This is a genomic window from Mesorhizobium sp. M4B.F.Ca.ET.214.01.1.1 (genome assembly GCF_004791545.1).
GTDB lineage: Bacteria > Pseudomonadota > Alphaproteobacteria > Rhizobiales > Rhizobiaceae > Mesorhizobium > Mesorhizobium abyssinicae.
The window spans coordinates 56105-158204 of sequence record NZ_SRUX01000019.1; the positions used below are offsets into that span (position 1 = coordinate 56105).

A 102100-nucleotide genomic window follows, 5' to 3' on the forward strand; every position below is an offset into this window, starting at 1 on the left:
AACCGCACGCCGTAGCCCGCAATGATGCCGCGCTGCTCCAGCCGATCGATCCGGCTCTGCACCGTGGTGCGCGACACGCCGAGCTGGCGGGCGAGCTCGGCGGTCGAGGCGCGCGCGTTGGCGCGCAGCAGCGAAAGCAGGGCCTGTTCGGCATCGCTGATCATTTCGACGATCCTTGTCGGCATATTGTTCAAAATGGCATTTCGCTTCGTACAATTCCACGCTTCCTTTCGACAGGCAAGCTGCGATGATTCCCGCCAGTTTCGAAATGGCAGGGGTATAGATCATGAAAAAGAACATCGTTGTCGTCGGCGCCGGCAAGATCGGCTCGACCATCGCCGAGATGCTCGCCTCCACCGGCGACTATGGCGTGACGCTCGTCGACCGCTCGGCGGCGCAGCTTGCGGCGGCCGAATTGCCCGCCGGTGTCGAGACGCTTGAGATCGACATCGCCGCGCCGGGCGTGCTCGAGGCGGCGCTTGCCGGCAAGTTCGCGGTGCTGAGCGCCGCGCCCTTCCATCTCACCACGCGCATCGCCGAGGCTGCCGCCGCTACCGGCGTGCACTATCTCGACCTCACCGAGGATGTCGTCAGCACCAGGCGGGTTAAGGAGCTGGCGCGCGACGCCGGGAGCGCCTTCATTCCGCAATGCGGGCTGGCGCCGGGCTTCATCTCCATCGTCGCCAACGATCTCGCCAGCCGCTTCGACACGCTGGAGAGCGTGCGCATGCGGGTCGGCGCGCTGCCGCAATATCCGTCCAACGCGCTGAACTACAATTTGACCTGGAGCACCGACGGCGTCATCAACGAATACTGCGAGCCCTGCGAGGCGATCGTCGAGGGCGAGCTGATCGAGGTACCGCCGCTGGAGGAGCGCGAGGAGTTCTCGCTCGACGGCGTCACCTACGAGGCCTTCAACACCTCGGGCGGGCTGGGCACGCTGGCCGAGACGCTGAAGGGCAAGGTGCGCACGCTGAACTACCGCACCATCCGCTATCCCGGCGACGCCGCGATCATGAAGGCGCTGCTCAATGATCTCGGGCTTCGCCATCGCCGCGACGTGCTGAAGGACATTTTCGAGAGCGCGCTGCCGTCGACGCTGCAGGACGTCGTCATCGTCTTCGTCACCGTCTCGGGCCGCAAGAATGGCCGCCTGCTGCAGGAGACCTACGCCAACAAGATCTACTCGAAGCGCGTCGGCACCCTGGTGCGCAGCGCCATCCAGATCACCACCGCCTCCGGCATCTGCGCCGTGCTCGACATGCTGGCCGACGGCTCGCTGCCGGCCAGGGGCTTCGTGCGCCAGGAAGACATCGCGCTCGACGCCTTCCTCGCCAACCGCTTCGGCCGCGCCTACGCTCAGCACGAGATGGAAAGCCGGCTCGCGGGGTGAGCTGTGCAATCTTCCCCGTTGAGGGGGAGATGTCGCCGAAGGCTACAGAGGGGGTCGCTTCGCGTGGAGCGCTAACCTCCATCTGTCGCAAGGGAGGTCGCGTCCGGTCGCACCGGCCCCCTCTGGCCTGCCGGTCATCTCCCCCTCAAGGGGGGAGAAACCTTTTCAAATATGCAGCGCCTGACCCAGCGCCTTGAGCGCCGCTTCCTGGAAACCTTCGCCCTGCGTCGGATGGGCGTGGATCGTTCCCGCGATGTCCTCCAGCCGCGCCCCCATTTCCAGCGCCAGGCCGAACGCGGCTGACAGTTCCGAGACCCCCTGGCCGACCGCCTGGATGCCTAGCACCAGGTGGTTGTCGGCGCGGGCGACGACGCGCACGAAGCCATCCTCGCCGAGCCTGGTCATGGCGCGGCCGTTGGCGGCGAACGGGAACTGGCCGATCTTGATCTCGCCAGCCAGCGCCTTCGCCTCGTCCGGCGACAGACCGGCGGTCACCAGCTCCGGATCGGTGAAACAGATCGCCGGGATCGAGCGCTTGTCCCAGCTTCTTTTGTGGCCGGCGACGATCTCGGCCACCATCTCGCCCTGCGCCATCGCCCGGTGCGCCAGCATCGGCTCGCCGGTGACGTCGCCGATGGCGAAGATGCCGCGCATCGAGGTGCGGCACTGCTCATCGATGCGGATGAATTTGCCGGCCATGTCGAGGTCGATCTGGTCCAGCCCCCAGCCTTCGGTGAGCGGCTTGCGCCCGACGGTGACGAGGATCTTGTCGGCGGCGACCTTGGCGTTCTTGCCGTCTGCCGCCTCGACCAGCAGCGCATCGCCCTTGCCGGCCTGTCCCTGGGTCGACACCCCCTTGGCCTTGGCGCCTGTCATCACCTCGATGCCGAGCTCGCCGAGCCGCTTCACCACCGGTCGGGTCAGTTCGGCGTCATATTGCGCCAGCACGCGGGGCAGCGCCTCAACCACGGTGACCTTGGCGCCCATTTTTGCGAAGGCCATGCCAAGCTCCAGCCCGATATAGCCGCCGCCGACCACGGCGAGCTTCTTCGGCACCTCGCTCAACGCCAGCGCGTCCGTCGACGAGATCACCGGGCCGCGGAACGGCAGGAACGGCAGTTCGACCGGCGCCGATCCGGTCGCGATCACCACCGTCTCGGCGCGGATCACCTGGGTGCCGGTCTCGGTCTCGACCTCGACGGTCTTGCCGTCGCGGAACGTCGCCCAGCCCTGCACGGTCTTCACCCTGGCCTTCTTCAGCAGCCCGGCGACGCCGCTGTTCAGCCGGCTAACGATGCCGTCCTTCCAGGCGATTGCCTTGGCCAGATCGAGCGTCGGCGCAGCGACCGAAATGCCGAGCGGGCTGTTGCCGCCGGCCATATGCGCCACCTTCTCGAACTCCTCCGCGGCATGGATCAGCGCCTTGGAGGGAATGCAGCCGACATTGAGGCATGTGCCGCCCGGCTTTCCCGCCTCGACGATCACCGTATCGACGCCGAGCTGGCCGGCGCGGATCGCGCACACATAGCCGCCGGGCCCGGCGCCGATGACGAGCAGCTTGCAGGAGATTTCTTTCATGATGTGGTCCTTCGATCCGAGGGAACGTTCCGTCGCGATCCTTCGCGCCCCCCTCTGTCCTGCCGGACATCTCCCCCACGAGGGGGGATATCAGCAGCTTCGTCGTTTCGTTCATTCCTGCAACGGCGGAGATTGGCGAAGCCCGGCATGACGTCCAATCTCCCCCCTTGTGGGGGAGATGCCTGGCAAGGCAGAGGGGGGCGCTGTCCCGCCATCATCTCAATCGTCCCGCCCCACTAATCCACGAAAATCAGCGCAGGCGTTTCCAGCAGCGCCTTGATGCGCTGGACGAACACAGCGGCATCCCAGCCGTCGATGACGCGATGGTCGAAGCTGGACGACAGGTTCATCATCTTGCGCGGGATGAACTGGGTGCCGTCCCACACCGGCCGCACCATCATCTTGTTGACGCCGACGATCGCCACCTCCGGATAGTTGATGACCGGCGTCGTCGCCACGCCGCCCATGGCGCCGAGCGAGGTGATGGTGATGGTCGAGCCTGACAGCTCGTCGCGGCTCGCCGTGCCCGACTTCGCCGCCTCGGCCAGCCGGTTGACCTCGGCGCCGCACTCCCACAGGTCGCGCGCCTCGGCATGCTTGACCACCGGCACCACCAGCCCGGACGGCGTCTGCGCGGCGATGCCGATATGGACGCCGCCATGCTGGTGGATGATGCCGGCCTCGTCGTCGAAGATCGCGTTGATGCTCGGCTGGTCGGCGATCGCCTTGACCATCGCCCGCATTAGGAACGGCAGCAGCGTCAGCTTCGGCCGGTCCTGCCGCTTCTCCTTGTTCAGCGTCGCCCGCAGCTCCTCCAGTGAAGTGACGTCGATCTCCTCGACATAGGTGATGTGTGGGATGCGCGATTTGGCGAGCGCCATCTTCTCGGCGATCTTGCGCCGCAGCCCGATGACCTTGATGTCCTCGACATTGTCCTTGCGGGCAAGCCCGGAGGTTTTCGCGACCTGCGGCCCGCGCGCCAGGAACGCCTCGATATCCTCATGGCCGATGCGGCCGGCCGGGCCGGAACCCGCGACCTGCCTGAGGTCGATGCCGGCTTCCCTGGCGCGCAGCCGGACGGCGGGCGAGGCCAAAGGCTTCTCGCCTTCGGGACGCGGCGCGCCGGAAACCAAGGCCCGTGCCGCCCCATTTGCGGGAGCTGGCGCCGGCTTGGCTTTCGGCGCGGCGACCTTTGACTGCGCCTTCGGGCTCGCCGGAGCGGCCTCGGGTTTCGGGGTTGGCAGCTTGGCTGGCGGTTCGGCCTTGATGGCCTCTTCCGCCGCATCGCTCTGCGGCTTCATATTGCCCTCGCCGGCAACCTTCAGCCGCACGATCGGCGAGCCGATCGCCACCGTGTCGCCGATCTCGGCGCCCAGCCACAGGATCTCGCCATCGACCGGCGAGGGAATCTCGACGGTTGCCTTGTCGGTCATGACGGCGGCCAGCACCATGTCCTCGCGCACGAGGTCGCCGACCTTCACATGCCATTCGACCAGCTCGGCCTCGGCGACGCCTTCACCGACATCCGGCAGCTTGATGACGTGCTCGCCCATGGTCAGGCCTCCCCTCTTCAAGCTTCCAGCGTTTCGACGAGCGCGCGGCCGACCCGGGCCGGGCCGGGAAAGTAGTCCCACTCCTGCGCGTGCGGATAGGGCGTGTCCCAGCCGGCGACGCGCACGACCGGTGCTTCCAGATGGTAGAAGCAGTGCTCCTGCACCAGCGCCGAGAGCTCGGCGCCGAAACCGGAGGTCAACGTCGCCTCGTGCACCACCACGCAGCGTCCGGTCTTCGTCACCGAGGCGACGATCGTCTCGAGATCGAGCGGCAGCAGGGTCCTCAGATCGATGATCTCGGCGTCTATGCCGGTCTCCGCGGCCGCCGCCTCGGCGACATAGACCATCGTGCCATAGGCGAGCACCGTAACCGCGGCGCCCTGCCTGCGGATCGCCGCCTTGCCGAGCGGGACAGTGTAGTGGCCGTCGGCGACCTCGCCAAGATCATGTTTCGACCACGGCGTCACCGGGCGGTCGTGATGGCCGTCGAACGGACCGTTGTAGAGCCGCTTCGGCTCGAGGAAGATCACCGGATCGGGATCCTCGATCGCCGCGATCAGCAGCCCCTTGGCGTCGGCAGGGTTGGACGGCACGATCACCTTCAGGCCGGAGACGTGGGTGAACAGCGCCTCCGGGCTCTGGCTGTGCGTCTGGCCGCCGAAGATGCCGCCGCCGGTCGGCATGCGAACCACGATCGGGCAGGTGAAATCGCCGTTGGAGCGATAGCGCAGCCGCGCCGCCTCCGAGACGATCTGGTCGTAGGCCGGATAGACATAGTCGGCAAACTGCACCTCGACGCAGGGCTTAAGCCCATAGGCGGCCATGCCGATGGCGGCGCCGACGATGCCGGCTTCGCTGATCGGCGCATCGAAGCAGCGGCTCTTGCCGTATTTGGCCTGCAGGCCTTGCGTGCAGCGGAAGACGCCGCCGAAGAAGCCGACATCCTCGCCGAACACGACGACGCGCTCGTCGCGCCCCATCGACACGTCCATGGCGTCGCGGATCGCCTCGATCATGGTCCGTCTCGGCATGGTCAGACCCCTGCCTGCTGGCGCTGGCGCCTGAGATGCGGCGGCATCTCGGCATAGACGCCCTCGAACATGTCGCGCGTCGACGGCTTGCCGCCGGCATGCAGCGTGCCGTGGCTCTCGGCCTCCTTCTGCGCCGCGATCACCGTCTCGAGGATTTCGGCTTCCGCCTGGGCATGGCGCTCGTCCGACCAGACGCCGCGCAGGATGAGATGGTTCTTCAGCCGCACGATCGGGTCGCCGAGCGGCCAGGCATCGGACTCCGCCTTCGGCCGGTAGGCGGACGGGTCGTCCGAGCTCGAATGCGCGCCGACGCGGTAGGTGACATATTCGACCAGCGTCGGCCCGAGATTACGGCGCGCCCGCTCGATCGCCCATTTCGCCACCGCATGGACGGCGAGATAGTCGTTGCCGTCGACGCGCAGCGAAGGGATGCCGAAACCGAGGCCGCGCGCCGCGAAAGTGCCGGAGCCACCACGCGCAATGCCCTGGAACGTCGAGATCGCCCACTGATTGTTGACGACATTGAGCACCACCGGCGCCTTGTAGGTCGAGGCGAACACGAGTGCTGCATGAAAATCGGACTCCGCCGTCGAGCCGTCGCCGATCCAGGCGGCGGCGATGCGCGAATCGTTGGAGATCGCCGAAGCCATCGCCCAGCCCACCGCCTGGATGTACTGCGTCGCCAGATTGCCGGAGATCGAGAAGAAGCCGTGCTCCTTTGACGAATACATGATCGGCAGTTGCCGGCCCTTCAGCGGATCGGCCTCGTTGGAATAGATCTGGTTCATCATCGTGACCATCGGATAGCCGTCGGCGATGAGCAGGCCGGCCTGCCGATAGGTCGGGAAGTTCATGTCGCCCTTGGTCAGCGCCTTGCGGAAGGCGCAGCTCACCGCCTCCTCGCCGAGATGCTGCATGTAGAAGGAAGTCTTGCCCTGGCGCTGCGCCATCTGCATGCGCTGGTCGAAGCTGCGCAGCGTCATCATGTGGCGCAGGCCTTCGAGCAATTCCTGGTCGGAAAGCAGCCCGGCCCACGGCCCGACTGCCTCGCCGTCGCGGTTGAGCACGCGGATGATCGAGAACGCCATGTCGCGGATGGTGCGCGGATCGACATCGATCTCCGGGCGCGGCGCCGATCCGGCCTTGGGGATGGTCACATTGGAGAAATCGGGCGTGCCACCCGGCCGCACCTCGGGCTCGGGAACATGGAACCGCAACATTCCAGCATCGGCCATGACCTACGTCCTCCAATGTTGCCGGTGCGATAGTTGCACATCCGCGCCACTAATTCATCGGCCAGATGACGGGCCGTGCCCCGGCTTCTCGGCTGATCAAGGCCGATACGGCGCGCTGGCGACAAGATGCAGATATGACGGCGAAATTTCTTGTCGATGTTTTCCTGCGTCACGCAATTTGGCGAATGGCTGTGACCGGTCTGGCGCAAGAGCCTGAAATGCCCGGACCACGTAGGCGTTCGGGTAACTGTCGAGGCCAGTGCTGCCCCTCACCTGCCTGCCGGCATCCTCTCCCGGTATGGTGACGGGGAGAGGGGCGCTGTGTCCCCCGTTTCGCCAATCATCAACGTCGCAAGAAGGGCGCCAACGTCGCGGCCATCCCACTTCTCCCCGTCACTATGTGGGGAGAAGGTGCCGGCAGGCGGATGGGGGGCGGCGCCGGCGGTCAGCTATGAATCATCATCCGACATCGAAACAATCGCCCGCGCGAGCCAGATAGGCCTCTGCAAGTTGCCGAAACTCTGGTTCACCCGCCCCGCCTCATGCTAACTCACCCCGCATGGCACAGAAGAAGGGATACGAGGTCGATTCGTGGCTGGCGCGGCCTGACGCGGCCATGTCCATCGTCCTGCTTTACGGCCCGGACCGCGGGCTCGTCGCCGAACGGGCCAGGGCTTTTGCCGGCAAGACCGGCCTGCCGCTCGACGATCCGTTCTCGGTCGTCAGGCTGGACGGCGCGGAAGTCGACCGCGACCAGGGCCGCCTGCTCGACGAGGCGCGCACCGTGCCGATGTTCTCCGACCGGCGGCTCTTGTGGGTGCGCAACGCCAGCGGCCAGAAAGCGCTGGCCGACGACGTCAAGGCGCTGACATCGGAGCCGGCGCGGGACGCCATCATCCTCATCGAGGCCGGCGACCTGAAGAAGGGCACCGGCCTGCGCGCCATCGTCGAGGCCGCCGGCAACGCCATCGCCCTGCCCTGCTATGCCGACGAGGCAAGGGATATCGAGACCGTCATCGACGACGAACTGCGCAAGGCCGGCATGTCGATGACGCTGGAGGCGCGCCAGGCGCTGCGCCGCAATCTCGGCGGCGACCGGCTGGCGTCGCGCGGCGAGATCGAGAAGCTGGTGCTCTACGCCCACGGCCAGAAGGAGATCAACCTCGACGATGTCCGGGCGACGTCCGGCGACGTGTCAGGCGCCTCCTTCGACGATGCCGTCGATGCGCTGCTGGACGGCAAGATCGCCGATTTCGACACCGCTTTCACCCGACACTGCCAGGGCGGCGGCCACCCCTTCCTGGTGCTGTCGGCGGCGATGCGCCAATTGCAGGCGATCCAGGCGATGCGCGGCCAGATGGAAGGCGGCGGCCGCAACGCCGCCTCCGTCGTCGCGGCCGCGCGCCCGCCGGTCTTCTTCTCGCGGCGCAAGCTGGTGGAAAAGACGCTGGAGCGCTGGAACGTCGAGGCGCTCGGCCGGGCGCTCAACCGGCTGCAGACCGCCGTGCTGCAGACCCGCAAGCGGCCGGACCTGTCGGAAGCCCTGGCGCGCCAGGCGCTGCTTGGCATTGCGGTCGAAAGCGCGCGGTTGGCGCAGAGGGGCTGAGCCGTCTTCGCCTGAATGCAGTCCCGGTCGCCTATTAGAGCAATTCCAGGAAAAGTGGCCGGCGGTTTTCCATACGGGATTGCGCAATAACAAACACTTAGGGGCAGACCCGGATTCCATGAAGCGCTGTGCCGCACTACAGACTTCAACCTCAAATTGGGATTGGCTGGCTGGCGCCAGGTGTTTCAGGGGCGATTCGGGGGGGGGTGAAATGACCAAGAAAGTCGTTATCGGGTTCTTTTTCAGCGTGTTCTTGACGGTTGTCCTCTGGCAGGTCACCGCTCGCCTGTCCTTCGGCCGCGCGTTGGACGACATCGTGTTCATGGCAAGCCCAATCGTGGCGATCGTCATTTCCGTACTGCTTGTCCGGTCGAAGCTGATGCACAGCAACCGGACAAACGAAGATACGGACGACGCCTAGCGACCGGGACGAGCGCGTTTCGTCGTTTCATAGGAAGGGCGCCCTTCCTCTCCCCCGTCGATCGGGGGAGAGGTGTCGAGCGAAGCTCGACGGAGTGGGGGTCGACCCGCGCCGGCGTCGTTGTTTCTGGCGGGGTGATGCCTGATTGATGAATTGTCGGCGGCGGGGCATTTAAGGACCGCCTTCCCCCACTCCGTCGCTGCTTCGCAGCGCCACCTCTCCCCCCTCCGGAGGGAGAGGAAAGGAGCCGGGCGGAGGGGTCACAAAACGAAGGGCCGGCGGATGCCAGCCCTTCCTCGCTTTTCATCTTAAGCCGAAACGTTATTAGCCGGCTAAATGTCCTGAAATCTCGACACTTTACCGCTCGTCCTTCAGCCGCCGGCAGAGCTCGTCGAGCTGGTCCAGCGTCCGGTAGTTGACGCGAATTGTGCCGCCGCGCTCCTTGTGCTCGATCGACACGATCATGCCGATCGTGTCGGTGAGCAGCTTTTCCAGCGCCAGCGTGTCGGGGTCCTTTTCCACCGGCTCGGCCTTTTTCGCCTTGGCCGGCGTCGGACCGGCCGGCATCTGCGCCAGCGCTTCGGCCTGGCGCACCGAAAGTCCCTCCTCGACGATGCGCTTGGCGAGGCCCGCCGGATCCTCGGCCGTCACCAGTGTGCGGGCGTGGCCCGCCGACAGCGCGCCGTCGACCAGCATGTCGTGGATGACATTGGGCAGCTTCAGGAGCCGCAGTGTGTTGGCGACATGGCTTCGGCTCTTGCCGATCACCTGGCCGAGGTCGGCCTGGGTGTAGCCGTGCTCGTCGATCAATTGCTGATAGCCTTGCGCTTCCTCGACCGGGTTGAGGTCGGCGCGCTGCACGTTCTCGATGATCGCCAGCTCCAGCGCCGTGCGGTCGTTGACCTCGCGCAGGATGATCGGCAGCTCGGTCAGGCCGGCGCGCTGCGCCGCCCGCCAGCGCCGCTCGCCGGCGATGATCTCGTAGCGGCCGGGCTGCGTTGGCGACGGCCGCGCCACCACCGGCTGCACGACGCCGTGCTCGCGGATCGACTGCGCCAGATCGGTCAGCTCGGCATCGCCGAAATGCCGGCGCGGGTTCTTCGGATTGGGGCTGACGAATTCGATCGGCACCTTGCCGTCGGCCGCCGGGCTCAGCTTTTCCGGGATCGCCGGGCGGTCGATCTCGCCGATCAGCGCCGCCAGGCCGCGGCCAAGTCTTTTTCTCGAAAGGTCTTCACTCATAATCTGTCCAGATCGTTTCGGTATCGAATCGGCGTTTGGCCGGCATCAGGCGGCGCGCAATTTGCGCTCGCGGCGGATCACTTCGGAAGCGAGCTGCAGATAGGCCTGGCTGCCCGAGCATTTGAGGTCATAGAGGATCGCCGGCTTGCCGTAGGAGGGCGCTTCGGAAACGCGGACATTGCGCGGGATGATCGTCTCGTAGACTTTGTCGCCCATATGCGTGCGCACGTCCTGCACCACCTGGTTGGCCAGGTTGTTGCGGCCGTCGTACATGGTAAGCACGATGCCCTGGATGGTGAGATCCGGGTTGATCGTGCGACGCACCTGCTCGACCGTCTCGAGCAGCTGGCTGAGACCTTCAAGCGCGAAGAACTCGCACTGCAGCGGCACCAGAACGGAATCGGCTGCCGCCATTGAATTCAAGGTCAAAAGGTTGAGCGACGGCGGGCAGTCGATCAGCACATAGCCGAAAGGCGCCGAACGCTCGGCCGCCGCGCGCAACGCGTTGCGCAGCCGCAGCACCCGGTCCGGCGCCGAGGCGATCTCCATCTCGATGCCGAGCAAATCGAGCGTCGATGGCACGATCGAGAGGCCCGGCACCGCCGTCGGCACCGCCGCCGCTTCGAGATCGAGCTCGCCGATCAGCACGTCGTAGGAGGAGACGGTGCGGTCCTTGCGGTCGATGCCGAGCCCGGTGCTGGCATTGCCTTGCGGATCGAGGTCGACGATCAGCACCTGTTCGCCGATCGCCGCCAGCGCCGTCGCCAGATTGATGGCGGTCGTCGTCTTGCCGACGCCGCCCTTCTGGTTGGCTACGGTGATGATTCGAGGTCCAGTTTTCATGGGTCTATGCCAGTGATTCATTGCGGGGTCGCCGGGCGCAGATGGGTGACTTCGAGGATGACGCCATGAGGGTCGGTCATGCTTGGATGTTCTACCAGATCGAATGCCCAGCGGTGAGTGCTTTCTTCCACCTCGGCCCGGTAATCCCGGCCTTTGTGGAAAAGCGCGCGCGCCCCTTTGGTCAGCCACGGCGCCGCCAGGTCGAGCAGCGCCGGCAAAGCCGCAAGCGCTCGCGCCGTGACGATTTCCGGTGCCGCAACAAGCGGATAGCTGTCGTCGATGCGCCGTGCGACGACTCGCGCCGGCAGCCCGAACTGGCCGACGACCGCCTGCAGGAACGACGCCTTCTTGCGGTTGCTTTCGACCAGGTCGATCGACGCGCCGTCGCGCTCGGCTAGCAGGAAGCCCAGCACCAGTCCGGGAAAGCCGCCGCCCGAACCGAGGTCGACCCAGCGTCTGGCCTCGGGTTCGATTCGGGCGAGCTGCGCGCTATCCAGTATGTGCCTGCGCCAGACATCGTCCAAGGTCGACGGCGCGGCGAGGTTGATGCTGCGGTTCCATTTCAGGAACAGCTGTTCGAAGGCAACCAGACGCTCGAATGTTTCACGTGAAACCGGGCCCGTCGCTTCCTGCAGGCTCTCCCATGACGCAGCACTCACGCGACATGCCTCTGCGCGGCGGCTTCGGCGTTGCGGACGTGGGCGACGATGATCGCCAGCGCCGCCGGCGTCATGCCCTCCATGCGCTGCGCATCGGCGATGGAGCGCGGCTGCCGCGTCTTCATCTTCTGCTTCAGTTCATTGGACAGGCCGGGAACGTCGGCGAAATCCAGCGATGCGGGGATCAATCGGCTTTCCTCGTGCCTGATCTGCGCGACATCAGCCTGCTGGCGGTCCAGATAGACCGAATATTTCGCTTCCGTTTCGAGGCGCTCCGCCGTCTTCGCATCGATTGAGCCGAAGCGCGGCTCGATGCGCGCCAGCCAGGCAACATCGACACCGGGGTAGGCGAGCAGCTCATAGGCGGAACGGCGCACGCCATCCCTGTTGATCTCCAGCCCATGCCGCGCCGCCTCGTTGGGCGTGAACAGCACGCTCGATGCCAGTTCCCGCGCCTTGGCAAGATCCTCGTTCATCCCGTTGAAGCGCCGCATCCGTTCCATTGACGCGATCCCCAGTCGGTCCGCCATCGGGGTCAGCCGCTCATCGGCATTGTCGGCTCTCAGCGACAGGCGGAACTCGGCGCGCGAGGTGAACATGCGATAGGGCTCGGCAATGCCGCGACTGGTGAGGTCGTCGACCATCACGCCGATATAGGCTTCGGTGCGGCTGAGCACGATCTGCTCGTTGCCGGATGCCTTGCGCGCGGCGTTGAGGCCGGCGAGCAGACCTTGCGCGCCGGCCTCCTCATAGCCGGTCGTGCCGTTGATCTGTCCGGCGAGGAACAGGCCGCCGATCCGCTTCGTCTCCAGCGTCGGCAACAACTCGCGCGGATCGACATGGTCGTATTCGATGGCATAGCCCGGCTGCAGCATGGTTGCCCGCTCCAGCCCCGGGATCGACTTCAATATGTCGAGTTGCACATCCTCCGGCAGCGAGGTCGAGATGCCGTTCGGGTAGACGGTGTCGTCATCGAGACCTTCGGGCTCCAGGAAGATCTGGTGGCCTTCACGGTCGCCGAACTTGACGATCTTGTCCTCGATCGACGGGCAGTAGCGCGGCCCGACGCCTTCGATCGAGCCGGAATACATCGCCGAGCGGCCGAGATTGGCGCGGATCAGCTCATGCGTGGCCGGCGTCGTGCGGGTGATGCCGCAATCGATCTGCGGGTTCTGGATCGCGTCGGTCAGCAGCGAGAACGGCACCGGTTCCTCGTCCGCCGCCTGGCTTTCCAGCGACGCCCAGTCGATGGTGCGGCCGTCGAGGCGAGGGGGCGTCCCGGTCTTGAGGCGCCCAAGCGTGAATCCCGCGCGGCTCATCGTTGCCGACAGGCCAAGGCTCGCCTGCTCGTTCATGCGGCCGGCGACGATCTTCTTCTCGCCGATATGGATCAATCCGCGCAGGAAGGTGCCGGTGGTCAGCACCACCGCGCCGCAAGCCAGGCGGCGATCGCCCGAGATCTGAACGGCCGCGATCCGCCCTTTCGCGATCTCAAAGTCGAGAACTTCGCCCTCGATCACCTCGAGATCGTTCTGCTGCCGAATCGCTTCCTGCATGGCCAACCGATAGAGCTTGCGGTCGGCTTGCGTGCGCGGGCCGCGCACGGCCGGACCCTTGCGGCGGTTGAGCAAGCGGAACTGGATGCCTGCCGCATCGGCGATGCGGCCCATCAGCCCGTCCATGGCGTCGATCTCGCGCACCAGGTGGCCCTTGCCGAGGCCGCCGATCGCCGGATTGCAGGACATGACGCCGATTGTGTCGAAACGCAGGGTCACCAGCGCCGTCCTGGCGCCCGCGCGTGCGGCGGCGCTGGCCGCCTCGCAACCGGCATGGCCGCCGCCCACCACAACCACATCATAGTGATCGTTCATCTTTTTCGAGTCCAAAATCTGAAGTTGCCCGGAGAGATGTCCCCGCGAGGCTTCGCTGTCAAGGATGCAACACCGACTCGTTTCACGTGAAACAATGCGACTGCGGTGCTAGACCTAGTGTTTCACGTGAATCATCTGCGCCAAAGCCAGCCCGGCAATGTTTCACGTGAGTCATTTACCGATGCAGAACTGCGAAAAGATGACGTCGAGCATGTCTTCCACATCGACCGCGCCGGTGATTCGTCCGAGTCGGTCCGAGGCCAGGCGAAGCTCTTCGGCGCGCAACTCCTGGCCTCGCTCGTGCCCGGCCAGCGCCGTTCGCAGGTGATCATTTGCATCCTTGAGCAATTCGACATGGCGCAAGCGCGACGGCAGCACGTCGCCGATCTCGCCAACAGAAGCTGCGGCGCGACGGCCGACCTCCGCCAGCAGATCGGACAGCCCGGTGCCAGTCCTGATCGAGATCACCACGTCATAGAGTTTCGCGCGATCAACAAGCAGTTCACCCGCAACCAGGTCCGCCTTTGCCCCGATCCTCAGCAGCGGCGCATCGGACGGCACCGCGCCAGGATCGACGGGCAACGCCATATCCTCCAGCAGCAGCAGAAGGTCGGCGCCGCCCGCCTTGGCGCGCGCCTTCTCGATGCCGATCGCCTCCACCTTGCCGGGCGCCGCGCGCAGGCCGGCCGTATCGGTGACCCGGACTCGCATCCCTTCGAGGTCCAGCACCACTTCGAGCAGATCGCGCGTCGTGCCCGGCTCGTCCGTCACGATCGCCGCCTCCCGCTTGGCCAACGCATTGAAAAGGCTGGATTTCCCGGCATTCGGCGCGCCGAGGATGACGACCTCAAATCCGTCGCGGATGATCTCGGCGGCTCGGAACCCGTCGACGTGGCGATCGATCTCGCCGATCAAAGCCCGCACATCCGACCAGACCGCGTCCGAAACGGATCCCGGCACGTCATCCTCTTCGGCAAAGTCGATCTCCGCCTCGATCATCGCCCGCGCATGGATCAGCCGCCGCCGCCATTCGGCGTATAGCTCGCTCTGCGCCCCCTCGGCATTGCGCACGGCAAAACGCCGCTGCGCCTCGGTCTCGGCATTGACGAGATCGGCCAGTGCTTCGGTCTCGACCAGGTCGAGCCTGCCGTTGAGAAAGGCGCGGCGCGTGAATTCGCCGGGCTCCGCATGCCTGACACCTTCAAAACCGGCGATGGTCTCCAGCATCTTCGCCGCCACGGCGCGGCCGCCATGCACCTGGAACTCGGCGACGTCCTCTCCGGTGAAGCTGCCCGGTCCGGGGAAGAAGAGAACGACGCCGTGGTCAATCACCGATCCGTCCGTCGCGATGAGCTTGCGATAGGCGGCGGCGCGCTCCTTGACCATGCCGCCGGCGATCGTTTCGACCACGAATCGAGTCTTGGGGCCGGAAATGCGGATGACCGCGATGCCGGCCGGCAAGCGGCCGCTGGACAAGGCAACAATCGAATCGCTCAAAATCATTTGCCCGCTCTACCGAACCGCCCTAGCTTCCCGCGCAACTCTGTTAACCGAGCTTGCCGTCGTGACCTTGCCCGCGCAAAACCTGCTGGCCGAAGAAGCCAGCCCCTATCTCCAGCAGCACAGCGACAATCCGGTGCATTGGCGCGGCTGGTCGCCGGCGGCGCTCGCCGAAGCCAGGGAGCGCGGACGCCCGATCCTGCTCTCGATCGGCTACGCCGCTTGCCACTGGTGCCATGTCATGGCGCATGAAAGCTTCGAGAACGACGCCGTGGCCGCCGTCATGAACCGGCTGTTCGTCAATATCAAGGTCGATCGCGAGGAGCGGCCCGACATCGACCAGATCTATATGGCGGCGCTGCATGCGATGGGCGAGCAGGGCGGCTGGCCGCTGACCATGTTCCTGACGCCGGACGGCAAGCCATTCTGGGGCGGCACCTATTTTCCGCGCGAGGCCCGCTACGGCCGGCCAGGCTTCATCCAGGTGATGGAGGCGGTCGACAAGGCATGGCGGGAGAAGCAGGAAAGCCTCGGCCAGAGCGCCGACGGCCTGACCAGCCATGTCGAGGCGCGGCTGGCGGGAAGCCATGGCAAGGCCGTGCTCGACCGCGACACGCTCGGCGATCTGGCCGGCCGTATCGACGGCATGATCGACCGCGATCTCGGCGGCCTGCGCGGCGCGCCGAAATTCCCCAACGCGCCGTTCATGCATTCGCTCTGGCTGTCCTGGTTGCGCGACCGCGCCGCTTCGCACCGCGATGCCGTGCTGCTCAGCCTCGAGAAGATGCTGGCCGGCGGCATTTATGATCATGTCGGCGGGGGATTGAGCCGCTATTCCACCGACGCCGAATGGCTGGTGCCGCATTTCGAGAAGATGCTCTACGACAACGCCCAGCTCCTGCGCATGTGCAATTGGGCCTTTGCCGCCACCGGCAATGATTTGTTCCGGATACGAATCGAAGACACGGTCGCCTGGCTACTGCGCGAGATGCTGGTCGACGGCGGCGGCTTCGCCGCCAGCCTCGATGCCGACAGCGACGGCGAGGAGGGGCTGTTCTACACCTGGAACCGAGCCGAGGTCGAAGCCGTGCTTGGCGAGGATTCCGCCTCGTTTTTCGAATACTTCGACCTAGTCGCCCCACATGGTTGGGAAGGCAAGCCGATCATCCGCCAAACCGCCGACCAGCAAAAGCAAAGCATCGTCGACCATGCCTTGCTGGTGCCGTTGAAGCAGAAGCTCCTGGCCGCCAGGGAACGGCGCGTCAGGCCCGGCCGCGACGGCAAGGCGCTGACCGACTGGAACGGCCTGATGATCGCCGCGCTTGCCGAAGCCGGCCGTGCCCTGCAGCGGCCCGACTGGATCGAGGCCGCAGCGCGGGCCTTCGCCCACATCGTCGAAGCGAGCCATGACGGCCGCCTGCCGCACTCAATGCTCGGCGCCAGGAAACTGTTCCCGGCGCTGTCGAGCGACTATGCCGCCATGACGAACGCCGCCGTCGCACTGTTCGAGGCCACCGGCGAAACGGCCTATGTCGATCGCGCCAGGCATTTCATCGGGCAACTCGACCATTGGCACCAGGATGCCGACCAGACCGGCTACTATCTGACGGCCTCCGACAGCGCCGATGTCCCGATCCGCATCCGCGGCGACGTCGACGAAGCGATCCCGTCCGCCACCGCCCAGATCATCGAGGCGCTGGTGCGGCTGGCGTCGGTCACCGGCGGTCTCGATCTTCAGGAAAAAGCCTGGACGACCGCCGAGCACGCCATGGGCCGCGCCGCCCAACAGGCCTATGGCCAGGCCGGCATCGTCAATGCCTGCGCGCTGGCTCTCGAGCCCCTGAAACTTGTGCTGATCGACCATCCAGAGAGGCCAAGCCTCGTTCCGGTTGCGAATCGGAATCCCGACCCGCGCCGGGTGGATATTGTCGTGCCGGTCGGTACGGAAGCGAATCGACCGACCTTGCCGGGTGGGGTGGTGCCACCCACCGAAAAGCCGGGCGCCTGGCTGTGCACCGGGCAGGCTTGCCTGCCGGTGGTGACGGATGCGGGAGAGTTGGAGAGGCTGCTGCGGCGAGGGTAGTCGGAAGCGGCCTACGAAGCGTTTTTCAGCTGGCTCACAGTTTCAAGCGCTGGCGCTGCCCCTCATCTGGCTGCCGCCATCTTCTCCCCGCGAACGGGGAGAAGGGGCTGTCGACACTGGCTTCGCTAACCACCGACCTTGCAAGAAAAGCGCCGGCGTCGCGGCCAGCCTCTTTCTCCCCGTTTACGGGGAGAAATGCCCGGCAGGGCAATGAGGGGCCGCGCCAACTCCTGCGATTGGCTGCCAGCGATCGAGACAGATTTCCTGACGAAGGCGAAGGGAGTTCCCCCCGCTATGCGGACCGACCCTCCCCACAAGGGGGAGGATAGCCCAATCACGTATTCATCGAATCGAAGAAGTCGGCGTTGGTCTTGGTCTGCTTGAGCTTGTCGATGAGGAACTCGATCGCGTCGGTCGTTCCCATCGGCGCCAGGATGCGGCGCAGCACAAAGATCTTCTGCAGGTCCGCGCGCGGCACCAGCAGGTCTTCCTTGCGGGTGCCGGACTTGAGGATGTCCATGGCCGGGTAGATGCGCTTGTCGGCCACCTTGCGGTCGAGCTGGATTTCGCAGTTGCCGGTGCCCTTGAACTCTTCGAAGATGACTTCGTCCATGCGGCTGCCGGTATCGATCAGCGCGGTGGCGATGATGGTCAGCGAGCCGCCTTCCTCGATGTTGCGGGCGGCGCCGAAGAAGCGCTTCGGGCGCTGCAGCGCGTTGGCGTCGACACCGCCGGTCAGCACCTTGCCGGATGACGGCACGACGGTGTTGTAGGCGCGGCCGAGGCGGGTGATCGAATCGAGCAGGATGACGACGTCGCGGCCATGCTCGACCAGGCGCTTCGCCTTCTCGATCACCATTTCGGCGACCTGGACGTGGCGGGCGGCCGGCTCGTCGAAGGTCGAGGAGATCACCTCGCCCTTCACCGAGCGCTGCATGTCGGTCACTTCTTCCGGCCGCTCGTCGATCAGAAGCACGATCAGATAGCATTCCGGATGGTTGGCGGTGATCGAGTGGGCGATGTTCTGCATCAGCACCGTCTTACCGGTGCGCGGCTGCGCGTTGATCAGCGCGCGCTGGCCTTTGCCGATCGGCGCCACCAGGTCGATGACGCGCGGCGAGATGTCCTTCGAGGTCGAATTGTCGACCTCCATCTTCAGCCGCTTGGTTGGATAGAGCGGCGTCAGATTGTCGAAGTGGATCTTGTGCCGGATCTTTTCGGGATCGTCGAAATTGATGGTGTTGACCTTGAGCAGCGCGAAATAGCGCTCGCCCTCTTTCGGGCTGCGGATCGGTCCTTCGACGGTGTCGCCGGTCTTCAGCGAAAAGCGGCGAATCTGCGAGGGCGAGATGTAGATATCGTCGGGACCTGGCAGGTAGTTGGCATTGGCCGAGCGCAGGAAGCCGAAGCCGTCCTGCAGCACCTCGACGACGCCGTCGCCGATGATCTCGATGTCCTGGGCGGCGAGCTTCTTCAGGATCGCGAACATCAGCTCCTGCTTGCGCATGACGCTGGCGTTCTCCACCTCGAGCGATTCGGCATAAGCGATCAGCTCTGGCGGCTTCTTGTTCTTGAACTCAGTAAGTTTCATTTCTTGCATTAGATGGACTCTGGGTAGGCTTTGGGGAGAAAAATCGGCTGGATGCGACAAATGCCGGGCGCGGCCGAAAGCGAAAAAATGGGGCGGCGCATGACGGGAAGGAAGACCCGTCTTTTATCGTCGCTCGTCTGAAAGAGCAAGCCGCCTTTTGCGCCGTCGCGGGAAGCTTCAGAACGGCTTCACGACGACCAGGATGACGATGACGATCAGCAGCAATGTGGGGATCTCATTGACGATCCGCCAGTGGCGCGCCGGCTTTTCATTCTTGTCCTCGGCGAATTTGCGCACCGCCCCGGCGAGATAGCCATGCAGCCCCGACAAAACGAGGACCAGCGCTATCTTGGCGTGCAGCCAGCCGCCATGGAAAGCAAAGCCCTTCCATGCCAGCCAGAGCCCGAACACCCAGGTCGCGATCATCGCCGGATTGATGATGGCTCTGAGCAGCCGGCGCTCCATAACCTTGAAGGTTTCCGACTGCGCCGATCCCTTCTCGGCATCGGCATGATAGACGAAGAGCCGGGGCAGATAGAGCATGCCGGCCATCCACGAGATGACGGCGATGACATGGATGGCCTTGGCCCACAGGTAGAAGCCGTCGGACGCCACGAAGTAAAGCAGCGCGGTCGCGACGACCAGAGCGGCGATGCCAATCACCATGCGCTTCATCGCCTGGCCGGTGCTGTTGGTATTGTCAGCCATCAGCGCGTCGCGCTCCGCACCTGTTTCACCATCGCCTCGACATGCGCGATCGGCGTCTCCGGCGTGATGCCGTGTCCGAGGTTGAAGATCAGCGGCCCGCCGCCCAGCCTCCTCAGGATCGCGTCCACGCCGTCGGCCAGCGCCTTGCCGCCGGCCACCAACCGAAGCGGATCGAGATTGCCCTGCACGGCGCCGCCAAGCTGCAATTCCTTCGCCATCGAGAGCGGCACCGTCCAGTCGAGGCCAAGCCCGGTGATGCCGGTCTTGGAGCGATAGTCGCGATAGCGCTCGCCGGCGCCTTTCGGAAAACCGATGACCGGAACATCAGGGTGGACCGCCTTCACTTGCCTCGCGATCTCGGCCACCGGCTCGACGCAGAAAGCCTGGAAGGAAGGCTCGTCCAAAACACCGGACCAGGAATCGAAGATCTGCACCACATCGGCGCCGGCTTCGATCTGGCGGATGAGATAAGCGGCCGAATGATCGGCCAGCACTTTCAACAGCCGTGCGAAGGCCTCCGGCTCGCGATAGGCGAAAAGCCGCGCCGGCGCCTGGTCCGGCGTGCCCTGGCCGGCAATCATATAGGTCGCCACCGTCCACGGCGCGCCGCAGAAGCCGATCAGCGTCGTCTCGTCAGGCAGTTTGGCGCGCAGCCGGCGGACGGTCTCGTAGACCGGTTCGAGATTCACGTGAAACAAATCGCCAGTGAGGCCCGCAATCTCCGAAGCCGAGATCGGCGTCAGCATCGGCCCGCGGCCCTCCTCGAAGCGGACGTCTCGGCCGAGCGCGTTGGGCACCACAAGGATATCTGAGAACAGGATCGAGGCATCGAAGCCGAAGCGCGCGATCGGCTGCAGCGTCACTTCCACCGCAAGGTCCGGATCGTAGCAGAGATCGAGGAAGGAGCCGGCGCGCTTCCGGGTCTCTCTATACTCCGGCAGATAGCGGCCGGCCTGGCGCATCATCCAGATGGGCGGGGGAAAGACAGGCTCGCCCCTCAAAACGTCCAGCATGATCCGTTTTCCAGGCATTCAGCGTCGCCTCTCGAGGGTCCTCTTAAATCAAATATCTATTTTAAAAGAGTCTTCTGATTCTAAGAGTCTGTTGGTTGTGGTGGTTGCGACCTGTCCAGCCTGCCGCCCGAAAAGGCCAGTCAGCATATTGTCGCGCGGTCCCGATCGCGATTTGGAGGGTTCTGGGGAAGAACCGGAATTCCCCTTACGAGTCAACAGCTTGGCCTTTCGCTTCCAAACTTCGGGCTGTGGATGAAATCGGCCAAGAAAAGTTGATCCCCAGTTTTGTCCCCAGCGCCCCGACAAAGCCTACAGCAGGGCGAATTGTGGACAACCCACCATCTGATACAGTCGCTCTCGCCGCCATCGCGTCTTTGTCCGATCTTGTCCACAACTACCCACAGCCTGGAACCCGCGCCTGTGAACAAACCCCAGAGCTTCTTTCACCTGCACCTGATTTCCGACGCCACCGGCGAGACGCTGCTGGCGGCCGGCCGCGCCGCCTCCGCGCAATACAAGGATGCGCGCGCCATCGAGCACATCTACCCGCTGATCCGCACCGAAAAGCAGGTGGCCAAGGTGTTCGAGGATATCGAGGAAGAACCCGGCATCATCCTCTACACCGTCGTCGACCAGAAGCTCGCCCGCGGCATCGACGAGCGTTGCGCGGCGATGGGCCTGCCTTGCGTCTCGGTGCTCGAGCCGGTGCTTGCCGTCTTCCAGTCCTATCTCGGCACCCCGGCCGGCCGCCGTGTCGGCGCCCAGCACGTCCTCGACGCCGAATATTTCCGCCGCATCGATGCGCTGAACTTCACCATGGAGCACGATGACGGACAGCTACCCGCCAACATGGACGATGCCGACATCGTGCTGATCGGCATCTCGCGCACCTCCAAGACGCCGACCAGCATCTATCTCGCCAACCGCGGCATCAAGACCGCCAACATCCCGATCGTGCTCGGCGTGCCGGTGCCGGAAAGCCTGGTCAACGCCAGGACGCCATTGATCGTCGGCCTGGTCGCCACCGCCGAGCGCATCTCGCATGTTCGCCAGAACCGCATCCTCGGCAACACCAGCACCTATGTGCCGTCCGACTATGTCGACCGCGCCGCGATCAACGAGGAGCTCGCCTACGCCCGCCAGATCTGCACAAGGCATGGCTGGCCGATGATCGATGTCTCCCGCCGTTCGATCGAGGAAACGGCGGCGGCGATCGTTGCCCTGCGAGGGAAGTCGAGATAGAGGAGCAAAGAAACTAGTTTTGCGAGTCACCTTGGCGGAGGTCGGCGCCGCCCCTCACCTGCCTGCCGGCATCCTCTCCCCGTATAGGGACGGGGAGAGGGGCGCTGGTGTCTATGGTTTCGCCAATCGCCAGCGCTGCTGGAAAGAGCGCCTGCGCTGAAGCTGGCCCTTTCTCCCCGTCTCTATACGGGGAGAAATGTCCGGCAGGACAATGAGGGGCGGCGCCAACTCTACGATAGCAAGGCTTTGCATACACCAACCGTCCCCTGTCCGCGTCCGAGCACAAAATGACCGAGAAAATCATCCTTGCCTCCGGCAGTCCGTTCCGCAAGGCGATGCTGGTCAATGCCGGCGTCGAGATCGAGGCGGTGCCGGCCGAGGTCGACGAGCGCGCGCTCGAGGCGCCGCTCAAGGATAGCGGCGTGTCGCCGGAGGACGTCGCGCTGGTGCTTGCCGAGGCCAAGGCCACCGACGTCAGCGAACGCCGGCCGGGCGCGCTGGTGCTCGGCTGCGACCAGACGCTGTCGCTCGGCGACGAGGTGTTCCACAAGCCGGCCGACATGGAAGGCGCGCGCCGCCATCTGCTCGCGCTATCCGGCAAGACCCATCAGCTCAACAGCGCCGCCGTGCTTGCCCGCGACGGCGAGGTGCTGTGGCGGCATGTCGGTGTCGCCAGCCTCACCATGCGCAAGCTCGACCCTGCCTTCATCGGCCGGCATCTGGCGCGCGTCGGCGCCAGGGCATTGTCGAGCGTCGGCGCCTACCAGATCGAGGGCGAAGGCATCCAGCTCTTCGAAAGAATCGAAGGCGATTATTTCACCATCGTCGGCCTGCCGCTGTTGTCGGTGCTGAACGAATTGCGCGCGCTGGGGGCGATCGATGGCTGAGAAGAGGGCCTTCGTCACCGGCCACCCGATCGCGCATTCGCGCTCGCCGAAAATCCATGGCCACTGGCTGGCCAGATACGGCATCGACGGCAGCTACCGGGCCATCGATGTCGCCCCCGACGATTTCGCCGCCTTCCTCAACGGGCTGCGGGACAACGGTTTCCAGGGCGGCAATGTCACCATCCCGCACAAGGAGGCGGCCTTCGCGCTGGTCGAGCGCCGCGACGAGGCGGCGGAAGCGATCGGCGCCGTCAACACGCTTTGGTTCGAGGACGGGAAATTGTGGGGCGGCAACACCGACGCCCACGGCTTTGCCGCCAATCTCGACGACTACGCGCCGGGCTGGGCAGCGAATGGCCCGGCCGTGGTGCTTGGCGCCGGCGGCGCGTCGCGCGCCGTCATCCATGCGCTGAAAGAGCGCGGCGTCGGCGACATCCGCATCGTTAACCGCACGCTGGCGCGGGCCGAGGAGCTCAGCCATCGCTTCGGCGCCGGCGTTTCCGCGCATCGCGCCGACGCTGTCGGCGACCTGCTCGCCGATGCCGGCCTGCTCGTCAACACGACGGCACTTGGTATGCATGGCAATGAAGGACTGTCCGCCGATCCGGCCGGCCTGCCGGACCATGCCATCGTCACCGACATCGTCTATGTGCCGCTGGAGACGCCGCTGCTCGCCGCCGCCCGTGGGCGCGGCCTGTGGACGGTCGATGGGCTCGGCATGCTGCTGCATCAGGCGGTGCCCGGTTTCGAACGCTGGTTCGGCACGCGGCCCGAGGTCACCGCCGAGCTCAGGCGGATGATCATTGCCGACATCGAAGCCCATTGATGAGGCGCCGGATATGATCGTGCTTGGCCTCACCGGATCGATCGGCATGGGCAAGTCGACGACGGCGAAGATGTTTGCCGAGGCCGGCGTGCCGGTGCACGATTCCGACGAGACGGTGCATCGCCTCTATGCCGGCAAGGCCGCGCCGCTGGTCGAGGCCGCCTTTCCCGGCACCACAGATGCGGGTGTCGTCGACCGCGCCAGGCTCGGCGCCCGGGTGCTCGGCGACGCCGTCGCGCTGAAGCGACTGGAAGCGATCATCCATCCGCTGGTCCGCGCCGATGCCGACGCTTTCCTTGCCAGGCACCGCGCCGCTGGCGCGCCGCTCGCCGTGCTCGACATTCCCTTGCTGTTCGAGACCGGCGGCCGCGACCGCGTCGACAAGGTCGTGGTCGTCACCGCCCCGGCCGAGGTGCAGCGCGCGCGCGTGCTGGCGCGTCCCGGCATGAGCGAGGCGAAGCTGGCGGCGATCCTCGCCAAGCAGGTGCCCGACGCCGACAAGCGGCGCCAGGCCGATTTCATCGTCGACACCGGCCAGGGCTTTGACGCCGCGCGCGCCGCGGTCGCGGCCATCATCGCCGAATTGGCGGGGGATAAGTCGGGCAAGGACGCTTCCTGACGCCTGCTGTCAGCAGTCCCCATTGCCATTTTGTTCCGTTGGATGATTCTGCTCGTTCAGAGTGGACTGATTCGATGCGCGAGATCATTTTCGATACGGAAACCACCGGCCTCGACATGCGCGAAGACCGCATCATCGAGCTCGGCGGCGTCGAGCTGGTCAACCGCTTCCCGACCGGCCGCACCTTCCACAGATTCATCAACCCGCAGGGACGGGCGGTTCATGCCGAGGCGCAGGCCGTGCATGGCATCAGCGCCGCCGACCTGGTCGGGAAGCCGATCTTTTCGGAAATCGCCGAGGAGTGGCTGGCCTTCACCGACGGCGCCAAGCTGATCGCCCACAACGCCAATTTCGACATCGGCTTCCTCAATCTGGAATTCGGCCGGCTCGGCCATCCCGCCATCGATGTCGGCCGCGTCGTCGACACGCTGGCGCTGGCGCGCCGCAAGCACCCGATGGGCCCAAACTCGCTGGACGCGCTCTGCCGCCGCTACGGCATCGACAATGGTCACCGCACCAAGCACGGCGCGCTGCTCGATTCCGAATTGCTGGCCGAGGTCTATATCGAGCTCATCGGCGGCAAGCAGGCGGCGCTGATCCTCGATGCGGTGGCGGTGCAGATGAACGGCGCCGGCGAGGTGGCCGACATCGACATCTCCATCGGCGCCCGGCCGATCGCCTTGCCGCCGCGTCTCACCGAGGCCGAGCGCGCCGCGCATGCCGGCCTGGTGCGCACGCTCGGCGAAAAGGCGCTATGGCTGAAGGTGGAAGCCGAACCCGGGGCGGCACAGAACTAACACCGTCCCGCCGGCATCTCATGCAAAAAGCCCGGCGCGAGGCCGGGCTTTTCGATACCAAATAAAGAGCGGATCAGCTCACCTGGACCTTGGCCGCCGCCTGGTCCTCGGCCAGCTTCTGCTGGAACATCTGCGCGAAGTCGATCGGGTCGAGCATCAGCGGCGGGAAGCCGCCATTGCGGGTGGCTTCGGCGATGATCTGGCGGGCGAACGGGAACAGCAGCCGCGGGCATTCGATGAACAGGATCGGCAGCATGTGTTCCTGCGGGAAGCCGCTGATAGCGAAGACACCGCCATAGACCAGCTCGACGTTGAACAGCACTTCCTGGTCGAAGGAGGCCTTGGCGTTCAGCGTCAGGTTGACGTCGAACTGCTTGTCCGAGAGCGGATTGGCGTTGACGTTGACATTGATGGCGATGCCGGGAGCCTTGTCGCGGCCGCGCAGCGAATTCGGCGCGCCGGGGCTCTCGAAGGACAGGTCCTTCACATATTGGGCGAGTACGTTGAGTGTCGGCTGCGCGTTGCCGTTGCCGTTGGCGGCGCCGGTCGGCGCGTCGTCTTTGCTGGCCATGAGCCTTTGTCCTTTTGCCTGGGCAGCCTTGCTGACCGGATTGAAACCGGGGGTTCGCTACCATGGTCGGCATGACAAGACAAGGTTTGCCGCCTCCGCGCGGGATCACAGTTGCGACCGATCTCCGCCGCAGATTCCTGACGGCCAACCTTGAGACACTTGACCGGAAATTGCCTAGTCGTCCTTGAGGCGGCGCCAGGGCGAATTGTGGTCGGGGCCGCGCGTGTAATCGTCGCCGCGCGTATAGTCGCTGTCGTCGAGATCGATCGTCTTGCCGCGCGGCCGCGCCTGGAAGCCGGCGCTGAAGCTGGTCGCCAGCACGATGCGGCTTTTCAGCATCCGCCAGGCGAGGTCCCGCACCGGCGGCAACAGCAGCAGGATGGCGAGGATGTCGGTGATGAAGCCGGGGATGATCAAGAGGATCGCCGCCAGCACGATCATCGCGCCATGCGCGAGCTGGCTGCTCGGATCGCGCCCGGCATCCATTTCCGCCCGCACCCGCGCCATCACGCCGAAACCCTGGTGTCGCAGCAACAGGCTGCCGGCAATCGAGGAGGCCAGCACCAGGCCGACTGTCGCCAGCGCGCCGACCTGGCGGCCGACGACGACGAAGCCGGCGATTTCCAGAAGCGGCAGCGCCAGGACGAACAAGGGGAGCAGTGAAATACGCAATTCTTGGCCGATCGTTTCCATGTTTTCCCGGCCAGCGTGCAATCGCCGCTGGCACCGGACCCGTTAGATAGGTATGCCTGCCTTTGATTTGAATGATTGCGCCTAGCGTTCTATATGCTTTGAGTGTTGAACGCTATGCGACCGCGGCCCGATGCTGGCCGGCGGTCCGGCCAGGACAGGGATCGAATTGGCGGAAGATATGGGATTCTTCGACTTCGGCACGATTTTCTTTCTGATTGCGGCGGTTGTGATCTTTTTCCAGCTGCGCAACGTGCTGGGCCGTCGCACGGGCAGCGAGCGCCCGCCCTTCGACCCCTATTCGGCAAGCCGCACCCGCGAGCAGGATGCCGGCCAGAAGGCCGAGAATGTCGTGTCGCTGCCGCGCAAGCGGGCGCCTGGGGAGCCGGCCGTCGACGCCTATGCCGAGATCGACGCCTTCGCCAAGCCCGACACCGATCTCAACAAGGGTCTGAGGACGATCAAGGACAACGATCCGTCCTTCGACCCCAAGGGCTTCGTCGATGGCGCCAAGATGGCTTACGAGATGATCGTCATGGCCTACGCCGATGGCGACCGCAAGACGCTCAAGAACCTTCTCTCGCGCGAGGTCTTTGACGGCTTCGTCGCCGCGATCGGCGAGCGCGAGGCGAAGGCGGAGAAGATCCAGTCCTCCTTCGTCGGCATCGACAAGGCCGATATCGTCGCCGCCGAGATGAAGGGCGGCGAGGCGCACATCACGCTGCGCATCGTCAGCGAACTGATTTCGGCGACCCGCGACAAGGCCGGCGCCGTCATCGACGGTGACCCCGAAACCGTCGCCGAGGTCAAGGATGTCTGGACCTTCGCCCGCGACACGCGCTCGCGCGATCCGAACTGGAAGCTCGTCGCCACCGAAGAAGAAGATTGAGCCCGGGCGGCGGCGGTGTCGCTCTCTTCCCTTTTCAGCGAAAAATCCTTTGGCGCACTGCCCGGCTGGGGTGAGGACGATCACCGCGCCGCCTTTGCCGCCTTTCGCCGCTCGGCCTTCCATGTCCTGACTAAGCCCTACCGCAGCGGCTCGCTGGGCGTCGGCTTCGAGGCCTTTGCCGGGGCTTATCAGGAGGCGCGGGCTGTTTCGCTGCCGAATCGAGCGGAAGCCCGGGCCTTCTTCGAACGCCATTTCGTTCCCGCCCATGTCGCCGCCGAACACGGCGGCGCCGGCCTCGTCACCGGCTTCTACGAGCCGGAGGTCGAGGCCTCGCCGGTGCGGACGGCCGGCTTCACGGTGCCGCTGCTGTCACGCCCGGCCGATCTGATCGACGTCCAGGACGCCAACCGGCCGGATGGCATGGATCCCTATCTCGCCTTCGCCCGCGAGACAGGGGATGGGCTGGCCGAATATTTCGACCGCGGCGCCATCGAGCGCGGCGCGCTTGCCGGTAAGGGGCTGGAGATTGCCTGGCTCGCCGACAAGGTCGACGCATTCTTCATCCATGTGCAGGGCGCTGCGCGGCTGAAGATGACCGACGGTCGGCTCTGCCGCGTCACCTACGCCGCCAAGTCCGGCCAGCGTTTCACCGGGCCTGGCAAGATCCTGAGCGATCTCGGCGAAATCCCGCTGGCCAAGGTGACGATGCAGTCGATCCGCGCCTGGTTCAGGGCGCACCCGGATCGCGTCGACGAGATCCTCTGGCAGAACCGCTCCTATATCTTCTTCCGCGAGGCGGCGGTCGACGATGCGGCGCTCGGTCCGATCGCCGCCGCCAAGGTGCCGCTGACGCCGGGCCGTTCCGTCGCCGTCGACCGGCTGCTGCACACATTCGGCACGCCCTTCTACATCGACGCGCCGACGCTCGCCGCTTTCGACGACGGGCCGTTCCGGCGGCTCATGATCGCGCAGGACACTGGCTCGGCCATCACCGGCCCGGCGCGCGGCGACCTCTTCGCCGGCTCGGGCGACGCCGCCGGCGAGATCGCCGGCGTCGTCCGCAACGCCGCCGATTTTTATGCGCTGATCCCGCGCCAGCTCGTTTCGGGGGTGGCGTGATGACCCGCCGTATCGACAGGCTGAGCGAAGACGACCGCGTCCTGTGGAACCTGGTGGCGCGCACGGCCAAGCCGCTCAAGGGCAAGGCCGCCGTCGACGTCGCCGATTTCAGCGTCGAGCCGAAACCGGCGCCGGCGCCTGCTCCCGTCAACGGCGCTCCACCCGTCGCGGCAAAGCCCAGGACCCAGCATGTCTCGCATGCGCTGGACGACCAGACCCTGAACAAGCTGTCGAAGGGCCGCTTGCCGATCGAAGGCCGCGTCGACCTGCACGGCATGACCCAGGACGAGGCCTATGCGCTGCTGTTTTCATTCCTGCACCGCGCCCATGCCGGCGGCATCCGCTATGTGCTGGTCATCACCGGCAAGGGTTCCTCGTCCGGCGGCGACGGCGTGCTGCGGCGTTCGGTTCCGGCCTGGCTGTCGACGCCCGCCTTCCGGCCGCTGGTCTCCAGCCACGACCATGCCGCGCGCAACCATGGCGGCTCCGGCGCGCTCTATGTCCGCTTGCGCCGGACCCGCACATGAAGACCCGCACATGAGAGCGCTGGCATGACCCCGTTCGGCGAGAAGCTGCGCGCGCTGCGCGCCGAGCGCGGCCTCAGCCAGAAGGCGATGGCCGAGGCGATCGGCGTCAGCGCCGCCTACCTGTCGGCGCTTGAACATGGCCGCCGCGGCGCGCCGACCTGGACGCTGATCCAGAAGATCATCGGCTATTTCAACGTCATCTGGGACGATGCCGAGGAACTCGCCCGCCTCGCCGAGGCTTCGCATCCGCGGGTGCGGATCGACACGTCGGGCCTGACGCCCGCCGCCACCGAGCTTGCCAATCTCCTGGCTGAAAACATCGAGAAGCTGGACGAGGCCGAGCTTCGCCGGATCACGGCGTCGGTCCGCGCGGCCCTTGGACGGCGGACGTGATGCGCGGCGCGAATTGCTCCGGCGCCGGCATTCGCCTCACTGAAACGATGCCCGCTGGCCGGTAGCCAGCGGGCATGTTGCGAGATCACTTCGCGCCGGTCTGGCCGCCGCGACCGCCATGGTTGCCATGGTCGCCATGCTCGTGTCCTCCGCCCAGGCAGCTCGAGTCGCTGGTGCCGCAACAACGGCCGCTCCACAGGGCGTTGGTCTTGGTCTCGGCGCAGCTGACGGTCTGGTCCGCCAGCGCGGATCCGGCCATCGACGATGCCGCAACAGCGGCGAGAAGGGCATTCCGCAGAAAAGCAGTCATTTGAAATCTCCAGGGTTGGTTTCTGTACGCGGCCGTGTGTCGCCGGCAGAGACCGTCTGGTTCACGGATGACTGTGAAAAATTCTGGGAGGGTGGCGCGGGACGCGGCCAGCAAGTCTCATTTGACGTTGGCGCCGCCCCTCATCCGCCTGCCGGCACCTTCTCCCCGTATAGTGACGGGGAGAAGGGAGGGAGCTGGCCGCTACGTTGGGGCAATTTTGCAATGCGGTGCGCGCAGCGTCTTTCTCCCGTCACTATACGGGGAGAAATGCCCGGCAGGGCATGAGGGCGGCGCCAACCTATGATGTAAAAGCAGCCAAGGGCGGTACCAGCCGCCTCAAGGCTTGGAATGCAGACTCGATCGTCGGTTACTGCACCGCGCCGACCAGCACCTGCTGGCCGCCGCGGATCGACACCCAGCGTCCGGTGTTGTCGATCGCCTGCCGCTTGAGGAAGCGGTAGCCGGTCTCGTCCCAGGCCTTGACCTTGTCGTTCAGGTTATCGAGGACGTAGTCGCCCTCGTCGGTGCGCACCGTCAGCACCGCATGGCCTTCGCCATCAGGCTTGCGCACGACGGTGATCAGCAGGTCCGCCAGCGACACGCCCATGCGGTAGAGCTGGCGGCGCTTTTCGAGCACATAGTCCTCGCAGTCGCCGACGCCCTTGTCGGGATAGGCCCAGACCTCGTCCTTGCCGTAGATGTCGTAGTCGCTCATCGGCTTGACGGCGGCGTTGACCTTGGCGGTGATGCTGACGAGCTTGCGCAGGAACGCATCGGTCATCTTGGCCGGCGCCAGATTGCTCGGGCGGATCGAGCATTCGCCCGGATTGGCCTTGCAGAAATCGTAATGTCCGATCGGCTGCGACGTCAGCCCTCCGGTCATCATCGCTCCCGCCGCGAATGCGGGCGCCGCCCACAATCCCGAAATCGCCAGCCCTGCGACCGCACACAAGCGCAGCGTCCGTGCCATCGGTGAGGAAATCATAGTCCCCGTTCGCCCTTGTTGTTAACGAAACGTTAAGGGCGATTTACAGTCCGTGTCAATTACGAGTCTGGCCTGATTGGCGGCATGGTTACTTCCGCGATCCTGACAGCGGCACTTGTGCAACAGCACGATCCGGATATGCCGAAAGCCGCCGTCGCGGCGGCCCGGCCTTGCGGTCTTCTTCAGCCCTTGGCCGAGCGCACCAGCTTCGGCTTTGCCGCGACGCGGGTCTGGCGGCCGTAGCTGGTGATGAAGTCGACGATGCGCGGCACGATTTCGGAGCGGAAGCGCGAGCCGTTGAAAACACCGTAATGGCCGACCGCCGGCTGCATGTAGTGGGCCTGCCGGTCGGCCGGGATGTTGACGCACAGATCGTGCGCGGCCTGGGTCTGGCCGAGGCCGGAAATGTCGTCGTTCTCGCCCTCGACCGTGAACAGCGCGACGTTGCGGATCGCCGAGGTGTCGACGGCCTCGCCGCGATGCATCATCTCCCCCTTGGGCAGGGCATGGCGCACGAACACGGTGTCGACCGTCTGCAGGTAGAATTCCGCCGTCAGGTCCATCACCGCCAGATATTCGTCGTAGAAATCGCGGTGCTTCTCGGCATTGTCGCCGTCATGCTTCACCAGGTGCATGAAGAAGTCCTTGTGGGCGATGATGTGGCGGTCGAGGTTCATGCTCATGAAGCCCGACAGCTGCAGGAAGCCGGGATAGACCTCGCGGCCGAAGCCGGGCACCGGCCACGGCGCCTGCATGATGACGTTGTCGCGGAACCAGCCGCTGCCCTTTTCCTCGGCCAGCAAATTGACCGCCGTCGGATTGCGGCGGGTGTCGATCGGCCCGCCCATCAGCGTCATCGTCGAGGGCACGAACGGGTCGCCGCGCTTTTCCATCAGCGCAACCGCAGCCAGCACCGGCACCGAGGGCTGGCACACCGCCATCACATGGGTGTCGGGACCGAGCGCATGGAACATCTCGATGATGTAGTCGATATAGTCGTCGAGATCGAAGCGGCCGTCGGCCAGCGGCACCATGCGGGCATCGACCCAGTCGGTGATGTGCACGTCGGCATAGGGCAGCATCGCCTCCACCGTGCCGCGCAGCAGCGTCGCGTAGTGTCCCGACATCGGCGCCACGATCAAAAGCTTCGGATCGGGCTTGCGGCCGGCGGGAACGGCCCGCTCGAAACGGATCAGGTTGCAGAAAGGCTTCGACCACACGGTCTTTTCGCTGACGTCGACGCTCTTCCAGTCGACGACAGTCTTGTCGAGGCCGAATTGCGGCTTGCCGTAGCGGCGCGTGGTGCGCTCGAACAGTTCGGCGGTTGCCGCCACCGAGCGGCCCCAGGGCGTGTGCGCGATCGGATTGAGCGGGTTGGTGTAGAACATCTTCACCGCGTCGGCATAGACGCGGGCCGGCTGCAGCGCGGCGTGGTTCAATTCGTAGAGCTGGTAGTACATCGAGAAGACCCCGCTGCTGCTGCGACCCAAGGACGACGTGCAGCGCCGAGCCTCAAATGTCTCGCGGCGAGGTTAACAAGATATTGTTGCGATGCAATACGTCATGTCGAGTGATCAATGGTTCTTTCGGCCAAAGCGTTGAGAATCCGCCTTGGCGGGCGGCAGCCGGCTCACTGTGCGCTGCGGAAGTGTGTAGGAAATACGTCCGGCCCTCTGGCCGGACATGTCAGACATATCACACGCGCGCCATGCACACGGCGGTGTGGCCCGAACCGATGAAGCCGAGCTGGCTGGCTGCGCCCTTCGAGAGGTCGAGCACGCGCCCCTTGATGAACGGGCCGCGGTCGTTGATGCGCACCACGACGCTGCGGCCGTTGTTCTTGTTGGTCACCTTGAGCTTGGTGCCGAAGGGCAAGGTGCGGTGCGCGGCGGTCAGCGCCGACGGGTTCATGCGTTCGCCGGAAGCGGTGCGCGAGTGCAGCGCGTACCAGGAGGCGCGGCCGCATTGCGCGGCGGCGGAGGAGGCGGAGGCGCCGACCATCAGGCCAGCCGCTACCGTTACCGCGACAAGCGCGGTTTGCTTTGTCTTCATCATCTTTGGGGAATGGCTCCGTTTGGACAGACCCCAGCCGTTAGGAAGCAATTAAGGCAGGAAATGCGGCCGCCATCTGGCGGTTCCATGGCAACGGCACACGTTTGGAGTCGCCGGGAAACAGTTTGTCATGAGTCTTCCCGGCTTGCGCGGCGTATTCTCGATGATCATTCGCACCGGTTTTCTGGTTGTGTCTGGCTGGATCGGGCATCAATACGCAAGTACAGACGGGCGCGATTGGATCGCTTCCTTCCGCTCTTTCATTGCCGCCGTGACTGAGTCGACGATCGACTTGCGAAGGGAATCCCACCGATGCGATTGATGCGGTTTGTGCTGGCGCTGATCGTGCTCGCGATCGGCCTGCTCTGGTCCCTTCAGGGCCTCGGTCTTGTCCGCGGCAGCTTCATGACCGGCCAGACGCATTGGCTCTATATCGGAATACTGACGATGCTGGTGGGATTGCTCGGGCTCGGCTGGGCCAGCCGCTCGCGCATCTGAGGCGCTTCCCGCGGGGTGCCATCTGCCCTCTCCCGGTTCGGCGGCCGCATCATGGAATTTCATTCCTCCACTCGCCCTGCGATTGGGACGATCTATCTTCTTTCCGGCAGCGATCGGCTGGAAAAGACGCTAGGTCGTCACCATGGAGCTTTTTGCATGAGCGAGCCCGGAAAAGCCGACAGTGCCGTTTCCCGCCTGCGTCCGCCCTATGCGTCGGTGCTCGACCTGATCGGCCAGACCCCCATCGTCGAGCTGACCAAGTTCGACACCGGCAAGTGCCGCCTGTTCATCAAGCTCGAAAGCCAGAATCCCGGCGGCTCGATCAAGGACCGCATCGCGCTGTCGATGATCGCCGCCGCCGAGCGGCAGGGCAAGCTCAGGCCCGGCGGCACCATCGTCGAGGCGACCGCCGGCAATACCGGCCTCGGCCTTGCCCAGGTCGGTATCCCCAAGGGCTACCGCATCATCCTCGTCGTCCCCGACAAGATGTCGCGCGAGAAGATCCAGCATCTGCGCGCGCTCGGCGCCGAGGTGCGCATGACGCGCTCCGACGTCGGCAAGGGCCATCCCGAATATTACCAGGACATGGCCGAGAAGATCGCCGCCGAAACGCCCGGCGCCTTTTATGCTAACCAGTTCGCCAACCCGGCCAACCCGCTGGCGCACGAGACCACCACCGGCCCGGAAATCCTCGCCCAGCTCGACGGCGATGTCGACGCGGCGGTGGTCGGCGTCGGCTCCGGCGGCACGCTGACCGGGCTCGGCCGCTATTTCGCGAAACATTCGCCGAAGACAGAGATGGTGCTGGCCGACCCGGTCGGCTCGGTGCTGGCGCCGCTGATCAAGACCGGCAAGATGGAAGAGGCCGGCAGCTGGACCGTCGAAGGCATCGGCGAGGATTTCGTGCCGCCCAATGCCGACCTGTCGCTGGTCAAGAAGGCCTATTCCATCCCCGACAAGCAGAGCATGCTGGCGGTGCGCGATCTGCTCTCCCGCGAAGGCATTTTGGCCGGCTCCTCTTCCGGCACGCTGTTGTCGGCCGCGCTCCGCTATTGCCGCGAGCAGACGGTGCCGAAGCGCGTCGTCACCTTCGTCTGCGACAGCGGCAACAAGTATCTGTCGAAGGTCTTCGACGATTTCTGGCTGGCCGAGCAGGGCCTGGCCGAGCAGGAGCAGCATGGCGATTTGCGCGACCTCGTCATGCGCTCGCACCGCACCGGCGACACGGTTTGGGTCGGGCCGGAGGAAAGCCTGCTCAACGCCTATGGCCGCATGCGCCGCTCCGATGTCTCGCAACTGCCGGTGCTCGACGACGGCAAGCTGGTCGGCATCGTCGACGAAGGCGACATACTCGCCAAGGTCGACGGCCCCTATGACGGCCGCTGGGACCGCTTCAACGGCCCGGTGCGCACGGCCATGACCTCCAATCTGCACACGCTGCAGGCCAGCCAGACGCTCGATGCGCTGTTGCCTGTCTTCGACCGTAACGAGGTCGCCATCGTCTTCGATGGCGAGGAATTCATCGGCCTGATAACCCGTATCGACCTGATCAACCATCTGAGGCGTCGCGCAAGATGACGAGCAATGCAACGGGCAAGAACCGCCTGGCCTTTTCGACCCGCACCATCCATGGCGGCCAGAGCCACGACCCGACGACCGGCGCGGTGATGGTGCCGATCTACGCCACCTCCACCTACGGCCAGCAGTCGCCCGGCGTGCACAAGGGTTTCGAATACGCCCGCAGCCAGAACCCGACCCGCTTCGCCTTCGAGCGCGCCGTGGCCGATCTCGAAAGCGGCACGCGAGCCTTCGCCTTCGCCTCCGGCCTGGCTTCGATCTCGACCGTGCTGGAACTGCTCGATGCCGGCGCCCATATCGTCGCCACCGACGACATCTATGGCGGCACGTTTCGCTTGCTGGAACGGGTGCGCAAGCGCTCGGCCGGCCTGCAGGTCAGCTTCGCCGACTTCACCGACCTCGCCGCCGTCGAAGCCGCGATCCGCCCGGAAACAAAACTGCTCTGGGTCGAGACGCCGACCAACCCGCTGCTGCGCATCGTCGATCTCGAGGCGGTCGCCGCTTTGGCCAAGCGCAAGGGCCTGCTCACCGTCGCCGACAACACTTTTTGCAGCCCCTATATCCAGCGCCCGCTGGAGCTCGGCATCGACATCGTCGTCCATTCGACGACGAAGTACTTGAACGGCCATTCCGACATGGTCGGCGGCGTCGCGGTGGTCGGCGACGACCAGGATCTGGCCGACCGGCTGAAATTCCTGCAGAACGCCATCGGCGCCATCTCCGGCCCGTTCGACTCCTTTCTGGCCCTGCGCGGCATCAAGACCCTGGCGCTGCGGATGGAGCGCCATTCGGCCAACGGCCTGAAGATCGCGCAATGGCTGGAAGCGCGAAGCGACGTGCGCCGCGTCATCTATCCCGGCCTCGCCAGCCACCCGCAATACGAGATCGCCAGGCGCCAGATGCACGCCTTCGGCGGCATGATCTCGGTCGAGCTCGACCGCGATCTGGCGGGCACAAAACGCTTCCTCGAACGCACGCAGCTGTTCACCCTGGCCGAAAGCCTCGGCGGCGTCGAGAGCCTGATCGAGCATCCCGCGCTGATGACGCACGGCTCGATCCCGGCGGAGAAGCGCGGCGCGATCGGGATATCGGATTCGCTGGTCAGGCTCTCGGCCGGCATCGAGGATGGGGATGATCTGATCGCGGATCTGGAGCAGGCGTTGAGGGGCTGACATAGTCATCGCGGTGATCCTTCGCCCCCCTCTCTGTCCTGCCGGACATCTCCCCTACGAGGGGGGAGATTGGCAGCTTCGGCGTTTCGCTCGTCCTACGGCGGAGGCGATTGGCGAAAGGCGGCGCGCCGTCTGATCTCCCCCCAAGTGGGGAGATGGCCGGCAGGCCAGAGGGGGGGCGCTGTCCCGCCGACATCTCGGTATGTGTGCCATTGCAGGCCGCGATCCACGCTCTAAACTGCCTCCCGCTTTGCGATCTCCGGAGGCGTCATGCGCGTGATCGTGCTGGGTGGCGGCGTGGTTGGCGTCACCACCGCCTACCAGCTTCAGAAGGACGGCCATGAGGTGGCGCTCGTCGAGCGCCAGCCTCAGGTCGCCGCCGAGACGAGCTGGGGTAATGCCGGCATGATCGCGCCCGGCCATTCGTTCGTCTGGTCGTCGCCGAAAGCGCCGATGATCCTTTTGAAATCGCTGGTGCTGAAGGACCAGGCGCTGCGCTTCAGGATGTCGGCCGATCCCAGGCTCTACAGCTGGTCGTGGCTCTTCCTGATGGAATGCACGGCGGAAAAGGCCAGGCGCAACACACTGCTCAAGCATCGCCTTGCCGCCTATTCGCAGAGCGTGCTGCGCGAGGTGATTGCCGACGAGGCGATCGACTACGACCGCAACGACCGCGGCATCCTGTATTTCCATCGCAGCCAGCAGGCGCTGGACAAGGGCGTCGAGCACATGAAGCTGCTGGAGGCCGACGGGCAGGAGATCAGGCTGCTGGATCGCGAGGGCGTCGTGGCACTCGATCCGTCGCTGGCCTCGGCGCGGGAAAAGATCGCCGGCGGCATCTATTGCCCGACCGATGAGACCGGCGACCCGGCGAAGTTCACCCGGGCACTGGCGGCGAAGATCGCCGGGCGCGGCGGCGAGATCCGCACCGGCACCACCATCACCGGCATCGAGACCTCGGGCGACGGCGTCGCGCAGGTGATGACCGACAAGGGCGCGTTCAAGGGCGATGCCTATGTGCTGGCGCTCGGCTCCTACAGCCCGCTGCTGGCCAAAACCATCGGCATCAGCCTGCCGATCTACCCGATCAAGGGCTATTCCCTGACCATCCCGGTCGGCAACCGCCCGGCGCCGCCGAGCATCGCTTCAGTCGACGAGCACAATCTGGTCGCCATCTCGCGCTTCGGCGACCGCCTGCGCGTTACCGCAACGGCCGAGTTCGCCGGCTACGACACCAGCCACAGACCGGCCGACTTCGCCTTCATGAAGGGCGTGACCGAGGAGCTCTACCCGGAAGGCGCCGATTTCGACCGCGCAGAGATGTGGGCGGGCTTGCGGCCGATGACGCCGAACAACCTGCCGCAGTTCGGACAGCGGCGTCTGCGCAACCTCTACCTCAACACCGGCCACGGTCATATCGGCTGGACCATGTCGCACGGCTCGGCCCGCATCACCGCCGACCTGATCGGTGGGCGCCGGCCGGCGATTTCGATGGATGGACTTTTGAACTGAGAGCAGGATCGATCCCGCTCTGACAAGAAAGGAAACGCCATGTCCGCCAACCCAGCCGCCGCGCCCCTCGCCGCTTCGGGACCTGTCGATCTCGGCGTCCTGCCCTCGGAGATCGACGGCGGCCTCGCCTCGCGCGCCGCGATCGGGCTGGCGATCCTCGCCACCGACCAGACGCTGGAGCATGAGTTCCGCGCGCTGGTGCGCATTCCCGGTGTCGCCTTCTACGAGGCACGTCTCTTCAACGACAACGACATCACGCCCGAAACGCTGCGCGCCATCGGCCCGCGCATCGCGCCGACCGTCGACCTGATCCTGCCCAGCATCCCGCTCGACGTCGTCGGCTTCGGCTGCACCTCGGCGACGATGACGCTCGGCGAGGAAGCCGTGTTCGCCGAGATCCGCAAGGCGAGGCCGGGAGTGGCCTGCACCACGCCAGTCACCGGCGCGCTCGCCGCCTTCAAGGCGCTCGGCGCCAGGGGCATCGGCCTGCTGACGCCTTACGCGCCCGAGATCAACCGCGGCCTCGTCGCCTATTTCAGCGGGCGCGGCCTGGACATCGCGGCCGTCGCCACCTTCGACCGGCGCGACGACCGCGAGGCCGCCCGCATCTCGCTGGCCTCGATCGAGGCGGCGGCCGAGCGCATGGCCGCCGTGCCCGGCGTCGACGCCATCTTCATCTCCTGCACCAGCCTGCGCGTCGCCGAGGCGGTGGCGGCGCTGGAACAGCGCATCGGCATCCCCGTCACCTCCTCCAACCACGCCATGGCCTGGCACTGCCTGCGGCTCGCAGGCATCGATGACATCGTGCCGGCCGGCGGCCGGCTGTTTGCCTTGCCGATCGGCTGATCCGGTTGCGTGCAGCGGTCTTGTCGACACGAACTTTCGCGCCACGGCAGACCGTTCGAAATTCGCGAGTTAACGGATTCGGAAGGGGTTGTTTAACGCTTCGCTACTATCTCCCGCCTCGGGAGGCAGGACAGAGTGAGCGCGATGAACGACGACCCCGAAAAACGCAGCGAATGGCGCGCCATTTTTTACGTGCAGGCGCGCGTCGCCTTGCTGTTCGTTCCGGTCGTCGCCAGCCTGCTGATCATCGCGGCCCTTGCCGGCAACGAACGCAAATCCGTTCCCGACGCCATTGACCGGACCGTCACGAGCTCGGTGAAATAGCGCAGCCGTCCTAGATGCGTGGCCTCGCGCCGCCTCAAACAAACTTCGGGATCGGCCCGTTCTGCGGCGTCGTGCGGTCGCCGAGGTCGTCGACATAGCACCATGCCCAGCCTTCCGGCGGGTCGTAGCCCTCGATGACCGGATGGCTGGTCGCGTGAAAATGCTTGGTGGCGTGGCGGTTGGGCGAGTCGTCGCAGCAGCCGACATGGCCGCAGGTGCGGCAGAGCCTGAGATGCACCCACCATGATCCGCTCTTCAGGTATTCCTCGCAGCCGAGCGCGCTCGGCGTGACTTGCCTGATGTCGCTCGTGTGCCGGCACTCGTCCATTACGATCTCCTCGCCTGTTCGGATTGAGCGCCGCCGCCGTTCTGAGCAAGATAGGCATGCAGCGCCGCCACCACCTGGGCGCCTTCGCCGACGGCGGCGGCGACGCGCTTGATCGAGCCGCAGCGAACATCGCCGATGGCAAACACGCCGCTGCGGCTCGTCTCCATCAGGCCATGTCCCTGCGCCACCTCTGGTCCGGTGCGGACAAAACCCTTGGCGTCGAGCGCCACGTTGCATTTCGCCAGCCAGTCCGTGTTGGGGTCGGCGCCGATGAACAGGAAGAGATGGCGGATTGTTCGCGTCGTCTCGGTGCCGGTCGCGCGGTTGCGCCATCGCACCCGCTCGAGGTTGCTCTCGCGGCCGTCCAGCGCAACGATCTCGGTCTCGGCCAGCACCTCGATGTTCGGCTGCGCCTCGATGCGCTCGACCAGATAGCGCGACATGGTTTCGTGGAGACTGCCGCGGCGCGCCAGCAGCGTCACCTTGCCCACCTGGCTGGCCAGGAAGACCGCCGCCTGGCCGGCCGAATTGCCGGCGCCGACCAGCGCCACCTCCTGATCCCGGCAAAGCCGCGCCTCGATCGGCGACGCCCAATAGTGCACCGACGTGCCCTCGAACTGCGCCAGATTGGCCAGATCGAGGCGGCGGTAGCGCGCCCCGCTGGCAATCACCACCGTGCGCGTGTGCACCGTCTCGCCATCGCCGACATCGAGCCTGTAGCCGGACAGGTCGCCTCCACCGCTGAGCAGCTTCGCCTCGTCGGGGATTACCATTTCGACGCCGAACTTCTGCGCCTGGTTGTAGGCGCGCGCCATCAGCGCCATGCCGGTGATGCCGGTCGGGAAGCCGAGATAGTTCTCGATGCGCGCCGACGCCCCCGCCTGCCCGCCGAAGGCGCGGCAGTCGAGCACGATCGTCGACAGCCCTTCGGAGGCCGCATAGACCGCCGCGGCCAGCCCGGCGGGTCCGGCGCCGACGATCGCCACGTCGTAGACCTTGCTGGCATCGACGGGCCGCAGCAGGCCGACGCAGCGCGCGAGTTCGTGATCGCCCGGATTGTGCAGCAGCTTGCCGTTCGGACACAGCACGATCGGCAGATGATGCGGATCGACATGGAAACGCTCGGTCAGCGTCCTGGCGCAGGGGTCGGTCTCGGAGTCGAGCGCGCGATGCGGCAGGCCGCTGCGGGTGAGAAAGCCCTGCAGCCTCAGCACGTCGCCATTGTCGGGAGGGCCGATGATGATCGGTCCGCTGATGCCGCTCTCCAGGAGCCCGACGCGGCGCAGGATCAGCGCCCGCATGATCCGCTCGCCGAGATTCGCCTCCTGCACCATCAGATCGCGCAGCCGCTGCGAGGGGATGACGAAGGCCTCGACCGGCTCGCTCGCCTCGGCATTGACCAGCGACGGCCGGCTCGAAAGCTGCGCCAGTTCGCCGATGAAGTTGCCGGCGCCGTAGGAGATGATCGCCTCGCGCGGCCCGAGCCCGCCGGCCTGGCTGATCTCGACCTTGCCGGACAGGATGACGATCAGGCCGGGCGACACCTCGCCGGCCGTAACGATCTGCTCGCCGGCAGCATAAGAGCTCGCCGTACCGAAGCGGCGCATGCGTTCGATGTCCGCTTCCGCCAGGACAGGGAACATCTGGTCACGGCGGGCGGCGATGGTCGGGCTGACGGAGGGGGCCATGGGGCGGACCGTAGCGCCGGGGCCGATGAGTTTGAAGCGGTTTGTTGGGACACTGCCCTCGCCTCTTCGTCACGAAGGTCAGAGGCCAGCGCCTAATCTCGAACGTCGCAATTCGCGCTCAAGTGGCATCCGTTGCGAAGCCGGCGAAAAACGACAACACTGCGGAAGGCGCTAATCCCGTTGGTAGTCGGGAAAAGATGGTGCCCAGAAGAGGACTCGAACCTCCACTCCTTGCGGAACACGGACCTGAACCGTGCGCGTCTACCAATTCCGCCATCTGGGCTGGTGCGGGCTCATGTAAGCGGGCAAGCGGTGTGTGTCAACGCGCTTTTTTGCCGATGTCGGCACTGCCCCTCATCGCCCTGCCGGGCACTTCTCCCCGTATAGTGACGGGGAGAAGGGGCGGCCGCATCGTCGGCGCCCTGTTTGCAACCCTGGTCATTGGCGAAATCGGCGACGACAGCGCCCCTCTCCCCGTCACTATACGGGGAGAGGATGCCGGCAGGCAGGTGAGGGGCAGCACAAGCGCCGGATGGCTAGGCGCGGAAAGGAAGCAGATCTCTGGTGATATCCGGAGGCCGCTGACCGCTCCGACAGCAGCCAGAATGCAAACCCTCAGCCTTCCAGCACTTCCTTCGACGCCACGGTCGAATCGGCGTTGAGCGTGTAGATCACCGGCACGCCGGTGCCGAGCTCGAGCTTGACGATCTCCTCGCCGCTCTTGCCGTCCAGCGCCATGATCAGCGCGCGCAGCGAATTGCCGTGGGCGGCCACCAGCACGGTTTCGCCACGCAGCACATGCGGCTGCAGGTCGTGCAAATAATAGGGCCAGACGCGCGCGCCGGTGTCCTTCAGGCTTTCGCCGCCGGGCGGCGAGACGTCGTAGGAGCGGCGCCAGATATGCACCTGCTCCTCGCCCCACTTCTTGCGCGCGTCGTCCTTGTTGAGGCCGGAGAGGTCGCCATAGTCGCGCTCGTTCAGCGCCTGGTCGCGGATGGTCTTGAGATCGCTCTGGCCGACCGCGTCGAGGATGTGCTGGCAGGTCTTCTGCGCCCGGATCAGCGCCGAGGTGAAGGCGATGTCGAACTTCAGCCCGCGCGCCTTCAGCTTCTGGCCGGCGGCCTTGGCCTCGGCATGGCCCTGCTCGGTCAGGTCGACGTCGCGCCAGCCGGTGAACAGGTTCTTCAGGTTCCAGTCGCTCTGGCCGTGGCGCACGAGCACGAGGGTTCTCGACATGTTTGCTCCTTCGAGTTTGAGCAATTCCAGGAAAAGTGTGTCGCGGTTTTCCGTCCGGAATTGCGTAAGAACAAAATACTGGAAGAGGCCGCCTCAGCTCAGGCCGAGCACGTCCCGCATCGAATAAAGTCCGGGCTTCTTCGCGCGGGCCCAAAGCGCGGCTTTTACGGCTCCGCGCGCGAAGATCGCCCGGTCCTCGGCATGGTGGGACAGCGTGATGCGCTCGCCGGTGCCGGCCAGCACCACCGAGTGGTCGCCGACCACCGAGCCGCCGCGCAGCGTGGCGAAGCCGATCGTGCCCGGCTTGCGCACGCCGGTATGGCCGTCGCGCACGCGCACGTCGTTGCCGGCAAGCGGGATCTCGCGCCCGGCCGCCGCTGCTTCGCCGAGCAGAAGCGCCGTTCCCGAAGGCGCGTCGACCTTGTGGCGGTGGTGCATTTCCAGGATCTCGATGTCGAAATCGTCGCCGTCGAGCGCGCCCGCGGCCTGCTCCACCAGCACCGCCAGCAGGTTGACGCCGAGGCTCATATTGCCTGATTTGACGATCGTCGCGTGCCGCGCCGCGGCCGCGATTTTCGCATTGTCGTCCGCCGAGCAGCCGGTGGTGCCGATGACATGGACGATGCGCGCCTGCGCCGCGTAGCCGGCGAATTCGACGGTCGCCGCCGGCGCGGTGAAATCGAGCACGCCGTCGGCCTCGGCGAAAGCCGGCAGCGGATCGTCCGATATCGGCACGTTGATGATGCCGATGCCGGCAAGCTCGCCGGCATCCTTGCCGAGATAGGGCGATCCCGGCCGCTCGACGGCGCCGGCGACGCGCGCGCCCGGCATCGTATGGATGGCGCGGATCAGCGTCTGGCCCATGCGGCCGGCCGCGCCCACCACCACCAGGCCCATATCGCCCGTTTCGCTCATGCCTCTCTCCCGACCGCCCTCTTCGCGCGGCTGCGCGGCGGCGGAGTTTGGATGGGCTTGGCGTCGTCGACAAGCCCCAGACCCTTCTTGCCCTGCACCCGATGGAAACGGGCGTAGACGCTGTGCGGATCGGCCATCAGCAAGGCATGGGTGCCTTCCTCGACCAGCCGGCCCTCTTCCAGCACGATGATGTGGTCGGCATTCACCACGGTCGACAGCCGGTGCGCGATGACGATGGTCGTGCGCCCTTCCATGACATGGGTCAGCGCTTCCTGGACACGCGCCTCAGCCTCGTTGTCGAGCGCCGAGGTCGCCTCGTCGAGCAAAAGGATCGGCGCCTGGCGCACGATCGCGCGGGCGATCGAGACGCGCTGGCGCTGTCCGCCGGACAGCGTCACGCCGTTCTCGCCGACCGGCGTGTCGTAGCCTTGCGGCTGCTGGCGGATGAACTCGTCCGCCGCCGCCTGCTTTGCCGCCCATTCGATCTCCGCATCCGTGGCCGAAAGCCGGCCATAGCGGATGTTGTCGCGGATCGTGCCCTCGAACAAATAGGGCCCCTGCGAGACATAGGCGATCGAGCTGCGAAGCGAATGCTTCGTCAGCCTGGAAATGTCCTGGCCGTCAACCTCGATGCTGCCGGCCTCGACATCGTAGAAGCGCTGCAGCAGCGCCACCAGCGTCGACTTGCCGGCGCCGGATGCGCCGACGATCGCCGTCACCTTGCCGGCGGCGGCGGTAAAGCTCAATTCCTTGAGCACCGGCGCGTCGGCGGCATAGCGGAACGAGACATTGTTGAAACGCACCTCGCCGGTGGTGATCCTCGCCTCGACCGCGCTTGGCACATCGCCCTGCTGCGGCTGCTGGTCGAGAAGCTCGTAGATCATGCGCGCATTGACCAGCGACCGCTCCATGCCGACCTGCATGCGCGCCAGGCGCCGCGCCGGATCATAGGCCAGGATCAGCGCCGTGATGAAGGAGAACACCGCGCCCGGCGGCTGGCCGAGGACCAGCGCCCGATAGCCGGAATAGGCAATGACGCCGGTGACGGCGAGGCCGGCCAGCATGTCGGAAATCGGCGTCAGCCGCTCCGAGACGCGGGCGATCTTGTTGCCCCGCTGCTCGGCGCTTTCGGCCAGCTGGCCGATGCGGCGCGCCAGTTCGCCCTCCATGGTGAACGCCTTGACGATGGCGATGCCTTGCGTCGCCTCCTGCATGGCGCCGATCAGCCGCGAGTTGATCTGCACGGATTCGCGCGCGATGCGGCGTACGCGGCGCATCAGATAGACGACGGTGTAGATCAGCGGCGGTCCGATCAGCAGCGACGACAGCGACAGCAGCGGATCCTGGTAGATCATGACGCAGATGAGGCCGAGCAGCGTCACGCCGTCGCGCGCGATCGAGGTCAGCGTCATCGACAACAGGTCGCGGATGCCGTTGATGTTCTCGTTGACCTGCGCGGCGAGCTGGCCCGAACGGGTGTCGTTGAAGAAGCCGACGCCGAGCTTCATCAGGTGGTCGAAGATGCGGCGCTGATAGCGCGCCACCAGATTGTTGCCGATCCGCGCCAGCGTCACCGCCTGGCCATAGGTGGCCAGCCCGCGCAGCGTGAAGGAGCCCATGATCCCGGCGCAGATCAGCACGATCAGATCGCCGCGTCGCTCATAGAAGATCTGGTTGACGACCGGGCTCATCACCCAGGCGGTGAAGGCCGTCGTTGCGGACACGGTCAGCAGGCACAGGGTGGCGAAGATGTAGGCTGAGCGGTATTCGCGGCCGTTTTCGGCGATGATGCGGCGCAGCACCGCCCAGGTCTCGCCGGGCCGGGCTATCGCTTGGTGTTGAAGCTGGTTCAAATCGAGGGTCGTTCCGTGGTTCCGTCTGGAAATTCGGCACCCCTCTTAGCGTTCCCGTCGCGGCTTGCCTATGGCGAAACTTCGTCGCGGCGCGATTCGCGATCCGACAACCAGGGCGCGAAGCGCTACACCCGCCAGTGCCGCCCCGCCGTCTGCACGCCGAACAGAGAGGGGTTCCTGGCATAGGCGGCGAGGCCGAGAAGCGCCGCCAGCGGATGCGTGATGACATAGACCGGCATCGCGCGCAGCAAGGCGCTGTGCGGCGCCTTGTCCTCGAAAGCGGCGCGGAAATTGCCCGCTTTCAGCGCCGGCACGATCTTCTGCGCGATGCCGCCGGTGAGAAAGACGCCGCCCCGGCTCATGAACACCAGCGCCAGGTCGCCGGCGGTGCGGCCGAGGCAGGTGACGAACAGCGACAGCGCTTCCTCCGCCACCGGGTCGGACTTCGCCAGCGCCGCGCCGGTGATCTCGGCCGGCGCGCTGAAGGGCGCCGGCTTGCCGTCGGCCTTGGCCACCGCGCGGTAGACATTGACCAGGCCGCGCCCGCACAGGATCTGCTCGCCGGAAACGCGGCCTTCGAGCCGCTCTATATGCGGGAAAACCTGGAAATCGCGCGGCGAGCGCGGGCCGATATCCATGTGTCCGCCTTCGCCGGGCACCGGTATCCAGTGGTTGAGCGCATGGATCAGCCCGGCAACGCCGAGCCCGGTGCCGGGGCCGAGCACGACGCGGCTGGCGTTCGGCTCCGGCGTGCCGCCGCCGATCTTCTCCATATGCTCCTCGCCGAGCGCGACGACGGCCAGCGCCTGCGCCTCGAAGTCGTTGAGCACGACGACCTCGCTCAGGCCCAGATTGGCGAACATCTGCCTCGGCTTGACCACCCAGGGGCAATTGGTGAGCGGGATCTCGTCGCCGTCGACCGGCCCGGCGATCGCCAGCACGGCCGAATTCGGCCGCACCGAGGAACGGTCGAGCACCGCCGCCTGGATCGCCTCGTCGATGGTGTTGAAATTGGCGGTCTGGACGATCTGCGGCTCGGTCGGCTCCGAATTGGCGTCGAGCACGATCGAGAAGCGCGCATTGGTGCCGCCGATGTCGCCGATCAGGACCGGAAACCGCAGCGTTGTCTCGTCTTCACCTGCCATACTCTTCTTTCGTTCTGTTCCGGCCATCTGCCGCTGTCATTCGTTGACTATCGCATGGACTTGTAAAGGGAAAGCGGCTTCGGCGTCAGGCTTGAATTCCGTACCTTTTCAACGTCTGCGCCGCCCCTCACCTGCCTGCCGGCACCCTCTCCCCGTATGGTGACGGGGAGAGGGACGCTGTCATCGCCGATTTCGCCAATCATCAGCGTTGCGGAAAGGGCGCCGGCGCTGCGGCCTGCCCCCTTCTCCCCGTCACTATACGGGGAGAAGTGCCCGGCAGGGCGATGAGGGCGGCGCCTGCTTCGACAATCAGCCTGGAATGCCTGGCGTCAGTTTTCCGGCCTTGGCCGTGGCAGTGGAATGCCGATTTTCGGGGTCGGCGCAAAAGCGCTTGCCGAGGCCGGCAGCGCCGCGGCACCAACCGGCACCATCGGTTCCGCCACGGGCGGCGGCGGCTCGGCGGCCGCGATCGGCAGGTCGTTCCCCGCGATCGGTGGGCCGTCGCCATGATAGGTGACGGCTTCCGCCGAAGCCGGGTTTGGCGCGTCGAGCACCGCCCGGCATTCCTTCGGCAGGTTCGCCATCGTCATGATGTCGCGCGCCTTCGGCGCGTCCGGGTTCTTGTTGGGGCGCCACGGCTCCGCGGTGAACCACCAGGCCAGCGGCTTGCCGCAGCCGTCATCGGTCGGCGTCGCTTCCTGCGCCTTGCAGCCGTGCGAGCCCGGCTGGCAGCCGATGCGCATGTGGAAATGATAGTCGTGGCCCCAGAACGGCCGGATCTTGCGCAGCCAGGAACGGTCGCCCTTCACCGTGTCGCACAGTTTCTTCTTGATGCCCGGATTGACCAGGATACGCTCGACCTCGGGGTAGCTCGCCGCGCGCTTCAACAGTTGCGTGTGCCGCGTCGTCCACAGCGCGTCCTTCACCAGATGCGTCTTCTCGTCGACCATCAGGGTGGCGCTCATCGATTCGCGCTGCGCCATCGACAGCGGCCGGCTGGGCATCGGCGTCAGCCAGATGTCGGCGTCGAGACCGATCTGGTGCGAGGCGTGGCCGGTCAGCATCGGCCCGCCGCGCGGCTGCGAGATGTCGCCGATCAGAAGGCCGGGCCAGCCGTCGGCATGCGCGTCGCGCGCCAGCTTCTCGATCAGCGCGATCATCGCCGGATGGCCCCAGCGGCGGTTGCGCGAGGGGCGCATCACTTCCCAGCTCGGTCCGTCCATCGGAATGGCGACGCCGCCGGCGAAGCAGCCCTTGGAATAGAAGCCGAAGGATTGCGCCGCCGCCACCGCCGGCAGCTTCTCGGCCCCGAACAGGTCTTTTGCCCGCGGCTCTGCCGTTAGCGCGCCCGCCGCCAGCCCGGCCAGCGCCAGGATCGCCAGCGTCGCCGTCAGGAACGGCCGTCTGACGGGCAATGATCGCAACGAGGTCACCATGAAGCCGCATCCCTCTCCTGTCGCGCCGCCCGAGCCTCGAGAGCGGCCGCGACGCGAATCATAGCATGCCCGGCGCCGCGCTTTAATCAGCGCGTTTAATCGGGCTGCGCGGCTCGCCCTCGCGCCAGCTGCCGTCCGCCCACATTTGGTCGAGGGCCGAGCGGTAGTCGGGGAAGGCAAAGCGATAGCCGGCCGCCTTGATCGCGGCGTTGGAGACGCGCTTGTTCTCGCCGTAGAAGGAGCGCGCCATCGGCGAAAGCTGCGCCGTCTCGAAGGCGATTTCCGGCGGCGGCTCGACGCCCATCAGGCCGGCGGCATAGGCGACGACATCCTGCGGCGGCGCCGGCTCGTCGTCGGTGACGTTGAAGATGCCGCCGCTATTTTTCCCGGCCAAATGCCAGAGCGCGCCGGCGATGTCGTCGCAATGGATGCGGTTGAACACCTGGCCGGGCTTGACCAGCCGTCTGGCGGTGCCGTCGGCCAGGTTGACCAGCGCGTTGCGGCCCGGTCCGTAAATGCCGGAGAGGCGCAGGATCGCCACCGGCCGGCCGATCTCCTGGCCGAGCTTCAGCCACTCCTGTTCGGCGGCCACCCGCATCACCGAGCGCTTCGACACCGGTCGGCACTCGGCCCTCTCGTCCACCCAGCCGCCGCCATGGTCGCCATAGACGCCGACGGTGGAGAGATAGGCGATCCATTCCAGGGCCGGCATCGCTGCGATCGCCTCGCGCGCGGCGCCGAGCACCGGGTCGCCGGCCTCTTCCGGCGCCACCGAGACGATCAAATGGGTGGTCGTTTTCAAGGCCTCGCCGATCTCGGCCGTCAGCGCGCCGTCGAAGCGCAGCGGCGCGATGCCGGCCTGGCCGAGCACCGCGAACTTCTCCGGCGAGCGCGTCGTGCCGCGGATTGTCACCCCATCCCGGCTGGCGCGGGCGAAGGCCTTGCCGGAATAGCCGGCGCCAAAGACGAAGAACTGCTTTTCACTCATGCATGGACCTTTGCTGGCTGCGCCGACAGCCATTCGTCGCGCACCGTCATGTCATCTTCGGTTGCCAGGGCGGTGGCGGCGCGCTCGGCGAACTCGGTGTCGGGTAGAAGCCTGGACAGCGCCCAGACGGCCGCACCTCGCACCAGCGGCGAGGCGTCGCCCAGCAAGGCACGGACTGCCCCCGCCAGCGCGGCATCGCCCGAATTGCCGGCGGCGATCAGCACATTACGGATGAAACGGTCGCGACCGATGCGCTTGATCGGCGAACCCGAGAAAAAGCTGCGGAAGGCCGCGTCGCCGAAGCTGAGCAGCTCCGCCAGCGGCGGCTCGCGCAAATCCGCGCGCGCGGCAAGCTTCGCCTCCGAGGCGGTGCGGGCGAACTTGTTCCACGGGCAGGCGGCGAGACAATCGTCGCAGCCATAGATGCGGTTGCCGATCTTGTCGCGGAATTCGCGCGGGATCGGCCCCTTGTTCTCGATGGTGAGGTAGGAGATGCAGCGCCGCGCGTCGAGCCGGTAGGGTGCCGGAAAAGCGTCGGTCGGACAGGCGTCTAGGCAGGCGCGGCAGGAGCCGCAATGGTCCTGCTCCGCCGTGTCGGGCTCCAGCTCCGCCGTGGTGAAGATGGTGCCGAGGAACAGCCACGAGCCGTGCTGGCGGCTGACCAGATTGGTGTGCTTGCCTTGCCAGCCGAGGCCGGCGGCCTCGGCGAGCGGCTTTTCCATCACCGGCGCGGTGTCGACGAAGACTTTGACGTCGCCGCCGGCCTTTGCCACGATCTTGCCGGCGATCTCCTTCAGCCGGCCCTTCATAATATCGTGATAGTCGCGGTTCTGCGCATAGACCGAGATCGCGCCGCGGTCGCGCCTTGCCTGCAGCTTGCGCGGATCGTGGTCCGGCCCGTAGTTCATGGCCAGCACGACGATCGAGCGCACTTCGGGCCACAGCGTCGATGGTTCGGCCCGGCGTTCGATCGTCTCGGCGATCCAGCCCATCGAGCCATGAAAACCGTCGGCGACGAATTCGGCGAGCCTGGCCGGCGCCAGCGGGATGGCATCGGGCCTGGTGACGGCGACGGCGTCGAAACCGGCGCGCCTGGCCTCGCCGTCGATCAACGCGCGCAGGCTGTGCGTCCTAGAAATCGAGGTCCGCATAATGCGACACCGGCGACAGGCCGCGCACCCGGTCGGACAGAAGTGGCCGGAACGAGGGCCGTGACTTCACCCTTGTATACCATTCCCGCGCCGCGGTGTGCTCGCGCCAGTCGATCTCGCCCAGATAGTCGAGCACCGAAAGTGCGGCCGCTGCCGCGAGGTCGGCATAGGTCACCCTGCTGCCGGCCAGCCAGTGGCGGGTGCCGGCCAGCCAGTTGGTGTACTTCATGTGCTGGCGGATATTGGCGCGGGCGGCGCGGATCGCCGCCGAATCGGGCGAGCCGCCGCCGGCCGTCTCCGGCATGATCGGCTTCAGCACGCGCTCGCGCACCAGGTGGCGGGTCACCTCGCTCTCGGCCTTGTTCAGGTACCAGTCGGTCAGCCGGCGGATCTCGGCGCGCTCCATCGGGTCCTCGGCGAACAGCCGCTTGTCGCGCTTCAGCACGCCGCGCGTCTCGTCGAGATACTCGGCGATCACCATGGCGCCGACGATCGGCACGTCGCCCTCGGCAAGCAGGATCGGCAAGGTTCCGGCCGGGTTCAGCGCCAAAAACTCCTTGCGCCGCGTCCACGGCTTTTCCTCGATCAGCGCCAGCTCCTCGCCATATTCGCCGAAGGCGAGGCGCACGAACCGGCAGGAGGCGAACATCGGGTGGTGGAAGAGCGTCAGCATGGTCCCGCGATAATAAGGCGCACTGGCGAATCGCCGGCCGCGCCGGTAAGTCTTGGCCGCCCGCAAAGCGGACCGTCAGGGTGCTGCGACCTATAGGGGGACTTCCGCGCCATGACAAGCAAGCCCTTCTTTGAGTCCCAATCCCGAGGTTGCCATGGATAGCCAGACCATCGTCGAAGCGCTGCTGCTCGGCCTGCTGGAGGGCCTGACCGAGTTCATTCCGGTGTCTTCGACCGGCCACATCCTGCTCGCCGGCCATTTCCTCGGCTTCCATTCGACCGGCAAGGCCTTCGAGATCCTGATCCAGCTCGGCGCCATCCTCGCCATCCTCAGCGTCTATTTCAAACGCCTGTGGCAGATGCTGCTCGAACTGCCGCACGACCGGCTGACCAGGCATTTCGTCATCGGCATCCTCATCGCCTTCCTGCCGGCGGCCATCATCGGCGCGCTTGCGCATGACTTCATCAAGACCATCCTGTTCGAATCGCCGCGGCTGATCTGCATCATGCTGATCATCGGCGGCGTCGTCCTGCTTCTGGTCGATCGGATGAACCTCAAGCCCGTCTATCGCGACGTCGAGCGCTTCCCGACGCGGCTCTATCTGCAGATTGGCCTGTTCCAGTGCCTGTCGCTGATCCCCGGCACCTCGCGCTCCGGCTCGACCATCGTCGGCGCGCTGCTGCTCGGCGTCGACAAGCGCGCGGCGGCGGAATTCTCCTTCTTTCTCGCCATCCCGACCATGGTCGGCGCCTTCGCCTTCGACCTGTTCAAGAACCGCAACGTGCTGACCTCGGCCGACCTGCCGATCATCGCCATCGGCTTCGTCGCCGCCTTCGTCACCGCGCTGTTCGTCGTCCGCTTCCTGCTCGATTACGTCTCGCGCAACGGCTATTCGCTGTTCGGCTGGTGGCGGCTGGTGGTCGGCGGGCTCGGGCTGGTGGCGCTGATGATCTGGGGGTAAGCCCCTCAATTCCTTCCATAAAACGCGTTCTCGACATGCACCGGCCAGCGCCAGGGCAGCACGGCCACCATGTCGAAGCGCGCCGACAGTCTGCCATAGTCGGGCTGGCGCGACAGCCAGAGGTCGGCGGCGGCCTCGATGCGGCGCTCCGATTCGTAGGCGATCGCCTCCATCGCTTCCATCAGCGAACGCCGCGCCTTGACCTCGACGAACAGCACCAGGTCGCCGCGCCTGGCGATCAGGTCGATCTCGCCGAGCCTTGTGCGGTGGCGCCGCGCCAGGATCCGGTAGCCCTTCAGCATCAGCGCCAGCGCCGCCAGCCATTCGCCGCGATGGCCGCGCCGATAGGCTTTCAGGCGGCTGGCGGCCGGGCGCTCAGCCACTGCTGTCCTCTGCCGAGGTGTCCCTGAGCTCCAGCAGCCGCCGATAGAGCGCCTGCTTCTGGCCGCCGGTCATCTTCGCCGCTTCCGCTGCCGCCTTGGAGGCCGGCATTTCGGCGGCGAGCGACAACAGCAGCCGGTCGATGTCTTCAGGTTCGTCGGCCTTCGCCTCTGCGGGACCGACGCAGATGACGATCTCGCCCTTCGGCGTGTCGGCCGCCGCATAGTGGTCGGCAAGGTCCCGCAGCGTGCCGGTCCGCGTCTCCTCGAAGGCCTTGGTCAGCTCGCGGCCGATCGCCGCCCGGCGTGTGCCGCCCAGCGCCTCGGCCATCGCCGCAAGCGTCTCGGCCAGCCGCCTGGGCGACTCGAAGAAGATCAGCGTCGCCGGTACCTGCCTAAAGCTTTCGAGTTTCGTCAGCCGCTGGCCGGTCTTTACCGGCAGAAACCCGGCGAACAGGAAGGCGTCGGAGGGCAGGCCGGACGCGGTCAGCGCCGCCAGCGCCGCCGACGGGCCCGGGATCGGTACGACGCGGATGCCATGGTCGAGCGCCTCGCCGACCAGCCGGTAGCCGGGATCGGAGACCAGCGGCGTCCCGGCGTCCGAGATCAGCGCCACGCTCTGCCCGGCCTCGAGCGCCGCGATCAGCTTCGGTCCGGCCTCGGCGGCATTGTGCTCGTGATAGGCGGTGGTGCGGCGGCGGATGCCGTAGCGCTCCAGCAGCACGCGCGACACGCGCGTGTCCTCGCAGGCGACGATGTCGGCGGCGGCCAGCGTCTCCAGCGCGCGCAGCGTGATGTCGGCGAGGTTGCCGATCGGCGTCGCCACCAGATAGAGCGCCGGCGCGAGCGGCCGAGCCGCGATCTCGGTCTGCCCGATCACATAGCTGCGTTTGTCGCCGGTCACCCTTGGCCCTCCATCCGGCCTGTTTGGCACGGCTGGTGCCCGGTTGCAAAACGTGACGACGAAGTAATGTCGCCCGCCATGCCTTTGCCATAGTGCGGAACGAAACCGTCACCGGCGAATTTTATCCATGAGTCTCGCATGTGTGAGTCTCGTGGAGGCACAGGATGGATAGCCTGAAGATTCAGGACGTTTTCGAGCCCTATTATGCGGGCCGCAAGCGTTTCGCCATGCGAAGGGACAAGTGCCTGCCGGCCAGCGCCGATGACGCCGCCGGTAAAACCGAGGCCGGCAAGCGGCGTTTGCGCCGCCGGCCGAAAACCAGGCTCAAGGCCGCAACCGATAGCACGACGGAGCACTGACCGGACGATGCCCAATCGCTTCGATATTTTCATCACCCGTCTCGAAACCAGGAACACCCGCGAAGGCGCGCCGCTAGCCCCGATAGGCGACCAGCACCGCCCCCGCCGCGATAAGGCCGACGCCAAGCCAGTTCGCTCCAGAGAGGCGCTCGCCGAGAAAGACCGCGCCAAACACCGCCACAAGCACGACGCTTAGTTTGTCGATCGGCGCCACCTGCGCCGCGTTGCCGATTTTCAGCGCGCGGAAATAGCAGAGCCACGAGGCGCCGGTAGCCAATCCGGAAAGACCGAGGAACAGCCACGTTTTTCCGGAGATCGATGCCAACGGCTGGAACTGGCCGCTGGCGGCGAGAATGGCCGCGAGCACGACCAGGATGATGGCGGTGCGGATCAGGGTGGCAAAATCGGAATTGATGGTCTCGATGCCGACCTTGGCGAAAATCGCCGTCAGCGCGGCGAAAGCCGCCGACAGCAGCGCCCAGAATTGCCAGGAAGAAGCGGTCAGGTTCATTCGGGTGGCCTTGTCGGTTTTCTGTCCGCAATTGCGTTAACCGGATACCGCGAAACGCGCACCACCAGAAGCGCAATCGGCAGGGCTTGGAGATTGGCTGCGCCATCAGCGCTGGCACACCGCTTCTTTACAGATATCGCGGCACCTTAGCCTCGAGCAGCCGCACCAGCTCAGGGTCCATGAACTCGTAATTGTCCGGAATGTCGAGGCAGATGACCCTTGCCCGCTTCAGGCTCGTCTTGAATTTCTTCTGCAGCTTGGCGCGGTGCGCCTTTTCCATCACGAAGATGATGTCGGCCCAGGCGACCAGCTCATGCGTCAGCGGATTGTCGGCATCGTGATTGGTGCCGGCCGAAGCGACCTCGATGTCGCGGCGGCCGGAAAACACCTGCTCGGCCGTCGGGCTGCGCAAGCGGTTCTGGCTGCAGACGAAGAGGATGTTCTTCAAGGGCTTTTACTCAAGCATGATCTTGTCCGAAAACCGGCTTCCACTTTTCGGGATCATGCTCAGCGCGCCAGGTCCGCCACCACGGCATCGAGCACGATCATGCCGGCCGTCGTCGCGCGCAGCCGGGAATTGCCGACCGGCGCGACAAGCCCCTCTTCCTGCAGCACCGACAGCCTGGCACTGGAAAGCCCGCGTCCGGAAAACGCCTCGTAGCGCGCAAGATCGATGCCTTCGGCCAGCCGCAGCCCCATCAACAGGAACTCGTCGGCTTCCTCGGAACGCGTCAAAATCTCGCCGCCGGTGACGCCATGGCCCTTGGCCTCGACCAGATTGGCCCAGGTTTCCGGCATCCTCTCGGCGATCGTGACCGTGCGGCGCCCGTTCTCGACGAAACGGCCATGCGCGCCGGGGCCGACGCCGACATATTCGCCGTAGCGCCAGTAGGTCAAATTGTGCCGGCTTTCCGCGCCAGGCCTGGCGTGGTTGGAAATCTCATAGGCCGGCAGCCCATGCGCGGCGGTCACCTCTTGCGTCAGCGCGTAGAGATCGGCGGCATGGTCGTTGTCGGGAATGGTGAACTTCTTCGCCGCGTGCAGCGCGTGGAACGGCGTGCCTTCCTCGATGGTGAGCTGGTAGAGCGACAGATGGTCCGCGGCATGGCCGATCGCCTGCTCGAGCTCCGCTCGCCAAGCCTCCGGCGTCTGGTCGGGCCGCGCATAGATCAGGTCGAAGGAGAGGCGCGGAAAGATCTCGCGCGCGAGCCCGATGGCATGCAGCGCCTCCTCGACATTGTGCAGCCGGCCGAGAAAGCGCAGATCCTTGTCGTTCAGCGCTTGCACGCCGAGCGACACGCGGTTGACGCCGGCGGCGCGATAGCCGCGGAAGCGCTCGGCCTCGACCGAGGACGGGTTGGCCTCCAGCGTCACCTCGATGCCATCAGGCACCGTCCAGTTCCTCGCCACCGCATCCAGCACGGAGGCCACCGTCTCCGGCTTCATCAGCGACGGCGTGCCGCCGCCGAGGAAGATGCTGGTCACCTCGCGCGGTCCAGTGCGGGCGCGCATGGTCGCGAGCTCCGTCGCGAACGCGCGCGCAAAACGTTCCTGGTCGACCGGCTGATGGCGGACATGGCTGTTGAAGTCGCAATAGGGGCACTTGGCCGCGCAGAACGGCCAGTGGATGTAGACGCCGAAGCCGGGGCTGCGGTCGAGCAGCATCTCAGGCCGATCCCAACCTGGCGCGCGCGAATTTCTGGAAGGCGCGGGCGCGGTGCGACAGCGCCGTCGGCTGGCCTGGCTTCCAGCGGTGTTTTTGCTCGGCGCTCATCTCGCCGAAGGTCTTTTCGAACCCATTGGGCAGGAACACCGGATCGTAGCCGAAGCCGAGCGTGCCGCGCGGCGGCCACACCAGCGTGCCTTCGGCCTCGCCGCGATAATATTCGGCCTCGCCGTCGGGAAACGCCAGGCAGATGACGGCGACGAAACGGCCCGTGCGCTGCGCGGCTTCCGCCGCGCCGACCTCCTGCAGCGCCACTTCCGTGCGCTGCATGGCCATGCCGAAGTCGCGGCTGCCGTCGGGCGTCTCGGCCCAGTTGGCGGTGTAGACGCCGGGCGCGCCGTCGAGCGCGTCGACGCAGAGGCCGGAATCGTCGGACAGCGCCGGCAGGCCGGTGGCCTTGGCCGCGGCATATGCCTTGATGTAGGCGTTCTCCTCGAACGTCGTGCCGGTCTCGTCCGGCTCGGGCAGGCCGTACTCCTTGGCCGATTTCGCCTCGAAGCCGAACGGCGCCATCAGGTCGGCGAACTCGCGCAGCTTGCCTTCATTGTGGCTGGCGACGACGATCTTGTGTCCGTTCAAAGAATGCATCACAGGCCCCAGATCCTTGGCTCGGCGAATTCGATCGAATTGCCCGAGGGGTCGCGAAAGTAGATCGAGCGCCCGCCTTGCGGCCATTCGAAGTCGCTTTCGATGGCGATGTTCCGCGCCGCGAGGTGCTTGCGCCAGCCGGCGATCTCGTCGGCGCTGGCTGCAAAGCAGAGATGGCCCTCGCCCACCGTGCCATGCGCCGGCACCTTCAGCCTGGCGTCCGGCGCCGGCGGGATTTTGGTCGCCTCGGCGTTGAACAGCAGCAGCACGCCGGTCCCGCAGCGGAAGAAGACGTGACGGCCTTCGACCCTGGCGATCAGGTCGAGGCCGAGGATGTGGGAATAGAAGGCTTCGGCGGCATGCAAGTCTGTGACGTAGAGCGCCGATTCAAGGATCGCGGAGGGTATCACGAAGCCCCCCTCTCTGCCCTGCCGGGCATCTCCCCCTCAAGGGGGGAGATTGGCTGTATCGATTGCCTTAGCCAATCACCGGCGTAGCCAGATGGGAGCCGGCGTGGCAGCTTCCAATCTCCCCCTTTGAGGGGGAGATGGCCGGCAGGCCAGAGAGGGGGGCCCAGGCTCGGCATTTGACTGCTAAGCCACCGCCATCTGCTGCAAACTCACCAGGCGCGAAATTCCCTTCTTGGCCAAGTTCATCAGCGCCGCGAACTGGTCCTCCGAGAACGGCTCGCCCTCGGCAGTGCCCTGGATTTCGACGATGCCGCCCTTGCCGGTCATGACGAAATTGGCGTCCGTTCCGGCCGAGGAATCCTCGAGATAGTCGAGATCGATGACCGGCTGGCCGTCATGGATGCCGCAGGAGATCGCCGCGACGTGGTCCTTCAGCACCTTGGAAACGCTGGCCATCTGGCGGGCTTCCATCCAGCGCAGGCAGTCATGGAGCGCCACCCAGCCTCCGGTGATCGAGGCGGTACGGGTGCCGCCATCGGCCTGGATCACGTCGCAGTCGACGGTGATCTGCTGCTCGCCCAGCGCCTGCAGGTCGACCACGGCGCGCAAGGAACGGCCAATCAGCCGCTGGATCTCCAGCGTGCGGCCGCCCTGCTTGCCGGCGGAGGCCTCGCGGCGCATGCGTTCGCCGGTCGAGCGCGGCAGCATGCCGTATTCGGCCGTCACCCAGCCCTTGCCGGAATTGCGCATCCAGGCCGGCACCTTTTCCTCCAGGCTGGCCGTGCACAGAACATGCGTGTCGCCGAACTTCACCAGGCACGAGCCTTCGGCGTGCTTGGAGACGCCGCGCTCGAAGGAGATGGCGCGCATTTCGTCGGATTGGCGTTTGGAGGGGCGCATCGAGGCCTCTTGTCTCTGGTTCTTAAGGATTCGTGGCCGGCTTGTAGACGCATGCGGCGCATGGCGCAAAGGAAAATGGACCGGGTTGCGCGGGCACCGGCTAAGTCTATATTTGAACCGGAGGTTTTTGGCTCGAATGACCAAGGCAGTCGATCCGGCATCGCAGTCGCCCGTGCTTCAATCGCTCGATATGCGCTCGCGCGACATCTTCAGGCGCATCGTTGAATCCTATCTCAGGGATGGCGAGCCCGTCGGTTCGCGCAGCCTGTCGCGCATCCTGCCCTCTTCGCTGTCGCCCGCCACCATCCGCAACGTGATGAGCGACCTCGAGCATCTCGGCCTGATCTACGCGCCGCACATCTCGGCCGGCCGCCTGCCGACGCAGACCGGCCTGCGCTTCTTCGTCGACGCCTTCATGGAGCTCGGCGACCTCTCCGACGACGAGCGCCGCATCATCGAGGCGCAGGTGCGCGCCTCCGGCTCCGGCGCGTCGCTGGAACACATGCTGACCGAGGCCAGCCAGATGCTGTCGGGCATGTCGCGCGGCGCCGGCCTGGTGCTCGCCGCCAAGAACGAGGTGGCGCTGAAGCACATCGAATTCATCCAGCTCGAGCCGACCAAGGCGCTGGCCGTGCTGGTGTCGCAGAACGGCGATGTCGAGAACCGCGTCGTCGACCTGCCCGCCGGCACCACCGTCTCGCAGCTGCACGAGGCGTCCAACTTCCTCAATGCCCACATCCGCGGCCGCACGCTGGCCGAGGCGCGCGTCGAGATCGCCCGCATCAAGGACGAGACCAGGGCGGCCCTCGACACGCTGTCGCAGGACCTGGTCGAAAAGGGCCTCGCCGTGTGGGCCGGTGCGGAAAGCGGCCTGCCGGCGCGCCTCATCGTGCGCGGCCGCGCCAATCTGCTCGAAAACGTCACCGCCCAGGCCGACATCGAGTTGCTGCGGCATCTGTTCGAGGATCTGGAGACGCAGGACGGCTTGATCCAGCTGCTCGACCTCGCCGAAGAAGGGCCGGGCGTGCGCATCTTCATCGGCTCGGAAAACAAGCTGTTTTCGCTGTCGGGCTCGTCGCTGGTGGTGGCGCCCTATCGCGACAAGGATGCCCGCGTCGTCGGCGCGCTCGGCGTCATCGGCCCGACGCGGCTGAACTACGCCCGCATCGTGCCGATGGTCGACTATACCGCGCAGCTGATTTCGCGCATGTTGCGGTAAGGTGTGCGATATCCGGGTGAGACCGGCCTGACCTGGATCTCAACACACCCTGGAAGGCACAAGCAGCAAGGGAGCAAAAGAATGGCGCTGGAATCGCTCAAGGCCCAGATCAGCCTGCTGCTCGAGGAAATGGTCAACCAGCCCGAGGACCAGCACGAGATTCAGGAGCAGCTGCGCGAGAAGCTGCAGGAATTGCGCGCCATGGGCCTGCCGCTGCCGGCCGATCTGGTCGAGCTGGAAAAGCGCCTGGACGATGATTTCTACGCCGAAGGCAGCTGAAACCATCCCTCAAATCGGCGTGTGCCTGGTGTCCCAGGCGGAACGACCGCCGCATCCGCCCGTTCACCATTCGCGACGGCGCCGTGTGCGGCGCCGAAACCCCTGGAGGCCAGGATGATCCGATTTGCCGGCCTTGCGGCTGCCGCCTTGCTGCTTGCAACGACGGCCTCTGGCCATCAGGCCGGCGAGCCGGTGCTGACTGGCAAGAGGGCCTTCGGCGACTGGAAGGCCGACAGGCCTGGCGTGCGCCGGCTGATCAGGCCGGATGATCTGCAAAAGCCCTATGTCAGCCGCTCCGCGTCGAACGGCGCCGGCCTGGCGGATCGGCCGGAAGGCGCCAGGCCGTTCGTGCCATCAGGCTTTTCCGTCGAACTCGTCGCGTCGGGCATCGACAATCCGCGGGTCGTGCGCGCGGCGCCCAATGGCGACCTGTTCGTCGCCGACAGCAAGGCCAGCCAGATCCGCGTCTATCGCCTCGCCGAAGGCAGCGCCAGGCCGGCGCAGGAGGCGATCTTTGCCACCGGCCTGACCCGGCCCTACGGCATCGCCTTCTATCCGCCGGGCGACAAGCCGCAATGGGTCTATGTCGCCAACAGCAACAGCGTCGTGCGCTTCGCCTATCGCGACGGCAACCTCAAGGCCGAGGGCAAGCCGGAAACCATTGTCCCGGACATTCCCGCGAACCATCACTGGACGCGCGACATCGCCTTTTCGCTTGATGGCAAGACGCTCTATCTGTCGGTCGGATCGGGCTCCAACGTCGCCGAGGACATGGGCGCCGAGCCTGAAGGCGGGCTCGAGCAATGGGCGACGTCGGCGCCGCTCGGCGCCACCTGGGGCCCGGAGGAAGGCCGCGCCGACGTGCTGGCCTTCGATCCGGACGGCAGCAACCGGCGCAGCTTCGCCACCGGCTTGCGCAACTGCTCCGGCATGACCGTGCAGCCGCAGACGGGCGCGCTCTGGTGCGTCGTCAACGAGCGCGACGAGCTCGGCGACAACGTGCCGTTCGAATACGCGACGGCGGTCAGGCAGGGCGGCTTCTACGGCTGGCCCTGGTACTATATCGGCGCCAACGAGGACCCGCGCCACGCGGGCGCGCGCCCCGATCTTGCCGGCAAGGTCACCGTTCCCGACGTACTGCTGCAGGCGCATTCGGCGCCGCTCAACATCGCCTTCTATGAGGGCGGCAGCTTCCCGGCCGACTACAGGGGCGATGCCTTCGTCGCTTTGCACGGCTCCTGGAACCGCGGCGTGCGCACCGGCTACAAGGTGGTGCGGTTGAAATTCAAGGACGGCAAGCCGACCGGCGAGTATGAGGATTTCGCCACCGGCTTCGTCATCTCCGACGACGACGTCTGGGGCCGGCCGGTCGGCGTCACCGTCGCCAAGGACGGCGCGCTGATCCTCACCGAGGACGGCAACGGCACCATCTGGCGCGTTACCTATGGCGACGGCCGGTCCTGAGAAGCCTTACGCTGGTCGACCCCCACTCCGTCTCGGCTTCGCCGAACCACCTCTCCCCCGATCGACGGGGGAGAGGAAAGGCGCCAAGCTTTTTTGCAGTCAACGCTCGCCAAGTAAGGCCCCCTTCCTTTCCCTCCGGAGGGGGGAAAGGTGGCGCGGCGGAGCCGCGACGGATTGGGGGAACCACGTGGCAATCAAGCCTCGGGCCGTCAGTTAGCCTTGTAAGGCGAAGACCACGATGGTCTGGTGCAATGGATTCCGACCGTGAGGGAATTCAACCCCCGCCTGTTCCATGCGATAAGACCCTCCGATCTGGAACCTTATCCATGACGCTCACCGGATTCCTCGCCTACAGTGCAGCTCTCGGCATCGCCGCCGCCATTCCGGGTCCCGGCGTCACCGCGCTTGTGGCGCGGGCGCTGGGTTCCGGCTTCCGCTCGTCGCTGGCGATGTCGTTCGGCCTGATCCTCGGCGACCTCACCTACCTCACCGCCGTCATGCTCGGCCTCGCCTTCGTCGCGCAGACCTTCGGCATGGTTTTTCTTGCCATCAAATGGGCGGGTGTCACCTATCTCGCTTTCCTCGGCTGGCGCTTCTGGACCAGCGGCATCACGCCGGAGACTGTCGAGGCGCGCAAGGGCAAGGGCGGGCTCGCCGCCTCCTTCCTGGCCGGCCTGACGGTGACGCTCGGCAATCCAAAGACGATGATCTTCTATATCGCCATCACGCCGACCATCGTCGACCTGAAGGCGGTGACGCTCGCCGACTACGGCATCCTGGTCACGCTCACCGTCCTCGTCCTGCTGGTGGTGCTGGTGCCCTATCTGGCGCTGGCCGCCAAGGCGCGCTGGTTCCTCAAGTCGCCGCGCGCGCTGAAGGCGCTGAACCGCACCGCCGCCGGTTTCATGGTTGGCGCGGCGGCCGCCATCGCCGCCCGTCAATAGGCTGCAATCTCAACCGGTCTCCATTTCGGGGAAAGCATTCCGCAAACGGGCCGATCCGGAAAATGCTTTTCCGGGGCGGCAGCGTTTTCAGCACGCGCCCCACTCGGATATTTTCGGCCGGCAGCCTATCTTGCGCGGCTGAAAGCCCTATTCTGTCGCTTGATGCAATTGCCTGCCTGACCTGGGAGCGAAACAATGAACAAGCCCGTCACCTCCGCGCGCGTGCCCGGCCGCGGCCGCGTCTTTAATTCGATCACCGAGACGATCGGCGACACGCCCCTGGTGCGGCTCGACAAGTTCGCCAAGGAGAAGGGCATCGTCGCCAATCTCCTGGCCAAGCTCGAATTCTTCAACCCGATCGCCTCGGTCAAGGACCGTATCGGCGTTGCCATGATCGAGGCGCTGGAAGCCTCCGGCAGGATCGCCCCCGGCAGGACGACGCTGATCGAGCCGACCTCCGGCAACACCGGCATTGCGCTCGCCTTCGCCGCCGCCGCCAAGGGCTACAAGCTGATCCTGACCATGCCGGAGACGATGTCGGTCGAGCGGCGCAAGATGCTGGCGCTGCTCGGCGCCGAGCTGGTGCTGACCGAAGGTCCCAAGGGCATGAAGGGCGCCATCGCCAAGGCCGATGAGCTTGCCGCCACCTTGCCGGACGCCATCATTCCGCAGCAGTTCGAGAATCCGGCCAACCCGGAGATCCACCGCCGCACCACGGCCGAGGAGATCTGGAACGACACCCAGGGCGAGGTCGACATCTTCGTCTCCGGCATCGGCACCGGCGGCACCATCACCGGCGTCGGCCAGGTGCTGAAGAAGCGCAAGCCTTCGCTGCATGTCGTCGCCGTCGAGCCGGAGGCCTCGCCGGTGCTGTCCGGCGGCCAGCCCGGCCCGCACAAGATCCAAGGCATCGGCGCCGGCTTCGCGCCGAAGATCCTCGACACCACGATCTATGACGAGATCGTCAGGGTCTCCAACGAAGATTCCGTCGCCAATGCGCGGCTCGTCGCCCGCCTCGAAGGCGTGCCGGTCGGCATCTCGTCGGGCGCAGCACTCCAGGCGGCGATCGTCGTCGGCTCGCGGCCGGAGAACAAGGGCAAGACCCTCGTCGTCGTCATCCCGTCCTTCGCCGAGCGCTACCTGTCGACGATCCTGTTCGACGGGCTGGGGGCTTAAGCAGCCTCGACCGACCTTCGCGGGACGCTGGACCGCTGAAAAAACCCGTGTGGCGTCAGCGTGGCGCTTGAGCGCCGCGCGTCTTCCGGTGCAAATCTCCCGCGGCCCGCGCGGCCATTGGGAGGATTCATGTACAGACTTTACACGCGCCCCGGCAGCGGCGGCTTCGTCGTCGAGGCGGCCCTTGCCCTGGCGGGCGCGCCGTTCGACCAGGTCGACGTGCCGAAGAAGGACCCGCCCGACCAGGCCTTCCTCGAGATCAGCCCGTTGAACCAGGTGCCGGTGCTGACCTTGCCGGACGGCCGTTCGATCACCGAGTCGGCGGCGATCTGCATCCTGCTCGCCGAGCGCCATCCGGAAGCCGGACTGGCGCCGGCGGCGGGCTCGCCGGCCCGTGCCGACTTCCTGCGCTGGATGGCCTTCATGTCGTCGGTCCTCTACCCGGCGGGGCTGCGCTTCTACTATGCCCATCGCTACACCGCGGCGCCGGACGGCGTGGAGGCGGTGAAGCAGGCCGCGCTGGCCGAGATGGATCGCGGCTTTGCCATCCTCGACAAGGCCCTTGCCGGCCGCGACTGGCTGGTCGGCGAGCGGCTGTCGCTGGCCGACGTCTACCTGGTCATGCTGGCGGCCTGGCATCCCGAGATCGGCAAGGTCGCCGCCGCCTGGCCCGATATCGAGCGCCTGTGGGCCAGGCTGCGCGATCATGACCTGATCCGCAAACTGAATGCCGCCCACGCAATGTGGTGAGCGGGACGTTTATCCTGGCGCGAGGCCGTCGAGCAGGAAACCGAGGCCTTTGCGGAAAGCGCCATCCCAGTCGTCGTCCAACAGCAGCCGGGAGCGTTCGATTGTCGCGTAGCGCTCGCTGAGACGGGTGAGGCGCTGCTGCGCGGCGGCCCTGTCGTCGTCCGACAAGTCGAAGCTCGCCCGGGTGATGGTGGCGCCCATCACATAGTTCCAGAGCGACCATATCGCGGCGTTGATGTCCGCGTCCGCCACGCCGGCCCTGGACAAAGCCTTGCTCAGCAGTTCCAGCCGACTGAGGATGTTCGGGCCAAGCGCCCGGCGCGGCAACAGCGATGCCGACCAGGAATGGCTGAGCATGCTGGCGCGCCAGTCCTCGAGTATGTGAACGATCTCGCCGCGCCAGTCTTCGGACTGAGGTTCTTGCGGCGATCCGCGATATTCGAGCACCGCGTCGAGCGCCAGATCGAAGACATCCTCCTTGCTGTCGACGTGCCAGTACAGGCTCATCACGCCCGAGCCGAGGCGATCGGCCAGCCGACGCATCGTCAATCCGTCGATCCCTTGCGCGTCCAGCAACTCCACCGCGGTGGCCACGATACGTTGCCGGGACAGAGGCGGTTCGCCCGCGGGCCGTGGCGGCTGACCTGGCCGCCGAGACCGTTTGCTTCGGGCGCCGCCGCGTTTGGCTGCCATTCGTCTTCCTCGCGTGTCGAGCCGCGATTCTGGCAGGCAACGTCAGGAATGTCGATGCCGCGCGGTTGACTCGTACATCGTACCATACGATGACTCGAACGCCGTACGAGTCGCGTGCGGCGGTGAACCGAATTGCGATCGTGGGTGCGTTGCCCGCTGCCCGCGGAGCCAAGAGAAACTCATGCCACGCTCAATCAAGCACCTGCTCATCGGAGGGCTAATCATCATGACCATCGGAGTTCCCGTTGCGACGGCAGCGAATGAGGACGATCGCAAGCTGGCCATCGTCAATCCGCGAAACCTCCACGACCCGTCGCCGAATGGCTACAGCACGGCGGTGATCATGCCCCGGGGAGCACGGGTCGCCTACATTTCCGGGCAGGGCGGCCAGGACAGCACGGGCGCCTTGTCACCAGACTTCGCCGTCCAGGTGAAACAGGCCTATGCGAACCTGCGCGCCGCGCTGGAGGGGATTGGCGCGAAACCCGATCAGGTCGCCAAGCTCACGGTCTTCGTGGTCGATCACGACATGTCCAAGCTCGAGGTGCTGACCAGCAACGTCAAGGACATGTTCGGCAAGGCGCTGCCGGCGCAGACGCTGGTTCCCGTTCCCAAGCTGGCGATCGACCCCATGCTGTTCGAGGTGGAGGCCGTGGTCGTGCTTGATTAGAGCATCGTGAGCTTCGCCCGCTTTTCCTGCAGGAAGCGGCGCACGGCCGGGTCGCGTTCGAGGCCGATCGCGCGGTCGTAAGCCTCGGCCGCCAATCCGGTCGTGCCGAGCCTCGCCAGCAGACCGGCGCGGGCAGCCCAATAGGGCTGATAGTCATCCAGCCGCTTGTCGTCACCCAGCACGTAAAGCGCCGCCAACCCGCCCGCGGCGCCCTCATCCTCGGCGATCGCCACGGCGCGGTTGATCGCCACGACAGGCGAGCCGGCGAGGGCCAGCAGCGCGTCGTAAAGCTGGCGGATCGCTGCCCAGTCGGTGCGGCCGCCGCGCCGCCGCGCCGTGTGGGCCGATTGCACGGCCGCCTCCAGCTGGTAGCGGCCGATGATCTCCTTGGCGGCGGCACGTTCGAGCAGGTCTTCCGCCTCGTCGATCAGCGTGTCGTCCCAGAGCGCGGTGTCCTGCTCGGCAAGCGGCACGAAGTCTCCGTCCGGGCTGCGCCGCGCCGCCCGCCGCGCTTCGGCGAACAGCATCAGCGCCAACAGCCCTACCGCCTCCGGCTCGTCCGGCATCAGCGAAGCCACCAGCCGGCCGAGCCAGATGCCCTCGGTGGCGAGGTTGCGGCGCCGCGTCTCGGTGCCGGCGGGATCGGTCCAGCCTTCGGCGAAGGCGGCGTAGATCGCCTCCAGCACCGCGTCCAGCCGCTCGCCGAGCTCGGCCCGCTCCGGGACCCGGAACGGAATGCCGATCTCGCGGATGCGGGTCTTGGCGCGCACCAGGCGCTGGCCCATCGTCGCCGGCGAGACCAGGAAGGCCGAAGCGATGGTCGCCGCGTCGAAGCCAAGGATGGTCTGCAGGATCAGCGGCGCGCGCACGCTCGCCTCGATCGCCGGATGGGCGCAGGCAAACATCAGCCGCAACCGTTCGTCCGGCAGCTCTTCGTCGGTCATGCGGGCCTCCACCTCCTCGGCGATCAGTTTGAGATGATCGCGCGCCGCCTCGCCGGTCTGCCGCCGCCGCACCGCGTCGACGCCCCGTCGGCGCGCCACCGCGAGCAGCCAGGCTTCCGGCTTTTCGGGCACGCCGGTCCGCGGCCAGCGCTCGAGCGCCGCCGCGAAGGCATCCGCCAGCGCGTCCTCGGCGCCGGCGACATCGCGCGTGCGCGCCGCGAGAAAGGCGACCAGCTTGCCGTAGCTTTGCCGGGCGGCCGCTTCCGCCGCCGCCCGCGCGATCTCCGGGCGATTGTCCATCACGGGGTCAATTCGCGGAGGGATAGTCGCTCATTTCCCAGATCGGCCGCACCTCGATCGTGCCGGCGCTGGCGCCCGGGCAGCGCGCCGCCCAGGCGATGGCCGCGTCGGCGTCCTCGGCCTCGATCATGTAGAAGCCGGCGAGCTGCTCCTTGGTGTCGGCATAGGGGCCGTCGAGCACATTGGTCTTGCCGTCGGCCGTGCGCACCGCCGTTGCGGATTGCGTCGGCCGCAGCCGGTCGCCGGCGAGCCAGGCGCCGGATTTCTTCAAAGCCTCGGTATAGGCGCCATAGGCGGCGCTGAATCTGGTAGGTCTTCTCGCTCGGCGCGGTCGCCATCGCGGCTTCGTTTGCGTAGATCAAAAGCATGTATCGCATGGTCTTCTCCCGTTTTCTCGAAGGCCGCGTCATCGCCGGCCTGACCAATGTCGCCTGGGCCAGGCGGATTTCGACAGGTGCTGCGAAAATCTTTCGACCCGCGCGGCGCCTCGCGCAAGCGGGCGGCGATGATCCGTGAATTTGCGAGGATTGTCGGGAGGCCGAATCTCGCCGCCGGCCGGGCCCCCACCAGCCCTGGCGGGATTCTAGCCGATCAGCCGCTCCCGCAGTTCCGCCGACGGGATCTCGCAGCTGTCCGTCCTGCCGAACAGGGCGTAGCGATTCTTAGCGATGCGGTCGTAGAACCAGTCGCGCAGCGGCTGCGGCAGGGAGAGCAAAACCTTCGCCGCGCGCCATGGCCAGCCAAGCTCGGCCATCACGGCGATGAAGCCGTCCAGTTGGGTGAAGGCCTTTCCGTCGATCAGGGTGAGGCTGGTATCGTAGCTGTCGGTCGCCAGTCCGTGGGTGCGAAACAGCGCTTCGCCGAACGGCGACTGCGCCGTGGCGAAGCGGAAGCGCTTCCTGCGGTCGAACCGTACCACCGTTCGCACGAAACCCGAGCAGAACACGCAGACGCCGTCGAAGACGATCAGCGGCTGGGTTGCATCGTAAGCTTGCGGCGGAGGAAGGGGACGCTTCGGTTCGGGCTGGTCAATCATGTCGGCCCCGGCTGCTGGTGTCGTCAAGACACTAAGCCAGCCGGCGGCGGCGTCAAAGCGGTGGCGTTGTCGCACGTCGCCGATCGGCCAGCGCGGGGCGCTCGGCGCGATAGGTGGTTGCGCGATGGCTGTCGGCCGGTTTGCAGATCCGGCTGTCATGACGGCTCTCCAGCGTCATGATCAGTGCGCGCTGATGCCGAGCGAGTTGCCGCGGCGGGCGCAGGCCGGACCGGGGCCGCGCATGTAATAGCGCTCAGGCCGATAGGTCGGCGCGACGAATTCGCGGATGGCGGCGGCATAGCCGGCAATGTGGTTCCAGAACTTCATTTCCCTGTCCCTGTCCCGATTTCGGATGTCCCGTCCGAATTGCGGGCATCATAGCGTCGAGGCGTGAATAGTCGGTGAACGTGATGTTAATTTCTGGTCCGAAATGCCCTGCTTCGTGGCCGGAATGCGGCTGATTCGGGGTCTTTCAGAGCCATTTGCCGGCATTTTGCCCAATGTGACTTTTGCATCACATATGTTTCGTCTCGATGTCGTTCGGACGCGGTTCTGTTTCAGCCGCGCGCGCCTCGGCGAAATTTCCGTGCGCGGCCCAAGTCAGGGCCCTGTCTGGAAGCGGCCTGTCTCCCGGAACCGGAGCGGGCTCTGCCCGTTCTCGGTTGAACCACCCCGCTCACGGAGTTCGTCATGGCGCCGCGCCCGGCCTGGAAAGGCTATCTCAAGCTGTCGCTGGTCACTTGCGCCATCGAGCTGACCAACGTCGTCACCCACGCCGAAAAGGTCTCCTTCCGCATTCTCAACCGCAAGACCGGAAATACGGTGAAGCGCATCTATGTCGATGCCGAGACCGGCAAGCCGCTGGAGGAAGGCGACGAGATCAAGGGCTATGAGCTCGAGGACGGCGAGTTCATCCATATCGAGGAAGACGAGATCGAGGCCGTCCAGATCGAATCCTCGCATACGATGAGCCTCGACGGCTTCGTCGACAAGGCCTCGATCCGTCAGATCTACCTCGACACGCCCTATTATGTCTCGCCGGCGGACAAGGTGTCGGAGGAGGCCTTCGCCGTCATCCGCGACGCCATGGCGGGCAAGAAGAAGGCCGGCCTCGCCCGCATCGTGCTCTACCAGCGGGAACGCCCGGTGGTGATCGAGCCGCTCGGCAAGGGCATGGTGCTGACCACGCTTCGTTACGACAACACGGTGCGCCAGCCCGACAGCGTCTTTGGCGATATCAAGTCGGTCAAGACCGACGACGAGATGATAGACCTTGCCGAGCACATCATCGACCGGAAGGGAGCAAAATTCGATCCGTCGAAGTTCGACGACCGCTACGAGGATGCCCTGCTCGAGCTGATCCGCGCCAGGAAGGCCGGCAGGAAGGCGCCAAAGACCAAGGCACCGCCGAAGCCGTCCAATGTCGTCAACCTCTTCGACGCGCTGAAGAAGAGCCTGAACGCGGAAGGCGCGGGCAAGGCCGCGTCGAAGGCGAAGGCAAAGCCAAAGGCCGGACGCGGCAAGGCCTCCGCTCCGCGGCGCAAATCGGCATAGGAGGCCGCAGCCATGGCCAGCCTCGAGCAGTATCGGGCCAAGCGGGATTTCAGGAAGACCGCCGAGCCGGCCGGCAAGCTGTCGCGGAGCGGCAAGAAAGCCGCCGGCATCTTCGTCATCCACAAACATGCCGCGACAAGGCTGCACTACGACCTGCGCCTCGAGCATGACGGCGTGCTGTGGAGCTGGGCGGTGACGCGCGGCCCGAGCCTCGACCCGCACGAGAAGCGGCTGGCCGTGCATGTCGAGGACCACCCGATCGACTACGCGCCGTTCGAAGGCACCATCCCCAAGGGCGAGTATGGCGGCGGTTCGGTGATCGTCTGGGACGAGGGCAAATGGGTTCCGGAAGGCGATCCGGCCAAGGCGATGAAGAAGGGCCATATCGGCTTCGAGCTGGAAGGCCACAAATTGCATGGCCGCTGGCATCTCGTGCGGCTGAAGCCGCGCTCCGGCGAAAAGCGCGACAACTGGCTGCTGATCAAGTCCGACGATGCCGCCGCGCGTCCCGGCGAGGACATCCTGAAGCAGGAGCCGAAATCGGTGAAATCCGGCCTGACGATCGAGGAGGTCGGCGAGGGCAAGACGGCCAAGGGCGCGAAGCCGAAAGTCTGGCACTCCAACAAACCGGCAGCAGCCGGCAAGGCTAGAGCCGGGCCTGCCAAGCGGCTGGAGTTCATCGAGCCGCAGCTCGCCACGCTGGAGAAGGATGCGCCTTCCGGCGACGACTGGCTGCACGAGGTGAAATTCGACGGCTATCGCATGCAGGCGCAGATCGCCGGCAGCGAGGTGAGGCTGCTGACCCGCGCCGGCCTCGATTGGACCTCAAAATTCGACGGTCCGGTCACCGCAGCGCTTGCCGGCCTCAAATGCCGCGACGCCATCATCGATGGCGAGATCATCGTTTTGGCCGACAGCGGCGTGTCGTCCTTCGCCCTGCTGCAGGCCGATCTCTCCGCCCGCCGCGCCGATCGCTTCGTCTACTACGCCTTCGACCTGATGCGCCTCGACGGCAAGGACCTGCGCCGCGAGCCGCTGGTCGAGCGCAAGCAGGCGCTGGCGGAACTGCTCGGCGAGCAGCCGCCGGATTCGGCGCTGCGCTTCAGCGACCATTTCCACGAGCCGGGCAAGGTCATGCTGCAGCATGTCTGCCGCATGGGTCTCGAAGGCGTGGTTTCCAAACGCGCCGACGCGCCTTACCGCAGCGGCCGCGGTCTTAGCTGGGTGAAGTCGAAATGCACGCTGCGGCAGGAATTCGTCATCGGCGGCTACCTGCCCTCGGACAAGACCGGGCGCGGCCTGCGCTCGCTGCTGGTCGGCTATCATGAGGGCGGCAAGCTGCACTATGCCGGCCGCGTCGGCACCGGCTTTTCCGGCAAGATGGCCGCCGACCTCAAGAAAAGACTCGACGGACTCACCGCAAAAACGTCGCCCTTCTCCGCCGCCGTGCCGAAGGGCAAGGGGCTGGTCTGGGTCGAGCCCGATCTTGTCGGCGAAGTGGAGTTCCGCAGCTGGACCTCGGACCGTATAATACGTCACGCCTCGTTCCAGGGGCTGCGCGAAGACAAGCCGGCGGAGGAAGTCGTGCAGGAGAAGCCCAGTAAAGCCGCCGGCAAGGGCGCGACCGAGGCGAAGGCGGCGCCAAACGCTGCGTCAGCCAAGACCTCGGTGAAGCTCTCCCACCCGGAGAAGCTCTTGTGGCCCGACGAGAAGGTCTCCAAGCAGGATCTGCTCGACCATTACGCGCTGGTCTGGCCGCGCATGGAACAATTCGTCGTCAACCGGCCGCTCAGCCTGGTGCGGGCGCCGGACGGCATCGGCGGCCAGCGCTTCTTCCAGAAACACGCCTCGCCCGGCATGAGCGACAAGATCGCCAGGATGAAGGATCCGACCGATGGCGAGGAGATCCTCTACATCAAGGATTTCGACGGCATCGCCGCGCTGGTCCAGTACGGCGTCGTCGAGGTGCATATCTGGGGCTGCACGATCGACGCGCTGGAAAAGCCCGACCAGATCATTTTCGACCTCGATCCCGATGAGGGCGTCGACGTCAAGGCGGTGCGCGAGGCGGCGCTCGACATCCGGGGCAAGCTGGACGAGCTTTCGCTCGCCAATCTGGTCAAGACCTCCGGCGGCAAGGGCTATCACGTGCTGGTGCCGCTGAAGCCGTCGGCGGATTGGGACGAGGTCAAGGACTTCGCCCATGATTTCGCCCGCGCGCTGGAGCAGGCTTCGCCCGACCGCTACACCGCGACGCTGTCGAAGAAGGCGCGCACGGGCAGGATCTTCGTCGACTATCTGCGCAACGGCCGCGGCTCGACCACGGTCGCGCCTTACTCGTCGCGCGCCAAGAAGGGCGCCACCGTGTCGATGCCGGTGACCTGGCCGGAACTCGAGAAGGGGCTGGCGCCCAACGCCTTCCCGCTCGGCGATTCCACCACGCTGGAGCAGTTGAAGAAGGCCGATCCATGGAAGGATTTCTTCAAGCTCGGCAAGCCGTTGCAGCGCGGCTAGGGAAATCAGGCCAGAAACACCCTCTCGAACGCTTGCCTGCCTGTCGGCGAGAATACCACCGCGCGGCTGCCCTTTTCGCGCCGCGCCCATTTCTCGGCGATGATCTTGTCGAGGATTGCGGCGCCCAGCGTGCCCGCGAGGTGCGAGCGCCTGACGCTCCAGTCGAGGCAGGCACGGCACACCGGCCGCCTAGCCTTGGCCTCGACATCGATGCCGAGCGCGGAAAAATGCGAGGCCGCCGCCGGGCCAAGCCTGATCTCGCTGTCGTCGCGCAGCAACACCTCCCTGTCGATCAGGCGGTCGAGCATCGCCACCGCCTGCTCGCCGGCGAGATGGTCGTAGCACACCCGCGCCACCCGCATCGCGGCGTCGCGCGGGCCGGGCCGCACACGCTTGGGGCCGACCGCTTCGGCGACGCCGATGATCGCCTCGATCATGCCGGCGACTTGCGGCCCGGCGAGCCCGTAATAGCGATGGCGTCCCTGGCTGGCCAAGCTCAGCAGTCCGCCCTCCATCAGCTTCGACAGATGCGAGGAGGCGGTGGGCAGCGACACGCCGGCCTCCAGCGCCAGCTCGGAGGCGGTCAACGCCGTGCCGCCCATCAGCGCGGTGAGCATGTTGGCGCGGGCCGGATCGCCGACCAGGCTGGCGATGCGGGCGATATCTGGTCCTTCACGCATAGTTCGATCCTTGTCGAAGCATTCCTGCGAGGAAATCACTATTGTCGGTTTAGTTCAAGGAGCGGACGACGATGCAAAACACCACTCCTGACATGAGCTGAATAGCACGCTGACGGAAGCGATGTTTCGACCGCGCTCGAACTGTCGTCACTGCAAATCCAACCTGACGAGGAGACCGCCATGACCATCACCTGCTTCATTCGCTACGAGATCGATCCGTTCGGCAAGGCGGCCTTCGAGGACTATGCGCGTGCCTGGGGCCAGGCCATCCCGCGCTGCGGCGCCGACCTCATCGGCTATTTCGCGCCGCACGAGGGTTCGGCGACCACGGCCTATGCCGCCTACAACATCGACAATCTCGCGGCCTATGAGGCCTACCGCGCCCGGCTTGCCGCCGACCCGGCCGGCAAGGCGAACTACGAGTTCGCCCGGCGCGAGAAGTTCATCCTCAAGGAGGACCGCATCTTCCTCAAGCTGGTGTCGGGCCCGCACGGACCGCGGCAATTGTTCCGCACCGACGTCACGGTCAAGGAAGGGATAGAGGCATGATCGCCGTCATCTTCGAGGTCGAGCCGGCGGCGGGCCGGCGCGAGGCCTATCTCGGCATCGCCGCCGAGCTCCGGCCCCTGCTCGACGGCATCGACGGCTTCATCTCGATCGAGCGCTTCCAGAGCCTCGCCGATCCGAACCGCGTGCTGTCGCTGTCCTTCTGGCGCGACGAGGATGCGGTGAAGGCCTGGCGCAACACCGAGGAGCACCGGCAGGCGCAGCAGGCCGGCCGCGGCGGAATCTTTGCCGGCTACCGTCTGCGCATCGCCCACGTCGTGCGCGACTACGGCCTGACGGAGAGGGCCGAGGCGCCGGCGGATAGCAAGGCGGCGAATGGGTAGCGCCTTCCCCCACAAGGGGGGAAGGGAGAGGCTCCGCTCAGGCATTCCCGATCAGCACGCCGGCCGTGAACACCAGCGCGCCGCCCAGCACCACCTGGAAGGCGGCGCGCCAGAACGGTGTCTGCATGTAGCGGTTCTGCACGAAGGCGATCGCCCACAGTTCGAAGAACACCACCACGGCGGCGACCGCCGTCGCCGTCCAGAAGAACGGGATGAGATAGGGCAGCGCGTGGCCGAGACCGCCGAGCGTCGTCATGATGCCGACGGTCAGCCCGCGTTTGATCGGCGAGCCGCGGCCGGACAGCTTGCCGTCGTCGGACGCGACCTCGGTGAAGCCCATCGAGATGCCGGCGCCGATCGAGGCGGCAAGCCCGACCAGGAAGGTCTGGAATGTGTCGTGCGTGGCGAAGGCAGCGGCGAAGATCGGCGCCAGCGTCGACACCGATCCGTCCATCAGCCCGGCCAGTCCCGGCTGCACATAGGTGAGGATGAACTGCCGCTGCTCGGCCGTCGCCTCCTCGATCTTGATCTCACCCGAGACATGCTCCTGTTCCAGTTGATGCGCCGAGCTCTCGTGGCCCTGCTCGGCCACCGCCAGTTCGTCGAGCAGTTTGCGGGTCGAGGCATCGGTGGTGCGCTTGGCGGCCTCGACATAGAAGCGGTAGGCCTGCTGTTCCATCGCCTCGGCCTGCCGGCGCACGGTTTCGATGCCGAGCGGCCTGACCAGCCAGTCGGGCTTGCGCTCGTAATAGCCCCTGACATGCTCGCGCCGGATCAGCGGAATGCGCTCGCCGAAACGCTTGCGGTAGAGCTCGATCAGCGAATCGCGGTGGCCGTCCTCTTCCTCCGCCATCGCCTCGAACACCTTGGCCGATTGCGGAAAATCTTCCGCCAGCCCGTCGGCATAGGCGCGGTAGATGCGCCCGTCATCCTCCTCCGACGATATGGCCAGCGCCAGGATCTCCTGCTCGGAGAGCGAATCGAAGGAACGGCGGCCAAAGCCGAAAACACGTGAAAGCATGAGCATGTCACTCTAGATTAGAATTATTCTAAACTATGGTTTGACCCGTTGCCGGTCAATCGCGCATCGTCCGCCGGAACAAAATTAGTTGATCCGGGACAGGCCTTCATTGTTGCCGAACGTTCACCTATATAACCGAACCTAAGCCGAAAGAAAGGAATTCCCGGATGTCGCCGAAAGAGCATGCGCACGCCTTTGATCCGAAACCCGTCCTCGATCTCATCGCCAGCATCGAGGCCGACCTGCAGCGCCTGAAAGGCCTGGTCGAGCAGCAGGTCGAGAAATTCGATCCCGCCAATCCGCACAACAAGGCTCCCGACGGCAAGCTGACGGAAGAGGGCGTCGAGTGCTGCTACCGCATGTTCGACAATGGCAAGTCGCGCTATTCGGTCGCCCAGCAGATGAAGATCTCATTCGCCGCCGCCACCCACCGCTTCAACGCCTGGCGCAAGCTCGGCGGCAGCAAGAGGCAAAGGACGCTGTTGGGGTGAGAGGCGGCCACTTGCCACCCTCGGCTGGCCGTAGCCTCAGCGCCATTCTTGCAACGTTGGTGATTGGCGAAAGCCGCGATGACAGCGCCCTCTCCCCGTCACTGTACGGGGAGAGGAAGCCGGCAGGCAGGTGAGGGACGGTGCCAACTGGAGCCATAATCCGCCAACCTTGTAACCGTCACATTTTTTCGTTGGCGCGCCGCGGCCTTTTCCGTGCACCATGAGCGATCTGTTTGCTCAAGGCCGCGCCCATGACCGTCCCTCCCGGCATCGCCGATATCCGCAACGCCGCCACGCGCCTCTCCGGCCTGATCGTCGAGACGCCGCTGATCGAATCACCGGAGCTCAACAAGCGCTTCGGCGGCCGCATCCTGTTCAAGCCGGAGACGCTGCAGCGCACCGGCTCGTTCAAATTCCGCGGCGCCTACAACAAACTGTCGTCGCTGAGCGAGGCGGAGCGCGGTCGCGGCGTCGTCGCCTTCTCCTCGGGCAATCACGCGCAGGGCGTCGCCGCTTCCGCCGCGATGTTCGGCGTCAAGGCGGTCATCGCCATGCCGGCCGACGCGCCGGCGATGAAGATCGGCAATGTCCGCAAGATGGGCGCCGAGGTGGTTCCGTTCGACCGCTTTCGCGATGACCGCATGACGGTGGTTCGTCCCTGGCTGGACAAGGGCATGGCGCTGGTTCCGCCCTTCGACGATCCGGCAATCATCGCCGGCCAGGGCACCATCGGTCTCGAGCTGATGGCCCAGGCCAGAGCTCTCGGCGTCAGCCTCGACGCGGTCGTCATTCCCTGTGGCGGCGGCGGCCTGTCGAGCGGCATCTCCGTTGCCGTCAAGGATGCCTCGCCGGACACAGCGGTCTGGGCCGCCGAACCGGAACATTTCGACGACACCCGCCGTTCGCTGGCCAAGGGCGAGAGGGTCGCCAACGAGCCCGGCCACACCTCGATCTGCGACGCCATCCTCACCGCCGAGCCCGGCGCCATCACCTTCGAGATCAACCGCAAAAACCTCGCCGGCGCTGTCGCCGTGTCCGACAAGGCGACGGCGCAGGCAATGCGCGACGCCATGGCGTTCCTGAAGCTGGTGGTCGAGCCCGGCGGCTGCGTGGGCCTCGCCGCGCTCTCGTCCGGCGAGATCGATCTCGCAGGCAAATGCGTCGCTGTCGTGCTCTCCGGCGGCAATGTCGATTTCGGCACCTATGCGGAGATCATGGCGGCAGCTTAGGGGGCTGCCGGCATTGGACGCCAGAGTCGTTGGTTGGAGCCGTCAAAGCAAAAACGTCTTGCCGACCACGGATGGAGCGACCGTCTCGCCATAGGCGGCCGCGAGCGCGCTTACGGCCCGCCAGCCCGTGCAATGCCCGGGCGATATCAGCTGCAGGTCGAACTCGGCCAGCGCTTCGACCGTCTCGGGGATGATCGGCTCGGTCACCCCCGAGAGGTGGAAGCCGCCGAACACGCCGTAGAGCGGAATTTCCGGAAACCGAGCCCGGGCGTGGGTCAGGACGTTGATCAGGCCGGCGTGCGAGCAGGCGGTGAAGACGATTTGCCCCTTGCCGGCCACGTTGATTGTCAAATAGCGCTCGTCCGGCATCACTTCGTCCAGTTCCCAGTTGCCTGCGGCGGTCTGGCGATACTGGCCGGGAAAGCCGCGCTCGAACCGGGTCACGCGTGGGATCTCGCCGCTGACATAGAACGTCTCGTCAAGAAGCAACTGCTCGTCGCGGGTGACGATGACATCGGCCCCGCTCCCGGACAGGACCTCCACGCTCGGCACCAGTTCCATCGGCCGAAACTGCCCATCGGCGGATTTGGTCGCCCGCAAGGCGAACATGGCGGGATGCATGTAGGTCGGGACGGGCTGCCCGCCATTGCCCATCGTGATCATCTGCAGGGCGCGCGGCATTGCGCCCGCGTGATCCCAGTGCCCATGCGACAGCATTACCGCCCCAACCTCCCCGAGATCGACGCCGAGCCTGACCGCGTTGCGCTCGAACACCCATTCCTCGGGCCCGGTGTCGAACAGCAGCGTGCGGCTGGCCGATGCCGTCCGCACGGTGATCAGGCAGGAAAGCCCATGCGCGGCGCAGCACAGGCATTTGCCGGACAGCCATGGCATGCCGCGACGGCGAAGGCGGGCGAACTCGGTCTCGACGAAGCCGGGGCTCGATGACAGGCTGTCCGTCGCGTTGTCGACGAGAAAGATGACCTCTGCCGTATCGACGACCCTCATCGGACCAGCTCTGATGATACAGGGACCACCACTCTATCGCATTCGAGTGTCCGGCACAGCCGCGACAAGCGTGCGGAGCCCATGCCTTGCCGGGCCTAATCCAGCGTCCGCCTGAACCGCACCAGCGCCACGCCGGCGAACAGCGCCACGAACAGCACCAGCCAGCCGATCTCGGTCGCCACCGCCGGCAGCTCGGCGCCCTTCAGCATCACCGCGCGGATGATGCGCAGGAAATGCGTCAGCGGCAGGATCTCGCCGAACAGCTGCGCCCAGCCCGGCATGCCGCGATAGGGGAACATGAAGCCCGACAGCATGATCGAGGGCAGGAAGAAGAAGAAGGTCAGCTGCAGCGCCTGCATCTGCGTGCGGGCAATGGTCGAAATGGTGTAGCCGAGCAGCACCAGCGCCAGCACGAAGATCAGCACGGCGGTCAACAGCAGCGAGATCGAGCCGGTGAACGGGATGGTGAACAAGAGCTTCGCCGCCGCCAGCACCACCACCACCTGCACGGCGCCGACCACCAGATAGGGCAGCACCTTGCCCATCATGATCTCGAGCGGGCTGGAGGGCATGGCGAGCAGATTCTCCATCGTGCCGCGCTCGGTCTCGCGCGTCAGCGCGATCGACGTCATCATCACCATCGTCATCTGCAGGATGACGCCGAGCAGGCCGGGCACGATGTTGTATTGCGAGATGCCCTCGGGATTGTAGCGCCGGTGCACCACCACTTCGAGCTGGCCCTTGGCGGTTTCCGCCGCCGCCTCCTGCATGCCGCGCGCCCGAAGCAGCGCCTGGTTGGCGACCGTGCCCAGCGTCGAGATGGCGCCGCTCGCCACCGCCGGGTCGGTGGCGTCGGCCTCGATCAGGATCTGCGGACTGTCGCCGCGCTCGACGCGGCGGGCGAAGTCGGCGGGAATGGTGACGACGAAGGCGACGTCGCCGCGCGACATCAGGAACTCGGCCTCGGCGGCACTTTGCGCGACATGGTCGAAGCGGTAGTAGCCGGTGGTCTGCAGCGCCGAGACCATGGCCCGCGTGTAGGGATCGCTGCTCGTCGCCACCAGCGCCGCCGGCAGGCTCTTCGGATCGTTGTTGATGGCATAGCCGAACAGCACCAGCTGCATCAGCGGTACGCCCAGCATCATGGCAAAGGTGATGCGGTCGCGCCGCATCTGGATGAACTCCTTGATCAGCAGCGCGCCGAGCCTGGCGAAGGAGAACAGGGCGCTCATCCTGTTTTTCATCCCATATTGTCCTTCGAGCCGGCCATGAACTGGATGAACACGTCCTCGAGGCTGGTTTCGCCCGGCGTCACCGTCACGCCCTTGTGCTGCTTCTCGACATCGGCGAGCGCCGCCTTGAGCGCCTGTTTGTCGGAGCCGACGACATGCAGCGTCGCGCCGAACGGCGCCACCTGGTCGACGCCGGCGCGGCCCTGCAGCGCCTCCGCGACCTGGTCGAGACGCGGACCCTGCACCACGAAGGTGGTGAGCCCGGCATTCTTCACCACCTCTTCCACCGTGCCGGTGGCCAGCATCTTGCCGTAGGAGATGTAGCTGATGCGGTGGCAGCGCTCGGCTTCGTCCATGTAGTGGGTCGAGACCAGCACGGTCAGGCCGCCGCTCGCCAGCCGGTGGATCTCGTCCCAGAATTCGCGCCTCGCCTTGGGATCGACCCCGGCCGTCGGCTCGTCGAGCAGGAGCAGCTTCGGCTTGTGCATGATGCAGGCGGCGAGCGCCAGCCGCTGCTTCCAGCCGCCCGACAGCGTGCCGGCGAGCTGGTTGCGGCGCGTCGTCAGGCCAAGCTCCTCCAGCGTCCGCGCCACATGCTCCTCGACCGGTCTCAGCTGGTAGAGCCGGGCCACGAATTCGAGGTTCTCGCCGATCGTCAGGTCCTCGTAGAACGAGAATTTCTGCGTCATGTAGCCGACTTCGCGCTTGATGCTGAGCGAGTCGGTGCGGATGTCGAAGCCGAGCACCGTGCCCTCGCCCTCGTCTGGCGTCAGCAGCCCGCACATGATGCGGATGGTCGTCGTCTTGCCGGAGCCGTTCGGCCCAAGGAAGCCGACGATCTCGCCTTCGGCCACCGTCATCGTCACATGGTCGACGACGGTCTTGTTGCCGAAGCGCTTGACCAGGCCATGGACGTCGATGACGTTCATTTTCCGGCATCCGCCAGGTCGACGTCGACGATCTGCCCGGGCTGCAGCGGGCCGGCATCGCCCTCGGGTCGCGCCTCGACCAGGAAGACCAGCTTCTGCCGGTTCTCCAGCGAATAGATCACCGGCGGCGTGAACTCCGGGTCCGGCGACACATAGCTGACGCGCGCTTTCAGCTCGGGCCCGCAGCCGTCGCAATGAACGCTGAGCAGCGCGCCGACCTTGACCGACGAGAAGGCGCTTTCCGGCACATAGACGCTGAGCTTCACGGCTCCGTCCGGCAGCAGGGAGACGACCGGAGCGGTCGGGCCGGCGGTGTCGCCCGGATTGCGGATCACGTCGTTGACGCGGCCGGGCGAGGGCGCCGTCAGCACGCGTTTCGACAGCCGCCACTGAGCCTGTTCCAGCGCCGACTGCGCCTGCTTGACCTGGTTGTCGGCGGCCTTGATCGTCTCTGGCCGCGCCGGCAGTCCGCCGACGGCGAGGTTGGCCTCGGCCTGGCCGAGCTGCGCGTTGGCTGTCTCCAGCGCGGCCGACGCCGTGTCATAGTCGGCCTGCGTGCCGGTGCCGCGCTTGTAGAGGTCGCTGGCGCGATCGTAGCGGCGCTTGGCGTCGGCGGCCTGCGCCCTCGCCATGTCGACTTGCGCCTTGAGCACGGCGATCTCTTCCGGGCGCTTGCCGACTTGCAGGTCGGCAAGTTGCGCCTCGGCCTGCGCAAGCGCTGCCTCGGCCTGCGCCACGGCGATTTTGGCGTCGGCGCTTTCCAGCGTCACCACGGTCGCGCCCGGCGCGACGCGGTCGCCGCGCTTGACGGCGACCGTCTCCACCTGCGCCACTTCGATCGGCGCCAAAAGCACATAGTCGCCCTCGACATAGCCGACGGCGAGCGGCGCCGCCGGCGCGCAGGCGCCGAACAGCTGGGCGGCAAGCGGCAGCGAACAAAGCAAGCTCATGGTTTGCCCTCCTTGCGGGCGGCGTTGCTGCGGGCAGCCAGATTGCGGGCGGCCAGAATTGCGCCGAGATTGTCCGAGGCGACCGCCACCACCTTGGCGGCCTCGGCCTCGCCGATCTCGCGCCAGCCCATCCGGCGCATCACCGCCTCGCGGCCGATGCGGAAATAGATGACCTGGCCGATCAGCGTGAACACCGTGAGCCGGGTGCGCTCGCTCTCGGCCGGCTCGCCCGTCGCCTGCTCCCAGATCATGCAAAGCCTGCGGTGCGTCGGCTCGAACACGCCGGCATAGATGCGGTCGAGCGCGGCCGTCGGATGGGAAAGCTCCCTAAGTACGAATTGTACGATCTCGCCGGCTTGCGGGCTGGCAACGATGAAGGCCACCATCCGCTCCAGCGCGGCGAAGAGCTGCGCCCGCGCCGCTTCCGGACCAGCCTGACTTCCAATTCCCTGACTTCCAACGGCTTGGCCGGCAATCGTCTGGATCGTGTCGACGATGTAATCGGCGGCGGCGGTGCGCAGTCCTTCCTTGCCGCCGAAATGATAGGCGATCGAGCCGATATTGGCCTTGGCCTCGGCGGCGATCTCGCGCGTCGAGGTGCCGTCATAGCCTTGCCGCCCGAACAGCTTGAGCGCCGCGTGCACGAGCGCGGCGCGTGTCTGCTCGGCGGGAGAAGCTTCGCGATGGGAAGGTTTGGCGCTCGTTTTCTTGCTCATGATATTCGTTTAATCAATCGATTGATTAAAGTCAAATTGATTCTCGGCATCGGCTTGCCATGTTGGTCCACGCGCGCTTTAGTGCGCGGCCATGGTCAAGGAAGTAGAACGCAAGTTCCTGGTCGCCAGCCCCGCCTGGCGCGATCGGGTCGAGGCGGATATCCGCATTCGGCAGTTCTACCTTGCTGCAACACCCGGCCGCTCGGTGCGTGTGCGCATCAGCGACGGCGTCTCGGCCAAGCTGACGCTGAAGTTCGGCAGCAGGGCGCGCGAGCGCGACGAGTTCGAATATTCGATCCCGCTCGCGGAGGCGCAGGAGATGCAGGCCTTCGCCGTCGGACGTGTCATCGAGAAGACACGTCACCATGTTAGGCACCGCGGCTATCTCTATGAAGTCGATGTCTTCGGCGGGATGCTGGCGGGGCTGGTGGTGGCCGAGCTCGAGACGCCGGAAGACGTGCCTGACGAAATGCTGCCTGATTGGCTCGGCCGTGAAATCACCGGCGAGTCGAGATTCTACAACGCGTCGCTCGCCCTTGGGGGGATTCCGGAGATCGCCGCATGAGTTTTCGCATCGATCCGCGCTTGCCGCTGACCGGCGAGGTCAGGCGCATCCTGGCCGACGAGGTCGGCAAGGCGCTTGCCCATCTCGAGACGGCGCGCGAGAAGCCCGAGCAGGGCCTGCACAAATGCCGCAAGCGGCTGAAGAGCGTGCGCGCCTTGCTGCGCCTGGTTCGTTCCGGGGACGAACCGTTCTGCCAGACCGAAAACGAGTGCTACAAGCAGGTATCGGCGCTGCTTGCCGGACCGCGCGAGGCGACAGCACTGATCGAGACCGTCGACCGCCTGGCTGCCGCCTTTCCGGAGCAGAGCGCCGGCGGCGGCCTCGACGCCGCGCGCGACCGGCTGGTGATGCGCCAGCATGAAATGCATGCTGGCGCCGGTCTCGATGCCGCGATCAGCGCCGCCGCCGCCGCTTGCCGGGAAGGCCTCGGCCACATCGACAGGCTCTCGCTGCCCGACCAGCCCGAACAGGCCGCCGACATTCTCGCCGAAGGCGCCCGCGCCATCTTGCGGCGGGCGCGCAAGGCGTTGGACAAGGCAGGCTCGCGCGGCGAGGCCGACGATTTCCACGATTTGCGCAAGGCGGCCAAGACCCACAGCATGCACCTGTCGCTGCTCGGCCGGCTGTGGCCGACCCCGATCAAGTCCCGCCGCAAGGCGGTCGATTCGCTCGGCGAAAGGCTGGGCGATCTGCATGATGTTTTCGTCATGCGCACGCTGCTCGATGCCGATGGCGAGCCGCTCGGGCCGCCCGAGGACACCAGGCTTCTGGCCAAGCTCCTGAAGCGCTCGGAGAAGAGCCTCAGGAAGTCGTGCCTTGCCGATGCGACCGAGCTGTTCGGCGACAGCCCCAAGCGCTCGACCAGGAAGCTCGCCCGCAAGGCCCGCGACGATCTCGCCGGCGCCCCGGACGATCTCGCCGCGGCCGCCGGCTGACCGCTTTTCCTTCTCCCACCAGGGAGAAGGGGGAGCCAGCCTCCCGCGCTGGCACTTCCCCGCCGGCCCGTGCTAAGCACGCTCTACCATGACCGCGCCGGCCGACACGCTTCTCGACCGCCTTGGCCGCTGGCTTGCCGGCCGGCTGCAGGACGAATCGTCGGGCTATGAGCCCTACACGCCGTCCGATGCCGAGACGCTGCGCCGCGCGCTCGAGCCGGGCGATATCCTGCTCATCGAAGGCAACCAGAAGATCTCGGCGGTCATCAAATACCTGACCCAGTCGACCTGGTCGCATGCCGCCTTCTATGTCGGCGACGCTCTGCCCGCGCCCGCGGACGGTTCGGAGCGGCCGCGCCTGATCGAAGTCACGCTCGGCGAAGGCTGTGTCGCCGTGCCGCTGTCGCGCTACCGCACCTACAACACGCGCATCTGCAGGGCGAGCGGGCTGACGCCGGAAGACCGCGACAAGGTCGTCGCTTTCATGATCGGCAAGCTCGGCCTGCGATACGATCTCAAGAACATCTTCGACATGCTGCGCTTCTTCCTGCCGACGCCGCCGGTGCCGGTGCGCTGGCGTCGCCGCATGCTGGCCTTCGGGTCCGGCGATCCGACGCGGGCGATCTGCTCGACGCTGATCGCCGAGGCCTATGGCCAGATCCGCTATCCGATCCTGCCCGAGATCACCCGCGCCCCCGGCCGCGCCTCGGCGCAGTCGAGCTACATGCGCCGGGAAATCCTGCACATCCGCCACCACTCGCTCTACACGCCGCGCGATTTCGACCTGTCGCCCTTCTTCCGCATCGTCAAGCCGACGCTGGAGTATGGCTTCGACTACCGGGCGGTCGCGTGGGGCGACGCTATGACGGACGCCGAAGCCGCAGAGGCGGGAGCAATCGCTTCAGACAGGTGATGGCTTTCAGCCTGGTCTGAGTCACGCCGAAACCGCAACGGCGCCCTGGTTTTCGGGTCTGTGTCCGACCCAGACATGGACCGGTTCGTCCCGGCCGCGGATGCTCACCGGCCCATGATCGCGCGCGTTCAACTGTGTCGTGGGCGATTCCGCCTTCGCGGCCTCGATCAGTCGCGACCCAAAGCAGATACTCGCCTGAAGCTCACGGCAGAGCGCCTGCAAACGGCTGGCGACGTTGACGGTGTCGCCCACCACCGCGACGGACAGATTGCGCTCGCTGCCGACCGCGCCGAGGACGACCGCGCCGTACTGGACGCCGATCCGGACGTCCAGCGGCGGATATCCCCTGGACACACGCTGGACATTCCAGTCTCCGAGAGTGGCGATCATCGCTCCAGCGCACTGGATGGCCCGGGTCGCGTCGTCATGGCTGGCTTGCGGAACCCCGAATGTCGCCATGATGCAATCGCCGATATAGTTGTCGACGGTGCCGTGGTGGTCGAAAACGACCTGCTCCATGCGACGGTGGAACTGACGCAGAAGTTCGAACACGGCTTCGGCCGGATGATCCTCGGAATAGTGGGTGAAGCCGACGATGTCGGCGAACAGCACCGCGATTTCCTGCCGGCGGACCGGGCCGAAGGGTTCGTCATCGGTGGCGAGCTGGTCGACCACGTTGGGCGAAAAATGCCGGGCGAGATTGGCGCGGGCGCGCTCTGCCTTGACATAGTCTTCCGACAGATGTCGGGAACGCGAGACGACCAGCGCCATGATCGCGCCGATAATCAGCACGACCAGCACGTTGGTCGCCTGCGCGAACGTGTCGACGAAATTGGGGTTGAGATAGAGGTTCAGTCGCTCGGTCAGCGGCAGTGAATAGAGGTTCGTCGCCGGAATGACGGTACCCGGATGAACAATCACCCATCCCACCCCGATCGCCCACGTCAAGGCCGCGAGCGCGCCCAGATAGAGCGCCAGTCGAGTCGAAAGGGTCAGCGCGCCAAGGCATACGAAAATCAGCAGGAATTTGAAGCTGCCTTCGCGCAGCTGCATCGCGGCCGGCGCCACCTCTTGGGCAAACGGGTTGGGCGTTATCAGCAGAACGGTCAACAGAATGATGTCCAGCGTACCGACGACGTAGCCGATCCACCATGGCGCCGTGCGACGGCGCGCAAAGAGAAACTGGATCAGGCCGACGAGCTGGAACAGCACCAGTCCCGCCAGCACGAAGAGCAGCGAGGCATCCCAGCGGCTGATCAATGAAAAGAAGCAGGATATCGCGGCAAGCGATGCCGTACGCGCCCAGAACTGCATTGCAGCCCCCTGGCGTTCTGCGCGCTCCCGCAAGTTTTTCAGGCGCGAAAAGCGGCGAAGTTCAAGTGTTGGTGCGGTCGACATGGGATCACTTCGATGTCACGGGGACGGGGTCGCGCGTTGGGCAAAACCCGGAGTCTGGCAAATCAATCCGCGAATCCTATCATGAATGTGGCTTCATTTTTGAAGCACCGGCTGCGCGGTCGGCATCGCTGTGCGCAACCCTGGTCCAGGGGGCAAGTATCAGGCCGGCAAGGGACGGCGTCCCTTTGCGGGAGCGGCGGCCCCGGCATCCCGCGCATGCGGCCCTATCGGCATGATCGCCGGAAACGGCGTCGCGCCGAAGGCAAAGGTCCATTTGTAGCCGATGAGCTGCTCCTCGGGCGTCGTGTGCTGGTCGTGGTGGGCAAGCAGCTTTGCGCGCTCGGCCAGCTCCTCCGCCTCGCGTCGCACCATCTCTGCCGTCTCCGGCCGCATCCGCCGCGAGAAGCTGACGAAACTCGCCTCGCGCTCCAGATGGGTGATCGCCCAGCCGATGAAATTCTTATTGGTCATCTCGAAAAGCGGCCTCAGCGGTCCGTCGAAATTCCACTGGATCGGCGTCTCGACCAGCAGCCGCGCCGAAAGCCCGCGCCCGATCTCGACAAGGCCGAGCGCCTCGAGGTCGCGCAGGTAAAGGAACATCGAGGCTTCGCTCAGTCCTTGCGAGCGCATGATGCCCTGCGGCGTGAACTTCTCCGACAGCATGATGAAGACGAACAGCAGCGCCGGCCGCGCCGCCAGCTTGCGCTCGATCTCCAGCGCGACGTGGTTGGCCGGCCCCGGCCCTCGGTTCATCGAGCCGAGCACGTTTTCGAGCTCGACATCGGCGGCGGCGCAGATCTCGACCAGGCGATCGAGCTTGCAGTTCTTCTCATGGAAGATACGCTTCACCGTCGGCTCGGAAACGCCCATGCGCTCGGCCAGCATGCGATAGGTCAGGCCTTTCGCCTTCAGCGTCCGTTTCAGGGCCTCGAAGATCGGACCATTCATGGAATGCACCTCGTCAGCGTAATTTCGTATCGATTGTCGATACTAGCTGGAAGAGGCCTTCCGGAAAAGTATCGAAAAACCTAGCTCTCCGTCCGTCATTACAGGAGACCAGTCATGAAAACCCTCATCGTTTCGACCATCCTCGCCTTCGCCGCCATGACGCCAATCGCCGAGGCCGGCGAAATCTGGCGCGCCTCGGGCTTCGAGCAGCCGGAATCGGCGCTCTTCGATGCCGCCAACAAGCGCATCATCGTCTCCAACATCGCCGGCAATCCCGGCGAGGCCGACGGCAACGGCTATCTGTCGGTGCTGTCGCTCGACGGCAAGCTCGTCACCCGGCATTGGACCGACGGCATGGACGCGCCCAAGGGCATGGCGCTCTCGGGCGGCAAGCTCTACGTCGCCGACATCACCAAGGTCCGCGTCGTCGATCTGGCCAGCGGCAAGTTGGTCGCCAGCATCGACGTGCCGAACGCCGTCTTCCTCAACGACATGACGGCGGACAGCGCGGGCAAGGTCTATGTCAGCGACATGCTGGCCGACACCATCTACCGCATCGACGGCGACAGGCCGGAGCTGTTCGTCAAGGACGCGCTGCTTGCCTCGCCCAACGGCATCTTCGCCGACGGCGGCAGGCTGATCGTCGCCTCCTGGGGCAAGGGGATAAAGCCCGATTTCAGCACCGCCGAGCCGGGCGGCCTGCTTTCGGTCGACCTCGCCAGCAAGGCGATCTCGCCGCTGCCCGGCGCGGATAAATTCGCCGACCTCGATGGCGTCGTCGCCATCGGCGACAGCATCTACGCCACCGCCTACATGACCGGCACGCTTTATCGCTACAAGGATGGCGGCAAGCCGGAGGCCTTCGCCACCTTCAATCCGGGCAGCGCCGACATCGGCACCGACGGCAAAACGATCTTCGTGCCGCTGATGAACGAAGGCGAGGTCGCCGCGCTCAGCCTCGATTGAAGCCGTCGGGCGGTCGGCTCGAGTCGAGGCCGCCCGCTCAGCGATCAGCCGTCGGGCGCCTTGAGCTGCGCCCGCGCGTCGCGGATCGAGGCGGCATAGGTGACCAGCGGTCGCTTGACGCCGTGGTTGATCAGCATGCGCCGCGTCTGCGGCGCGGCGCCGGCGATGATGAAGCGCACGCCGGCGCGCCTCGCCTTGTGCGCCGCGCCCTCGATGACGTTGGCCGCGGTGGAATCGAAGAACGGCACCGCCGAGCAGTCGAGGATGAAGTTCCTCCTCTGATCGGCGATGCGGTCGAGCACGGTGCCGACGGTCGAGGCGGCGCCGAAGAAGAAGGCGCCCGAGATGCGGTAGACGACGGTGTCGGCATCGCTCGCCTCGCTCGAATCATAGATGCTGGCGCGGTCGGCGATGTCGTCCGGCACCAGCGGCTGATCGGCCTCGACGGCGATCGACTTGGCCATGCGGTCGATGAACAGGATCGAGCCCAGCGCGAAGCCGACGACGATGCCCTCGGTGAGGTCGCGGAAGACGACGATCAGGAAGGTCGCCATCAGCACCAGCGCATCGCCGCGGGACGTGCGGAGCAGCGTCGCGAAGGCCTGCTTCTCGAACATGTTCCAGCACACCACCGCCAGCACGCCGGCAAGCGCGGCCAGCGGGATGTAGCTGGCCAGCGGCGCCGCCACCAGCATCAGCACCAGCAGGATCGCCGAATGCACCATGCCCGCGACCGGCCCATGCGCGCCGGCCCGCACATTGGTGGCGGTGCGGGCAATCGTGCCGGTGGCGCAGATGCCGCCGAACAGGGCCGACGCGATGTTGGCGAAGCCTTGCGCCACCAGCTCGCAATTGGAGCGGTGCCGCCGCCCGGTCATGCCGTCGGCGACCACGGCGGAGAGCAGCGATTCGATCGCGCCGAGCAGCGCGAAAGCCACCGCATCCGGCAGCACGTCGACCATCCTGTCGATGCCGATGGGCGGAAAGGCTGGCCACTGCAGGCTGCGCGGGATGCCGCCATAGCGCGTGCCGATCGTTTCGGCCGGCAGCGCGAACAGCGCCACGACCAGCGAGGCCAGGCCGATGGCGATCAGCATCGCCGGCCATTTCGGCCGCCAGCGCTTGAGGAAGACAATGGTCGCGATGGTCAGCACCGCCACGAAGGTCGCGGCCGGGTTGATCGTGCCGGCCGCCTCGCTGAGCGCCATCAGCTTCGGCACCAGCGGCCCCGGCTCCTTGCCGGCAAGCGTCAGCCCGAACAGCTCGGTGATCTGGCCGGAGAAGATGATGACGGCAATCCCCGCGGTGAAGCCGACGGTCACCGGATAGGGGATGAACTTGATATAGGTGCCGAGCCTCAGATAGCCGATGGCGAGCAGGAAGACGCCGGCCATCATCGTTGCCAGCAGCAGCCCGTCGACGCCGACGCGCGCCACCGTCGCCGCCACCAGCACGATGAAGGCGCCTGCCGGGCCGCCGATCTGGAAGCGGCTGCCGCCGAGCGCCGAGATGATGAAGCCGCCGACGATCGAGGTGTAGAGGCCGCGCTCGGGCGTCACGCCGGAGGCGATCGCGATCGCCATCGACAGCGGCAGCGCCACGATGGCGACCGTCAGCCCGGCAATCGCGTCGGTCCTGAAGTGTTCTAGCGAGTAGCCCTCACGCAGCACCGTCACCAGCTTTGGGGTGAACAGTTCGGCAAATGTCGGCCGTGCCTGCTGGTGGTTTGCCCGCCGGGCCTGATCCATGGACTGCCTTCCGCGTCTCGAAGGCGGCGGGGATCGTCGGCAGCATGTCGGCGGTCGCCGTCGCGACTATTACGCGACTCAGCCTTGCGGGTTCTGCGATACGACCGGCTTGAGGCGCACGCCCCGGCCGCCGCGCTCGCTGGCCTGGTTCTCGCCGATCAGTTCCACCCCGGCCTCGTCGAGTGCCTGGATGACCTTCATCAGCGTGTCGACCACGCCCCTGACGACGCCGTCGCTCGCCTCCATGCGCTGAATGGTCGGAAGCGAAACCCCGGCGCGCTCGGCCAGCGTCTTCTGATCGATGCCGGCCAGCGCCCTCGCGGCGCGCATCTGCTGGGCGGTGATCATCGGCCAGAACCCTTGTCTGAGTCTGCAGTATCAATGGATAATACAAACATCATGATGTTTCAAGCATCATTGAGTATGGATAAAACATGCTCACTCACTGTCGATCACCGCATGGCGCCGCTGCAGGAACCGCGCCACCAGCCAGCACAGCATGGCCCAGGCGAAGCCGGCGCACCAGCCGCCGAGCACGTCGGACGGCCAATGGACACCGAGATAGACGCGGCTGGTGCCGACCAGCACCGTGATCAGCACGGCGAGGCAGAGCGCGAAGATCTTGGTCGTGCGGTCCGGCAGGAAGCGCGCCGCCAGCGAGCCGAGCGTGAGGTAGGTGACCGCCGACAGCATGGCATGGCCGCTCGGGAAGGAGAGCGACGTCTCGTCGACGAGGTGCGAGACGAGTTCCGGGCGCGGCCGGTCGATGCCAGCCTTGAGCAGGCTGGACAGCACCTGCCCGCCGGCCACCGCGACGAAGATCAGAAGCGCCGATCCCGGCCTGCGGATCAAAAGCAGGTAGACGATCACCGCCGCGGTGATCAGCACCAGCACGCTGGTGCTGCCGAGGCTGGTGATGTCGCGCATCGCCCCCTGCAGCCACAGCGGCCCGATCGGGTGGTCGGGTTGCCCAGCCTGGCGGAAGGCGAGCAGGATCTCGGTGTCGAAGGCGTGCGGCGTGGTGGCGTGCGCCGCCTCCATCAATTCGACGAAGCCCCACAGCCCGAAGGCGACCACCAGCCCGGCCAGAAGGACCGGAAACTCGATCTTGTTGAAGAACGCGACCGCGGCGGATTTCATCGGGCGGGACCTACAGCAATTCCAGGAAAAGTGCGCAGCGGTTTTCCGTCAGGAATTGAGTCAAAACAAAACTCGGGGCGGCTCGGCGATTCCATGAAACGCTGAACCGCCTTAGAGTCGCTGCATATAGGGCCCGAGCGTGATCAGCGCCACGGCGGCGATCGCCAGCACGATGCCGGTCGCCTGCAGGGCATTGACCTTCTCGCCGAAGAAGGCGAGCGCCACGACGTTCACCGACACCAGCTGGATCACCGCCGACAGGCTGAACGACACCGACATGCCGAATTCGCGGATCAGCCTCAGCATGATCAGATTGCCCAGCGAATAGAGCGCCAGCGTCAGCACGATCTTGCCGAGGCTAGGCGCCAGCCCCCATTGCTTGGCCGCGGTCGCCGCGAGCAGGAAGATCACGGTCGAAACGCCAAGCTGCACCAATCCCCAGAAACTCACGGTTCATTTCTCCCAATTGCCGCCATCGCCACACGTGCCGCAGTCCTTGTTTCCGAAGCGCGCGAGGCCGTCAAGCAGACCGCGCCTGACCAGCGCCCCGCTCAGACAGGATCGAAGCCGGATGTCGCAAAATGCGTCCCGGCCGCCATGATCGGTGCCGACCGATGCGATATTTTGAAATCATGCGGGAGCGATGAATGGCCACGGGTGCCGGCCGACGGGACAGGCACCGTTCATGAGCCGGCAAATAACCAGCCGAAAACGCGCCGAGTGTCACGAAAATGTGATCGAGCGGTTATAGGGGTCGACAGGTCACATGCTCCAGCCAAGAAGCCAGAGGAAAGCTCATGTCCGACCACCGCTCCCCTGACACCGGTTTCCGAACCAGCCTGCTCGAGGAGAATGACGGCCCGGCCGTCAATCCCACCGACAACCGCACCATGGGCGAGATCATCGCCGCGCGCTTCTCGCGCCGTGGCTTCCTGAAGGGTTCGCTGGCGGTTTCGGCCATCGCCGCCACGGTCAGCCCGCTGGCGCTGGTCGCCGCCGACGATGCCCGCGCCGCCGAGGCCTCGGCCTTCACCTTCGACGAGCTCGAGGCCGGCATCGACGACAAGCATCATGTCGCGCCGGGCTACGATGCCGACGTGCTGTTGCGCTGGGGCGACCCGCTGTTTGCCGACTCGCCGGAATTTGACCCGGCAAAGCAGTCGGCCGAGGCCCAGGCAAAACAGTTCGGCTACAACAACGACTATGTCGGCTATATCCCGATCGACGGCTCGGCCGAGCATGGCTTGCTGGTGGTCAACCACGAATACACCAACCCGCATCTGATGTTCCCCGGCATCGTCAAGATCGTCGACAAGGACGGCAAGAAGGCAGCCGAGGTGGCGCCGCTCAGCAAGGAGCAGGTCGACGTCGAGATGGCGGCCCATGGCGGCTCCATCGTCGAGATCCGCAAGGACGGCGGCAAGTGGCAGGTGGTGCGCGACGGCAAGCTCAACCGCCGCATCACCTCCAACACCGAGATGCAGCTTGCCGGCCCGGCCGCCGGCCACGACCGCCTCAAGACCAATGCCGATCCTTCCGGCACCAAGGTCATCGGCACCTTCAACAACTGCGCCGGCGGCGTCACCCCCTGGGGCACCTATGTCATGGCCGAGGAGAACATCCATGGCTATTTCTCCGGCGAATTGCCGGAAGGCCACAAGGAAGCCGCCAACTACAAGCGCCTCGGCATTCCGGAAGGCGCCTATGAGTGGGGCGCGCATTACGACCGCTTCAACCTCGCCAAGGAGCCGAACGAGGCCAACCGCTTCGGCTGGATCGTCGAGGTCGACGTCAATGATCCGGCATCGGTGCCGCGCAAGCGCACCGCCATGGGTCGCTTCAAGCATGAGGGCGCGGAATCGATCGTCGCCAAGGACGGCCGCGTTGTCTTCTATCTCGGCGACGACGAGCGTTTCGACTATGCCTACAAGTTCGTGACTACCGGCAAGTTCAACGCCAACGACCTCGCGGCCAACAAGGACCTGCTCGACGACGGCACGCTGCATGTCGCCAAGTTCGGCGAGGACGGCACGGTCGAGTGGATGCCGATCGTCTTCGGCCAGGGCCCGCTGACAGCGGAAAACGGCTTCGCCAGCCAGGCCGACGTACTGATCGAGACGCGCCGCGCCGCCGACCTGCTCGGCGCCACCAAGATGGACCGCCCAGAGGACATCCAGCCCAATGGCGCCAACGGCAAGGTCTATGTCATGCTGACCAACAATTCGAAGCGCAAGGCGGAGCAGGTCGACGCCGCCAATCCGCGCGCGTCGAACGCCTTCGGCCACATCATCGAGATATCGGAGGATGGCGGCGACTTCGCTGCCGCCAAGGGCAAATGGGAAGTGCTGCTGAAATGCGGCGATCCCTCGGTGGCCGAGGTCGGCGCCACCTTCTCGACCGCGACCACCGCCAATGGCTGGTTCGGCATGCCGGACAATTGCGCCGTCGATTCGGCTGGCCGTTTGTGGGTCGCCACCGACGGCCAGGGTCCGAAGGCCACCGGCCGCACCGACGGCCTGTGGGCGGTCGACACCGAAGGCGCGGCGCGGGCGACCTCGAAGCTGTTCTTCCGCGTGCCGATCGGCGCCGAAATGTGCGGCCCGCTGTTCGCGCCGGACGACCAGACCGCCTTCGTCGCCGTCCAGCATCCGGGCGACGGCGGCGAGGACTGGGAGGCCTTCGGCCGTCCGTCCTACTATGAGGACCTGTCGACCCGCTGGCCCGACTTCAAGCCCGACATGCCGACGCGGCCTTCAGTGGTCGCCATCACCAAAAAGGGCGGCGGCAAGATCGCCGTCTGACGCGCGGTCTATCTCGACCCATTGCATGATCAAAGGAGGGATCTCGGCCCCCCCGAGATCCCTCCTTTTCACTCTAGGAACCAGTCAAGCTTCGGGAAAGATTGGCAATTTATGCGTGGCGCCCTAGGTCCTTGTCAGGAGACTGCCATGCCAAAGTCTGTTTATGACCGTGGCCTGCTGAAGCCTGCCGATATCGCCAGGCTGCAGCGCGTCTTTGACGAGGCCTGCCGGCGGCGCCAGGCGCATCCCGATTCGGCCGAAGCCCGGGAAATCGCCCTGAACCTGCTCGCCCTGCACAATGCCGGCATGGTCGAAGAGGACATGCTGATGGAAGCCGTCGGCTTCCGGCGGCTTGAGCCAAAGTCGGCCTAGAGCAATTCCAGGAAAAGTGTGAGCGGTTTTCCGTCAAAAATTGCGTCAAAACAAAGAGATAGGGCTGTTCGCCGGTTCCGTGAAACGGTGAAACGCTCTTGGTCCGCGAGAACGGCCGCTGGTGCGCCCTATCCGGTGCGCTGAACCACGGCCATGTTCATCATGCTTCTCAGCCGGAAGCCGATGGACTCGTACAGTCCGATGGCCGCGACATTGCTGGCATAAGCGTGGAGATAGGGGATTTCGCCGCGCGTCATGATTTGATTTGCAACGAACAGGGACAGCCGCCTGGCGAGGCCACCGCCGCGGAAATCCGGATGCGAGCACACGCCGCTGAGTTCCGTGTAGCCAGGCTGCTTCATGCGCTCGCCGGCCATCGCCGCCAGCCTGCCGTCGATCTTGACGCCCCAGAAATCGCCGAGGCTCAACGCCTCCAGCGTGAACGGGCCGGGCCTGGTGAGCGCCGCCAGAGCGAGCATCTCGGCGGCATCGTGCTGCGTCAACCGCTGGATGCGCTCGTCGGATACGGCCTGCACCGGCTGCTCGGCGATCATCTGAACCAGCGACGCGGTCGAAATCGCCGACAGCGCCGCAGGCAGGACGATTGCGTCCGCCTGGACCACGATGGAGCTTTCGAGCGGCGGAATGAGCCTGCCCAGCGCATCGAGGCTAGCCGTGTCGTCCGCCGCGGTGGCCGCGAACGGAACGATCGACGGCCTGTATCGCCTGGCCAGGCTGTCGCCTTGCGCGAAGGCCTGATGTCGCGAGCTGAGCGCGCTCCAGATGGGACGGTCGAGCAGGTGGTTCATCGCACCGGACTCACGGCCTTTTCCACGCGACGGTCGAGCGGAGACGCGGCCAGGCGGTCCTCGATTTCGGCGAGCTGACCAAGCAGCGGCCCGGACAGGTCGGCGCACAGATCCGCAACGGCCTCCTCGATGCGAGGCCAGACTTCGCGCTTCGCCACATCGACCAGCCGTCGGCCGTTGCGGCTGAGGGAGACGATTCGGCGCCGCTGGTCGTCGTTCGACGGGCTGACCTCGACCAGTCCCAGTTCGGCCAGCAGCGCCACGCTGCGCGTGACGCCCGGCTGGGCGATCCCGAGCGACTGCGCCAGCTCGCCGACCGGCAGCGGCCCCAGCCTGTCGAGCGCGGCGAGCAGCGGATACTGGCTCGACTGGACCCGGACCTCCAGCTCGTCGAGCACGCGCTGCGTATCCGCCTGCAACTGCTCGCCGATGCGCTTGAACCTGCTGCCCAGGCACAGAAAGCCAAGCGACCGTATGATGTCTTCCATGATGCAGCTCGTTCAGTCAAAACGATAACATGATATATAACATCGCATGGAAAGTCAAAACCAGCCACCTCAAGGTCCGAGCCGATCCGGCCGATGATGGCGCATGGCGCGCTGCCCACTCGCCACCCTTTGGCCGAGATTTCCCCTTCTGTCGGTGCCGATTGCATCCTATATGGCGCCTGCGCGGTATGATTGACCGTGCCAAGGCGACTGATTCGGGCCTGCGGGTCGACGGGTCTCCATCTATCGGCACGCGGAACCTCATGCCCTCCCTGCGGATCCACATTGACAGGTTTCTCGAAGGCGCAGCACCCAAGGTTCCGCGGCGCGACCTGACGCATCTCGAGCGCCTGGCGCTGGTGCGCCGGCATGGCGATTTCTCGCTCGCCTATTCCACCGCCGTGCAGCAGAAACTGTCCTATTTCAGCGATGGCGACGGCTACATCGCCTTCGGCACCAAGATGAAGCACCATTTCGCGCTCGGCGATCCGGTGGTCCATCCGGCCGAGCGGCCGGCCTATATCAAGCGCTTCGTCGAGGCCGCAGGCGATCCCTGGTTCGTGCAGATCGGCGCCGATACCGCGCGGGTGCTGGCCGGTCTCGGCTACCGCATCAATCGCCTCGGCATCGACACCAGGCTGCACCTGCCCGCGCACGATTTCTCCGGCAAGCGCAACGAGACGGTGCGCTATTCCGAACGCTGGCTGTCGAAGAACGGTTTTTCCTTCGAGGAGGACAGGCGCAACATCTTCCTCGACGAGATCGCCAGGCTGTCGGAGAACTGGCGCGGCGAGCGCATCGTCAAGCGCTGGGAGATGGGTTTCCTCAACCGGCCCTTCGCCGACCATCTCGGCGCCGACATGCGCCGCTTCGTGCTGCATGGGCCGGAGGGCGAGCTGGTCGCCCTGCTCGATTTCGATCCGCTGTTTCGCGACGGCAAGGTCATCGGCTACACCACCGCCTTCAAGCGCAAGCATATCGACGCCACGCCGCATGCCGAGATCGGCCTGACCAAATTCGCCGTCGACCGCTTTCGCGAGGAGGGCAAGTCCGTCGTCACGCTGGGTCTGTCGCCGCTGGTCGACATCGAGGCCAGCGGCTTTGCCGAATCGAGCTTCTGGCGCAGCACCTTCCAGCGCGCCTATGGCTCCGCCTGGATCAATCGCTCGAAGTTCAATTTGCAGGGCCAGGCGGCCTTCAAGCGCCGTTTCCACGGCCAGGAACAGCCGACCTATGTCGCCTTCCGCAGGGGGACGCTTGTCGAGATGCTGGGGCTGCTGCGGCTGGTGAAAGCCATCTGACCTGCCGGTCAGTTCCGCAACCGATACCCGGTCCTGAATATCCAGGCGACGATCGCGATGCAGACGCCCAGGAACACCACGGTCATGCCGAGGCTGATGCCGACCGAGACGTCCGACTTGCCGTAAAAGCTCCAGCGGAACCCGCTGATCAGGTAGACGACCGGGTTGAACAGCGTCACCGTGCGCCAGATGCCGGGCAGCATGTTGATCGAATAGAAGCTGCCGCCGAGGAAGGTCAGCGGCGTGATGATCAGCAGCGGCACCAGCTGCAATTGCTCGAAGCTCTTCGCCCAGATGCCGATGATGAAGCCGAACAGGCTGAAGGTCACCGCCGTCAGCACCAGGAAGGCGAGCATCCAGAACGGGCGCTCGATATGCAGCGGCACGAACAGCGAGGCGGTGGCCAGGATGATCAGGCCGAGAACGATCGACTTGGTCGCGGCACCCCCGACATAGGCGATGACGATCTCCAGATAGGACACCGGCGCCGAAAGCAGCTCGTAGATCGAGCCGACGAATTTCGGGAAATAGATGGCGAAGGAGGCATTCGAGATCGATTGCGTCAGCAGCGACAGCATGATCAGCCCCGGCACGATGAAGGCGCCGTAGCTGATGCCGTCGATCTCGGTGATGCGCGAGCCGATAGCCGAGCCGAAGACGACGAAATAGAGCGAGGTCGAGATCACCGGCGAGATGATGCTCTGCAGCACGGTGCGCAGCGCGCGCGCCATTTCCACCCGGTAGATGGCCCAGACGGCGCGCAGGTTCATGGCTCTTGCCTCAGCAGGTTGACGAAGATCTCCTCCAGCGAGCTGTTCTCCGTGTCGATGTCGCGGAACTGGATGCCCGCCGCCTCGAGGTCGCGCATCAGCGAGGCGACGCCCGGCCGGTCGCTCTGGTTGTCGTAGGTGTAGGTCAATTGATCGCCATTGGGCGACAGCTCCAGCGCGTAGCGCGAGAAGCTCTCCGGGATGGCCGCGAGCGGACTGCGCAGCTCCAGCATCAGCCGCTTGCGGCCGAGCTTGCGCATCAGCTCGGCCTTGTCGTCGACCAGCACGATCTCGCCGCGGTTGATGACGCCGACGCGGTCGGCCATCGCCTCGGCCTCCTCGATGTAGTGGGTGGTCAGGATGATGGTGACGCCGTCCTCGCGCAGCCGGCGCACCATCGCCCACATGTCCTGGCGCAATTCGACGTCGACGCCGGCCGTCGGCTCGTCGAGGAAGAGCACCCGCGGCTCGTGCGACAGCGCCTTGGCGATCATCAGCCGGCGCTTCATGCCGCCCGACAGCGTGATCGCCTTGGCGTCCTTCTTCTCCCACAGCGAGAGGTCGCGCAGCACCTTCTCGACGAACGCCTTGTTGGGCGGCTTGCCGAACAGGCCGCGGCTGTAGTTGACCGTCGCCCAGACGGTCTCGAAGGCGTCGATGGTCAGCTCCTGCGGCACCAGCCCGATCAGGCTGCGCGCGGCGCGGTAGTTCTTGCCGATGTCGTTTCCGTCGACGGTGACCGAGCCCGACGAACGGTTGACGATGCCGCAGACGATCGAGATCAGCGTCGTCTTGCCGGCGCCGTTCGGCCCGAGCAGCGCGAAGATCTCGCCGCGCTCGATGTCGAGGTTGATTTCCTTCAAGGCCTTGAAACCGGTGGCGTAGGTCTTGGTCACCCCGGCAATCGAGATAATGGATGGCATGGCTGAAAACGGCTGCTTGAAAGGCGGTTGTGGATTTTTATTGCGCTGAATGTCGGTGCCCGCGGCGGGAAGTCAATGCCGCTCCTGACAATTCTGGACAATCATTCCCCGATCGGGCGCTGACGCTTTCGCCCGAACTGCTGCGACAACGCGCCCCGCGTGGCGCCACGCCGCTTTGACCGGACCGCGTCAGCGCCCTATTCTGTGAGGCATAAGCAGCAGCCGGAGTCGCCCATGGACCCGCTCATTCTGTCGCGCATCCAGTTCGGCGCGAATATTTCGTTCCATATCCTGTTTCCGGCGATCACCATTGCACTCGGCTGGGTGCTGCTGTTCTTCAAGCTGCGTTACAACCGCACCGGTGATTCCGCCTGGATGCGCGCCTATTTCACCTGGGTGAAGGTGTTCGCCTTGTCCTTCGCCATGGGCGTGGTCTCGGGCGTCACCATGAGCTTCCAGTTCGGCACCAACTGGCCGGGCTACATGGAGACCGTCGGCAACATCGCCGGGCCGCTGCTCGCCTATGAGATCCTCACCGCCTTCTTCCTGGAGGCGGCCTTCCTCGGCATCATGCTGTTCGGCTTCCGCCGCGTCTCCAACCGCATCCACACTTTGGCCACCGTGCTGGTCGCCGGCGGCACCACGGTCTCCGCCTTCTGGATCATCGCGCTCAATTCCTGGATGCAGACGCCGGCCGGCTTCGAGATGCGCGACGGCAAGGCGCACGCCGTCGACTGGTGGGCGATCGTCTTCAATCCGTCGATGCCCTACCGCCTGGTCCATATGCTGCTTGCCTCGGGGCTGACAGTCTCCTTCCTCATCGCCGGCCTGTCGGCGCTGCGCTACCTCACCGGCGACCGCTCGGAATCGATGTGGAAGGCGCTGCGCACCGGCGTCTTCACCGCCGCCATCCTGATCCCGATCCAGATTTTCGCCGGCGACCAACACGGCCTGAACACGCTGGAGCACCAGCCGCAGAAGATCGCCGCCATGGAAGCCAACTGGAACACCGGCCCCAACGTGCCGCTGGTGCTGTTCGCATGGCCCGACGAGGCGGCCAGGGAGAATAAATTCGAGGTCGCCATCCCTGACGGCGCCAGCCTCGTGCTGAGGCACTCAACCAGCGGCGTCGTGCCGGGGCTGAACGACTATCCAGGCAACCACCCGCCGGTCTTCCCGGTGTTCTGGGGTTTTCGCATCATGGTCGGCACCGGCATCCTGATGCTGATCGTCTCCTGGTCGGCCGCCTTCTTCCTCAAGCGCCGCCACAGCCTGCCGAGGCCGCTGGCGCTGCTGATGGTGCCGATGACGATCTCCGGCTGGGTGGCGACGCTGGCCGGCTGGTACACCACCGAGATCGGTCGCCAGCCCTGGCTGGTCACCGGCGTGCTGAAGACCGCCGATGCCGTCGGCCCGGTCGCCGGCAGCCATGTCGCGCTGACGCTCGCCATCTATCTCGTCCTCTATTTGGCTTTGCTGATCGCCTATCTCGGCGTGCTGGTGCACCTGGCGCTGAAGGCGGCCAAGGATGGCGACGCCTCGCCGCTGCCGGGCGTCATGAACGCCGCCATGTCGCAGCCGGCGGCAGGAGAGTGAGGGCAGTGGTCGAACTGCGAAGAAATCTTGACTCGACGCCGGACGCTGGCGCTGCCCCTCACCTGCCTGCCGGCATCCTCTCCCCGTATAGGGACGGGGAGAGGGGCGCTCCCATCGCTGGTTTCGCCAATCGCCGACGTTGCAGGAAATACGCTGTTGTTGCGGCCAGCCCCCTTCTCCCCGTCACCATACGGGGAGAAGGTCCCGGCAGGGGGATGAGGGGCGGCGCCGACCTCGGAAATCGAGACTGGCGCGTGAGGAGAAGAAAATGACCTATGACTGGCCAACCCTGCTTCCCTTGATCTTCGCCGGCCTGATGGGCCTCGCCATCCTGATCTACGTCATCCTCGACGGCTTCGATCTCGGCATCGGCATCCTGTTCGCCGCCGCCGACGACCACGAGCAGGACACCATGATCGCCGCCATCGGTCCGTTCTGGGACGCCAACGAGACCTGGCTGGTGCTGGCCGTCGGCCTGCTGCTGGTCGCCTTCCCGCTGGCGCATGGCACCATCCTCAGCGCGCTCTACATCCCGGTCTTCGTGCTGCTGGTCGGCCTGATCCTGCGCGGCGTCGCCTTCGACTTCCGCGCCAAGGTGCCGGCCGGCAGCAAGCATCGCTGGAACCGCATCTTCTTCCTCGGCTCGGCCGTCGCCTCGCTGGCGCAGGGCTATATGCTGGGCGTCTATGTGCTCGGCCTCGACGTCGGCCTCGGCGGCATCGCCTTCGGCGCGCTGGTGGCGCTCTGCCTGTCGGCCGCCTATGCGGCGATGGGCTCGGCCTGGCTGATCTACAAGACCGAGGGCGAATTGCAGAAGAAGGCGGTGCGCTGGCTGCGCACGGCGCTGGTGCTGGCCGCGCTCGGCATGGTCGCGGTGTCCCTGGCGACGCCCTTCGCCAGCCCGCGCATCTTCGACAAATGGTTCCTTTTTCCGGAGATCCTCTATCTCTCGCCGCTGCCGATCCTGTCGGCGCTGCTGTTCGTCTGGCTGTGGCGGCAGACCTTCCATCTGCCGAAGCCGAACGACCGCCACGCGCTGACACCGTTCCTGACGCTCGCCGCCATCTTCGCGCTCGGCTTCGCCGGCCTCGCCTGGTCGTTCTACCCGTTCGTCGTGCCCGACAAGCTGACCATCTGGCAGGCCGCCTCAGCGCCGGAAAGCCTGATCGTGATCCTCGTCGGCGTCGTCGTGGTGCTGCCGATCATCATCTTCTATTCGTTCTATGCCTACCGGGTGTTCGGGGGGAAGGCGACGGATCTGACATACGATTGAGAGCGTCTTTCTCCCCCCTCGAGGGGGAGATGGCCGGCAGGCCAGAGGGGGTCGGTCCGACCGGGCTCGGCCTGCTTCCTGGCGCCGATAGGGGTCGGCGCTTCACGCGCGCGGACCCCCTCTGTCGCCTTCGGCGACATCTCCCCCTCGAGGGGGGAGATTGCCGCTCAGCTCTTGCTCGACGCCAGCACCAGCACCGGCTTCTCGCTGTAGAGCTTCGGGAACAGCGTCTTCAAATTCGCCACCTTGGGCAGGTCGTTGTAGACGATGTAGGGATAGGTCGGGTTCAGCGTCAGGAAATCCTGGTGGTAGTCCTCGGCCGGATAGAACGTCTTGCCGGTTTCCAGCGTGGTGACGATCGGCTGGGAAAACACCTTGGCCTTGTCGAGCTGGGCGATGTAGCTCTCGGCCACCTTCTTCTGCTGGTCGTTCCCGGCGAAGATCGTCGAGCGGTACTGCGTGCCGTGGTCCGGCCCCTGGTAGTTGAGCTGCGTCGGATTGTGCGCGACCGAGAAATAGACCTGCAGCAGCTGGCCATAGGTCACCTGCGACGGGTCGTAGGTGATCTCGACCGACTCGGCATGTCCGGTGCTGCCGGTGCCGACGACCTCGTAGACGGCGTTTTCCTTGCTGCCGCCGGTGTAGCCGGACACCGCCTTGCTCACCCCCCTGACGTGCTGGAACACGCCCTGCACGCCCCAGAAGCAGCCGCCGGCGAAGACCGCCGTCTCGCTGCCGCTGGCCGCCTTCTCGTCCATTGCCGGCGGCGGGATCACCACCGCGTCCTCGGCCGAGACCGCCGGTGTCTGCCAGAACGCGGCGGCGGCGATTGTCAGGACGAGCGCGGCGAGCGCGCCTTTGGCGAAGGTCGATGATCGCTTCTGCTGTCGAATTGCGGTCATGTTGGAACTCCCTTGCTGCTGTTCACCATATACGAAACCGGCCGCCGCCGGGTTCTCACTTTGGCGTGCGTCGGCTGCAACTTATTGCGCTGGAGCCATCGCATCGACGGGCTTCATCGCATCGGTCACCGGCTTCATCGCATCCGTGGCCGGCTTCATCGCATCCGTCGCCGGCTTCATGGCATCGGCCGGCTTCATCGCCTGCGTGCTCATCGCATCGGTCGCCATGGCGTTGGCAGGCTTCATGGCGTCGGTCGCCGGCTTCATCGCCTCGGTGGCCATCGCATTGGCCGGCTTCATGGCGTTGGTCGCGTCGTCGGCGCGGGCGCCAGCGGCGAACGCCGTGGTTGCGAGCGCGAAGGCGAGCGCGGTCAGGAATTTGGTCACGGGTATTCTCCTTGAGTTGTGGCGCGCGATGCGGGCCGGATGGTGCGCTGCCGCCTCATGCGGCATCGCGCGAAGAAAGGATGATCAGTTCGCCGCGGCGGCCAGGATCGGCCCGCCGCCGGGTGTCTGTACCAGCACCGCGGTGCTGAGCCCGCCGCCATCGGCCGGCAGCGGCAGCGTCGTCGCCTCGCCGTTCCAGCGGCCGAGCCGCTGCAGCGAATGGACGACATTGGCATGCGGCAGGGTGCGGCCGGTGTTCTCGCCGCGCGCCACCGGCACCTCGACGACACCGCGCCTGTAGCGCACCAGCCAGACATCGGCCGCCCCGTCGGGCGCCGTGCCGGCGCCGATGCTCACCTTGCCGTCACCGAGCGCAAGCGCCGGGCCCTTGGCCTGCGGGCTGGTCGAGATCAGCCGCTCGATCTCGCCGGGCGCGGCGCCGACCGCGTCGGCGCTGCCGTTCACCACCACCTGCGGCGTGAACGGCCCGTCATGGCCAAGCGGCGGCTCGTAACTCACCTGGCGCTGGGTGAACTCCTGCCGGCCGAACGTGTCCTTCCAGCCGAGATAGTCCCAGTAGGTGACGTTGAACGACAGCGCCAGCACGCCCGGCCGATCCTTGACCTTGATCAGATTGGCGTTGGCCGGCGGACAGGACGAGCAGCCCTGGCTGGTGAACAGCTCGACCACGGTAAGCGGCTGGGCCGACGCCGCGCCGGCGCTGGCGGCCAGCGCGATGAAGGCCGCTCCGGCGAGCCATGCCTTGCCGAGCGTTGTCTTTGGTCCGGTCATGAGAAACAGTCTCCATTGCGGCGGGTCATGCTCCCATTTCGCCGTGCCGGAGGACTTCGTTACAGGCATCACCGGTTTGTGATTGAGGGACACGACGTTGGAGATTGGCGAAGCCTGGGGCGACATCCGATCTCCCCCCTTGTGGGGGAGATGTCCGGCAGGACAGAGGGGGGCGCCGTAGAGCGTCGACACTTCAACAATCAAGGGTCTTTTTTCGTAAGGCGTCGGCTCAAGACCAAACAACAGGTCTAGTCGCAGGCCTGCGCAGTTCGCCGCAATGCCGGCGGACAGCACCCCTGCTGTCCTCCCCGCATCTCCCCCCCGCAAGCGGGATTGGCCAGCTCATCCGTCAGCCTGGCTCCTTTCCTCTCCCTCCGGAGGGGGGAGAGGTGTCGCTGCGAAGCAGCGACGGAGTGGGGGAAGGCGGTTCCTAAATACGCCGCCGCCGACAATTCACCAATCAGGGCCAAGCATCACCCCGCCAGAAACAACGACGCCGGCGCTGGTCGACCCCCACTCCGTCGAGCTTCGCTCGACACCTCTCCCCCGATCGACGGGGGAGAGGAAAGGCGCCCTTCATGCTCCCACTGGCTCTTCAATCCGGAAACTGGAGGGTGCCGCCCTTCGAGTGCATGATCTCCCCACTTGGGGAGATCAGCTCGCATCACTGCGTCAGCACAGTGTTCGACGGGCGCTGGTTGAAGTCGCACTTGCCCTGGACGGTGTAGAAGAAGTCGGCGTTGCTGACGTCGGCCGGGACCGGGTTGCCGCCGTCTTCCCAGGCCTGGTAGCCGGTCTGGCCGCAGGGCACGGCGGTGAAGATGTCGACCGTCTGGCCGGTCGCGACCTCGGGCATGGTGGTGTTGCTGGTGCCGATGTAGAGCCGGTTCGAGGTGGCAGGGTCGTTCGACTTCAGCACCTTCGGGCTGCCCGAGGGGACGTCCATCTGCAGGTAGAGACTGTCCATCTGGCTGACGTCGATCACCGCGCCGGTGCCGTTGGCGGGATAAAACGTGTCGGCGCAGGTCGTCACGTATTTCTTGCTGCCGCTGGTCTGCGTGATCGCGCCGCTGGGCAGGCTGTTGAAGTTCTTCACCGTGGCGGTGGTGCAGACCTGCTGCTGGACCTTGGTCGTGGTGCTGCCGCTGATCGTGCTGACGATGGCGGTGCCGTAGCCCTTCGGGTCGCCGAAGCCGTTATAGGTGTAGGTGATCGTCATCAGCGGCTTGGCCACGGTGTCGCCGAACTTGGTGCCGTAGAGCGTCATCGTCTTGTTCCAGTAGCCGGACACTTTCGTCACCCTGAACGTCGTCTGCACCAGCGCCGGCCGCTTGCGCACCGCCGAGGTCACGCCGACCTGCACCGTGTCGACCTTGGCGATCTGCATGAAATTGGTCGGCATCGGGTAGTGCGCCGAAGCCTTGGCGGTGGCGGTGCCGTCGGCGGCCACGACGAAGCTGTCCAGCGTCGCGCTGCCTTGCCCGCCATTGGCGGCGAAGGACTGCTGCAGCGACTTCTCGCGGTCGGCCAGCGTGGTGGTTTTCGGCAGCGTGGTGATCGACAGGATCGCCGCGTCGAGCGCGTTCTGCATGTTGCTCTTCGTCTGCACCGCCGAGGTGTAGTCGACCGAGAGGCCGACGGCGAGCAGCAGCGGCACCAGGATCATGAGGAAAACCGGCACGATCGAGCCGCCTTGCGCGCGGACGAAATCGCTTGCGTATCGCAACATTCTCGAAGTCCCCCAAAACCGTTGCCTGCCCAGCAGCGGCGGATCATGCCCCAAACTGGTGGATTAATGTTTAAGGCACGGCTTATTTAGGCGCGGTGAAGGTTGTGGCCGGGATTTGCCGGCACGAGCGCCTGCCGAACCCTCATCCGCCGGCGCCGCCCCTCATCCGCCCGCCGGCACCTTCTCCCCGTATAGTGACGGGGAGAAGGGGGTGGTGTCCGAACCGGATAGATAGGTAACAGAATGGACCGATTGCATAGGTGACAGTTTTCTCCCTCGCCGGAGGACCCGGCGATGGTTTGGCGAGAGACTGGCATCATGGACGAGCGGCTTCGTTTT

Annotated in this window: 105 protein-coding genes, 1 tRNA gene and 1 pseudogene (1 of these 107 only partly in view); 43 read left to right on the plus strand and 64 right to left on the minus strand. The window is 65.8% G+C overall.

The annotated features are described in order from the left end of the window. Nucleotides 1-164, minus strand: partial view of an Lrp/AsnC family transcriptional regulator gene (locus tag EN857_RS29510; RefSeq protein WP_127392189.1) — the 5' portion only. Its footprint begins 265 nt before the window's first position; 164 of the gene's 429 nt are visible here — the first part of the coding sequence; the start codon lies at nt 162-164; its stop codon lies beyond the left edge, outside the window. Between the two features lie 122 nt (nt 165-286). Here EN857_RS29510 and EN857_RS29515 point away from each other — a divergent pair, with 122 nt between their 5' ends. After that, nucleotides 287-1393, plus strand: coding sequence for a saccharopine dehydrogenase family protein (locus EN857_RS29515; protein WP_135859482.1), 1107 nt, complete (start codon nt 287-289; stop codon nt 1391-1393). 165 nt (nt 1394-1558) lie between these two features. Here EN857_RS29515 and lpdA read toward each other — a convergent pair whose 3' ends face one another. From lpdA to EN857_RS29540, 4 genes are all read right to left on the minus strand, one after another. Next, a complete protein-coding gene (lpdA, locus tag EN857_RS29520; protein ID WP_128273212.1) occupies nt 1559-2971 on the minus strand; it encodes a dihydrolipoyl dehydrogenase in 1413 nt (470 codons plus the stop codon). A 236-nt stretch (nt 2972-3207) separates the two neighbouring features. Beyond that, nucleotides 3208-4524 carry a dihydrolipoamide acetyltransferase family protein gene (locus tag EN857_RS29530; protein ID WP_127284090.1) on the minus strand — a complete coding sequence of 439 codons (1317 nt, stop codon included), beginning with the start codon at nt 4522-4524 and terminating at the stop codon, nt 3208-3210. Between the two features lie 17 nt (nt 4525-4541). Further along, nucleotides 4542-5555 (minus strand): alpha-ketoacid dehydrogenase subunit beta, encoded by a 1014-nt coding sequence (locus EN857_RS29535; protein WP_135859483.1) that lies wholly within the window; start codon nt 5553-5555, stop codon nt 4542-4544. A 2-nt stretch (nt 5556-5557) separates the two neighbouring features. Continuing rightward, nucleotides 5558-6790, minus strand: coding sequence for a 3-methyl-2-oxobutanoate dehydrogenase (2-methylpropanoyl-transferring) subunit alpha (locus EN857_RS29540; protein ID WP_127392193.1), 1233 nt, complete (start codon nt 6788-6790; stop codon nt 5558-5560). Between the two features lie 559 nt (nt 6791-7349). On the opposite strand from EN857_RS29540, the gene holA reads away from it, so the two are divergent. Both holA and EN857_RS29555 read left to right on the plus strand, forming a co-directional pair. Then, entirely contained in the window at nt 7350-8396 is a 1047-nt protein-coding gene (holA, locus tag EN857_RS29550; protein ID WP_135859484.1) for a DNA polymerase III subunit delta, read from the plus strand. Nucleotides 8397-8607: 211 nt separating this feature from the next. Then, entirely contained in the window at nt 8608-8817 is a 210-nt protein-coding gene (locus tag EN857_RS29555) for a hypothetical protein (protein ID WP_127392195.1), read from the plus strand. A gap of 357 nt (nt 8818-9174) precedes the next feature. Here the strand turns inward: EN857_RS29555 and EN857_RS29560 are convergent, their stop codons facing one another. The 5 genes from EN857_RS29560 to mnmE all read right to left on the minus strand — a co-directional run bounded on the left by EN857_RS29560 (nt 9175) and on the right by mnmE (nt 14935). Beyond that, a complete protein-coding gene (locus EN857_RS29560) occupies nt 9175-10059 on the minus strand; it encodes a ParB/RepB/Spo0J family partition protein (protein ID WP_135859485.1) in 885 nt (294 codons plus the stop codon). 45 nt (nt 10060-10104) lie between these two features. After that, entirely contained in the window at nt 10105-10902 is a 798-nt protein-coding gene (locus tag EN857_RS29565) for a ParA family protein (RefSeq protein ID WP_135859486.1), read from the minus strand. 17 nt (nt 10903-10919) lie between these two features. Next, nucleotides 10920-11561: a 16S rRNA (guanine(527)-N(7))-methyltransferase RsmG gene (rsmG, locus tag EN857_RS29570; protein ID WP_135859487.1), complete on the minus strand. Its 642-nt coding sequence runs from the start codon at nt 11559-11561 to the stop codon at nt 10920-10922. Next, nucleotides 11558-13432, minus strand: a complete 1875-nt coding sequence (mnmG, locus tag EN857_RS29575) for a tRNA uridine-5-carboxymethylaminomethyl(34) synthesis enzyme MnmG (protein ID WP_128346769.1) — start codon at nt 13430-13432, stop codon at nt 11558-11560. The genes rsmG and mnmG overlap by 4 nt, the downstream gene beginning before the upstream one ends. Nucleotides 13433-13603: 171 nt before the next feature. Next, a complete protein-coding gene (mnmE, locus tag EN857_RS29580; protein ID WP_135859488.1) occupies nt 13604-14935 on the minus strand; it encodes a tRNA uridine-5-carboxymethylaminomethyl(34) synthesis GTPase MnmE in 1332 nt (443 codons plus the stop codon). Nucleotides 14936-14996: 61 nt separating this feature from the next. Here mnmE and EN857_RS29585 point away from each other — a divergent pair, with 61 nt between their 5' ends. Next, a complete protein-coding gene (locus EN857_RS29585) occupies nt 14997-17015 on the plus strand; it encodes a thioredoxin domain-containing protein (RefSeq protein WP_135859489.1) in 2019 nt (672 codons plus the stop codon). Nucleotides 17016-17349: 334 nt separating this feature from the next. Here the strand turns inward: EN857_RS29585 and rho are convergent, their stop codons facing one another. The 3 genes from rho to hemE form a co-directional block, all read right to left on the minus strand. Then, nucleotides 17350-18615, minus strand: coding sequence for a transcription termination factor Rho (gene rho / locus EN857_RS29590; protein ID WP_127284079.1), 1266 nt, complete (start codon nt 18613-18615; stop codon nt 17350-17352). Between the two features lie 168 nt (nt 18616-18783). Beyond that, complete coding sequence (hemJ, locus tag EN857_RS29595; RefSeq protein WP_126057325.1) at nt 18784-19314, minus strand: protoporphyrinogen oxidase HemJ; 531 nt, start codon at nt 19312-19314, stop codon at nt 18784-18786. Then, the gene (hemE, locus tag EN857_RS29600; RefSeq protein ID WP_127391000.1) at nt 19314-20345 is read right to left on the minus strand and encodes a uroporphyrinogen decarboxylase; all 1032 of its coding nucleotides are present in this window, start codon (nt 20343-20345) and stop codon (nt 19314-19316) included. Before hemE ends, hemJ begins: the two co-directional genes overlap by 1 nt. Nucleotides 20346-20747: 402 nt before the next feature. On the opposite strand from hemE, the gene EN857_RS29605 reads away from it, so the two are divergent. The 5 genes from EN857_RS29605 (at nt 20748) to dnaQ (ending at nt 24698) form a co-directional block, all read left to right on the plus strand. Beyond that, entirely contained in the window at nt 20748-21569 is an 822-nt protein-coding gene (locus EN857_RS29605; protein ID WP_127390999.1) for a pyruvate, water dikinase regulatory protein, read from the plus strand. A gap of 287 nt (nt 21570-21856) precedes the next feature. After that, nucleotides 21857-22456 carry a Maf-like protein gene (locus EN857_RS29615; RefSeq protein ID WP_135859490.1) on the plus strand — a complete coding sequence of 200 codons (600 nt, stop codon included), beginning with the start codon at nt 21857-21859 and terminating at the stop codon, nt 22454-22456. After that, nucleotides 22449-23282, plus strand: a complete 834-nt coding sequence (locus EN857_RS29620) for a shikimate dehydrogenase (protein ID WP_127390997.1) — start codon at nt 22449-22451, stop codon at nt 23280-23282. Before EN857_RS29615 ends, EN857_RS29620 begins: the two co-directional genes overlap by 8 nt. 13 nt (nt 23283-23295) lie before the next feature. Further along, nucleotides 23296-23901, plus strand: coding sequence for a dephospho-CoA kinase (coaE, locus tag EN857_RS29625; RefSeq protein WP_127390996.1), 606 nt, complete (start codon nt 23296-23298; stop codon nt 23899-23901). Between the two features lie 74 nt (nt 23902-23975). After that, nucleotides 23976-24698 (plus strand): DNA polymerase III subunit epsilon, encoded by a 723-nt coding sequence (dnaQ, locus tag EN857_RS29630; RefSeq protein WP_135859491.1) that lies wholly within the window; start codon nt 23976-23978, stop codon nt 24696-24698. Between the two features lie 73 nt (nt 24699-24771). On the opposite strand, the gene secB is transcribed toward dnaQ, so the two are convergent. Both secB and EN857_RS29640 read right to left on the minus strand, forming a co-directional pair. Beyond that, nucleotides 24772-25269 (minus strand): protein-export chaperone SecB, encoded by a 498-nt coding sequence (secB, locus tag EN857_RS29635; RefSeq protein ID WP_126057318.1) that lies wholly within the window; start codon nt 25267-25269, stop codon nt 24772-24774. Between the two features lie 174 nt (nt 25270-25443). Then, nucleotides 25444-25941: an FxsA family protein gene (locus EN857_RS29640; protein WP_135859553.1), complete on the minus strand. Its 498-nt coding sequence runs from the start codon at nt 25939-25941 to the stop codon at nt 25444-25446. A gap of 199 nt (nt 25942-26140) precedes the next feature. On the opposite strand from EN857_RS29640, the gene EN857_RS29645 reads away from it, so the two are divergent. The 4 genes from EN857_RS29645 to EN857_RS29660 are packed head-to-tail and all read left to right on the plus strand — an operon-like array spanning nt 26141 to nt 28887. Continuing rightward, nucleotides 26141-26848 (plus strand): Tim44/TimA family putative adaptor protein, encoded by a 708-nt coding sequence (locus EN857_RS29645; RefSeq protein WP_135859492.1) that lies wholly within the window; start codon nt 26141-26143, stop codon nt 26846-26848. A gap of 15 nt (nt 26849-26863) precedes the next feature. Next, nucleotides 26864-27967 carry a murein transglycosylase A gene (locus EN857_RS29650; protein ID WP_135859493.1) on the plus strand — a complete coding sequence of 368 codons (1104 nt, stop codon included), beginning with the start codon at nt 26864-26866 and terminating at the stop codon, nt 27965-27967. Then, entirely contained in the window at nt 27967-28494 is a 528-nt protein-coding gene (locus tag EN857_RS29655; protein WP_135859494.1) for a Smr/MutS family protein, read from the plus strand. Before EN857_RS29650 ends, EN857_RS29655 begins: the two co-directional genes overlap by 1 nt. A 24-nt stretch (nt 28495-28518) precedes the next feature. Further along, nucleotides 28519-28887, plus strand: a complete 369-nt coding sequence (locus EN857_RS29660; RefSeq protein WP_126057313.1) for a helix-turn-helix transcriptional regulator — start codon at nt 28519-28521, stop codon at nt 28885-28887. An 85-nt stretch (nt 28888-28972) separates the two neighbouring features. Here the strand turns inward: EN857_RS29660 and EN857_RS29665 are convergent, their stop codons facing one another. The 4 genes from EN857_RS29665 to EN857_RS29685 all read right to left on the minus strand — a co-directional run bounded on the left by EN857_RS29665 (nt 28973) and on the right by EN857_RS29685 (nt 32237). Continuing rightward, a complete protein-coding gene (locus EN857_RS29665) occupies nt 28973-29197 on the minus strand; it encodes a hypothetical protein (RefSeq protein WP_135859495.1) in 225 nt (74 codons plus the stop codon). A gap of 367 nt (nt 29198-29564) precedes the next feature. Continuing rightward, the gene (locus EN857_RS29675) at nt 29565-30182 is read right to left on the minus strand and encodes a transglutaminase-like cysteine peptidase (protein WP_127284872.1); all 618 of its coding nucleotides are present in this window, start codon (nt 30180-30182) and stop codon (nt 29565-29567) included. 182 nt (nt 30183-30364) lie between these two features. Further along, nucleotides 30365-31642 carry a polyhydroxyalkanoate depolymerase gene (locus EN857_RS29680; RefSeq protein ID WP_127391007.1) on the minus strand — a complete coding sequence of 426 codons (1278 nt, stop codon included), beginning with the start codon at nt 31640-31642 and terminating at the stop codon, nt 30365-30367. 235 nt (nt 31643-31877) lie between these two features. Further along, nucleotides 31878-32237, minus strand: coding sequence for a septal ring lytic transglycosylase RlpA family protein (locus EN857_RS29685; RefSeq protein ID WP_127284871.1), 360 nt, complete (start codon nt 32235-32237; stop codon nt 31878-31880). Nucleotides 32238-32546: 309 nt separating this feature from the next. Here EN857_RS29685 and EN857_RS29690 point away from each other — a divergent pair, with 309 nt between their 5' ends. The 6 genes from EN857_RS29690 to EN857_RS29720 all read left to right on the plus strand — a co-directional run bounded on the left by EN857_RS29690 (nt 32547) and on the right by EN857_RS29720 (nt 38164). Beyond that, nucleotides 32547-32732, plus strand: a complete 186-nt coding sequence (locus EN857_RS29690) for a hypothetical protein (protein ID WP_127284870.1) — start codon at nt 32547-32549, stop codon at nt 32730-32732. Nucleotides 32733-32888: 156 nt separating this feature from the next. Next, nucleotides 32889-34310, plus strand: coding sequence for a pyridoxal-phosphate dependent enzyme (locus EN857_RS29695; RefSeq protein WP_135859497.1), 1422 nt, complete (start codon nt 32889-32891; stop codon nt 34308-34310). Next, the gene (locus EN857_RS29700; RefSeq protein ID WP_135859498.1) at nt 34307-35482 is read left to right on the plus strand and encodes a cystathionine gamma-synthase; all 1176 of its coding nucleotides are present in this window, start codon (nt 34307-34309) and stop codon (nt 35480-35482) included. The genes EN857_RS29695 and EN857_RS29700 overlap by 4 nt, the downstream gene beginning before the upstream one ends. Nucleotides 35483-35752: 270 nt before the next feature. Beyond that, complete coding sequence (locus EN857_RS29710; protein ID WP_135859500.1) at nt 35753-36994, plus strand: D-amino acid dehydrogenase; 1242 nt, start codon at nt 35753-35755, stop codon at nt 36992-36994. A gap of 39 nt (nt 36995-37033) precedes the next feature. Further along, complete coding sequence (locus EN857_RS29715) at nt 37034-37840, plus strand: aspartate/glutamate racemase family protein (protein ID WP_135859501.1); 807 nt, start codon at nt 37034-37036, stop codon at nt 37838-37840. 144 nt (nt 37841-37984) lie between these two features. Beyond that, nucleotides 37985-38164: a hypothetical protein gene (locus tag EN857_RS29720; RefSeq protein WP_127391006.1), complete on the plus strand. Its 180-nt coding sequence runs from the start codon at nt 37985-37987 to the stop codon at nt 38162-38164. A 34-nt stretch (nt 38165-38198) separates the two neighbouring features. Here the strand turns inward: EN857_RS29720 and EN857_RS29725 are convergent, their stop codons facing one another. The 11 genes from EN857_RS29725 to EN857_RS29785 form a co-directional block, all read right to left on the minus strand. After that, entirely contained in the window at nt 38199-38492 is a 294-nt protein-coding gene (locus tag EN857_RS29725) for a UBP-type zinc finger domain-containing protein (RefSeq protein WP_135859502.1), read from the minus strand. Continuing rightward, complete coding sequence (locus EN857_RS29730) at nt 38492-40180, minus strand: FAD-dependent oxidoreductase (RefSeq protein WP_135859503.1); 1689 nt, start codon at nt 40178-40180, stop codon at nt 38492-38494. The genes EN857_RS29725 and EN857_RS29730 overlap by 1 nt, the downstream gene beginning before the upstream one ends. 198 nt (nt 40181-40378) lie before the next feature. Beyond that, nucleotides 40379-40463 (minus strand) — tRNA-Leu (locus tag EN857_RS29735). A gap of 332 nt (nt 40464-40795) precedes the next feature. Continuing rightward, entirely contained in the window at nt 40796-41416 is a 621-nt protein-coding gene (locus tag EN857_RS29745; RefSeq protein WP_127286529.1) for a 2,3-bisphosphoglycerate-dependent phosphoglycerate mutase, read from the minus strand. A 93-nt stretch (nt 41417-41509) separates the two neighbouring features. Beyond that, nucleotides 41510-42331, minus strand: a complete 822-nt coding sequence (gene dapB, locus EN857_RS29750; RefSeq protein ID WP_135859504.1) for a 4-hydroxy-tetrahydrodipicolinate reductase — start codon at nt 42329-42331, stop codon at nt 41510-41512. Next, a complete protein-coding gene (locus EN857_RS29755; protein ID WP_187331475.1) occupies nt 42328-44184 on the minus strand; it encodes an ABC transporter ATP-binding protein in 1857 nt (618 codons plus the stop codon). Before EN857_RS29755 ends, dapB begins: the two co-directional genes overlap by 4 nt. 125 nt (nt 44185-44309) lie before the next feature. Further along, entirely contained in the window at nt 44310-45329 is a 1020-nt protein-coding gene (locus EN857_RS29760) for a glucokinase (RefSeq protein ID WP_127286527.1), read from the minus strand. Between the two features lie 329 nt (nt 45330-45658). Continuing rightward, nucleotides 45659-46765: a penicillin-insensitive murein endopeptidase gene (gene mepA, locus EN857_RS29770; RefSeq protein WP_135859505.1), complete on the minus strand. Its 1107-nt coding sequence runs from the start codon at nt 46763-46765 to the stop codon at nt 45659-45661. A gap of 82 nt (nt 46766-46847) precedes the next feature. Next, nucleotides 46848-47753, minus strand: coding sequence for an SDR family oxidoreductase (locus EN857_RS29775; protein WP_135859506.1), 906 nt, complete (start codon nt 47751-47753; stop codon nt 46848-46850). Continuing rightward, nucleotides 47750-48904: a tRNA epoxyqueuosine(34) reductase QueG gene (queG, locus tag EN857_RS29780; RefSeq protein WP_135859507.1), complete on the minus strand. Its 1155-nt coding sequence runs from the start codon at nt 48902-48904 to the stop codon at nt 47750-47752. Before queG ends, EN857_RS29775 begins: the two co-directional genes overlap by 4 nt. Beyond that, nucleotides 48885-49577 (minus strand): glutathione S-transferase family protein, encoded by a 693-nt coding sequence (locus tag EN857_RS29785; protein WP_127310994.1) that lies wholly within the window; start codon nt 49575-49577, stop codon nt 48885-48887. The genes queG and EN857_RS29785 overlap by 20 nt, the downstream gene beginning before the upstream one ends. 154 nt (nt 49578-49731) lie before the next feature. Here EN857_RS29785 and EN857_RS29790 point away from each other — a divergent pair, with 154 nt between their 5' ends. Beyond that, nucleotides 49732-50538, plus strand: coding sequence for an undecaprenyl-diphosphate phosphatase (locus EN857_RS29790; RefSeq protein WP_127287370.1), 807 nt, complete (start codon nt 49732-49734; stop codon nt 50536-50538). 5 nt (nt 50539-50543) lie between these two features. Here EN857_RS29790 and EN857_RS29795 read toward each other — a convergent pair whose 3' ends face one another. Further along, nucleotides 50544-50921 (minus strand): YraN family protein, encoded by a 378-nt coding sequence (locus EN857_RS29795; protein ID WP_135859508.1) that lies wholly within the window; start codon nt 50919-50921, stop codon nt 50544-50546. Next, nucleotides 50914-51822 carry a 16S rRNA (cytidine(1402)-2'-O)-methyltransferase gene (gene rsmI, locus EN857_RS29800; protein WP_135859509.1) on the minus strand — a complete coding sequence of 303 codons (909 nt, stop codon included), beginning with the start codon at nt 51820-51822 and terminating at the stop codon, nt 50914-50916. The genes EN857_RS29795 and rsmI overlap by 8 nt, the downstream gene beginning before the upstream one ends. A gap of 164 nt (nt 51823-51986) precedes the next feature. On the opposite strand from rsmI, the gene EN857_RS29805 reads away from it, so the two are divergent. Next, nucleotides 51987-52181 carry a hypothetical protein gene (locus tag EN857_RS29805; protein ID WP_127393228.1) on the plus strand — a complete coding sequence of 65 codons (195 nt, stop codon included), beginning with the start codon at nt 51987-51989 and terminating at the stop codon, nt 52179-52181. A 73-nt stretch (nt 52182-52254) separates the two neighbouring features. Here EN857_RS29805 and EN857_RS29810 read toward each other — a convergent pair whose 3' ends face one another. The 6 genes from EN857_RS29810 to rph all read right to left on the minus strand — a co-directional run bounded on the left by EN857_RS29810 (nt 52255) and on the right by rph (nt 56316). Then, entirely contained in the window at nt 52255-52692 is a 438-nt protein-coding gene (locus tag EN857_RS29810) for an EamA family transporter (RefSeq protein WP_127284849.1), read from the minus strand. A 127-nt stretch (nt 52693-52819) separates the two neighbouring features. Continuing rightward, the gene (locus tag EN857_RS29815; protein WP_135859510.1) at nt 52820-53140 is read right to left on the minus strand and encodes a low molecular weight protein tyrosine phosphatase family protein; all 321 of its coding nucleotides are present in this window, start codon (nt 53138-53140) and stop codon (nt 52820-52822) included. 59 nt (nt 53141-53199) lie between these two features. Further along, nucleotides 53200-54357, minus strand: coding sequence for a radical SAM family heme chaperone HemW (hemW, locus tag EN857_RS29820; protein ID WP_135859511.1), 1158 nt, complete (start codon nt 54355-54357; stop codon nt 53200-53202). 1 nt (nt 54358) lies between these two features. After that, entirely contained in the window at nt 54359-55006 is a 648-nt protein-coding gene (gene rdgB / locus EN857_RS29825) for an RdgB/HAM1 family non-canonical purine NTP pyrophosphatase (protein ID WP_135859512.1), read from the minus strand. Further along, the gene (locus EN857_RS29830) at nt 55006-55416 is read right to left on the minus strand and encodes a VOC family protein (RefSeq protein WP_135859513.1); all 411 of its coding nucleotides are present in this window, start codon (nt 55414-55416) and stop codon (nt 55006-55008) included. Before EN857_RS29830 ends, rdgB begins: the two co-directional genes overlap by 1 nt. A gap of 183 nt (nt 55417-55599) precedes the next feature. After that, nucleotides 55600-56316: a ribonuclease PH gene (rph, locus tag EN857_RS29840; protein ID WP_127284854.1), complete on the minus strand. Its 717-nt coding sequence runs from the start codon at nt 56314-56316 to the stop codon at nt 55600-55602. Nucleotides 56317-56452: 136 nt separating this feature from the next. Here rph and hrcA point away from each other — a divergent pair, with 136 nt between their 5' ends. From hrcA to EN857_RS29870, 6 genes are all read left to right on the plus strand, one after another. Continuing rightward, nucleotides 56453-57535: a heat-inducible transcriptional repressor HrcA gene (gene hrcA, locus EN857_RS29845; RefSeq protein WP_127284855.1), complete on the plus strand. Its 1083-nt coding sequence runs from the start codon at nt 56453-56455 to the stop codon at nt 57533-57535. 81 nt (nt 57536-57616) lie between these two features. Next, nucleotides 57617-57814, plus strand: a complete 198-nt coding sequence (locus EN857_RS29850; protein WP_127284856.1) for a hypothetical protein — start codon at nt 57617-57619, stop codon at nt 57812-57814. Between the two features lie 114 nt (nt 57815-57928). Beyond that, nucleotides 57929-59278, plus strand: a complete 1350-nt coding sequence (locus EN857_RS29855; RefSeq protein ID WP_135859514.1) for a sorbosone dehydrogenase family protein — start codon at nt 57929-57931, stop codon at nt 59276-59278. 326 nt (nt 59279-59604) lie between these two features. Then, entirely contained in the window at nt 59605-60222 is a 618-nt protein-coding gene (locus EN857_RS29860) for a LysE family translocator (protein ID WP_127284858.1), read from the plus strand. A gap of 195 nt (nt 60223-60417) precedes the next feature. Further along, on the plus strand, nt 60418-61398 hold the full coding sequence (gene cysK, locus EN857_RS29865; RefSeq protein WP_135859515.1) for a cysteine synthase A: 981 nt from the start codon (nt 60418-60420) through the stop codon (nt 61396-61398). A 129-nt stretch (nt 61399-61527) separates the two neighbouring features. Next, nucleotides 61528-62148, plus strand: a complete 621-nt coding sequence (locus EN857_RS29870) for a glutathione S-transferase family protein (RefSeq protein WP_135859516.1) — start codon at nt 61528-61530, stop codon at nt 62146-62148. Nucleotides 62149-62157: 9 nt separating this feature from the next. Here EN857_RS29870 and EN857_RS29875 read toward each other — a convergent pair whose 3' ends face one another. After that, nucleotides 62158-62841: a TetR/AcrR family transcriptional regulator C-terminal domain-containing protein gene (locus tag EN857_RS29875; RefSeq protein WP_135859517.1), complete on the minus strand. Its 684-nt coding sequence runs from the start codon at nt 62839-62841 to the stop codon at nt 62158-62160. A gap of 181 nt (nt 62842-63022) precedes the next feature. Here EN857_RS29875 and EN857_RS29880 point away from each other — a divergent pair, with 181 nt between their 5' ends. Then, nucleotides 63023-63511 (plus strand): RidA family protein, encoded by a 489-nt coding sequence (locus tag EN857_RS29880; protein WP_135859518.1) that lies wholly within the window; start codon nt 63023-63025, stop codon nt 63509-63511. On the opposite strand, the gene EN857_RS29885 is transcribed toward EN857_RS29880, so the two are convergent. From EN857_RS29885 to EN857_RS29900, 4 genes and pseudogenes are all read right to left on the minus strand, one after another. Next, nucleotides 63508-64755 (minus strand): RNA polymerase sigma factor, encoded by a 1248-nt coding sequence (locus EN857_RS29885; protein ID WP_135859519.1) that lies wholly within the window; start codon nt 64753-64755, stop codon nt 63508-63510. The two genes, EN857_RS29880 and EN857_RS29885, sit on opposite strands and share 4 nt — an antisense overlap. A gap of 7 nt (nt 64756-64762) precedes the next feature. Then, nucleotides 64763-65132 (minus strand): annotated as a pseudogene (locus EN857_RS29890) (YciI family protein). A 206-nt stretch (nt 65133-65338) separates the two neighbouring features. Beyond that, the gene (locus EN857_RS29895; RefSeq protein ID WP_245511357.1) at nt 65339-65950 is read right to left on the minus strand and encodes a DCC1-like thiol-disulfide oxidoreductase family protein; all 612 of its coding nucleotides are present in this window, start codon (nt 65948-65950) and stop codon (nt 65339-65341) included. A 21-nt stretch (nt 65951-65971) separates the two neighbouring features. After that, on the minus strand, nt 65972-66118 hold the full coding sequence (locus tag EN857_RS29900; RefSeq protein WP_126057275.1) for a hypothetical protein: 147 nt from the start codon (nt 66116-66118) through the stop codon (nt 65972-65974). Nucleotides 66119-66481: 363 nt separating this feature from the next. Between EN857_RS29900 and EN857_RS29905 the strand changes: the two genes are divergently transcribed. Together EN857_RS29905 and ligD are read left to right on the plus strand one after the other, a co-directional pair. Continuing rightward, nucleotides 66482-67345 carry a Ku protein gene (locus tag EN857_RS29905; protein WP_135859521.1) on the plus strand — a complete coding sequence of 288 codons (864 nt, stop codon included), beginning with the start codon at nt 66482-66484 and terminating at the stop codon, nt 67343-67345. Between the two features lie 12 nt (nt 67346-67357). After that, nucleotides 67358-69859, plus strand: coding sequence for a DNA ligase D (gene ligD / locus EN857_RS29910; protein WP_135859522.1), 2502 nt, complete (start codon nt 67358-67360; stop codon nt 69857-69859). Between the two features lie 5 nt (nt 69860-69864). On the opposite strand, the gene EN857_RS29915 is transcribed toward ligD, so the two are convergent. Beyond that, nucleotides 69865-70539 (minus strand): winged helix-turn-helix domain-containing protein, encoded by a 675-nt coding sequence (locus tag EN857_RS29915; protein WP_135859523.1) that lies wholly within the window; start codon nt 70537-70539, stop codon nt 69865-69867. A 180-nt stretch (nt 70540-70719) separates the two neighbouring features. Here EN857_RS29915 and EN857_RS29920 point away from each other — a divergent pair, with 180 nt between their 5' ends. Continuing rightward, complete coding sequence (locus EN857_RS29920) at nt 70720-71088, plus strand: NIPSNAP family protein (protein WP_135859524.1); 369 nt, start codon at nt 70720-70722, stop codon at nt 71086-71088. After that, nucleotides 71085-71429: an antibiotic biosynthesis monooxygenase gene (locus EN857_RS29925; RefSeq protein ID WP_135859525.1), complete on the plus strand. Its 345-nt coding sequence runs from the start codon at nt 71085-71087 to the stop codon at nt 71427-71429. The genes EN857_RS29920 and EN857_RS29925 overlap by 4 nt, the downstream gene beginning before the upstream one ends. Nucleotides 71430-71466: 37 nt before the next feature. On the opposite strand, the gene mbfA is transcribed toward EN857_RS29925, so the two are convergent. Next, nucleotides 71467-72450 carry an iron exporter MbfA gene (gene mbfA / locus EN857_RS29930; RefSeq protein WP_135859526.1) on the minus strand — a complete coding sequence of 328 codons (984 nt, stop codon included), beginning with the start codon at nt 72448-72450 and terminating at the stop codon, nt 71467-71469. 167 nt (nt 72451-72617) lie between these two features. Between mbfA and EN857_RS29935 the strand changes: the two genes are divergently transcribed. Together EN857_RS29935 and EN857_RS29940 are read left to right on the plus strand one after the other, a co-directional pair. After that, a complete protein-coding gene (locus tag EN857_RS29935; RefSeq protein WP_135859527.1) occupies nt 72618-72941 on the plus strand; it encodes a hypothetical protein in 324 nt (107 codons plus the stop codon). 251 nt (nt 72942-73192) lie between these two features. After that, entirely contained in the window at nt 73193-74170 is a 978-nt protein-coding gene (locus EN857_RS29940) for a threonine/serine dehydratase (RefSeq protein ID WP_135859528.1), read from the plus strand. Between the two features lie 42 nt (nt 74171-74212). Here the strand turns inward: EN857_RS29940 and EN857_RS29945 are convergent, their stop codons facing one another. From EN857_RS29945 to EN857_RS29965, 5 genes are all read right to left on the minus strand, one after another. After that, a complete protein-coding gene (locus EN857_RS29945) occupies nt 74213-75178 on the minus strand; it encodes an MBL fold metallo-hydrolase (RefSeq protein ID WP_135859529.1) in 966 nt (321 codons plus the stop codon). A gap of 95 nt (nt 75179-75273) precedes the next feature. Further along, complete coding sequence (locus EN857_RS29950; protein WP_127285449.1) at nt 75274-76410, minus strand: ABC transporter permease; 1137 nt, start codon at nt 76408-76410, stop codon at nt 75274-75276. An 8-nt stretch (nt 76411-76418) separates the two neighbouring features. After that, nucleotides 76419-77339, minus strand: a complete 921-nt coding sequence (locus EN857_RS29955) for an ABC transporter ATP-binding protein (protein WP_135859530.1) — start codon at nt 77337-77339, stop codon at nt 76419-76421. Further along, nucleotides 77336-78289: an HlyD family efflux transporter periplasmic adaptor subunit gene (locus EN857_RS29960; RefSeq protein WP_135859531.1), complete on the minus strand. Its 954-nt coding sequence runs from the start codon at nt 78287-78289 to the stop codon at nt 77336-77338. The genes EN857_RS29955 and EN857_RS29960 overlap by 4 nt, the downstream gene beginning before the upstream one ends. Further along, nucleotides 78286-79005: a CerR family C-terminal domain-containing protein gene (locus tag EN857_RS29965; protein WP_135859532.1), complete on the minus strand. Its 720-nt coding sequence runs from the start codon at nt 79003-79005 to the stop codon at nt 78286-78288. The genes EN857_RS29960 and EN857_RS29965 overlap by 4 nt, the downstream gene beginning before the upstream one ends. Before the next feature lie 91 nt (nt 79006-79096). On the opposite strand from EN857_RS29965, the gene EN857_RS29970 reads away from it, so the two are divergent. The 3 genes from EN857_RS29970 to EN857_RS29980 all read left to right on the plus strand — a co-directional run bounded on the left by EN857_RS29970 (nt 79097) and on the right by EN857_RS29980 (nt 81418). Continuing rightward, nucleotides 79097-79570 carry a CYTH domain-containing protein gene (locus tag EN857_RS29970; protein ID WP_127287123.1) on the plus strand — a complete coding sequence of 158 codons (474 nt, stop codon included), beginning with the start codon at nt 79097-79099 and terminating at the stop codon, nt 79568-79570. Beyond that, nucleotides 79567-80505: a CHAD domain-containing protein gene (locus EN857_RS29975; protein WP_135859533.1), complete on the plus strand. Its 939-nt coding sequence runs from the start codon at nt 79567-79569 to the stop codon at nt 80503-80505. The genes EN857_RS29970 and EN857_RS29975 overlap by 4 nt, the downstream gene beginning before the upstream one ends. Nucleotides 80506-80593: 88 nt before the next feature. Further along, nucleotides 80594-81418, plus strand: a complete 825-nt coding sequence (locus EN857_RS29980; RefSeq protein WP_135859534.1) for a lipo-like protein — start codon at nt 80594-80596, stop codon at nt 81416-81418. Between the two features lie 21 nt (nt 81419-81439). On the opposite strand, the gene EN857_RS29985 is transcribed toward EN857_RS29980, so the two are convergent. Both EN857_RS29985 and EN857_RS29990 read right to left on the minus strand, forming a co-directional pair. Beyond that, nucleotides 81440-82732 (minus strand): adenylate/guanylate cyclase domain-containing protein, encoded by a 1293-nt coding sequence (locus tag EN857_RS29985; protein ID WP_245511358.1) that lies wholly within the window; start codon nt 82730-82732, stop codon nt 81440-81442. A gap of 243 nt (nt 82733-82975) precedes the next feature. Next, nucleotides 82976-83764 carry a helix-turn-helix transcriptional regulator gene (locus EN857_RS29990; protein WP_135859536.1) on the minus strand — a complete coding sequence of 263 codons (789 nt, stop codon included), beginning with the start codon at nt 83762-83764 and terminating at the stop codon, nt 82976-82978. Between the two features lie 114 nt (nt 83765-83878). On the opposite strand from EN857_RS29990, the gene EN857_RS29995 reads away from it, so the two are divergent. Continuing rightward, nucleotides 83879-84730 (plus strand): ATP/GTP-binding protein, encoded by an 852-nt coding sequence (locus EN857_RS29995; RefSeq protein WP_135859537.1) that lies wholly within the window; start codon nt 83879-83881, stop codon nt 84728-84730. Nucleotides 84731-84774: 44 nt separating this feature from the next. Here the strand turns inward: EN857_RS29995 and EN857_RS30000 are convergent, their stop codons facing one another. The 4 genes from EN857_RS30000 to EN857_RS30015 all read right to left on the minus strand — a co-directional run bounded on the left by EN857_RS30000 (nt 84775) and on the right by EN857_RS30015 (nt 88068). Continuing rightward, nucleotides 84775-86478, minus strand: coding sequence for a SulP family inorganic anion transporter (locus tag EN857_RS30000; protein WP_135859538.1), 1704 nt, complete (start codon nt 86476-86478; stop codon nt 84775-84777). A gap of 78 nt (nt 86479-86556) precedes the next feature. Then, complete coding sequence (locus EN857_RS30005; protein WP_127284569.1) at nt 86557-86826, minus strand: helix-turn-helix transcriptional regulator; 270 nt, start codon at nt 86824-86826, stop codon at nt 86557-86559. A gap of 90 nt (nt 86827-86916) precedes the next feature. Then, nucleotides 86917-87618 carry a phosphatase PAP2 family protein gene (locus tag EN857_RS30010; RefSeq protein ID WP_135859539.1) on the minus strand — a complete coding sequence of 234 codons (702 nt, stop codon included), beginning with the start codon at nt 87616-87618 and terminating at the stop codon, nt 86917-86919. A gap of 111 nt (nt 87619-87729) precedes the next feature. Then, on the minus strand, nt 87730-88068 hold the full coding sequence (locus EN857_RS30015) for a hypothetical protein (RefSeq protein ID WP_127284567.1): 339 nt from the start codon (nt 88066-88068) through the stop codon (nt 87730-87732). A gap of 347 nt (nt 88069-88415) precedes the next feature. Here EN857_RS30015 and EN857_RS30020 point away from each other — a divergent pair, with 347 nt between their 5' ends. Together EN857_RS30020 and EN857_RS30025 are read left to right on the plus strand one after the other, a co-directional pair. Further along, complete coding sequence (locus EN857_RS30020) at nt 88416-90419, plus strand: PhoX family phosphatase (protein ID WP_135859540.1); 2004 nt, start codon at nt 88416-88418, stop codon at nt 90417-90419. Between the two features lie 147 nt (nt 90420-90566). Next, nucleotides 90567-90791 carry a hypothetical protein gene (locus EN857_RS30025; RefSeq protein WP_127284565.1) on the plus strand — a complete coding sequence of 75 codons (225 nt, stop codon included), beginning with the start codon at nt 90567-90569 and terminating at the stop codon, nt 90789-90791. Nucleotides 90792-90919: 128 nt separating this feature from the next. Here the strand turns inward: EN857_RS30025 and EN857_RS30030 are convergent, their stop codons facing one another. Both EN857_RS30030 and EN857_RS30035 read right to left on the minus strand, forming a co-directional pair. Beyond that, the gene (locus EN857_RS30030; RefSeq protein ID WP_135859541.1) at nt 90920-91600 is read right to left on the minus strand and encodes a GNAT family N-acetyltransferase; all 681 of its coding nucleotides are present in this window, start codon (nt 91598-91600) and stop codon (nt 90920-90922) included. Then, on the minus strand, nt 91597-92088 hold the full coding sequence (locus EN857_RS30035; protein ID WP_135859542.1) for a MarR family transcriptional regulator: 492 nt from the start codon (nt 92086-92088) through the stop codon (nt 91597-91599). Before EN857_RS30035 ends, EN857_RS30030 begins: the two co-directional genes overlap by 4 nt. A gap of 263 nt (nt 92089-92351) precedes the next feature. On the opposite strand from EN857_RS30035, the gene EN857_RS30040 reads away from it, so the two are divergent. Then, nucleotides 92352-93389 (plus strand): phosphatidylglycerol lysyltransferase domain-containing protein, encoded by a 1038-nt coding sequence (locus tag EN857_RS30040; RefSeq protein WP_135859543.1) that lies wholly within the window; start codon nt 92352-92354, stop codon nt 93387-93389. An 8-nt stretch (nt 93390-93397) separates the two neighbouring features. Here the strand turns inward: EN857_RS30040 and EN857_RS30045 are convergent, their stop codons facing one another. Beyond that, the gene (locus tag EN857_RS30045; protein ID WP_135859544.1) at nt 93398-94159 is read right to left on the minus strand and encodes an ABC transporter permease; all 762 of its coding nucleotides are present in this window, start codon (nt 94157-94159) and stop codon (nt 93398-93400) included. After that, entirely contained in the window at nt 94156-95082 is a 927-nt protein-coding gene (locus EN857_RS30050) for an ABC transporter ATP-binding protein (RefSeq protein WP_135859545.1), read from the minus strand. Before EN857_RS30050 ends, EN857_RS30045 begins: the two co-directional genes overlap by 4 nt. 234 nt (nt 95083-95316) lie before the next feature. Here EN857_RS30050 and EN857_RS30055 point away from each other — a divergent pair, with 234 nt between their 5' ends. Together EN857_RS30055 and EN857_RS30065 are read left to right on the plus strand one after the other, a co-directional pair. Next, entirely contained in the window at nt 95317-96678 is a 1362-nt protein-coding gene (locus tag EN857_RS30055; protein ID WP_127309441.1) for a cytochrome ubiquinol oxidase subunit I, read from the plus strand. A 268-nt stretch (nt 96679-96946) separates the two neighbouring features. Then, nucleotides 96947-97951: a cytochrome d ubiquinol oxidase subunit II gene (locus EN857_RS30065; RefSeq protein ID WP_128273269.1), complete on the plus strand. Its 1005-nt coding sequence runs from the start codon at nt 96947-96949 to the stop codon at nt 97949-97951. 167 nt (nt 97952-98118) lie between these two features. Here EN857_RS30065 and msrA read toward each other — a convergent pair whose 3' ends face one another. The 4 genes from msrA to EN857_RS30090 form a co-directional block, all read right to left on the minus strand. Beyond that, nucleotides 98119-98853: a peptide-methionine (S)-S-oxide reductase MsrA gene (gene msrA, locus EN857_RS30070; RefSeq protein WP_135859546.1), complete on the minus strand. Its 735-nt coding sequence runs from the start codon at nt 98851-98853 to the stop codon at nt 98119-98121. Nucleotides 98854-98934: 81 nt separating this feature from the next. Continuing rightward, entirely contained in the window at nt 98935-99240 is a 306-nt protein-coding gene (locus EN857_RS30075) for a hypothetical protein (protein ID WP_135859547.1), read from the minus strand. A gap of 84 nt (nt 99241-99324) precedes the next feature. Beyond that, nucleotides 99325-100032: a DUF1223 domain-containing protein gene (locus EN857_RS30080; RefSeq protein WP_135859548.1), complete on the minus strand. Its 708-nt coding sequence runs from the start codon at nt 100030-100032 to the stop codon at nt 99325-99327. 664 nt (nt 100033-100696) lie between these two features. Continuing rightward, entirely contained in the window at nt 100697-101761 is a 1065-nt protein-coding gene (locus EN857_RS30090) for a TadE/TadG family type IV pilus assembly protein (RefSeq protein ID WP_135859550.1), read from the minus strand. Nucleotides 101762-102100 lie beyond the last annotated feature (339 nt).

Coding starts and splice junctions, on each gene's coding strand:
- EN857_RS29915 (WP_135859523.1), bottom strand. CDS start 70,539: ATGCGTGAAGGACCAGATATCGCCCGCATCGCCAGCCTGGTCGGCGAT.
- EN857_RS29730 (WP_135859503.1), bottom strand. CDS start 40,180: ATGGCCCCCTCCGTCAGCCCGACCATCGCCGCCCGCCGTGACCAGATG.
- EN857_RS29790 (WP_127287370.1), top strand. CDS start 49,732: ATGGATAGCCAGACCATCGTCGAAGCGCTGCTGCTCGGCCTGCTGGAG.
- EN857_RS29720 (WP_127391006.1), top strand. CDS start 37,985: ATGAACGACGACCCCGAAAAACGCAGCGAATGGCGCGCCATTTTTTAC.
- EN857_RS29990 (WP_135859536.1), bottom strand. CDS start 83,764: ATGAATGGTCCGATCTTCGAGGCCCTGAAACGGACGCTGAAGGCGAAA.
- holA (WP_135859484.1), top strand. CDS start 7,350: ATGGCACAGAAGAAGGGATACGAGGTCGATTCGTGGCTGGCGCGGCCT.
- EN857_RS29885 (WP_135859519.1), bottom strand. CDS start 64,755: ATGGACAATCGCCCGGAGATCGCGCGGGCGGCGGCGGAAGCGGCCGCC.
- EN857_RS29945 (WP_135859529.1), bottom strand. CDS start 75,178: ATGAGGGTCGTCGATACGGCAGAGGTCATCTTTCTCGTCGACAACGCG.
- EN857_RS30025 (WP_127284565.1), top strand. CDS start 90,567: ATGCCAAAGTCTGTTTATGACCGTGGCCTGCTGAAGCCTGCCGATATC.
- dapB (WP_135859504.1), bottom strand. CDS start 42,331: ATGAGCGAAACGGGCGATATGGGCCTGGTGGTGGTGGGCGCGGCCGGC.
- EN857_RS29785 (WP_127310994.1), bottom strand. CDS start 49,577: ATGCTGACGCTCTTCCACCACCCGATGTTCGCCTCCTGCCGGTTCGTG.
- queG (WP_135859507.1), bottom strand. CDS start 48,904: ATGCGGACCTCGATTTCTAGGACGCACAGCCTGCGCGCGTTGATCGAC.
- EN857_RS29870 (WP_135859516.1), top strand. CDS start 61,528: ATGTACAGACTTTACACGCGCCCCGGCAGCGGCGGCTTCGTCGTCGAG.
- hrcA (WP_127284855.1), top strand. CDS start 56,453: ATGACCAAGGCAGTCGATCCGGCATCGCAGTCGCCCGTGCTTCAATCG.
- EN857_RS29850 (WP_127284856.1), top strand. CDS start 57,617: ATGGCGCTGGAATCGCTCAAGGCCCAGATCAGCCTGCTGCTCGAGGAA.
- EN857_RS29995 (WP_135859537.1), top strand. CDS start 83,879: ATGAAAACCCTCATCGTTTCGACCATCCTCGCCTTCGCCGCCATGACG.
- EN857_RS29805 (WP_127393228.1), top strand. CDS start 51,987: ATGGATAGCCTGAAGATTCAGGACGTTTTCGAGCCCTATTATGCGGGC.
- EN857_RS29715 (WP_135859501.1), top strand. CDS start 37,034: ATGTCCGCCAACCCAGCCGCCGCGCCCCTCGCCGCTTCGGGACCTGTC.
- mnmG (WP_128346769.1), bottom strand. CDS start 13,432: ATGAACGATCACTATGATGTGGTTGTGGTGGGCGGCGGCCATGCCGGT.
- EN857_RS29860 (WP_127284858.1), top strand. CDS start 59,605: ATGACGCTCACCGGATTCCTCGCCTACAGTGCAGCTCTCGGCATCGCC.
- cysK (WP_135859515.1), top strand. CDS start 60,418: ATGAACAAGCCCGTCACCTCCGCGCGCGTGCCCGGCCGCGGCCGCGTC.
- EN857_RS30045 (WP_135859544.1), bottom strand. CDS start 94,159: ATGAACCTGCGCGCCGTCTGGGCCATCTACCGGGTGGAAATGGCGCGC.
- EN857_RS29700 (WP_135859498.1), top strand. CDS start 34,307: ATGACGAGCAATGCAACGGGCAAGAACCGCCTGGCCTTTTCGACCCGC.
- EN857_RS29935 (WP_135859527.1), top strand. CDS start 72,618: ATGTCGCCGAAAGAGCATGCGCACGCCTTTGATCCGAAACCCGTCCTC.
- EN857_RS29565 (WP_135859486.1), bottom strand. CDS start 10,902: ATGAAAACTGGACCTCGAATCATCACCGTAGCCAACCAGAAGGGCGGC.
- EN857_RS29675 (WP_127284872.1), bottom strand. CDS start 30,182: ATGATTTCCTCACCGATGGCACGGACGCTGCGCTTGTGTGCGGTCGCA.
- EN857_RS29620 (WP_127390997.1), top strand. CDS start 22,449: ATGGCTGAGAAGAGGGCCTTCGTCACCGGCCACCCGATCGCGCATTCG.
- EN857_RS29965 (WP_135859532.1), bottom strand. CDS start 79,005: ATGAGCAAGAAAACGAGCGCCAAACCTTCCCATCGCGAAGCTTCTCCC.
- EN857_RS29515 (WP_135859482.1), top strand. CDS start 287: ATGAAAAAGAACATCGTTGTCGTCGGCGCCGGCAAGATCGGCTCGACC.
- lpdA (WP_128273212.1), bottom strand. CDS start 2,971: ATGAAAGAAATCTCCTGCAAGCTGCTCGTCATCGGCGCCGGGCCCGGC.
- EN857_RS29695 (WP_135859497.1), top strand. CDS start 32,889: ATGAGCGAGCCCGGAAAAGCCGACAGTGCCGTTTCCCGCCTGCGTCCG.
- EN857_RS30090 (WP_135859550.1), bottom strand. CDS start 101,761: ATGTTGCGATACGCAAGCGATTTCGTCCGCGCGCAAGGCGGCTCGATC.
- EN857_RS30020 (WP_135859540.1), top strand. CDS start 88,416: ATGTCCGACCACCGCTCCCCTGACACCGGTTTCCGAACCAGCCTGCTC.
- EN857_RS30000 (WP_135859538.1), bottom strand. CDS start 86,478: ATGGATCAGGCCCGGCGGGCAAACCACCAGCAGGCACGGCCGACATTT.
- EN857_RS29760 (WP_127286527.1), bottom strand. CDS start 45,329: ATGGCAGGTGAAGACGAGACAACGCTGCGGTTTCCGGTCCTGATCGGC.
- EN857_RS30050 (WP_135859545.1), bottom strand. CDS start 95,082: ATGCCATCCATTATCTCGATTGCCGGGGTGACCAAGACCTACGCCACC.
- secB (WP_126057318.1), bottom strand. CDS start 25,269: ATGGCCAGCAAAGACGACGCGCCGACCGGCGCCGCCAACGGCAACGGC.
- EN857_RS29985 (WP_245511358.1), bottom strand. CDS start 82,732: ATGCAGTTCTGGGCGCGTACGGCATCGCTTGCCGCGATATCCTGCTTC.
- EN857_RS29710 (WP_135859500.1), top strand. CDS start 35,753: ATGCGCGTGATCGTGCTGGGTGGCGGCGTGGTTGGCGTCACCACCGCC.
- mnmE (WP_135859488.1), bottom strand. CDS start 14,935: ATGATTTTGAGCGATTCGATTGTTGCCTTGTCCAGCGGCCGCTTGCCG.
- EN857_RS29880 (WP_135859518.1), top strand. CDS start 63,023: ATGCCACGCTCAATCAAGCACCTGCTCATCGGAGGGCTAATCATCATG.
- rph (WP_127284854.1), bottom strand. CDS start 56,316: ATGCGCCCCTCCAAACGCCAATCCGACGAAATGCGCGCCATCTCCTTC.
- EN857_RS29970 (WP_127287123.1), top strand. CDS start 79,097: ATGGTCAAGGAAGTAGAACGCAAGTTCCTGGTCGCCAGCCCCGCCTGG.
- hemE (WP_127391000.1), bottom strand. CDS start 20,345: ATGCCTGGAAAACGGATCATGCTGGACGTTTTGAGGGGCGAGCCTGTC.
- EN857_RS29925 (WP_135859525.1), top strand. CDS start 71,085: ATGATCGCCGTCATCTTCGAGGTCGAGCCGGCGGCGGGCCGGCGCGAG.
- hemJ (WP_126057325.1), bottom strand. CDS start 19,314: ATGGCTGACAATACCAACAGCACCGGCCAGGCGATGAAGCGCATGGTG.
- EN857_RS29980 (WP_135859534.1), top strand. CDS start 80,594: ATGACCGCGCCGGCCGACACGCTTCTCGACCGCCTTGGCCGCTGGCTT.
- EN857_RS29940 (WP_135859528.1), top strand. CDS start 73,193: ATGACCGTCCCTCCCGGCATCGCCGATATCCGCAACGCCGCCACGCGC.
- EN857_RS30080 (WP_135859548.1), bottom strand. CDS start 100,032: ATGACCGGACCAAAGACAACGCTCGGCAAGGCATGGCTCGCCGGAGCG.
- EN857_RS29645 (WP_135859492.1), top strand. CDS start 26,141: ATGGGATTCTTCGACTTCGGCACGATTTTCTTTCTGATTGCGGCGGTT.
- EN857_RS29975 (WP_135859533.1), top strand. CDS start 79,567: ATGAGTTTTCGCATCGATCCGCGCTTGCCGCTGACCGGCGAGGTCAGG.
- rho (WP_127284079.1), bottom strand. CDS start 18,615: ATGCAAGAAATGAAACTTACTGAGTTCAAGAACAAGAAGCCGCCAGAG.
- EN857_RS29725 (WP_135859502.1), bottom strand. CDS start 38,492: ATGGACGAGTGCCGGCACACGAGCGACATCAGGCAAGTCACGCCGAGC.
- EN857_RS29875 (WP_135859517.1), bottom strand. CDS start 62,841: ATGGCAGCCAAACGCGGCGGCGCCCGAAGCAAACGGTCTCGGCGGCCA.
- mepA (WP_135859505.1), bottom strand. CDS start 46,765: ATGGTGACCTCGTTGCGATCATTGCCCGTCAGACGGCCGTTCCTGACG.
- EN857_RS30005 (WP_127284569.1), bottom strand. CDS start 86,826: ATGATCACCGCCCAGCAGATGCGCGCCGCGAGGGCGCTGGCCGGCATC.
- EN857_RS30040 (WP_135859543.1), top strand. CDS start 92,352: ATGCCCTCCCTGCGGATCCACATTGACAGGTTTCTCGAAGGCGCAGCA.
- mbfA (WP_135859526.1), bottom strand. CDS start 72,450: ATGCTTTCACGTGTTTTCGGCTTTGGCCGCCGTTCCTTCGATTCGCTC.
- msrA (WP_135859546.1), bottom strand. CDS start 98,853: ATGACCGCAATTCGACAGCAGAAGCGATCATCGACCTTCGCCAAAGGC.
- EN857_RS29685 (WP_127284871.1), bottom strand. CDS start 32,237: ATGATGAAGACAAAGCAAACCGCGCTTGTCGCGGTAACGGTAGCGGCT.
- EN857_RS29775 (WP_135859506.1), bottom strand. CDS start 47,753: ATGAGTGAAAAGCAGTTCTTCGTCTTTGGCGCCGGCTATTCCGGCAAG.
- EN857_RS29955 (WP_135859530.1), bottom strand. CDS start 77,339: ATGAACGTCATCGACGTCCATGGCCTGGTCAAGCGCTTCGGCAACAAG.
- rdgB (WP_135859512.1), bottom strand. CDS start 55,006: ATGCATTCTTTGAACGGACACAAGATCGTCGTCGCCAGCCACAATGAA.
- EN857_RS30055 (WP_127309441.1), top strand. CDS start 95,317: ATGGACCCGCTCATTCTGTCGCGCATCCAGTTCGGCGCGAATATTTCG.
- EN857_RS29530 (WP_127284090.1), bottom strand. CDS start 4,524: ATGGGCGAGCACGTCATCAAGCTGCCGGATGTCGGTGAAGGCGTCGCC.
- EN857_RS29555 (WP_127392195.1), top strand. CDS start 8,608: ATGACCAAGAAAGTCGTTATCGGGTTCTTTTTCAGCGTGTTCTTGACG.
- ligD (WP_135859522.1), top strand. CDS start 67,358: ATGGCCAGCCTCGAGCAGTATCGGGCCAAGCGGGATTTCAGGAAGACC.
- EN857_RS29900 (WP_126057275.1), bottom strand. CDS start 66,118: ATGAAGTTCTGGAACCACATTGCCGGCTATGCCGCCGCCATCCGCGAA.
- EN857_RS29895 (WP_245511357.1), bottom strand. CDS start 65,950: ATGACAGCCGGATCTGCAAACCGGCCGACAGCCATCGCGCAACCACCT.
- coaE (WP_127390996.1), top strand. CDS start 23,296: ATGATCGTGCTTGGCCTCACCGGATCGATCGGCATGGGCAAGTCGACG.
- EN857_RS29960 (WP_135859531.1), bottom strand. CDS start 78,289: ATGAGCTTGCTTTGTTCGCTGCCGCTTGCCGCCCAGCTGTTCGGCGCC.
- EN857_RS30010 (WP_135859539.1), bottom strand. CDS start 87,618: ATGAAATCCGCCGCGGTCGCGTTCTTCAACAAGATCGAGTTTCCGGTC.
- EN857_RS29660 (WP_126057313.1), top strand. CDS start 28,519: ATGACCCCGTTCGGCGAGAAGCTGCGCGCGCTGCGCGCCGAGCGCGGC.
- EN857_RS29810 (WP_127284849.1), bottom strand. CDS start 52,692: ATGAACCTGACCGCTTCTTCCTGGCAATTCTGGGCGCTGCTGTCGGCG.
- EN857_RS29680 (WP_127391007.1), bottom strand. CDS start 31,642: ATGTACTACCAGCTCTACGAATTGAACCACGCCGCGCTGCAGCCGGCC.
- EN857_RS29540 (WP_127392193.1), bottom strand. CDS start 6,790: ATGGCCGATGCTGGAATGTTGCGGTTCCATGTTCCCGAGCCCGAGGTG.
- EN857_RS30065 (WP_128273269.1), top strand. CDS start 96,947: ATGACCTATGACTGGCCAACCCTGCTTCCCTTGATCTTCGCCGGCCTG.
- EN857_RS29665 (WP_135859495.1), bottom strand. CDS start 29,197: ATGACTGCTTTTCTGCGGAATGCCCTTCTCGCCGCTGTTGCGGCATCG.
- hemW (WP_135859511.1), bottom strand. CDS start 54,357: ATGCTGCTCGACCGCAGCCCCGGCTTCGGCGTCTACATCCACTGGCCG.
- EN857_RS29655 (WP_135859494.1), top strand. CDS start 27,967: ATGACCCGCCGTATCGACAGGCTGAGCGAAGACGACCGCGTCCTGTGG.
- EN857_RS30035 (WP_135859542.1), bottom strand. CDS start 92,088: ATGGAAGACATCATACGGTCGCTTGGCTTTCTGTGCCTGGGCAGCAGG.
- EN857_RS29855 (WP_135859514.1), top strand. CDS start 57,929: ATGATCCGATTTGCCGGCCTTGCGGCTGCCGCCTTGCTGCTTGCAACG.
- dnaQ (WP_135859491.1), top strand. CDS start 23,976: ATGCGCGAGATCATTTTCGATACGGAAACCACCGGCCTCGACATGCGC.
- EN857_RS29560 (WP_135859485.1), bottom strand. CDS start 10,059: ATGAGTGAAGACCTTTCGAGAAAAAGACTTGGCCGCGGCCTGGCGGCG.
- EN857_RS29690 (WP_127284870.1), top strand. CDS start 32,547: ATGCGATTGATGCGGTTTGTGCTGGCGCTGATCGTGCTCGCGATCGGC.
- EN857_RS29950 (WP_127285449.1), bottom strand. CDS start 76,410: ATGAGCGCCCTGTTCTCCTTCGCCAGGCTCGGCGCGCTGCTGATCAAG.
- EN857_RS29535 (WP_135859483.1), bottom strand. CDS start 5,555: ATGCCGAGACGGACCATGATCGAGGCGATCCGCGACGCCATGGACGTG.
- EN857_RS29905 (WP_135859521.1), top strand. CDS start 66,482: ATGGCGCCGCGCCCGGCCTGGAAAGGCTATCTCAAGCTGTCGCTGGTC.
- EN857_RS29745 (WP_127286529.1), bottom strand. CDS start 41,416: ATGTCGAGAACCCTCGTGCTCGTGCGCCACGGCCAGAGCGACTGGAAC.
- EN857_RS29920 (WP_135859524.1), top strand. CDS start 70,720: ATGACCATCACCTGCTTCATTCGCTACGAGATCGATCCGTTCGGCAAG.
- EN857_RS30030 (WP_135859541.1), bottom strand. CDS start 91,600: ATGAACCACCTGCTCGACCGTCCCATCTGGAGCGCGCTCAGCTCGCGA.
- EN857_RS29615 (WP_135859490.1), top strand. CDS start 21,857: ATGACCGAGAAAATCATCCTTGCCTCCGGCAGTCCGTTCCGCAAGGCG.